The sequence below is a fragment of the Paenibacillus sp. 37 genome, from assembly GCF_008386395.1.
GTDB classification, from domain to species: Bacteria; Bacillota; Bacilli; order Paenibacillales; family Paenibacillaceae; genus Paenibacillus; species Paenibacillus amylolyticus_B.
Map to the genome: position 1 here is coordinate 6,455,566 of NZ_CP043761.1, position 115,343 is coordinate 6,570,908.

Sequence of the window (115,343 nt, forward strand, 5' to 3'; positions counted from 1 at the left end):
AGGTAGTAGCCAGCACATCCGGATGTTCCTTGACCATCCACGTTGGAACAGCATACGTTGGTGTTCCTACGATAACCTGAATCCCCGCCTCATGCATGGCATCCAGCACACGGTCTACGGAAGAGAAGTCAAATACGCCATTCTGTGGTTCATGAGTACTCCAGGTTGATTCTGCAATACGGACCACGTTGATCCCTGCATCCTTCATCATCTGAATGTCCTTGTCCAATCTTTCGTAAGGCATATATTCATCATAGTAAGCTACGCCATATAATAATTTCTCCATGATTTAATCTCCTTTTTAGGTGGAAAATATAATGATCTTGACGTGTGCAAGAGTTGACATATTCCAATCCATAATGGTAGCGTTTACATTATTATCGGTTGAAGAACTTGGGTTGTTCAGCAACCACTTCAAACGCTGATGCGTTCCATGGATTATCCATGCTTGCGTTAAACTGATTATAATGAAGTATACTACGGGTGCCGATTGTATAAGGCAAGTTGTTTTTACCCTTTTCCGAGGTGAATATGATGGATATGCGATCACAGCTCCGAGAAATGCCTCACCATACGCTGGCCCACTGGCTACCTATTATCGACTGTAACATCAAATTCTATGGTGCGCACAGCCAACAAGTACCCTATGGATGGGCGATGCCGGAGGAATCACATCCAGGCTTTGAGATTATGTTGATCATCGAAGGTACGCAGGAGAGTGTGATTCATGGTTATACCTATACCGTGGAGGAAGGTTCAATTCTTCTTATTCCTCCCGGGTTCAAACATACTAATCAATGTGTATCCACGGAAGGCATGACTTATTTTAGCGCTCACTTTAATGTGGATGATCCGGTCTTCACCCTGAAGCTGATGTCACAGCACAGCCGAATCTACGCAGCAGGTACGGCTGATAATAAGAAAATGCGCGTTGTGCTGGAAAGTTGGATGGGGATGATTAACGTATCTGAGGCCTATACATCCACCGACAAAATGATCATGCAGGCACGCATGTTTGAACTGTTCGCCCTGTTGTCCCAAGCCGCTGACAATGAACCGGAGGCCACCACTTCCGTTGCTGCTTCACATGTACCAGCTCCAACAGCCATGCATTATGCGGGAGCTATAGCGGAGGCAATCAAGCAGGCATTCCATGCCCAGCTTCGAACCAAGGAAAGCAGTGTATCCACGGTCAAAGTAGAGCAGATTATATCCTCGTTTGGCATCAGCCCGGGATATGGTCTACAGGTCTTTCGCAAGGTGTACGGGCGATCGCCCAGGGCTTACCTGTCCAGCTTGAAGTTGCAGGAGGCCAAAGTGCTGATCGAACAGCCAGAGCTGTCGCTCGGGGAAATTGCGTGGAAGCTCGGCTACACCCATCTGTCCCATTTCAGCAGACAATTCAAACGTTGGACAGGCCAAAGCCCGCTTCAATATCGCAATCATCATGCAGATGCATCAGGTGATCCTGTATCCTACAGATCGGAATCGAGTCCAGAATCTTGATTACGGATACGCTCGTACTCTTCCGGCGTGTTCATATTACTCATTTGCATTGCTACTTGATGAACGCCCACTCTCTCAAGCTCTTCCGTTTCGACATAGAGGCAACCGATCTCTTCAAGCCATCGCATAACTCGAAGATGATCCTGGTTCAGACGCTGCTCCAGATCAGGGAGCACTCGTTTGTGATAAGCCCCTGCAAGAGGGTGGACATGTCCATCCACGCGTGGAACGATAGCAGCATAAGAGTTATGTAATTCGACCAGTTTTTTTATTCCATTAAAGAAAGACGTTTGCAGGAGCGGCATATCGCAGGCGCATACCAGATTCCATTCTCTATCGGAAGCTTCCAGCGCCGCGTGAAGACCGGCGAGTGGCCCCTTCCCCGGATAGTGATCCTGAACGCAGTCGTAGCCCATTGCACCGTAGGTTGTCACATTGGGTCCGGCAGCCACGATGATACGGGATACTGCGGGTCTCATGGCCTTCGTGACATGTTGCAGTACAAGGGAACCGTTTAGTTCCAGCATGGCCTTGTTGGTCCCCATGCGGCTGGATAAACCTCCTGCCAATATGATGCCTGTCCATTCCCTCGTGTTCATGTTGTTATCCTCCTTCAGATCACGATATGTGTTTGACTGCATCAATTTCAAAACGTTCGCTATGCATTGAATCCCCTTTCAACAAATGATACATTGAACAATATGCATTTGAAAGGAATGGCTTAATTGGACAGACCTGCACCTTCAAGAGGCAATCCCTCATTGTTTTCTCTGAAACTATATAACTTTTTCATATATGGAGCCATCTCGATCTTCGCCGGATTCTTGCAGCTTTACCTGCAAGAGATTGGCATGACCAAACTGGAGATTGGCAGTCTCATGGCGATTGGCCCCTTTGTATCCTTGTTTGCTAACCCGTTCTGGGGCTTCTGGAGCGATAAATCTCGCAACATTCGCATCATTCTGATGATTATGATGGGAGGCACATTTGTGCTCGCCCAGGGTGTATTCTATGCGCCCACTTATACATGGATCTATGTAGCCATGATTTTCTTTTATTTTTTTCAAAGTCCATTATTTGCTCAAACCAATAGCCTGATTCTTGGATATATCGATGGTACAAACCAAAAATTTGGGTCATTCCGGCTCTGGGGTTCACTCGGTTGGGCGCTGACTGCTGTCGCTGCCGGACCGCTCATTGACCGTTTTGGCATCGGCAGTGTATCCATTATATTTGCATGCATGATTGCCACAGCCTTTGTATTATCCGTATTTCTACCCAGACAACCAATCGCTTCGGATACACCCGTGGTTACTTTTCGGCGGTTTGGCAAAGTCATGTTCAATCCGTATTTTATGGCATTTATCGGCCTGGGTGTACTCGTATCAGTGCCTAATGCGATGAACAGTACTTTTATGTCACTATATATTGTAGAAATGGGTGGCGACAAACAAATGGTTGGCTGGGCCATCTTCACCTCATCCATTCTCGAAGTCGGCGTATTCCTGCTTCTCGACCGCTTGCTCAAACGCAAAATGAGCATGCTCCTGGCATCTCTCATTCTGATCAGTGTGCTGTTTGCACTGCGCTGGCAGCTCATGGCACTGGCTAACAACCCGCTGGAGATTGTATTCATTCAGTTGATGCACTCCATTACGTTTGGTGGGTACTTCTATGTAGGTACGCAGCTGACCATGCTATTTATTCCAAGACCTTACCGTTCCTCCGGTCAAGCGGTCTACACGATGGCCTGGGGAGGTCTCTCCGGCGTGATTGCCGGTCTGTTCGGTGGCTGGTTGTTCCAGAGTTTCGGTGCGGAAATCATGTATAGCATTGGTGTATTCTTCTCGCTCATTGGTGCTGTTGGATTTGGCATCATGTGGTTATCGAATCGACGTAACGGCTATCAGCCGGTTGTGTTGACGGAGATGGGTAATATGGATGAGGACAGATAATCTTTTGTTAGAAAGAATTGAAAGATTCCCACTTAAGCACTACGATGACAGAAGAATCTTTCGATCGCTGTTATCCCTGGATTTTTTGATTCCCTTTTCAAAGGGTAAAATCCAGGGATAAAGGCGAACGCTCCGCTTCTCCAGCTTTCTTCTGTCCTCTCCGTTATCGTGTAAATTAAACGTTCAAACATTCAAACAAAAGATTATGGATAGTAGTAGTAAAGAGAAAGGAGTCTAAGGTTTGTTGCACCTAACGAACCTTAGACTCCTTATTTGCAGCAATTTTACGTAATTCTAAAACTAAGGAACCTCGGCCACGTTATTTTGCATAAAAGATGTTAAAAACCCCAAAAGGACAAGCCAAATGAGGTAATACGGTGTCAATGATTCGTTACGTTGCTGGAACGCCCAAATACACTTCAATAACGTGTCTTCGGTTCGTTAGATTCTTGTCTCATACGTACATCTATGGCCTCAGCTCATGCTCATGTGGAATTGTATTACTAAGTCTAAAATGAACCTGACTATATCCAGAAAAACAAAAGGGCATCCTTCGCCATGATCATGACGAAGGATGCCCTCCCTTTAACTTATAACTTGGCTGCTTACCCGCACTCTGACGAACAGGCCATAAATTTTATCCAACCACATTACACCTTCGGCAGTTGGAACGAGCTTTTCAGGGATACGACCCGGTTAAATACCGGACGTCCTGGCTCGGAATGTTTCGGATCTACACTGAAGTAACCGTGACGGAAGAATTGGAATTTATCCTGAGCGTTCGCTTCCTTCATCTCTTGCTCCACAAACCCGTTAACAATCTCAAGGGAGTTCGGGTTCAGTTGATCCAGGAACGTTTTCTCCGGTTGCTCTTCCACAACCTCAGTTTCAGCCCCAGCTACTGCCACTTCCACCTCTGCCTCCGGTGCTTCATCCAGGATCAACGGCTCATATAGACGGAATTCAGCAGGTACCGCTTGAGTCGCTTCTACCCAGTGGATTGTTCCTTTGACTTTACGACCAGTGAAGCCACTGCCGCTCTTTGTCTCCACATCATAGGTACAATGAATCTCAGTCACATTGCCTTCTGCATCTTTGATCACATCGTTACATTTGATGAAGTATGCATGTTTCAGACGAACTTCGTTGCCAGGGAACAAACGGAAATATTTGTTCGGCGGATTTTCCATGAAATCGTCTTGTTCAATATAAATCTCACGGGAGAACGGAATTTGGCGATTACCCATCTCTGGGTTCTCCACATTGTTCTCTGCTTCAAGCCATTCCACTTGCCCTTCAGGGTAGTTGGTAATAACCACTTTGAGCGGGTGCAGGACAGCCATCGTGCGTGGAGCTTTCAGTTTCAGGTCTTCACGGACAAAATGCTCCAGCGTTTGCAGGTCGATAACTCCATAGTTTTTGGAAATGCCTGTCTCATATACAAAATCACGAATAGCTTCCGGTGTATAACCCCGGCGGCGCAGACCCGAAATTGTTGGCATACGTGGATCATCCCATCCATCCACATGTCCTTCATCCACGAGCAGTTTCAGCTTCCGCTTGCTTGTTACCATCTGGGACAGATTCAGGCGACCAAATTCATATTGATGCGGTTTGTTCTCCATCTCACACTCGGCAATAACCCAATCGTAGAATGGACGTTGATCCTCAAACTCCAGGGAACAGAGAGAGTGCGTCACACCTTCAATTGCATCTTCGAGCGGGTGAGCAAAGGCGTACATTGGATAGATACACCATTTGTCACCCGTGTTATGATGGTGTGCATGTGAAATCCGGTAAATAACCGGATCGCGCAGATTGATGTTCGGTGCAGACATATCAATCTTGGCACGCAGCACTTTCTCTCCGTTCTTGAATTCGCCTGCACGCATACGTGTGAACAGGTCGAGATTCTCTTCCACCGAACGATCACGGTACGGGCTGTTCTTACCCGGCTCCGTCAGCGTTCCGCGCATTTCACGGATTTCGTCGGCGCTTTGGTCGTCGATGTAGGCTTTACCTTTTTTAATCAACAAGACAGCACGGTTGTACATCTCATCAAAATAATCCGAGGCAAAACGTTTCTCGTTCCACTCGTATCCGAGCCATTTCACGTCTTCCTGAATCGATTGAACGTACTCCACATCTTCCTTGACCGGATTCGTGTCATCAAAGCGCAGGTTCGTTTTACCGCCAAATTCGCCGCCCAGCGTAAAGTTAATCCAGATCGCCTTGGCATGGCCGATATGCAGATAACCGTTCGGTTCCGGAGGAAAACGGGTAATAACTTCCTGGACTTTCCCAGACCGGAGATCTTCGGTAATAATATTTTTGATAAAGTTAGGTGGGGTTGTACGATTGTCCACAGGTATCAAACCTTTCATGAATGGATTGGAGCCTTCGGGAATTGCTGCAATTCCGGCTATAATTCCTTAATAACGAAGTCATTTCCTGAAAAAATCTATTTTCTTGGAAAGTTTCGTACGCGTTTCATTTAAATATACCTTTAACGGGGGAGGAGTTCAATAAAGAACGGCACCAAAGTCAGGATCAACCGTGCATAAATAGGCCCTAAACCATTTTGACGGGTTCGCTCGAATCATGTAGCATGATAGTAAAACCAAATTAAAGGGAGGGTTTCCCATTCCATTGAACTCGCTTAAACTGACCAAAGAACAGCAGGATGAAGCCATTCGCACCATTCAGTCGTATTTCGAAGAGGAACGTGGCGAAGAACTTGGCGATCTGGCCGCTTGGGGTGTCCTCGACCTGTTCATGACACAGCTCGCTCCCTACATATATAATCAGGCACTCCGTGACGCACGCACAACGGTCAATCAACGCATGGCCTCAATGGAAGAAGACCTGTTTGCACTGGAGCAAAAGTTACCCAAGACTTCCCGTTAATCCACTACAAAATAAACCCATACTATACAAAGAAAGAAGGTTGCATTCATGTTTACCTATTCATTGGATGAATATACCGAACTCCGGCCACTCGCCATGGAACATACCAAACCGCTGTTCGAACTGACGGATCGTTCGCGGGATCAACTGAGACATTGGTTGCCGTGGGTGGATCATGTGACAGAAGTGGAACACACCTCGAACTTTATTACCAACGCGTTAAAACAAGGTGCCGAAAATGGCGGATTCACCGCCGGAGTATGGTCAAAAGGGGATCTAGCCGGCGTTATTGGATTCCACGAGATTAACTGGACCAACCGCTCGGTAAGCATCGGATACTGGCTTGGCAAAGGTTTTGAGGGTCAGGGCTTGATGACAAGCGCTTGTCGCGTTCTGGTTGATTATGCTCTGGTGACCCTGGATCTGAATCGCGTCGAGATTCGCTCGGCAACAAACAACAAACGGAGTCGCGCTATCCCTGAAAGACTTGGATTTGTTCTCGAGGGTGTAATTCGTCAGGCAGAGAAACTGCCTAAAGGTTACGTGAACCATGCGGTGTACGGCATGCTTCAGCATGAATGGGAACTCTTGCGCTAATTCGCCTACATAATGAATCGGAGTGATCTCTCCCAACATATCGGAATACAATAAATACCCTCTATCTCCACGGAATGTGGTGACAGAGGGTATTTTATTGTATTCATGACTTTTATAGGGCTCGGACCATGCCACCATCCACGATCAATGAGGTTCCGGTAATATACGTATTGGCCCCGGATAACAGGAAGACCACCGCTTTGGCAAACTCCTCCGGTTGACCGTAACGTCCTAGTGGAATCTCTTTACGGAATTGGTCAGATACCTCTTCCTCACTAATTCCGTTCTGCTCTGCCCGTGCTGCATCCAGCTCACGAATGCGGTCTGTTGCAATACGCCCCGGCGCTACCGTGTTGATCAAAATTCCGTATGGAGCCAGCTCTTGAGACAAGGTCTTCGCCAATCCAAACACGCCGGTACGGAACGTATTGGACAACACCAGACCCGGAATGGGCTGCTTCACCGAAGTTGAAGCGATATTGACAATGTGTCCTCCGCGTTCTTTCATATAAGGAAGTGCACCACGAATCAGCCTTACATAGCTGAGCACATTTAATTCAAATGCCCGTTCCCAATCTTCATCCGTCAGTGACTCAAATGAACCCGATGGCGGACCTCCCGAATTGTTCACCAGAATATCAATCTGCCCGAACAACTCCGCTGTCTTGCCAATCAGAGCCTCAATATCTTCCTTGCGTGTCACATCGGTTGCACAATATTCCACACGTCCCCCACCACCTAGCGCCAGAAGCTCCTGCTTCACTGCTGCGAGCTTTTCTTCACTCCGGCTGGCAAGCATGACGTCAGCACCTTCTGCTGCCAATTGAGCGGCTACCGCTTTGCCCAGTCCGCGACTGGAAGCCAGCACCAGTGCTTTTTTTCCTTGAAGTCCCATGTCCATCGTTGTTCCTCCTCCTCAGCTAGTTTCTATTTGGTCTGGATAAAATAACCCATAAAAATATCGTCCACATACTTGTCTCCGATATAAAACTCGGACACCAGCCTGCCTTCCGTCACAAATCCACACTGGGTATAAAACGTGATGGCTCCCGGATTGCTGGAAAGTACGCGCAGCCTGAGCTTGCGAACTCCTTGTTGGGCCGCATGCTGCTTGATGGCATCCATCAAAGCAGTAGCAATGCCACAACGTCGATCATGAGGATGAACCGCAATATGAATCTCGTAGACATGACGGTTGACCGGCATACCTGTGGCTGGCTGAAAGCCCACATAACCACATACCCGCTCTCCCTGCACTGCAATCAATTGACTGCCTGGCGGGCAATGCTGCAGATAGTGCTGTCTGGAACGCCAATGCATCGGTGCAGGAGAGGTGTATTTGTCCCATACCAGGGCATCCAACTCCATTAGCTGGGCTGCATCTTTAATCTCGGATGGACGAATCGTAAATGTATGGCTGGTAAGCATAATGATTCAACCTTTCGTGCTATAGTCGACAACGCTGTGCATTACAACGTCGGGAAAGTTAAGAAATTTGAGAAACTTAGAAATACATTGTTCGTTTGCTTCACTGTTTACATATATTCGCTCTATATATTGTAGCATAGCCTCAGCTTTGACTAAAATTCCACTCGATGATGAACGAAATTCGATCTTTACCATTCAAAAAAATGAAATAAACACTTAACCTTGCCGTAACGTCATAGTTTATACTGATTCGATAAGGAGGGGATGCATGATGAATATCAAAGAGGCAGCAAGCAGGCTTGGTATATCGGCGAGAGCCATTCGTTTTTATGAAGAAAAAGGATTAATTCTACCTGCCAAACAGTCCAGTAACGGTTATCGCACATACACTGAGAATGATATCTGGCGGCTTCAGACCATTGCTGCGCTGCGTGAGATTGGCATGTCGCTACAGGATATTACACATGCGCTCGGAGAGATTGATCAAGGAAACCAGCAGCGGCTGGAAGAATATCTGGAACTGCAACAGGCCGTCATGTATGCCCAGTGGATTGAGCTCAAACGTATGATGGATACAACCCAGCGCATGATTGACCTGAATCGTCAGGACGGACCGCTGGATGTCAGCCATCTGCACGATCTCGCGGACAGTGCGCGGCGTCTGCGTGAAGCCCGGCAGAACTGGCATGATCGGTGGAATTATGATACCCAGGCAGCCATCCACGATCAGCGAGTGCAGGCAGAAGGCAGAGTCACTACTGAACACCCCAATTCAGAGGACAGGCATCATTCGGCCAACGCCTCGCCTATAAGCGATGAGAATGAAGTTGCACATCCACATCAGGATACAGATCATTCCACGCCGAGCGATTCCAATGATACGGTACAGTCTTCCTTTTATCTGTATCACAACTATGACGAAGCGCTCGAACAGACAGCTCATTGGATCTCTCCCGCCCTTGGTGAGAAAGGACTCGATATTGGTACAGGCACAGGTAATTTGGCTGGGAAACTGCTACAGCACGGCGCAGACATGACTGCAATCGACCAATCCCGGGAGATGCTACGCAGATGTCGTATCAAATATCCCGAGATGCATGTGAAACTTGGTAATTTCCTGGCGCTGCCTTTTGCCGATCAGTCCTTCGACTTTGTCGTGTCCAGCTTTGCTTTCCATCATCTGAGTCCAGATCAGCAACTACTGGCCTTACAGGAGATGCAGCGGGTATTAACCTCGCGCGGACGTATCGGTCTAACGGATCTAATGTTTGTTAATGCGACTCATCGTGAAAACTATATTCGCCAGGCTGAAACGACAGGACACGAGGAACAGCTGCGTGCCTTGCGCGAGCGTCACTTCCCTCTGCTGGATGAGCTATGCCGCTGGCTGGAGCAGCAGGGCTACGTCACAAAACATGTGCGACATAATGAGCTGCTGCATACGTTGCTGGCTGTTCCCCTGCGGTGAGCAACCATGAGCATATGCCAAAAAGGCCATCCCGCCTTGAGTAAAGGAGGATGACCTTGGTGTACATCATGCTACGAAATTACATATAAATATCAACAACCGTACGCTCAGTTGCACTGCGTGCTTGTCTGAACTCATCAAGCGAGATGCTTACACCGCCCTGACGGTAACGGTTCGCTGTACGCTCGGTGCGAATGTCCTTGCCATTCACCGCTACACGGCTCACAGCACCTTCGTTCAAGTGATATATGAACGTCACTGGCTCACCCGCATACTCAAATTCGAATTGCATGCCGTTCAGCTCAGCTGGCAATACCGGGTCAATGACCAGATCGCCGCCCTCTTGACGAATGCCAAGTGCATTGGAGATCAGCTGGTTCATGTAGATTCCAGGGCCGCTGGAGTAGATTCTCCATCCGCCTTTCACTTGTACAGTCCCTTTACGAAGCTGGTCAAAATGCTCCTGAGCCTCGTAACGCGTATTAAACTTGCCGTCCGAACTACTGAAGTATGAGTTCGCTTGGCGAATCTCCGCGTTAGGTACAACCTCGCCGATACCAACCGGGTTGATCATCGCGAGACCATTCCACACCTGATCTGTCTTACCGAGCTTCGCCATCGCTTCCACGTAACGGATATGGGCGTGCACATATTGCAAACCAATCTCACGTCCGAAGTTGGACGCTTGCTCTGCACGTTTGAAGTGTGTGCTTACACCACCAGCATATTGAGCTGGACGATTCATCAGACGCACGCCATCCGGGCATAGGAACTGCTCACGGATCAAGGCATAATGCGATTCTGCTTGCTCCGCATTTAGCAATTCACCGATCATACTGCGCGTCATTGGCAACAGGCGGTATTGAATGCCTGTCTCTGTGTCTGTTGGGTGGAGCATCAGCTTCGCTTGGTCGGCTTCTTCCATGTATACAAAGCCTGGAATCACATCTGTGCCCAGCATGTAACGGTTAAAGTCCTCACGAATGCCTTGAGCCAACACGTCAAGCTCCTGTGCAAAGTCCGCATCCTTGAATTTTAGCGCTTGCGAGAGCACGTTCACGGACTGATACGTCAATGCCACCGTCCAACTGCTCACCATGTATTGCTTGAGCTGCGCATTGGCTGGTTGAAGTGTATCATCCCAGTCGCCATCTCCGTAGGAAGACAGGAACGTATCATACAGGAAGTGCGAACGGATATATTCGATCTCTTTTTTCGCGTGATCCAGTACCGTTGCCGTCTCTTCCGTGAACCCGAAGCTATGCTTGACGGTATAAGGTACTTTCTCATCCAGAATCGCATAATCGCGAGTCGCTGTCAGGTAATCCGCCAATACTTTCAACGGCCATACGATGATGTCGCCATGGCTCTCTTCCTGTTGAATCGCAAAGTATTTATCAAACATGAACCATTGCGGCCAGTTGCCATCATCTTCGTATTGGTGGGTGTAGACCATTTTGATGATATCGCGAACTTGCTCATATTTTTGCGTTGCCATAAAGTACTCCACCGGACCTTGGCACACATCCCGTGTACCCCAAGCCGCGCCGCCGTACTGTTCCAAACCGTGAGGCACAGAGTAGTGAACCAGCATGTTGTGGGTGTACCACCAAGCCAGCGCATTTACTTTGAACAGATCCTCTGCACGCTGACCTTCTCCACGGGACAAACGGAACCCGTTCATCACACCTGCGAAGAACTCGCGGTATGCCTGCACTTCCTCTTCAAATGTCAGGCTTGAACCTGCTACCACTCCGCTGTCCGCTTGGCCTTCCAATACCCCTTGTACCTTCAGCGTCCATTCAGCACTTGCTTCCAGACTAAGCGTAACCAGTGATGCAGAACCACTGCGGATACCACTTGCCAGCAACGTTTCGTCCCCTACATTCACAGCTGCGCCGTCCACCGACATGTGGTATTGCAGATCTGGGTACGTTCCTGCACTAATCGCTTGTGGATCAGCCTTGAAGATCAAAGTATCGCCATCCTGCGTCATATGCAGCGGATACTCGTACTCATTGACATTCATCGTAATTTGGTTCGTTACCAGGTAACGGTATGCCGTACCACTTGTGGAGCGTACGTTCATGCTTACTTCCGTCGTATTAGCCCCTGTGTAATTGGTCACGATGATCGTGTCGGATTCGGTTTTGTAGATCCAGCGTGCATAGTTGAAGCCAATCTCGAACAGGGATGGCATTGTCAGCAGACGATATTGTCCGTCCATTTCCACATAGATGCGTTGTCCAGCCGTCTTCGGCACGTTCAAGGCATTGCGGGCATTACTGATCATTTTATTAAAATTGGTGTTCCCAATAACGAGTTGTGAGTTGAAAATACCGTACATATACGATGTCGTTGTAATAACCTGTGCCCCAAGTTGCACGTTGCCACCACTCATCAGAATATGACCGTGTGGACGCTCCACAAGCAGTTCTTTTGCTTTCAGAACGATATGCTCATAGCTGCCTGTGAAGAAGGATAACAATTCCTCGCCACTGCGCTCTTCCTGATGACGATCAGGGAACAGATCATGAATCTCATCTTGTGTCAGATCAAGTGTAACCAGAGGTTCACCCAGGAAGGAGGACAGTTTCACCTGTTCCAACGTGTCACCGTTTTCTATAGTCTTAGCCTGTACTTCATTCCAAGCTGCTGTAACTTCATCTCCGAATTCCAGGGCAGAGATTCCTTCGGCATGATTAGGCTTCGCCAGTCCGTAGAAGACCACCTGAGCCTCTCCGTTCAGATTCAGCAGTTCCGATTGCAAAGCGGTATAGGCAAATTCATACTGATACGTCTCATTCGCCAGCGTTGGGCGATTCAAGCTCTCTGGTTGATTCGTTTCCTTGTACGACAGACCGAAGAATTGGAATCCATCTGTGGAATAACCGACTGCTTTCGTCAGGGAACCTTGCTGCATATACGGAAATGCACCGCCCTGAGGCTGGTTTTGACGGGAACAAACGACATAACCTTTCGCTTCATCTTCAAAAACCGTATGGTCAATGTATTGTGACAGATAAGCTTCATTGCTGCGTACCGCACCTGGATCAGCAAGACCTACATCCTGTCCGTACACCACGTCTACGTTATGTTGTTGTCCTGTGAGCTTCACATCCCAGAACCAGACACCTTGCGTTGTAGCCGTAAATACGACCTGATAGCCAATGCCTTGTTCATTACCTTCCAGCTGGACTGTACCCTCCCAGATCAACTGGTTGCTGGATTGTGCCTTGCTTGTAATCACCTTGCTGTTCGAACGTACACCGAGCAACGGGAACGAGCTGATTTTCTCTCCCTCATGCACACGCAGGTACAGGTTGTTCAAAGATCCATCAATCTGGTTGCTGAGCAACTGGTTCAACATCGTTGTACCGGATGTAGCTTGGTACAGGTCTCCACTGTTCAAAAAGGTAAAGGATAACTCCCCGGCACTTAAGCGGATCGGTTCATTAATCATCGTTGTCATAAGGTTCACTCCTTGAATTAGTTAAAATCGAAACGTTTCGATAAATTTGAAAAAGAATAGGGGCCTCTTCAAACCGGCTTTTTACAGCCCGTCCGGACGATAACCCCATCATTAAACTTTTACTTCCAGCATGCAGGCAGTTCTTTGTTGTTCAGACTCGGTCTAAACCGAACGTACAGAGCTGCGCTCGATCATATTAATCGTTAACGTATATGAAGGGTCAACCGCTTCGCCATTGAGCATCTGGAATAACAGATGTCCGGCGAGCGACCCGGCTTCATGCTTCGGCTGGCGTATCGTTGTCAGCGGTGGATGCACGTATTCGGACAACTGAATATCGTCAAAACCGATCACGGAAATATCATTCGGTACCGATATACCACGCTCTTCCAATGCTTTCAGGCCACCAATCGCCATCTCATCGTTACCGTAAAATACCGCTGAGGGAAGCTCGCCCTGCATGATCATCATCTTGGTTGCACTGTATCCGCCCTCACGCACAAAGTTACCGTTCAGACGCCATTTGGACTTTTCTTCAAGTCCCGCTTCCCGCATCGCTCGCAGATACCCTTGGTAACGGAGCGCGTTGTCATACGAGTTGGATGGGCCACTGATATAAGCAATCTTCTGATGTCCAGCCTGGATGAGGTGGCGGGTTGCAAGGTAACCGCCCTGCTCTCCATCCACCAGCACGTTGACCAAATGGTCACTCGACAGCTGACGATCCATCACAATGATCGGAAAACGATGACCGGCAGATTCCACCAGAATATCATCATGGATGTTATGCGCCAGGATGATGGCTCCATCTACTCTTTTTTCACGCAAAAATCGCACTGCCGTTGAGTCCCGTCCACCCATGGAGCTGCACGCAATCAGGTCATACCCGTTCGCGAGGGCTACATCCTGTACACTACGGATCAACTCCGAGTAATACGGGCCCGACAGATCGGTCAGGATCAAAGCGATCGTGTTTGTCCGGCTCCGTTTCAGGTCCATGGCAAAGCCGTTCTTGCGGTAATTCAGTTCTCGTGCTGCCTCAAGCACTTTAGCCTTGGTCTTCGCACTAACCTTGCTATCCCCGCTCAGCGCATAGGAAGCAGTCGAGAGTGCTACACCTGCCAGCTTTGCCACATCCTTAATCGTTGCCATTCCACGTTCGCTCCTTCTAAACTAAGACAAATTCTAAGGTTATCTACATTTTATACGATACATGGTTAGAACAACCACTAAATCCTTCATTATCGTTTATTATCTTTGTACATATCATAGCGATGGATGTCAATCGAAACGTTTCGAGGTGTTCTCAAAAAAAATCCTCGTTCCCATCCTTATGGGACCACGGTTGAATGCGTCCCGTTCCAAACCATACCATTCGTGATGGTCATGACACGTCTTTCAATCTGACGCCCCCTGAACAGTTTGTGCCTAACACAATGAAACTGGCAGTAAACGCCAGATTGAAACGTTTCGACATTTTTATTATAGTCGGTGTTGATAGCGATTTCAACCTCTTTTTTTCATTTTTTCACACGCACACGAATCTGACCCGATATTATCTGTGGCTTCACGTTGGATAAACAGTTACCAATTTATTTCTAACATACAAAAGTCCCCCGCTAGGGGAGCGTTTGAGATAATGATATCAATTATTACGCTTCTTATTTTCGTATATCTTTGATATCGTTACATATAAAATTAATAGGACAATTAAAACGATATATTTAGTTGGTGATTCCATGTTACTAAACCAAATAATAGTTATACATGTAATAATATAAATGACTGATAAGATTATTTTAAATGCATTCATGTACTCTAACCTCCTTGAATCACCAATGAATTCTAGTAGCACCGGCTCGCCCACTATACTTTTATGCCATTATTACTCTGAGATGAAACAATGCAGGTTCAACATTAATCTTAACTTGATAATCTACTTTATTAATTATTGGTTCTGTTCGATTATACAACCTCTTATGAGCTTACGATCTATTGATTATTTACATCATATTAATTAATGTTAATCCAACCTTACATAAGGAGACCGTTATGTTATGAGCAATTCGAAACAACATGTCCATAAGCATCTCGCACCCCAGTCTTTGCCCTTGCAGGAAACTCGCTCTATTCCTCCGGCAATGTTTAGGCTGTGTCATCTGATTCGGTTCCACGATCGGGAATCCTTCTCTTATATAGATGAGCTATGGAGCAACAAGCACGTTCTCTATGTCATTACCTCGGGACAGGCAAGACTGATTAGTGTACATGGACCATTAACGGTGAGTACCGGCTCGGCTGCTGTGCGTCAGGCGGGGACCTGGCTTCATCATGAAAGCAAACGCGGTTCACTCTCTCCAGTTCAAGGCATTGCCATAATCTTTGACTTTGTTTTAGCCGATAACGCTGAACCCCTCTGGCCGTTTGGATCTCCCACGACCATGACAAATCGTGCGATTGCCGAGATCGCATCTGAATTAATTCTGGCTTGTTCCAGAAGCGCAGAGGCAGGCCCATTCAAACCTCATGCGTTGTTCTATCAATTGTTGGATACATTACGTGATCACGCTATGCGCCTAGCTCATGAAGATCATTCATGGTTGGACTTTGTGATCGCACACATTCATGAGAGGGTTGCCCATCCCCTTACCCGGGAGCAATTAGCGAGGGAGGTTAATGTAAGCCCGGAGCATTTTTCAAGAGAATTCAAAAAGCACACCGGACTTACATTCGTGGAGTACGTTACCCGGCTAAGGATCCGAATGGCTCAGGAACATCTACTGCTCGGGAACCCCACCATGCAGGAACTCGCGCAGGTGACGGGTTACAGAGACACCTTCTATCTGAGTCGCAAATTCAAACAAACGGTAGGTTGTGCACCAACACTTTACCGAAAAACACCAAAAAAAATCGCAAGCCTTACTTACAACTACACCGCATCCCTGCTTGCGCTCGGCCATATCCCTCATCTAGGTGCCGTGGCAGAATGGATGGAGCCGAAAGAGCTTGGACCTAGCTCATTCAAACAGTACTCTGAGCATGTACTTATTAATCATCTGGATCTGATTGCACACGCTCAGCCCGATGTCATTGTCGGGTATGCACCGCATCCCGCTTCTGACGAACTACGTCTGATTGCACCGACCATTCTGATGCCATTTGAGGAACTCGATTGGCAGGAGCAGCTTCTTCATCTGGGACGAATTACCGGGCTTGAGTCCAATGCACAGATGTTATTAGATCGTTATCATCAACTTGAGCAGGAAGCCAATCATACGTTGAATCAATGGATGGAAGGGACACGCGGGTCCGCCGTTTGCATGTTTATGATCGGAGAGGACGGCGCTTATATCTATGGTCATGGCTGGGGCAGAGCTTCTCATGTACTGTATCAATCGCTGGGCTTCACCCCACCTTCACGGATGGAGCAGGATGGGCAGTTACTTACGGGATACGTTCATGTTCCATTGTCTGAGATTCACTTGTATGCTGCAGATCACATGTTTATCGCCTTTCCTGAGGAACCTGCCGAACGAGAAATGTTGGATAACTTGCTGAATCAGGAATCCTGGGGCACCCTATCCGCCGTTCGTGAAGGACGTGTATACGAGATTGATGCCGACATGTTCTACGGATTTGATCCCTTGTCCGTTATGGAGCAATTGCAGCATATCATGCATCACCTGACATCATAATTGTCCATGCGATAGTGATCATAGTTGTCCATGTACAAAACTCACATCTTCCTCTATGTTATTAATGAGAATAATAATCATTATTGATTATATATAGGGGGAACAAGGATATGTTTGCTGCAAAAAAACGCTCTTCCGGCTTGCTGCTTATGCTCGCCATCATTATGATTCTGGCTGCTTGTAGCAGCGGAACAGGCTCCACTGCCACCGAACAGACATCGGCAGCGGGAAGCGAAACGACAACAGCCTCTTCCGAGACGAAAACAGACACATCGTCCGGTTCGGACAATTCGAATGCTACGCGAATCTACAAGTCATTAAGCGGGGATGTTGAAATTCCGGCTGAACCCAAACGGATCGTGACGGATATGTACGTAAGTGATCTGCTTGCACTGGGTGTGAAACCTGTTGGTGCTGTTCAATATTATTTGGAAAACCCGTTCTATGCAGATCAGGTGGAGGGCATTGAAAGTATCGGTGATCGGGCAGCGGTATCGATGGAGAAGGTCATTGCCATGAACCCAGATCTGATCATTACCTACTCCGACCAGGCCAGCGAAATTGAGAGTTATCAAAAGATCGCACCTACCGTAGTGATTCCTTATGGTACATTCACCAATGTACATGACGAAATTCGGGGATTCGGAGAGCTGATGAACAAATCCGAAGCAGCCGAAGCCTGGCTGAAAACGTACGATGAACGGATTGAAGCCGCTCGTGCTAAGGTGAAAACCGTCATCAAACCGGAGGAAACCTTCTCCATCCTTGAAGTATCCGACAAGAGTTATTATGGATATGGAGACAATTTTGGTCGAGGAGGACAAGCGGTCTACAGTGCTTTGCAACTTGCCCCACTCGAAATCACAAAAAAAGAACTGATGGGTGATACCCAATGGAAAGAGATCTCGCGTGAAGTTGTTGGTGATTATGCAGGGGATCATATCTTCTTAACCGTTGGAGAGAACAATAAAAATTACCAAGGCGACTCCATCTGGCAATCCCTGCCCGCTGTGAAAAACAATCAGGTGTACGAATTACTGGAAGACCGTTACTGGTACTTTGACCCGATTGCGATTCAAGGTCAGGCTGAAGAATTCGCCGATATGATCGTAGAACGTGCCGAGCAAAATCGCAAATAACATAAGCATGAATACAGGTGTCCGGATAGGCTGATAAGCCTGCTCGGGCATTTGTGTCATATCAAGGAGGACTTACATATGCTTCGCCGTTTCATGTCTTATTATCGTCCTTACAAAAGGCTCTTTATATTAGACTTCTCCTGTGCCATCGCCGCCGCGCTGCTGGAGCTGGCCTTTCCACTTGCCGTTAACCGGGTAGTCGATCAACTGCTTCCGGCTGGAAATTGGTCCATGATCTTGGCGGCATGTGTCGGGTTGCTCGGCATCTACCTGCTCAGTTCCTTTTTCCATTATGCAGTCACCTATTGGGGCCATAAGCTCGGTATTAACATCGAATCCGATATGCGTAGAGAACTGTTCACACGTGTGCAGAAACAGTCTTTCCGCTTCTTCGACAATAATAAGACCGGGCACCTGGTCTCCCGTATGACCAACGATCTGATGGATATTGGTGAGATCGCGCATCACGGACCCGAGGACTTATTCATTGCCTTCATGACACTCGCCGGAGCTTTCGGTATTATGCTGGGAATCAACTGGCAGCTCGCTGTGATGACGTTCATCATTGTTCCGCTGATGATCTACCTGTCGCTGTATTTCAGTCGCAAAATGTCCAAGGCGTTCAAGCGCATGTTTGCAGATATCGCCGATTATAATGCACGGGTAGAGAACAATGTGAGCGGCATTCGTGTGGTACAGGCTTTTGCCAATGAAAAGCATGAAGTAGGCCGTTTCGTTGAGAATAACGAACGTTTCAGACTCACCAAACTAATTACCTACCGCATTATGGCCTGGAACTCTTCACTTAGCTTCATTCTGATGAAATTTGTATCCCTGTTTGTACTGGTATGTGGAACATGGTTTGTCATTCAAGGAAGTATGACTTACGGGGAGTTCATCGCTTTTGTAATGCTGTCCAATGTATTCCTCGGACCGATCGAGAAGATTAACTCCGTCATTGAGACGTATCCCAAAGGCATCGCCGGTTTCAGACGTTATCTGGAGCTGCTTGAGGCCGTGCCGGATGTAGAAGATACACCACAGGCAAAACCCATTTCGGATGTGAAAGGCGATATTGCCTTCCATAACGTCACCTTTTCTTATGGAGAACATAAACCCACGCTGTCTGAGGTCAACCTTAATGTTCAGGCTGGCCAGACAGTCGCTCTGGTTGGACCTTCAGGAGGGGGCAAAACGACGTTATGCAGTCTGATCCCACGTTTCTACGATGTGGATGCGGGACATATCTCCATTGATGGCATTCCGGTGAAGGAAATGACCCTGGAATCACTGCGCTCCCATATCGGGATTGTGCAGCAGGATATTTTCCTGTTTGACGGAACGATTCGTGAAAATATTGCATACGGCAAGCTAAATGCTTCCGATGAAGAAATCTGGCAAGCCATTCGCCGGGCCCAACTGGAAGAACTGGTACAATCCCAGCCAGATGGACTGGACACCATGATCGGTGAACGTGGCGTGAAACTCTCTGGCGGACAGAAGCAACGTCTATCCATCGCCAGAATGATCCTGAAGAACCCGCCTATCCTCATTCTGGATGAAGCCACCTCCGCACTCGACACCGAGACGGAAGCTGCCATTCAACTAGCCTTATCCGAGCTGGCTCAGGGACGTACAACATTGGTGATTGCCCATCGATTGGCGACCATCAGACACGCCGATCGCATCGTCGTGGTGGAGAACGGTAGCGTAGCCGAACAAGGAAGTCATGAAGAACTGCTCGCGCGTAAAGGCTCGTACAGCCGACTGCATCAAGCCCAGTATGGTTAAGTAGCATGCCCTAACATAGCAACCATCGAAAAAAACAAATACGAAATAAAAACAACCTTCCCTCTGCAAACGAGGTGAAGGTTGTTTTGTTCATTTCAGATATCCTTTGGATTTCCAGAATCGCTTCGCAAATGATTCAGCAGCGTACGGTGGCTCTCCATTCAGTAGATCTTCATTTGCTTGAATGAGCACTTGGCGTCCACGTTCGAGCAATTGAACGGCATGTAGTAATTGAGAGCCGCCTATATAATGAAGTTCAAGCAACAACGGTTCTTCTTCCTCATCCTCGTCCGTCTGAGCCGAGTATTCAATCAACACACTTTCCGAGCCGTCCGCATGTTGGTGCAGGGTATAATAGTATTTCTCCACCTGCGTCTCCCCTTGAGCATCCACATACTCTCTTCCAATACGAAGCATGGCTGGCCGGGGAACACCATTAGACATCTGACCTGCTTGTCGAAATGCAAAATATAACTCTCCAATCCACAGTCCGTGCCGATCATCATCATAATAATCGTCATATGGCTCCACAACAGGCAGTGCTAATAACTCATGGATCAGTTGGTTCGAAATTAAGGAACGGGCATATTGATAATTCGATACAGACTGCAACAAGGTGCTCCATCCTTGCTCGCTTAACTGTTGAATATCAGCAGGTGAGTTCTCCGAAAATACGTTCCATTCCGAATTCTCATTGTGCAGATAACGATATGCTCCTGAGATCATCCAGACAGGTTCACCCGGTTGTACGATATGTTTATTAGGAGAGTTGGAACCTTGATCTGCTGGCTCCATCTTAAGCAACAATGCACAGTTATGATCATCCTGAAAATACAGACTGCGGAAATACCCCTCCGTCTGCTCATCTCCATAGACCGATACTCGGCAAAATTGCTCGTCCAACCAAAATTCATAGCTGTTCAGTAACTCATCGTCCTCTCTTACAGGTAACAAAGATGGGTGAGTAAGACGCTCTATGTTCTCTGCGGTAACCCGATGATCTTCGAAACAATCCGGCACATCTGGCTCTGATTCATAAGCATGAATGTACTTTCGGTTGATTACAGGTTGTCCCTGCTGCAGCCTCTTTAACATTTCTTCTCGCCAAGGAAACGGATCTGTATCTTCATCAATCACACATTCAGGAACCAATAACGCCAACATGTCAAAGCCCCGCCATGGTCCGAGATCCTCCCATTCTTCAAGCTGACGCTTCACATTACACTGTCCTTGAACCTGAATCGTATATTGCTCGGTACTTACCAACAATCCACCTTCTACATTCCCTCTCACTGTCAATTCTCCATGGTTATAATCCCCCCAGAACATATCCTCCACATAGAGATTACCTGTAATATATATTTCCTGCCCACCCACGATCATATAGGGCGTTATGAGATTCCCAAGTACAACCAGATTTGAACTGGCCGCGTCGGAACTTGTATTTCCAATATAACGATCCACTGTCAGATTCCCTTCAACCAAGATCAAAAAAGGTCCTTCATCCAACAACAGTTCGCTGATATGAAGATCACCAGAATGTAACCATACCTCCTCGGCTTCAAATTCACCGTTGTGCGATTCATTCTGAGTGTACATCCAACTTTCCTGAGGCAACTTCGTTTGTATATCTGCAAAAGACACTTTGTGACCTATCTGATGTATGGACATGTCCTGACACTCCTCATCCATTAATATATGGATAGAATCTATCTAATCTACAGATAGGACGACTACCCATTTTCATTATACTAGAGGAAATATCCACCATACTATAACAAAAACCCTCACCCGAGTAGAATGAAGGTTGAGCTTGTGAACCACAACAGCCCAAAGCCTATTAAATACATATATGATCTAGTCCATTCTTATTACTTCCCACCCAGAATTGCGTTTGCCCGCTCACGGAAATTTATCGCCGCCTGCTCAGGCGTAATTTTGCCAAACAACAGCAGATCATACAACTCACGCAGCACCGCAGTGACCTCAGGTGCACCTACAGGATCAGGCGGGTCCATCTGGCTGCTGTGTTCGGCAACCCAATCAATATAATCAAACACCTGCGCCAGCTCCGGTTCTACCACCAGCTTCATCCGCTCTTTGACACTGGACGAGACAGGCACCCCCCGCTCCCCTTTGAGCAACAGATTGGCATCCAAATCATTCACAAAAAAGCTGATAAACTTGGCAGCCTCCTCCTTATGTCTGGAATTACCCGCCATGGAGAAAAACATGCCTGGCTTCAAGAACAATCCCTCCTGGCTGTTTGGCCCAGGCATTGGAGAGATGGTTAAGGGTTTGCCATAACGCTGAGCGGTGCTGATAAATTGGTTGGAATACCCCCAGCTAAACAAAGCCTCTCCCAGATAAAACGGGTCGTTATCAGGCTGGCCAATATCTGATGTCCAGATATCCGGTGCAAAAATAAGCTTCTTCTCTGCGAGCTGCTGCATCCTGCCAAAGTACTCAATAAACAGCCCATCATCCTCATAACCCAACCTCTTGCCATCCTCCGCGTACAGCTTGGAACCATACTGTCTCAAGTAATACGCGAAAAACTGTTCCGGCGTGAAATAGGTTCCCAGATAGATGCCTTTCCCCAGCAATTGCTCGCCCATACGGTCAAAATCCGCCCATGTCCACGTATCCGTTGGCAATTCAATATCATTGGCCTTCAACACTTCCGGATCATAGATGCTAAGCATGGCGTTAACCCCTAAACTGAGACCATAGGTTTTACCATTCAGGCTTCCACTCTCCAGCTGTTCCTTCTCAATATCTGTCGTGTCAATCAGTCCGCTCTGCATGTACGGCGTCATATCCTCCAACAGTTGCAACGAACTGTACTGGGACAGATAGGAGATGTCCATCTGGATAATGTCGGGCAACGCATTGCCTGCCGCATGAGGGGCAAGTTTTCTCCAGTATTCGTTGAAACTGCTATATTCGTATTCGATGTTCACATGTGGGTTCAACTTCTCATACAGATCGATAACGGCGATCGTTGCATTGTTGCGAAACTCCCCACCCCACCAAGCGATGCGCAACGTTATCGGCTCTTCGTCAACGATCATGCCTGGCCTTTGATCCAGTTGGCTCACGCAGCCAGGAAGAGTCAGCAGAAGACAGATCACGCCTATGGTTCGCAATAATCTTCTCACGGCCTATCCTCCTTACCTAGTGATGGGGGTGGCAGCAGCACCGTTACTCTCGTTCCAAGCCCTGGCTTGCTCTCCAGTAGAACATCATATTCTTCGCCAAAAGCCAGACGTACCCGCTCCCTGATATTCAGCAAACCAATACCTGTTCCTCTGGTCTTCACTTCACCGCGCAGCACTTGTTCCACATATTCGGGTTCCATGCCGGGACCGTGATCCTCCACGATCAGGGCCAGCTTGCCACCTGATATCTCGGCATACACTCGAATCAGACATGATCCAACCTGTGGTTCCAATCCGTATTGAATGGCATTCTCCAGTAATGGCTGTAGGGTTAACTTGGGAATGGCACATTCCAGATAAGGAGCAGGCACATCCAAGCGGAAATCCAGCCGCTGCCGGAAACGGTAGGTCTGAATGGTGATGTAATGGCTGACGATCTCCAGCTCTTCGGCAAGGGTGATGATATTTTGTTTGAAGCTGATGGAGGAACGCAGCAAATACCCGAGTGACAGCACCATACTGGAGATTTGCTCCTGCCTGTTCTTTTTGGCAAGCCAATGGATTGAATCCAGCGCATTATACAAAAAGTGTGGATTGATCTGCGCCTGAAGCGCCTTAAACTCCGTTTCTTTAATGACCAGCTGGCTTGCATAATTTTCTTTGATCAATGTATTAATATGTGTAATCATCATTCGATACGTACGCTGTAATAACCCCAGTTCATCCATGTGCTGGTGTGTTGGAATGGACAGATTGGCATCCATATTCTCCAGATCCCCATACTGAACCTCCTTCATCTGACTGATAAGCTGCCTGATCGGCCTTGTCAGACTGCGCGCGAACACCATACCAAGGGCGAGGACAACCAGAATGGCGATAAGATATACGACAATCAGACTATTTTTCAACCATATGATACGTTCAAAAATCTCATCATAAGAGGCCATATTATAATAAACCCAGCCGGTATAGCCGGATTTTTTCTGGGAAAGGAATATCTCCCTCCCATCCAGATTTTTGACCTCATATCCCCCGCTGCCCGGAAGTGGATTCAGTCCCGCGGACACCGCATCTGGAAGCTGGCGATAAGGATACACCACCTCACTGCCTGCTTTTAAAATAATGTCACTGTCCTGGCTATCGATGCCCGCATACTCCTCGACGAGACGCTCGATATTAATACGCAGAAACAGTATGCCTACCGGTTCCAGGGTCATCGGTTCATAGGCACGCACTTGACGCACCATAACCAGCATCGGGTCATCGTCATCAGGGTATAACCAGCGCACTGCACCATTGGCCTGCTCCGCAGCCGCAATCATCCGATCATATTTTTCCTGGGATACGGTTAGTGTCTCGCCATATTTATTCACTCTTCCCCTGGAATCAATCAGATGAACGGACTGCACATAACGTGCAGCCCCACTGATATGCTCCCATAACCGATCCGTGATCTTTTTTCGTTCAATAAAGCTTGAATATGCGCTATCGTCATCCAGCAACGACTTCAAGGCTCTTTGAATCTGCGTATCGGAGATCATGTTCAATGATAACGCTTCCAACTTCTGAAGTTCAACATCCACTGTAGACGAAGAAAGGTTCAGAAGTCGGGAAGACTTATCAAACAGCTGTTTGTCATACACCGAGTACGTATAATACAAGGAACCAAACGCCAAGATGATCATAAACGCCATCATGACCATGATCATCAGAAACATTTTCATTTTGATGCTGAGTTTGCGGTAGGCTTTCATGACCAAAGCGCTCCTTTGAACCACGTGATACTACTAGGTATATCACATGCAGGAAGGTTTTCCCAAAGTTTTAGCGCTCGATTTCTCACGGTTTATTTGGACTGATATCGGTCATAGGCCGCCTGATGAACCTCAATCGCCCGGTCAATGTCCATGCTCTTGATGGTTTCGGTCATCTTGTCAAATTCAGTGATTGGTTTCTGTCCGCTAATGATGGCTGTCATTGTCTCATTTAGATACGTATTCACCTGGCTCATGATGGACGTACTAGTGGTTACCTCTTCTGTAGACAAGCGAATTGGGGGAAGTGTTAAGGCCGAGCTTGCTTTCATCCATTCCGCATTCGCTGCACGCTGTCCATCGTCAAATAATAAGGCATCCAGGTAACGGCTATCCTGATTGATTGGACCGTCCATAATGGATAAGGCATAGGATGCCAGTGCCTGATCATACGTCAGACCGTTCGGATTATCAATGATGGTATCTGTGAATTTCACACCTTCTCCGTCCCGAACATAACTGTCATTTTCGATACCAAAGTTGAACAGATTACTACCCTCTTCGCTATAGTTATAGTCCATCCACTGCACAATATATTTCAGTTTATCTTCGTCTGCAGAAGCCGTAATAGCCTCACCATAACTTAGGACCTTATTCTCCAGATTGAAGGTAGCATAAGAAGTTCCATCCGGAGATACGGGCCACGGTACACCGGTTACGTTAAAGTTCGGATCGGTATCTCTCATCAGATTGAAGTATTTCCCCATACCACTGAATACACCGCCCTGATATGCGCCTGCCAGGTTGCTGGTGACTTTATAGTCGAACGCTTTGCCGTCATTGGTCATGATCTCGGGATCAATCAACCCTTCCTTGTACCACTTGGCCATGGTCTCCAGAAAATCACGGTAACCCGGCTGAATCGGTCCAAACTCCACCTTGTCTCCATTCAACTGGAAGCCACCAATGACACCAAAGGCCGCCGCAAAATCATGGAGCTTGGTTAGGTTGCCCGGTCCCCAGTTGCCGGTGAATGGCAGCTCATCTGGCTTCCCATTGCCGTTAGGGTCCTGTTCCTTGAATGCCTTGAGTACCGTATACCACTCATCAATGTTGGTAGGTACCTTAAGGTTCAATGCATCAAGCCAGTCCTGGCGCATAATTAAACCGGAAGTGGCATTCAGCTTCAATGCATCCAGCTTCAGCAGCGGGAACATATAGATCGTGCCATCGTCGAGTGCAATCTGTTTCTTCACATCTGGATCGGATTCAATAATCCGCTTCAAGTTCGGTGCATAACTGTCGATCAATTCATTCAGCCGGATGATGCGACCGTCTTTGATCATTTTTTCCGGTCCGCCAACGGCATCCGCCCAGTTATAATAAATAACGTCCGGCAGCTCTTTTGTGGAGATCAACAGATTGAATTGGTCACGCTGTTGTCCAAGCGGAGGATGTGTAAACTTCACTTGGATGCCCGTCAACTTCTCCTTTTCCTTGTAAGCGGCCATATCGCCAAAGTTGTTCAAGGAAGCTGTCAGTTTGGCGTCATTGGCACGCCAGTAGTCAATGGTAAATGGCTCACTTGTAATCGGTAGCGGTATCTCCGTCAACGCCTGAACCGCAGGTTCTGTTCCTTCTGCCGGCTCTGCGTTACCTGGTTCATTATCCCCCGTACAGCCCGCCAGTAAAGACATGGTAAGTAGTGATGACAACAGGATGGACCCCATTCTTTTTTTCACGTAATTCGCCTCCATAGGATACATTTTTTATTGTTTCACAGCACCGATTAGAGCGCCCTGAACAAAATAACGTTGGATGAACGGATATACCAGCATAATCGGCAGCGTGGAGATAATAATGGTCGCATATTTGATGTTCTCCCCAATGGCAAAGCCGGTATCGGCGCCAGCACCCATGGCCTCCGTACTGCTGCTGATCAGAATATCACGCATAATAATCTGAATCGGATATAACTCCTGACTGCGTAGATAGAGCATTGGCCCGACATAATCATTCCAATGGTCAACCGCATAATACAGCATCATGACCGCCAGGATTGGCTTTGACAAAGGCAGTACGATTCGGAACAAAATCAGAAAGTCATTGGCGCCATCAAGCTTCGCCGATTCGATCAGACTGATCGGAATACCTTCAAAGTTTGTTTTCATAATGAGGAAATAAAATGTGCTGATGGCACCCGGAATAATAAGCGCAAAACGGGTATCCACCATCCCGAGATTTTGAATCAGCAGAAAAGTCGGGATCATGCCCCCGCCGAAAAACATCGTGAACGTAATCAACTTCATCAACGTTTTTCTGCCCATCAGATCACTGCGTGATAACCCATACGCTGCCAGCGAAGTCATGAGCAGATTGATGGCTGTACCCACCACAACATAGAACAAGGTGTTCATATATCCCGTATAGATGCGAGTATCCTGAAATACCGACTTGTACGCTCCCAGCTGGAACCCTTCAGGAATGAGCATCAGTGACCGGGAACGCAGCATCTGATCCGGATCGCTGATGGAAGAATTGAACACGTACAGCATCGGGTAAAAGCATAAAATCATGATGACCAAGAGCAGCAGGGTATTAAATACATCAAAAACTCGTTCCCCTATAGACTGTTTCATCGCTTCACCTTCCAATTACCAGAGACTGGTTGAGTTAAGCTTTCTGCTGATTGCATTCGCAATAATGAGCAGCGCGAAATTAATGACGCCGTTAAATAGTCCGATGGCGGTTGAATACGTATAGTTCCCCTCCAAAATACCGGAACGATAAACAAAGGTGGATATGACATCCGATGTCTCATAGGTCGGTGCCGTTTGCATCAGTAATATTTTCTGAAAATCCGCGTTCATGACCGCCCCCATACGCAGAATTAACATGATCACAATTGTGGGCATGATGCCCGGCAGTGTAATATGTAACAGCTGTCTCCAGCGGCCTGCGCCGTCAATTTTGGAAGCTTCATACAACTGAGGATCAATACCACTTAATGCTGCCAAAAAGATAATCGAGGCCCAGCCTGCGCCCTGCCATATGTTGGACAGGATGTACATCGGACGGAACATATCTTTTTCCGCCAAAAACATAATCGGCTGCAGATCAAAAAAGTCACGAATGACGTTAAATAACCCACCGTCCAGAGATGAGAACGTTTTCAACATTCCAACCACAACGACAACCGAGATGAAATGCGGCATATAACTGATGGTCTGTACTGCACCTCTGAACCACTTCTTCCGGACTTCATTCAGTAGCAGTGCTAGTAGAATCGGAGCCGGGAAACCAAACACAATACTGTAAAAACTCAAAATCAGTGTGTTCTTAATCAGTCGCCAGAAATAATAACTTTCAAAAAACATGGTGAAGTTGTCAAATCCGACCCAATCGCCTGCCAAGATTCCTTTGATCGGGTTGTAGGATTCCTGAAATGCCATCAGTAGCCCGTACATTGGCCCATAGCTGAAAATCAGATAGTAGGCTACCACAGGAACGAGCATCAGATAAACGTATCTGTTGCGGACAAGTTCCTTTTTCACCGAACTCCATTTGCCAGCTGGCTTCAAACGCCCAGGTTCAATCCCCCGGCTTCGATTCAGCTCCATCCACTCAACCTCCACTCTCGATGTTCATTCATTCACATGACACTTCTAATGATAGAATCGAGCGCCTTTTCTTCCCATGCTCATTTCCGATAAATGGATGTTCAAAACCGAGTTCCGTCCGACAAAAAAAGACCCTGCTGCCGTTGAATGGCGTACAGGGCCTGATCATAAATCAGATGTGAGTCGATGTGGATCGGAGATAAAGGAAGCTATGTAGAAGCGACAGCAGCGCTGTCTAGGGTACTTTTTTATACTCGGAAGGGGAGAAGCCCGTATATTTCTTGAACATTTTGCTGAAATACGGCCAGTTGGCACCAAACCCCGTCTGCTCGGCAAGCGAGGATACCGTGCAGTTCCCGTCCTGCTCCAGAAGCTCCAACGCTTTGCGAATGCGGTAGCTTAACACATAGTTCGTAAATTTCTCACCAGTTTCTTTCTTGAACATTTTGCCAATGTAGTCTGGATTCATGTATATTTCCCCAGCGATGGACTGGAGTGTCAATGTCTCGTCCTGGTAGCGCTTCTCTACCAGCTGTTTCACACTACCTACCATCTGCGATTGTCTCGAGCGATGTTGTTCGTAGCGGCGCAGCGTGATTTCCTTGGCAACGGCAAGCAGAAACTGTTGAAAAGAATGCAGGGTGCTGGATTCAATCATGCCTGGCAACTGGTCCATATACCTTTTCATCTCGGCAGAGCCGCTGAGTCGAATCATCTCCATAAACATCTGAATAAGATAGGACTTTGTTTGGGATATATCGTATCGCAAGCTGGCAAGTATCTGAAACATCCGGTTCAGCTCTGATCCGACTTCCTGCCAGTGTCCCGCCTTGATTGCAGTAACCATCCGCTCCGGATCGTATTCGAACTCAGGAAGAATGCGCTCTCCGGGAGAGTAAATATCCCGCTCCATAATGAGACTGCCCTCACCGAGGTAAAAGCGGTAATTGAGATAAACTAGCGTCTGCATGTACAAATGGCGTGCCTGCGAAAGATCTCCTGGCTCGCTCAGGGCAATCGTGAGATCGTCATGATAATATCGGGTAAATGTGGCGCGAATCTCATCGATATTATGGAACAACTGCGTTTCAGACAACTTGTCCTCCATAATTAGTAGCACATGCCTTCCAACCGTGGCACTTAAGATGGGATTGTGAAAAATATCCTCGGCAATGTTCTTCACCGCGAACAAGTGCAAATACTCATGATCCCCCTCGATCTCTACCAGCAGCAACCGCACACGTTGATCCTGAAACTGTACATCGAATAATTCCTTGAAATACTTCCATTCCTTGACCCCATAGGTTCTGTTGGTCACCAATTCTTTCAGAAAATATTCCTTGGCATGTGGCAGTACACGCTCCAGATTATATTGGATCGACTGCACAAAACGCTCCTGATCGGTCAACTCTCGCTTCTCACTGACCAATTCACTAATAGCCTGTACAAGATGCTCTTCACTGCAGGGCTTGAGCAAGTAGTGCTTCACCCCATACTGCATGGCGGTCTTCGCATATTCAAACTCCGTAAAACCCGTGAGCATGATGAATGAGATATGCTGATACTTCTCTGCCACAGCTTCAACCAGCTGTAATCCATCCATTCCCGGCATGCGGATGTCCGAGATGATGATATCCGGGCGTTGCTGCTCGATTGAAGCAAGCGCTTCCAATCCATCTTGAGCAATACCAATCAGTTCTGTTCCTAATCGGGACCAGTTCACCACACTGGAGATCCCGTCCGAAATCATAAATTCATCATCGACCAACAAAACCTTGTACATCGTATGTATCCTCCTGCCTTTAACCAGTTCCATTCTATTATATGGGCATTATGCACAAATAGAGGGGAGGACGTTGAATGACATGGAATCGTACCCTAACAAGTCTGATTTCTGAACATTTGTATCACGTGTGATGTTATTGGCTACAGAATCATGGTTTGTGTTGGTCCTTTGATCAAACCAAACAACCTTCACCCTGCCACAGGGTGAAGTGTTTGCCGCTGCTATGCAAATACGGGCTATATAGGTGACCATACATGCCCGGATCGATTTATTTTTTTACTGCGTGAATGAAATGTATCGTTTCAAATGCCCTTAGATGATCGATTCGATCCTGGAAAAACTGTTCCTGAATCGCCTCGGGAGTCAGATGCTCATAAATAAGCAGCCCTGCTTCATCAAGCAAGGTCTCCATCTCCACATATGCGTAGCCGGATTGCATCGGCTCACCACCCATTGCAGCCAATTTAATCATATTTTCAACCCGATTAAACATCCCTTTTTCCTCAAAAAGGTGCTCATCTGCATAATCCAGAACTATAGAGCTTCCGATTGGCAGGTTCGCAAACACATGACGAATCACGTTAAACAGATCATTTTTGGGCAAATAATACGAAACACCCAAGAGGCTAGCCAACGTCTTCCGTTTCTTCAACCCTTCAAGAGTCAAGCTGTCATTCGAAAGCTCGCGAGTAAAATCCATGGGTACAAAGTGAAGATTGTTCGGAATGGTCAGCTCGGCCTGATTCAGCCGCTCCTTCTTGAATTGCTGTGTAGCCGGATAATCCACTTCAATGATATCCAGCGTGTCCTCCAATTCCGGATGCCTCAAAGCAAACGTATCCATCCCGGCGCCAAGAATGACTACCTGCTTCAATCCCAACGCAACTTCATGCAAAAGTACATGCTCACAGTAAGCGGCCCGAGCCAGAGTTATTGGAGATAACTGTACCTGGGTAATCCATTTTAGAACCTTTTCCGGGTCGTCCTTGAGCTGGTGAGCCATATCCGGGTTGAAAAAATGAATGCCTCTAACCATGTTATTGCTGATATCTGAAAACTCTTGAGGAGAGATCAGCAATCTCGCCATAAAATCATCAAAAATGAGGGGTCTGTCATGTTGGCTGTGATAGGCTCGGCCAAAAGTCGAAATCAATGATGTGATACTGGATTCATTTTGCTTCATACTTATTCCTCCCGTACAAACAAAAATAAGATTCCCCTGGCCAGGAGAATCTTATTATATACGGAATATTTTTATATGTAAATTATAGCATAAATATATTTTTTTGTCAACTGTAATTTACGGATGAGCAGACAGATTACAGTGGATTTACCGTCCACTTCAACGCGTTCTTCCTTCCGCATCCTCTCCAACACGATGAGATCTGTTAGGCGTCCATCCCATACTCCTTCACTTCACGATTACGGTTCAACACTGCATGCAGCACAAAACCAAGTACAGCAATAGCTGCTGTGCCTGTTGCCAGCCACGCTACAGGAATAAGTCCCTGTTTGTCATACATAACCCCCATCGCGTAGGGTCCGATAACCCGTCCAACAGCACCAATTCCACCCGATATCCCGATGTAAAAAGGGGCTGCCCTGCCCGCATGCTCGGAGATAAATGCTGGTGTTGCAGGGGAGATCAGCATCTCTCCGAACGTGGCGAGTACCATTGCGAGCACCATGCCCGGATAGCTGTACATGGTAATCATGACGATATAGGCCATGCCATAGAATACCGCACTCGCGGTCATCTGCGCAGTGGAGGTACGGGCCATGGTCCGTTTCACCCAACTGGTGAAAGGTTGGCCTACAAAGATCAGCACCCCGTTCAGGGTCCAGAGCAGACCATACATTCTTTTTTCCATACCCTCAGAAATGATATACGGGGACACACCTGTGTTCCAGATGGAATTGCCGAATAACAGGAAGAGCACGCCCAAGCTCATAAACAGATATAATCGGGTATTACCCAGCAATGCCCAGACGCCCGGCCCATCGGGAACGGTTTTGCGTTTCGTCAGATGTACTTCCCCCTGATCCGGTTCAACCCGAGACAGATAATACCAGAAGAAAATTGCAAACCCAGCTGAGGTTACCCCGTTCAGTACAAAGCTGAGATGATAGGAAAAGTCAGCCAGAAAACCACTGAGCGCCGTACCAATCGCTACCCCGATATTGTTCGCCACATAGATAACATTGAATAATTCACCGCGTCGCTCCGCAAATCGGAAGCCAATAAAGGCCTGGATCGCTGGCAGCGACAATGAACTAAATAGACCAATCCAGCCCATCGCACATATAAATACGACCCAATACGCACTAATCCAGGGCAACGCAAACAAACCTAACGCATTAAGCGCCAGTGAGCCAATAATCAGTTTCTTTACGCCTACTCTGTGGTACAACGAACCTCCGAGCAACTGTCCGAAGATGCCACCCAGGGACTGAATCAGGATCACAAAACCCGCGTTAGCCATCGTCCGTCCAAGCTCATCAAACACATACATGGTGGTCAGCGGCCACATCAGTGCACTGCCTGTTGCGTTAACCAGACTTGCTAATAAAAATATTCTCACTTCTTTTGGATAGTTATCCAGCCATCTCATCATCGTTAATTCATTCTCCTTAGTACCTCTGCACAAACAAAGAGCCATACAAAATAGACCTTTGCCCTGACGGCTAACCATAACCAGCCAGAGCGAAGGTTTTATGAAGTGTTACATCTATTGCACTTTAATCCTGCTCAAATTCTAGCCTTTGTTCATCTTACCTCAAAAAAATCACGCTGCAAGCACACTCATTGACGCTTCACTTCAACAGTGGCCGAGAAAAAGGTCGCCCCGTTCCCCATGTCCGACAAGCGATTGGACGTCAGTGAATTCGCTCGCTGCTTCTTGCCGTCACCATCCCACCATAAACCTTGGCTGATGACGGTTCCCGGCAGCATGGCTTCACTCACCTTGGCTGTAAGTTCGATACGCCCACGATCATTCCATACGACTACTGCATCTCCATCCTCCACGTTTCTGCGGCTAGCGTCCTCAGGGTGCATTTGCAAAAGAGGCATCTTTTCCAAACGCTGGTGTTTGGCTGAATTGCCAAAGGTGGAGTTCAGGAAATTATGGTTCGGCGGCGATAGGAACATCAGCGGATAAGTATCGGCAGGTCCAGCCGGATTCTCCCCATCATATCCTTCAATCAGAGCGCTATAGGTAGGGAGCGGCGGAAGCCCTCGCTGTTCCATCGTCTCCGAATACAACTCGATTTTGCCTGAAGGCGTAGGCAGCTGATCCAGAAATGCAGCATGTGGTGTCATATCCAGCTTCACGAATCGGTGTTCCTTCAGTCCTTCTAACGTAACTCCATTCATGTAAGGATTGCCTGTATCCTGGAGTGCATCCTTAATCATCTGCTCCGGTGTTTCTCCGAAGATTGCAGGATCGTACCCCATAGCCTGCCCAAGCAGTGAGAACAGTTCCACATTACTCTTGCTCTCCCCAATCGGTGCAATCACCGGCTCTTGCAGATGAACGTACTGATGCCAATAAGAGGTGTACAGGTCCGTCGCTTCAAATGAAGACGTGGCTGGCAATACAATATCTGCATATTTCGCGGTATCCGTTATGAACAGATCGTGTACAACCGTGAACAGATCTTCCCGTGCAAAACCTCGCTCCACCCGCTCGGTATCCGGTGCCACCACCAGTGGATTGCTGCAGTAAACCATCATTGCCCGGATTGGCTGCTCTGCTTCCAGCAACGCTTCCCCAATCCGGTTCATGTTCACCACTCGCGGCTCCGGATTCTGCCGCAGCTCCGGACGTTCGAGCGCGTCGCTATTCGTGCTCGCGTAGCTGTTGGTGCGAACGGCACCGCCGCCTTGCTTCAGCCATTGCCCTGTAATAGCAGGCAGACATGCAACGCTACGCACGTTCATCCCCCCATTATCATGGTGCTGAAGGCCGTTGCCGATGTGAATATGGGCTGCCTGTGCGTTGCCATACAGTTCGGCCAGCTCCACAATGGTTTCCTCCGGCACGCCCGTAATACGTGCAACACGTTCAGGAGTGTAACTGCGGACATGATCACGCAGTGCCTCATGACCCACCGTATACTTTTGCATAAACGCTTCATCCGTTAGTCCCCGTTCGAACAACACATGCATCAATCCTAGCGCCAGTGCACTGTCCGTGCCCGGATACAGCGGAATAAACCAGTCGCCCCACTGTGCGGTACGATTGCGATGAACGTCGATTACGACGATCTTGGCGCCTTTCTTACGGGCTTTCTCCGCCAAAACGACTTGGTGCATATTTGTACTGACGATATTGCCACCCCACACCAGGATGAGATCCGCGTGTTCCGTATCTTCCGGCAACGTTCCCCGGTTGGCCCCCATCGTATATTTCCAGCCCGTATTTCCGGCGGCATTACAGATCGTCTGCTCCAGCACACTTGCACCTAGTGCATTGAAGAAACGCCGATCCATACCGTCTACGCCGAGAATGCCCATGTTACCGTAAAAGCTGTAGGGCAGGATGCTCTCCGGGCCGTAGGTTTCGGACAATGCAGTGAATTTGGTCGTAATCTCGCGAATCGCTTCATCCCAACTGATTCGTTCGAACTTGCCTTCACCTTTGGCTCCTACACGTTTCATCGGATATTGTAGACGCTCGGGGTGATACACCCGCTCAGTCATATTTCTAACTTTATTACAAATGGCACCCTTGGTGATCGGATGATCCGGATTGCCTGCCACCTTCACAATTTTTCCGTTCTCTTTATGTAATAACAGACCACAAGTGTCCGGACAGTCGAGCGGGCACACCGCCGCAAATACACCATTCTCCTGATCGATCATCGTAAGGCTCCCCCTCTTCAAAAGCTATCCCTATATCATATCTTCTTCGAGGTTATCGCGTAAAGAGAACAGTATGTTTTTGCTTCATATTCACCGCTATAGCAGCTTTAAATTATTTTCAAAAAAATGTTTTTGAGTTTGATTCAACTTCAGAAATCAGGGGTAAATTAAAAATAAGGCATTAGGCTAGTGTTTCCCCACTTCCTCCTCATGCCATATCATGGACCACTCCCGAAATTCGCCATGAACAGGTTTCGTTCCCCCGAACCTTGTCATGGCGAATTTATTTTGCGTTTAAACTCCAACAAAAAAAACATACAAAAAAAACGATCCCGCCCTGCTCCATCACAGCATATTCGCCATGAACCGAGCAAGATCAGAATCGTCTTCACTTCTACATGAATATTTCATTACACGTGTATATATACCCCGCTACGCCTGCTTGCTCAACATCACTCTAGCCTCCGTCTCCACAGCTTCGATCAACGTTGCTGCCTCCGGTTTCACTTTCGGCTCAGCTTGGCGCAGGTACACCACCCAATAGGCTGCAGCTACAAACAGAGCACCACCAGTCAGATTCCCGAGCCATACCGGAATAAAATTCATCACATATTGGCCCCACGAATAATGCCCTTCAAAGATTGCCGCCGGGATGAGGAACATATTGGCCACAACGTGCTGGAATCCAATCGCCACAAATGCCATCGTTGGAAACCAAATGCCCAGTACCTTGCCACTCATCGTATCGGATGCATAAGATAGCCACACGGCCAGTGCCACCAGCCAGTTACAGCCGATGCCAGAGATGAAAGCTTGCAGGAAGCCGTCATGCAGCTTATGCCCAGCCATATCCACCACTTTCGCCAGATATACACCCTCTCCGGTCAGGCCCAGCACATGTCCAAACGCGTACGCGACAAACAAAGCTCCAACAAAATTACCAATCGTCACTAAGGTTAGATTTTTCAACATGCTACCCACGGATAATTTTCTTGCAATCGTAGCAAGCGGAACTGCCATCATGTTACCTGTCAGCAGCTCGCCACCACCTATGAGCACCATGATTAGTCCAACCGGGAACACTGCCGCTCCAATCAGATTGACCAGACTCCCCCACTCAGCTGGCGCAGAAGCAATCACTCGAATATCCAGTAGAAAACCCAGCGCGATAAATGCACCTGCCATGAAACTAAGCACCAATACAGAAGACACCGGATATTGAGCCTTCTTCATGCCTGTTTGCGCCGTATATTGTGCAACCTCAAGAGGTGTTTTTGCTGCCATATCATCCATCCTCTCCTTCATTGTTCATCATTGGATAAAACCATCTGAAATTCATAAGTTATACGTTGAATGCCATATCTCAATTGTATCTTGGTACTGCATGAAACTTTGTGCAAATTATCACAATGTAATTTAAAAAGATACTTTAAGAGTGTCTTGGAATAGTTAAGTCAGCAAGAGTATATAAGGCCTTTTGTATCTAAAAAACCACAAAAAAAGACTGACGTTTAATCGCCAGTCTTCTTTTTGCTTATAATCGTCCGCCTTGTTTCGTATTCCTGGCAGTTATTGTACACCTTATATTACAGATAAGCATGACTTATCTTTGTATGGCGTTTATCAAGATCGCTGTTAAACCATCTATTCTGCTTCCTTACACCATTGCTGGTGCTTTTACTTCTATTGGAGGCAGTGCTTGCAGACCCGCCGTGTTCAGGAAGTTCCATGGTTTGTTGTAATGTGGCTGGAAGAAAAAGTCGATGAAGGCCAGCTCATCTACGGTCATGTTATTTTGGATGCAGACCGAGATCGTATTAATCGATTGGGTCAGATCAACCTGAGACATCACCTGTGCTCCTACGATCCGACGAGTAGCCTGCTCATATACTACTTTGAGCAACAGTTTCTCAGCCGTTGGCATGAACTCCGGGCGGTAGCTGTCTTCCAGTACGACAGATTCAACAATCAGACCTTCATCAGCAGCAGACGTTTCCGTCATCCCGGTACCCGCGATATTTTGCTCATAAATTTTGATACCCGATGTTCCTTGCGTACCCATATACGGTGTCGTAGGACGAACCAGGTTACGGGCTACCAGTGTACCCATCCGCACGGCGTTGGTTGCCAGTGGAATGTAAGATGCTTTGCCTGTTGGGTTGTAATGAATAGCACAACTGTCACCCGCAGCGAAGACGTCTTTTTGACTCGTTTGCATGTATTTATCTACGATGATTGCGCCGTTTGGCAACATATCCACTTGGCCTTTAAGCAGCTCTGTATTTGGACGGAAACCAATGCACAGAATAACCAGATCGGTTTCAAACTCTCCTTTGGACGTAATCACCTTAGTCACTTTGCCATTCTCTCCAGTAAACTTCTGTACTGTTTGACCAAGAGCCAGCTTGATGCCGCGTCCAGTCAACGTATCTTCAATCGCATCCGTGAATTCAGGGTCCAGGTATTTGTTCAAAATCCGGTCCACACTGTCGATTAGGGTAACTTCCTTGCCATTCATTTGAAAAGCTTCCACCAGCTCTACGCCGATATATCCTGCACCTACAACAGTAACACGTTTGGCATCTTTGGCTTTTTCAATAATCGTGTTGGAATGATTGTAGTTTTTACAAAGTAAGATGTTATCCATCTCGATGCCTTCAAGCTTTGGAACGACAGGCCATGACCCGGTTGTCACGATCAGTTTGTCAAACGTATCTTCAAATTCTTCCCCGGTTTGCAGGTTTTTAGCCTGAAGGGTATGGCCCTTGGCATCAACTGCTGTAACTTCATGAAGCATCTTGGTCTCAACGCCAAGCTCTGCCAACTGATTAGGCGAAGAATAGAACAAGCCGTCAGGGTCTTTCACAACCCCACCTACGTAGAGCGCAATGCCACAAGATAGGAAGGAGATGTTGTCATTGCGCTCATACACGGTGATGGTAGCATCCGGGTACAATTTGGCGGTATTTACGATGGCTGCGGTTCCTGCGTGTGTACATCCGATAACTGCGATTTTCATTAAAAGTTCCTCCTCGAAATATATAAATGAGTTTGAATATAATGTTATTGTGGTTGTGAAATATTTCACTTCTTATTCGAAACTGTGTATGTGATTTATTTCACTTTATACACTCATTATAATGTGATCTTTTTCACATTGCAATAGGTTGTGCAAAAAAAGTTTGTCGAAGGAGGTCATTTCCCTGTATTTAAGCCTTTCTTCCCTTCATTGTATTGATTTCATTGTCCCCGGATTCGGGTCGGTTTATGCTATGTAATGGCTTCCGTAATCCCTGTATCGGCGCATAAAGTTAGAGGTCTCTATGGAGCAACGCCTACCTGTGAAGAGAATAAAGCCACGTATATAAAATAACCAAAGAAGCCCATCTTGCTTATGCAAGAACAGGCTTCTCAAACGCTCATGGTTTAACCGAGCAATTTCTCGATATCTGCAATCATTGTCTCCGGAGATTCTTTCGGTTCAACACGACCTACCACTTCACCTTCACGGTTAACAAGGAACTTGGTGAAGTTCCATTGGATGTCGCTTGTTTCGCCTACGCCAGGTTGTTGCTCCTTCAGGTATTGGAACAGGGGATGAGTGTCCTCACCATTCACATCTACCTTGGCAAACACCGGGAAATTCACACCATAGTTAATCTGGCAAAATGATTCCGCTTCCTCACTTGTACCTGGCTCCTGCCCTCCAAACTGGTTACAAGGGAAACCCAGTACAACCAAGCCTTGATCGCGATAACGATCATAAAGCTTTTGCAATTCACCGTATTGCGGGGTCAGCCCACACTTGCTGGCTGTATTGGCAATGACCAATACCTTACCTTGATACAGATCCAGTGAGACTTCCTGGTTCGCGGTGGTTACCGCCTGATATGAATATACGGACATGACTGATTCCTCCCATGACATATGTTGGTTTGGGCTGTTGCGAGCACGTTGGCATAACCAATGAACTCACAGCCTGTCCTATTATTATAGACCTGATCCAATGCGATTACCAAATCCCGGGTCTATACGTTCCCTTTGCTCCCATGCGTTGCAAATTCCCCATGAATGCAAAAGAGCCGCCTGCGATAGCGCACAGCGGCTTCATTCTATAATGTAAGGACCACATATGGCCCAATTTATTAACTTCCTGTCGCTTGAACACGTGGTTCTGTCCGTCCTCCAGCATGAACCATCGCACTGTTCATGACCATCTGCTCTGGCGTCTTCGATTGCTGGCGTTCGCCTGCAAGAGCGTAAGGCAAGCAGAGCGGTACACCGGAACGCGGATCAATCACAATATCTGCTTCAATGTTGAATACTTCACGAAGCACATCCGAGTTCATGACTTCCACAGGTGAACCATGAGCAATGGCTTTACCTTTTTTGATACCAATCATGTGATGTGCGTAGCGGGAAGCATGATTCAAGTCATGCACAACCATAACAATGGTACGGTTGGCTGTGGCATTCAGTTGCTCCAGTAATTGCAATACTTCGAGCTGGTGAGCCATATCCAGGAACGTAGTCGGCTCGTCCAGGAAAAGGATATCTGTTTCTTGTGCAAGTGCCATGGCAATCCAGGCACGTTGACGCTGTCCACCGGACAGTTGATCAATCGGACGATCATGGAATTCAGTCATGGCTGTCACTTCGATAGCCCATTCAATCATCCGTTTGTCTTCCGCACGCATGGAGCCAAATCCTTTTTGATAAGGAAAGCGACCATACGATACCAGTTCAGTAACGGTAAGACCTTCAGGGGCTGTTGGATTCTGTGGCAAAATCGCAAGTTGTTTGGCAACTTCACGCGTGGACTGTTTATGGATGGACTTCCCGTCGAGCAATACATTACCTGCTTTTGGAGCCATAATACGTGCCATCGTTTTCAGGATGGTTGACTTCCCTGAACCATTGGCCCCAACAAGTGCTGTAATTTTTCCTTGGGGAATCTGAATATTCAGATCCTCTACAATTAGTCTTTCCTCATAAGCGATATCCAGCTTGGTCGTCTCCAGACGAAACATGCGATCATCCCTCTCTCATTTATCCCGGTTATGTAATCCGGCTATGACAACAAAAACGAAATTGTAATTCTGTGTATTTCCGACGCAAATATCTTCTACACTAAAGATACTGATAATCATTATCATTTGTCAACATAAAAAACCAAATTTTCTTCTCTTTTCGTGCTTTATTTGGTCTTTCTCTAGCAGAAATCTCGCTCTTTTCCCAAGTACACATGAGATCTTTTCTCATTCATTCCGCGCACTTTATCACTTCTGACTGTCTTTTAAACTCTTGAATCGCAAATTTTGTGTCTGAATTGTGAATGTGTGAGTTTTTTTCATGCAATGGCTGTATAAATTGAACTAAAGGATAGTTACACTAGCCACTCCGATGACAGAACAACCTTCTGATCGCTGTTATCCCCAGATTTTTTCATCCTTTTTTAGTGGGTACATCCGGGGATAAAGGCGAACGTTTCACTTCTTCAGGGTATTTCTGCCCTCTCCGTTTTTGTGTAAATGTTAGTTCAATATATTCATCCGCCATATCAAATAAAAAAAGATGACCTTGAAATCTATAGTTCAAGGTCATCTCACATACGTTCGTTTAATAAGGTATGAAGCCAGCATTTTTCCTTTTGGATCAAAAGACACTTAATGAATCTATGCAACACGCTCAAATAATATGATTTACAGCTTAATTAGGCTGCGGCATCAATTGGATCACTGTCATATTGCCCTGCGTACTCTTCACACTGACAATGCTCTCGGCATCCATATTCGCCGGAAGATCGATCTGCAATCCATACGGATAGAGACGATCTACCTCTCCAATAGACATCTGTGCAGGATTGTTCGCATCCACATCCTGTTCATTGGATACAGATGTGTCAGGTGATGTGGAACCAGTAACTTGATCTGCATCCGTACCTTGATCCGTGTCTCCACTCGCAGCATTAGACGATCCATTCGTCCCTGTATCCGTTGTTGTATCGGTAGCAGGATCTGAAGTGGAATCACCTGATGTTGAAGGATCGGCCTGTTGATCGCCATCCTCCGTCTGCTCTGTGTTCCCCGCGTTTCCCGCTGATGAGCCATCCTTGCTCCCTTCGGAAGTACTTCCTGAACTACTATTGGAAGGAACTTGGTTATCTGGCTCCTCGTTCCGATTAAAACTCTCCCACTTTCCTGTAGTAACCAACTCCTGAGTACTATCATCCTTCATCGTCAACTGAAGTTTGCCTTGTTCAAACTCAGTGCTTCCCGTATCGTTCCTGAAACGGATCACCAGTTGAGCAGGTGATTGCGTACCCTCCTGTTCACTCGCAGGAATCATATAAGCAATCTGCTCCGAGAGCTGCACCTCAGGTTCAGCCGGTATGACAGGCTCCTGGGTAGATGGAGGGGATGCCGCTGGCGGCTCTACAGAATCTTTCATCCATGCATATGTACCGCCCGCAATACCAAGAACCAGGATCAAGAGGATTAATCCGAACAGATTTTTCCTTTTACCCGTTAGCATCCGCACCAGTGGAGAGGACAATTCCGTCTTCGCACGGTCATAGACCGGCTTCATTGTCTTGCTGGCTCTCACGTAATACGGTTTGAAAGCTGACTTCGACTTAAAAGCTTCACGGTCATGGGCTTTGAAATACGCCATGATCGCATCCGCATATCCTTTATGCACATTGGAACCCCGGACAAACATCCGATGATCTCCTGACCATTCGAAGAATGGATACAGTCCTTCAGCACGACTTGCATTGGTGCGGATGAATTCAATCAGGCCGGGATAATCCAACCGATTGCTGCCGCTTCCTCCCCGATAAAAAGCCATCGGTAAAGCTTCATATGCTGCGATCCCCGGATGAGCCTGCAGCTCTCCGGCAAGCCAGCGACGCGTCCAGCGTTGAAGTTCATTGCGTTCTGCCAGGGAAAGTGCCTCCAATGCCTCTTCTTCATTCCCCTCGCCACTAAGCCACACTCTCGCAGCCAGCATCATGTTCGTTCGAGCAGATACATCAGAACCTTGACGTGCCGCCCAATCTCGAACCTCATTACCATGCTGCAAAATATCAATGCTTAACAGCTGTTCACGGTTAACCCGTTCCAGATCCAGATCCTGAATCATAAACAGGTTAATGACATAAGCAAGCTTGTCTGCAAGGCGGGTTAACTCCTCCTGATACGCCGGATCTTGACTGGCAGACGGAGATCCCCCTTTGCGATTAGGGCGGGCTGTAGCTTCCGATTGACCAATTCGTGCCGTAATGCCTGTATCATAAGTGACATCAGCGGATACCCGATCCAGTATACTAACACGCTGGAGGGCTTCATTCGCAGACTGTACCGGATTAGGCGCAGAACATAACCGTTCACGCAGCTCATTGGCTGTCCGCTCCTGCAAGAAGCTGTAGTGGATCGCAGATGGATGGGACGTAACCCATCTTCGGATCACTTCAACAACGTTCGCTGCCGATTCCGTGCGTTTCAGCTGATTGTCCAGATAAGGCTCGAACAACAGCTTGGTAAGCGATTCATTGGCCAGCACTTTATCAAAGAAAGCTTGATTCAGCTGCGGATCCCGATCCAGCACAGCATACAATTCCTGCACAGCACGCATACGCTTCTGGGCGCGAGCATTATTCACACCGTAGATGAAATAGTCCACAATCCGGGATTGCACCACTGGCGCGGCAACACTGAAATACTCTCCAATGCGAGCTGCGACGTCTTCTTCGGGTACGTTCTCACGCTTCACGCTGTCCAGTTCCCTGCTGAGCAAGGTCAGGAACAGCTCGTTCAGACGAGAACGTTGCTGTAATCCACCATCCGGCTTCAAATAGGTCAGCAAGCCACTCAGGACATGACTTTTGTTATCCAAATACAGGTCTTCCATGCCTTGTTCAAGACCATAGAACACCGCAAGTTCGCCATACGCTTCAATGGAAAGTTCCCGACCAGGCTCCATGCCGGACAGCATCTCATCCGCAAATGTATAGAACGCATCCGCCGCACCAGGTTCCTGCAATAAAGCCCAGGCGAATTCCGCATAAGGTAACTTCGCCACAGATGCATCCGCATGTGTCACTCTGCCGGATACCAGATCAAAGGTGAAATCCTTCTCCGTATTCCGGTCTTTCGGACGTAACGTCCCCCGCTCTACAAACTGGACGTGAATGCCCTTCTTGGCCTGCGGCTCCTTGGCAAACGTCATGAATCCCAGTTGCCGCCGGAATGCGTATGGTAAAGCCGTGTACAGCAAACGTAGCAATCCTTTGGCCCCTGCGGTCACTTCCTCTGCGGGAAGGTCCAGCGCAATGTATACTTTTCTGCGTGTCGCTACAGACTGCATTACCGCATAGAGCAGGCGCTTGAACAGCACTTCGTTCATCTTCAAGGCGCTCAGCACTTGGATTGGTGATCCTACGCCAGCATCGGTCGCCCCACCCTGTCCGCTCCTAGATGATATAGGCAATTCAGCAAGTGCTGGCAGAACTGTACCTTGTTCGATGTCATAGGACGTGGCAAACACGGCATCCAGCCAGCCGCCTTGTTTCATCTGCTCTTCCGAGCGTTCGGGAGACAAGACGTAATTATGTGCAAAAAAGGCACTGCGCAGCCCGGTGAAATCCGCAGACTGGTACACATTTTGGCCAAGAATCGTCTCTCCACTCTCCAGATGAAGCAGGTGAATGGAAGCCGGAAACTTCGTCTCGTCCTTCTCGCTACGGCCTGTTAGCTCCGCTGGAGCGTCATAGACACAGTAGGGGTGAAGCACTTTTTTGATAAAAGAAGGGTCCAGTCCCGGCGATGCCGCAACCGTATCAAACCCCTCTGTTGTGCGAAACACCCCGCGCCGCTCTCGGGTATACAGCTGCTGTTCAATGGGCGGGGTTACGGAAGAACGCATCATCCCACTCTCCCCTCAATGTACTTCAGCTTGTACAATAGCCATAAGAAGGGTTCATCCACGCGAATCGGACTAACCACACCCTGCAATTTCATATCCACCGGATTGCTGCCCAGCGCAGAGACTGCGAAATAGGCTGTATCCTTGAAGTACACATCCATCGTGCCCTTGAACGGGCGGTCCACCTTCTCGATAAAGCGGCGGATCTCCCCATCGATATTCTCGAACTCGGTTAAGTCGAACCAATCGCGGTGAACCATGTTGCGGAAGACGTTACTGTTGGATTTGATATAATCCCCCTCTTCATCCTTGAGGGAATGCAGCATGTCGCTTTTGGTGAGCACAACAGCTGTGGGAATATTCGTTTTGGCTTTGTCCTGATACGCGATAAAATCTCCAAACATCGTCAGCACCACGTCGCGTGGCTCATCGTATCGTGGTGTCCACTCTCCCGGCTCGTTGCCCAGGTTAATGCGGATTTTGTCCCGAATCGAACGAATCTGAAGCGGGTCCACCATGAACAGGATACCTGCCGAGTTCTTGATGTGCTGCCCGTGAAGTCCGAGATAATCCTGCTCCACCATACCTTCACCCGCAACGTCAAAGAATACCAGTGTCAGCGGCGCTTTATCTTCGTCCTTGAACACAAACTGGAAGATAAACGGCTCCTGCAACTTTTCCTTCTGTGTGGAATCCAGCAGATCGCCCCGTTCAAACAACGGTTCTTCATAATCCGCACGGAACCGGCGGCTGATCTCCGCATTCAATGGCATGCAAGCCGCGTCAAAATGATCAGCCGTATAATGCTGCAATGTATGAATTAATGAAGTCATGTAGACGGATTTCCCCACCTGGGATGCACCGATAATGGAAATGATATTGCTGGGTGCTTTACCTGCCGTAACAGGTAGCTCGTTATGACATTGCGGACACAACCGGCGGCGTGTAACGACACCATACCGATCATTCAGCCCCATCACGATGTTATCGGAATAAATACGGTGTTCCTCCGGTACATCATGCGGAGCCAATACGGCCTCCATATCAAATACCGTGTCAAGTCCGAACCTTTCGCGATACCGATTCAACTTTGCATCTTCCCCGAGTGCGTAGTCCTCATCATCATCGCGGTGATGGGCGGCGCGGAACACTACCTCTTCCGGTGAAAACTTACTGAAACAATAAGGGCACACAATATCATAAAACAGCGGACGTTCCTCCGGCTGTTGTCTCTTCAAAAACCGACTAAAAAAGCTCATAGCCACTCCCCTCCCCTGATCAGTCAGACTAAGGTGATTTACACTTGCACTACGATGACAGAGTAACATTCCAATCGCTAGTCCAACTATCTAGTCTGATATAAGCCTATAGGCGGCTCCATATTTCGGTCCGTCCGTGAAGAATAATCGCACATAATCATCCTTGGCAACTTCAACGGGCGGCATCTCATTTCTTCCGGGAGCAAAATTACTCACAAAAGGATACACCGTACCATCTTCCTTATTGAGCGGTACCCCGCCCTGTTTGCGAACATAACAGAGGGCTTCCTTTGGAACAGGTACTTCCGCTGTGACGGTGATCAATACACTTTTTCGTTTCTGAAAAAAACCGCTCTTGTAGCGAATAGAAAAGCGGATATCCGCCTTCCCTGCGCTTGCAATCACCATGTTGTCCTCGTCTCGTTGACGGATCAGCACAGGACCTTCTTCCTCCATCTGACACACATACACTGTGTACTTGATGGCACCAAAACCCGTGATCCGATCCGTGTAACCATTGCTCGCCTTATATTCCTCTCTCGTGTACAACTTCAGCTTGCCCTGTGCAGGCTCTTCTCCGGTACGATCATCGCTCATCATATCTAGCTCCAGCCGTTCCACATACACAGCTTCTACCCGTTCCGGCCAGAGCCAGCGAAGTGTACAACGTCCTTCGTCCACCGCAAGTGTCAGTTTTCGAATCAAGGGTGTCGAAGGGTCTGCATCCGTAAATCGCATTTCCATTGACCTCCCGACGTTAGAATCCTTTGCTGCGTGTATCTCTTGGTCTCTGACCAAACCCTTCGGCAGAAGAAGTTCCGCCGCCAGCTTCACGACGACCCCGGCTCTTCCGCGGCGTGTTTTCCTTAATCGGAACAATCCAGGAGAAGAGGGTCAACACGCCAGACAAAATTAGTATCGCACCGAGTCGTACAAATGTATCACCCACGTTCGAGCCGTCGAGTCCCCATTCCAGCAGAAGCCCTGCCAGTAGACCCGACACCGCACCACCAATACCGAAGCTTAACGCAAGGTGACGGTTATCGAATACGAGTCCGAGTGATACACCTAGTGCTACTCCAATCAGCAGAACGGCTGCCACACGGAAAATCGCCAGATAAACGCTATGTTCCATCATACCTGTACGCTCCGTCACCAGCGTCCGTTCATCGATCGTATCGTAGATCTGCTGGAATGCCAGATTCAGACCACCGGAATCCGGTACATCATAGTACATGCCACCCGTTTGCTGAGCAATATTACGCAACAGATCCGTACCCGATGGGTCCACCAGGCTTAGGCCCACCGTATTGATGGAAATCTGTTCACTGCTATATTGGGACAAAATATCTGCCGTATCCGCTTCACTGAAGCCATCGGATAACAAGATGACGACCGTACCACGTTTCGGGTCCTGTTTGCCCTGAATCTGTTCCATGCCTTCCCGCAGCACGGCATCAAAATTGGTGCCGCCCGAAGTTGTGACAATACCATCGATTTTGCTATAAACCTCATTCTTGGCCGTTTCACTATCCAGCGCAATAAACGACTGTAACAACTGCGGCTGGTCATCAAACGTAATGACAGCTACCTGTTTGTCACTCTCCATTTGGCTGATCAGTGTCTTGGCTGCTTCAAAGCGTCCGTTATCCGGATCTGTCTCGCTCATGCTGCCCGAGTTGTCGATCATCAGTACGATGTCCTTCACTTGCTTCACACCGCCCGGATTGATCTGATACAACAATTGCAGAGCGAGTCCAACAACAAATAACAGAGCCAGCGTTGCCGGAACAAGCAATTTCCACGACAGTCCCAGATATCGAAGCTTCCATGATGCGCCATTCAGCTTGGGTGAGATCATCTCTGCGATCAAACAGAATAACCCCACACTCAGCGCCAGTACGCCAAAGTATAAGCCCATCAGCAACAGACGCGGCATTTCCCCAAGCCATTGACGCAGCATGATTTCCCCTGCCGCAAAGCCCACTGCCCCGCCAATCAGGCTGAACAGGACCAGGAGAAGATTGATTTTTCGCTGCATGTCCACATGCATCCTTTCCATACCAGCCGTAAGCAGGCTGAGTTAATACAAGATTGTAGCAGGGTGTCATGACACAGCCAGACATCTTAACGGATGGGTGACAACTTTTCCGCCAGACCTGCGGGGTGAAGTTCATATCCATTCTCCGTGTACGAGTCATAATATACCTTGCCGTTCCGATACACCATGAGATCCTCCAGATGGAAACCGCCCATCAGATTCAGCTTCTCCACACCACTGCTGCGTTCTTCGTACACCACACCCAGCTTGTAGATGCGTGACGTCTCTTCGGCATGCGCCGCGTAGTCCATGAATGCACTATGATGGTCACCAAAGAAGTACTTCTCTTCATACCGATGTTCCTGCGTATAATCGAATACCCGTACCCGAACGACCGCCTGATCCTCCAGCGTGTGGTACAACCTGCGGAACAGATCATCCCGGGTCAATACATCTTTGTCTCCGTAGGCAATCGTTACATTGGCCCGCTGCAACAGCTCTTCTTCAAATGGCAATCGCAACGGCTCGGCCGTAAGCAGCAACGAGTGACATACCTCCATCAGACGTTGCAGCAGACGGTCATCGCCTTCTGTGGCAAGACGGTTCATGTCTCCCATGTAACGGTCCTCAAACCATACATCCCGTCCGCGCTTGGCTTCCAGCTCGATGATTAGCTCTTCCGTCACTTTGCCGTAGTACTCCATCACGTTCTGGCCGATGTATTCATCCGCAGCGGCAATACTTTGGGCAGCTGTCTCTCGCAGTGTGCGTTCCAGCGCTTCAAGTGCTGCCGTGACGTGGCGACTATAACGGTGAAGCTCTTCCAACTCCGTATCGTAGATGCGCAGAAGATGTAATTCATTTTCCAGACGCAGCAATTCTACCTTCGGTACATACACTCGCTCCAGCATGCAGTCAATCAGATTGCGTACATTCTGTTTATCACGGAACAACGCTCGTTTGAACGACTGATCTTCCACCCGCTCTTGCTGACGTTGCTCCAGCAGGGCACGTGCCGATTCAAGCTGCATCGATTTATCCCGAATCAGTCCGAGCAGCGCTTCACGTACACTGCCAGGCTCACTGTCACTCCAGGCTGCCCACTGGAAGTAACCAACCTCTGGATGCTCCGCGCGGGATTGTTCGGCCTGACGGCACAGAGAGCCGCCAGAACTGCGCTCGCGCACACGCTCTTCGACAAGACGGACGACGTTATCACGGAAGTACGCTTCAGCGCCTTGTCCGAACAACGCTCTCTCCGCTTCACGAAGCGAGAGTGGCTTCAGATCGGAGAAACTGACGTTATGCGTCATGATGCCACTCATGCCACTAACCAGATCTTCACTCGGCAGCAGGCCTTCAACTTTACGTTCCACCGAGGCCGCGTCCAGTCCGAAGAAAGCGAGCTTGTCCTTGATGCTCCAATCCGGCTCCTGCCGCATGCGTGCGAGCAGATACCGATACATGTGATATAACACCGCCAGTGCTATCGGCTTGTTTGGCCGCCTGATCTCGGCAAAACCCGCACTTGCATAACCATGCTGATCAGAGGTGGTGCGAATATTGTTTTTGAAGGATGTATTGTTGTATGTGTTCGCTCCCGTGCTTGAAACGCTACCCGAGTGATTTGCATCCTGCTTCCGGTTCTTCAACAGGCAGATCCGGCAGATGATCTCGGCATTTTCGATCCAGCCACCGGGAACGCCGGTTCCACGCTCATTTTTGTCGGACAACAGATATACAAGATCATACAACGGGGACGCGTGATGTGTAACGGGAATGGAGATCCCATCCTCCGTCACCAGCAGATTACCGCTGAACGTGTAGTCCAGCGACTGCATATAATCCAGCTCCCTTAGAAAAGCAAGGCCTGCTGCGCTGGCATACCCGAAGGAATCCACTTGTTCCATCTCGCTGACCAATACATGCAGATCCGTTTGCACCGACTTGAAGGCTTGGGACAAAATGATCTCCGTCAGCTTGGTGAGCTCTGGCAACAATACATTCAGCGGATCATCCGCCCTGGTTACCACCGTAACGTAAATCCGATCAAATGACGAGTACAGCCGTCCATATTCGGCAATCCGGTTACTGACCCGACGAAGCGTACGATTCAGATCAAAGAGCGCCTGATCCGATTCGTGGAAACTGCGATGTACATCCTTACGCCGTGTTTTGGACGGTCGCTCCGTCTGCCCAGCGAACAGAGGCAAGCGGTGACGAGTCACCTGACCGTCATCGGACGAGCCACCAGTCCTCGTTTCACCCGAACCCGCTTCCTGATCTTCTGTCCCAATCTGAACGTAGACCACACCGTCTCCGTTATCCCATTTCAGCCGATTGATCTCCTGCACAGCAGACACGGCAGGTGCAACCAGATCACCCACGAAAAGGAACAAAGCCGGGTAATGGATACTGCTGCGTCCATCCCCCAGGCTGCCTTGACGCTCCTGCTCTATTGCATACTGTGCTGCATACTTCTCCAGATCGCGCTTCAGGGTATTGTTCGAATTGAACTCCATCCCGGTCACCATCTTACTTCAGCCTTCTGCGAATGTCGTTCAGCTTGGACGACATCGTTCTGTAGAACTGATAGATATCTTCTCCGTTAGCCAGTTCTACCCGCTCATATTCCAGACGATCACGTGATTCCATAAACAGCGCAGCCAGATCATCCAGCTTTGTCAGCAGTGGGGTGATATCCTCTGAAGCCGTGAGATCGTTATCGCGGCGGGAGGCTTTGCGCAGCAATGTACTACGATCCTTCTCCGCCAGACCGCGGAAGTTGCCAAACACTTCATACTCGGCAAAGTTACGGCTCTTCATCAGGTTTGCGAACGGCTCCCATGCGTCTTCTTCCGGGTCACGGTCATAGACGTAGAGCGCACCTTTTTTGACGATGGTGTCAGTATATAACGCTTCGATGAAGCGGTCATACCACTGCTCTTCGTCTTGGTACTGGGCAAGAATGCCTTCGAGTTCCGCAACTTTGGCCGAGATGGCATTCATCTTTGCCAGTTCCTCACGTACACGTGCGATCAGCTGCGGGGAGCGTACCAGGTTTTCTTTGGCCATATCTTCATTAATACTTCCGAAAATATCCTTAACTCCTACACGTGGCAACCCTTCGGATTGCAGACGTTTCAACTCAATCACCGCCCGCTTCACTTCGCCGAGGTTCGGCGTGGTGGACGTCAGACGCATGTCGTAGGCAGCCAGTTTGGCGGACAAGTCAAATGCTTCTGTTGTCACAATCGCATATCGGTTGCTTGTATTCTCATCAATGGATTTGGCTGTCACAATGTTGTATCCGAGCGCCTGCTCGAACTCGTTACGCACACGAGCATTATATTGCTTCACACGGGCGTTCTCGTATACATCTCCCCATGATTTCTCTGGAATCGGAGATGGCAGATAGGTCCAGTTGTTTTTCTCCGTTTGCACCAAGTGACGACCAATGCCTTCTTTGTCCAAAATGGTACGTTCATAACTTTCCTCATATACCTTGAGCGGTGTATACACAAAGAGTGGTACCCCGTTGCGTGTATTCAGCCAGAAGATCCGGTTACGCACTTCACTTTCCTTAACGGTAAAATGAGATTTGCCTACCGCATTGTTCTGATAATTACGAATCCCTTTCAGAATGCCTGGTGCCTGTGCCGGTACGGATACAAATCCCCATGAAGGGAAATGCAGACTGCCTGTACTGTTGCTCAGATTGAACACCGGAACGGCCTCATCATCCAGCTTGCCAGCAATGAAACGTTCCACGAATTTTTCAACCGACTCATCCTGACCGTATTTGATCACCAGGAAATCTTCCATGGAACGGGTAATCAGATCGCCGAATTTCTCACTCAGGAAGTCGGAGATGGAGCTGACGATATCAATCTCGTTCTCTTTCACCCACTGGCTGGAGTTTTCCAGCAATTCACGGGAGAAGTCGCGGATCAGATCATCTGTATCACGCTTATCCAACAGCCCGTCCACCACACTGACGATATCCGGTACACTTACAACGTTCCAGTAATATGTTTTGTTGCCTTTGTGATCGGCTTGTTCTTCGCCGCGTGTCAGCAGGTCACCGTTCTTGGCAAATATCGAGCTAAGGGCATTCAGCGTTTCGGTAAATACGTTATAAATGCGGCTGTTTTCCTGGTTCAGCAACTCATACAGATCTTCATAGAACTCGATCATCTGATCGTTACGTTCCACGTCGGCGTGCAGCCAATACTCATGAATTTTTGCTTCAATATAAGCATTCTTTTTCTTCTCTTTGGAGACAAACGCACTCTTTGCATCGCCCAGTTTCTCTTCGGACTGCTCCTGAGCTGCTTCAATATCACGCGGAATGCGGAAGGCATTCTCACGCAGGGTTTCGATGTACGACTGAATCATCTTCAGTACACAGAATCCTTTTTCCGTATATATGAGACGGGATACATAGAACGGACCTTGTTCGGGATGCAAAAACATACGCCGGATCTGTTCGGTGAACTGACCGGCAATCTCACCCGGCAGCTGTTTCTTCGCCTTGATATATTCCTCGCGGGCACGCGCCAGGAAGTTCTGTTCCAGTTCGGTGTCCATATTCACAACCTGGGATTTCACCACGTTGCCATAGGATAAACGCTCGCTGTTCTGATAACCAGGTAGCGGCTCTGGCACGCGGGCTTCAAAGGACTTGACCACACTTTCGAGATCAATGCCCAGCTTGCGGGCAAACTTCTCGGTATCCTCCTGGTTTGGCGCTTTGGAGAACATGGTGTTCATTTTGTCGAACATGCGATACGCCAGATAGGTGGTCATCTCTTCAATCGGTAGTACAGCCGAAGATGCACCAATGATGTTGTAATCATAGTTAGCCGGGTACACCTTGTTCATCTGTGCGATGTTGGTTCGAATGTTGCTGATATAGTCATGGATCGCGAACTCCTCACCCGACTGCTTCTCCTCACTTGCCATGAAGTTGGTAATGTTCTCGGCCGTGACGTTCATGCAGTAATCGTAGGCGTTCTCCAGCAGTTTGCCCTCGGTATTCGTCGCAGAGATCAGATGACACAGGTTAAATGGCGGCAGTGGTGAGTTGACGGTTAAAATATTGCCGTACTTCTGTGTAAACCGCTCACCGCGGCTATCCACGTTCATCCAGTAATCCAACTCTTTGAGCGCAGCATATCCGTTCTTGCGAATGTATTCGCGCGTGTGTTCGCTCAAGCTTTTGTTGGACAGGTTCACGTCTGGTGTGAACAGGTAGCCCAGCGTATTCACGCGGTCAATCCCGGCAGAGCCATGATCCCGTTCGATAATGCCGCGCACGATATAGGAAATATCGAGGAAACAGCCACTGCCTGTACCGCCGGACAGACCTGTCAGCAGGAACACCATCAGTTTTTTGTTGGTGCCTACGGATAAGGTTTTAATCTTTTTGTCGATAGCCTGCACGACCTGATTAATTTTTGTGAACAAGAGCAGACGTCCAGCCTGACGCACACCTGCGGCGCCGTTCATGCCGTCCGTGATGCTCAGTTCGGGAGACAGCCAGTCCGTAATATACGGTTCCAGCACGCTGCGGTTCTGTAGAAGCCCGCCGATCTCGGCATTGGACAGCAATACGAATTCATTGATCGGATCAAGTCCGATTCCTTTATACTTTTTGGCACGATCCTGTTCGTTTGTCTCAAAAGCCAGAAACTCCACATTGTCCGGCTTGTCCATTTTTTTCTTGGATACCGGGTCCTGTGGCAGCTTGAAACGACGGTTGATCTGATATTTGAGACGCAACAGTGCGTCAATTCCCGTTCCCCCCAGACCAATAATCAGAATGGGGTTATCAATGGTATCAACTCTGATCTTCTCACTGACAATACCTCCGCCAAGTGATACATCCAGTTGCTGAATATGTTCTCTAACAATCGGTTTCATTCCATGTCCTCCTTTGATTAACGCACATATGCTTCAATCTATACAATTCAAACTAAAGAAATTTACACTTGCCACTCCGATGACAGAACAACCTTCCGATCGCTGTTATCCCCAGATTTTTTCAATTCACTTTTACAAAGTGAAAATCCGGGGATAAAGGCGAACGCTTCCGCTTCTTCACGTTATTTCCGTCCTCTGCGTTCTCGTGTAAACAGTTGGTCCCAAATTTTATTGGCATTCCTTTTAAACCAAACAATCAATTTAAATCAAATAATCCTTCACACCAGATACTCAATTAAAATGGTCTTGTCCGCCTGTTGCAGCGGGATGCTCAGTCGGTCACCGTTCTTCAGTTCAACGCCTGAGCTTGCATCGACTGCACGACCGGATTTCTCCAGCGTACCGCCTGCGGTGTTACGGATGATAATTCGATCCCCATTGCTGGGCGTAAATACATATTTTTCGGTTTCCTTCAGCTCAGGGTCCAGCTGCAATAACTGGTGCAGATGGAATCGGCCCCGGAAGGATACCAGCTTTTTATATTGTGGATATGACTTGTCGCCCGTGTTCTCATCACGAATCTCAACGATCATCTGACCGACAAAGCCCCGGTTTTTGCGTTTCAGCCAACCCATCAGGAACCAGACACCAACACCGACCACAATCAGGGCTACAACACCCAGAATGACAGGTAACCAAGGGAACGGCTTCTCTTGTTCACCGCCTGGCGTGGTCGGTTGAGCACCGCTTCCGGTTGCTCCGCCTGCATTAATCGTGATTGGCGCACTTTCACGGTAGAAGCTGTCTTCTTCCGCACGGATGACCAATTCATAGTTATGTTTGTCCGGTACTTCAAACGTTCCGGCAAAACCAGAACCTGTATTGTCCAGGGGTTGTTCTTCACTCTTGCCTGTATCCACATCTTTCACGACCAGCGTGGCTTTCATATCTGCATACAGATCATTATCCTGAAGTGGCTGACCGCCATTCTCCAGTTTGGCCGCAAGATCAACCTTGTCCCCTTTGGTATAGGACTTGGTCTTAATTGGGTCCACAACGAGCTGAAGATCATAGTTGAACAACAGGTTGATATCGATGCTGTCTTTCGGAGCCCCTTTTACCCGAAGTTTCCAGTCTCCCTCTTGGGGTTTCAACAGCTTCACGAGCGAATAACTCTTCGATGTTGAGAGCTTGGCTGCATCCGAGTTCAGGTCCACAGTTTGTCCGGAAGGGTCCATCAATTGCACTTCCACCGGCTTCGAGGACATAATCGAGATGTTTGCTTCCAGCACACTGTCATTTGGCACGTTCACGGTAACTTCCTGATAACTGCCGTTTCCTGTTACAGAGGGCAGCTTCACCACATTGAGTTTGGCATGATCGGCGAAGATCTCACTCAGAATCTGTGGCAGATCATCCGGCGTATCGGTAATGAATGACTTGCCTCCGGTCTGCTTCGCGAGGTCTGCGAGTGCATCCTTGTTCAACTTGCCATCCGCGTTCAGTCCTATTGTATACACCGGGATACCTTGATCCTGTGCTTCCTTCACGGATTTCGCCAGATCAGCGTCGGATTGTGCCTGTGTACGGCCTTTGGTTTTGTTAAAATCATTGTTGCCATCCGCCAGCAGCACGATCATTGGCGAGTGAGACGGATCTGCACCATGATTCAGTATGTTGACGGCTTCGGCGACACCAACTGAGACATCGGTGTATGGCCCCCGGCCGAGCTGATCAATAAAATCCTTCAGGCTGCTCTTGTCCGCATCGGACTGAATCGTAAGCATAGCCTTTTCCCGCTCCACCTGATCGGTATAAGCTACAATCCCTACCTTGTCCCCTTGAACGGGTAACATATCAATAAACATTTTCATGGCTTCATTACTGATCTTGTCACGGTCACTTGTATTCATTGAGTTACTTACATCGGCTACAAGTACCGCATCGATTCCGCTCGTCTGTGCCTGAGCCGCTGCAGCATGTGGCAGCAACGCCTGAGGTAGCAGTATCGTTAGAATGGCCAGCAGAACCATCGTTCCGCTCAGCCAGCGTATTTTGCGTGTCCGCAGCATTAGGTGTACTCCTTCACGTTTGAGATTAAAATGGGAATAGTTTATTATAGGCGTCAAGCCTTAAGGAAATCTTAACAGTCTACTAATAAATTCTGAAAAGCACCCCTATCTTGAGTTACAGTTTTGTAATGACTGACAAAAATCGACGATTTCATGCCCTGAACTGGCACAAAAGTACCAACTATGGAAATATGATATAGTTATTGCCAGCAAACTGCAATATAACAGCGCTTGTTCACCAAGCCATAGAAGGGAACGGATTATGGTTACATACGGATGCCTCGCCATATTGTTTCTTTTTGTCATCATAAAGGTAATTTCACTCCAGCTTCATCGGCGAAAACCGGTCTCCCGCGAAGACACGGATCGTACCCTCTACACTATTCTGAATGGTGAGCGTGATTGAGCATGAGTACTAAACTAGTCGTATCCATAAGACCATTTCATCGAACGACCTATGCCTATGAAAAGTTGCAAGTCTGCACACGTTGTGGCCAGTATACCTGCCTGTGGGAAGATGAGTGCACGGCCTGTGGCCGGGGTACCCTGATTTCAGTTCAGGCAAAAGCGACTTCCCGTGTGAAACGTCGAATTGCACGCGACCTGTTCATTACCCTATTGTTCGGTACAGCGGCCACCTATTTTGGTGAGGCCATAGATCAGACCATGGCAGCGGCCAGCGTTTCCCTGTTGCTTCTGGCCTTACTGATCTTCATGCAGAAACGTTCGTTCGAGGTAGAGCAGCAGCGCGAGTTGAAGCGCACGTTGCAACAGGACGAGGAACTCATCCGTCAGGGCATCAACCGCAACTGGGCCCTGGTCGCTGAAGCCCGAAAGCAGGATGAAGCACTGGCCTATGAGATGCTTCGCGAGATCGGCTCACTCGTCTACAATGACCGGATTCGACTGCAACAGGTTGCGCTATTACAATCCTTTGTCCTGCGCAGTGATATGGATTTGCAGCTCAAACCCTTGCTGCTGCACAGCTTCGAGCGGCTGCTCGCTGAATATATCGGTGAGATTGCACGGCTCAAACCGGATTTGATCCGAGAAGACGCGATTCGTTATATCGCTACCTATGAAGTGAACATTTTACAGCTCCACAATGGAATTCAGATACTTACAACCGTAGCTGCTGCTGCAGTGCGCAAGAGTAAATATATTGAGTTATTCCCTAGTCTTATTACCCGCTACGCCCGCTTTATGCCCAAGGATCGCTTCATGAGACTTTATCACACGATTGAACGCTACCCGAGCAAGGCACGCGGGGGATTGGCAGAGTCGGTAGGTCGGGTGTATAACGAGAAATATCGGGATCAATACGCAGATGTTCAGCTGTAGGGATGATATATTGAGAAAGAAAAACGTAGTTTAGTGCAAACTCACTCCGTGTATCTAGACGAATGGAATTTCAACTACCCCTGCATGCACATCGGCAACAGGTATCAAATGTTATGATTCTAATGATATAAGAATTCATCCAAAAACACCCCATCCTTAGGTCTAGGATGAGGTGTTTTGAATTTTATGGCAGTCTGCCAAGTACTATGCGAAGTACATGGACAGGAAGAAAAACTAGATGGCGAATATCTAAATGGCATCTTCCATGGATCAAGCAGGCGCGCAAACAGGCACTCGCAGATGACAAAAAGAATAAGCGGAAAGAATCATCTGTCCTGTTGAAAAAGGGCCGCGACGTGGTTCCGCCCGCGACCCTTGATCTGAGGGTTCGATACATCTGTACCCGACCCCTTTCCTACGTGCCATGCCAAACGCTGTGGCATGGCATAGTGCCTGCGCAAGTGCGGCTGCATCGCCGCTTGCGCCAAGGCTTTACCGTCCGCGACGAGAATCGCGACGGTCGCCCTTCGCCGGTCCGCGTCCTGCGGATTCCGGACGGCGAGAGCCTTCGCTGCTGCGCCCGGAGGTACGCTTGTCGGCGCTACGGCCAGCCCAGCCGCTGCTAGCTGCACCACGTCCGCCTTGGCCCGCTGCACTGCGACTGCTGTCGCTGCTGCGCGCGGAACCACGACCTGCGCTGCGCTCGTCGCCACTGCGACCCGCACCGCGTCCACCTTGACCTGCTGCTCCGCGACTGCTGTCGCTGCTGCGGCCACCGCTACGACCACCACTGCGTCCGCCTTCACTGCGTCCACCTTCGCCTCCGCGGGAACCACGACCTCCACGTCCGCCATCTCTGCGATCGTTACGGCCTGCACCCCGACGTGCGCTTCCTGTTCCGGAAGAGCGTCCGCCTGAACGTTCGTCATCACCCTGACTGTTGATGGAACGTCTAGCTGCTCCAGTTGAAGCAATTGGACCTTCGCTTGTCCACTGGATACGGGACAACTTCTGGTCAATACCTTGTTCAATACGTGCAAGTTCCGGTCTGTCATGTTCTGTTGCAAACGTTACAGCAAGACCTGTACCACCTGCACGGCCCGTACGACCGATCCGGTGAATATAACTTTCCGCATCATGCGGCATATCGTAGTTAAATACATGCGTAACGCCTTCAACATCAAGTCCACGTGCAGCTACATCTGTAGCAACCAGCACTTGCAGTTTGGCATCACGGAACGCTTTCATTACGTTCTCACGCTTGGATTGGGACAGGTCTCCATGAAGTTCATCACTTGCATAACCTGCTTCACGCAGATCTTGGTTCAGCTTGGATGCACGACGCTTGGTCCGGCAGAAAATAATCGCCAAGTATGGGCGATACGTATCAATCATGCCCCGAAGCGCTTCAAGCTTGCCGCTATCCGTACATTCCAGTACCTGCTGACGAATCTGTTTGATCGGAATAACAGATTGAGAAGATACCTTCACATCTTCCGGATCTTTCATGTAGGTCTTCGCCAGGTTGCGAATGCCCTTAGGCATCGTTGCTGAGAACAGCATTGTCTGACGTTTATGTGGGAGCTCGCTAAGGATCGTCTCCACATCGTCCAGGAAGCCCATGTGCAACATTTGGTCGGCTTCATCCAGCACCAGTTTTTTCACATTATCCAGCTTCAACGTGCCACGGCGCAAGTGATCCAGCAGACGACCCGGTGTACCAATAACGATCTGGGTACCGTTCTGCAATTTACGCAGTTGCTTGTCCACATCCTGCCCGCCGTATACGGCAAGCACATGCAGTTTATCGTCGTTTGCCGTGAGCTTTTTTGCTTCTTCCGTAATTTGCAGCGCAAGCTCACGCGTAGGCGCAATAATCAACGCTTGTGGCGAACGGTCGGATACATTAATTTTCTGAATAATCGGCAGCAAAAATGCCAGCGTTTTCCCTGTTCCTGTCTGTGCCTCGGCGATAATATCGCGTCCACCCAGCAGTACCGGAATCGAACGCTCCTGTACCGGAGTCGGCACGGCGATGCCCTGATGTTTCAGGATCTCGCACCATTCCGGGCGAATGCCCAGTTGTTCAAAGTTTGCCAATCGTTACACCTCTGTATATTCATTTAGATAAGTCCATTTCATAATGACTCAGTATCAGTATCTGCCATCAAGACTAGTTTTCCTTATATCAATCATGATTATGAAATGAATTTTTTAAAAAGCAATCCACTCGTTGCTCTTCTTCTCCATACCCTGTAGTTTACACGTTAGTCAAGCAAAACAAAAGGGGATACAGCGTTACCCCCTAACTTGTAGCACAAAATTCCAAGATCAGCGTAACTTGTATCGACCAAGTGACTTTAAATCGAGTAGTAAGAGACTCTAGATCTGCCTTCAGGTTGCTGATCTGTGGATATGACCTAGCATGCCTCAGGCTCTAATAAAAAACAGCGACGCCCTCTCCCCGATTTCCGGGAAAGGTGCGCCGCTGATTATAAATTATCTTTTTATGTTATCTATTCGTTGTTTACTTCGTTCCAACCAAGTTACGAACCGTGCCCGCCTGCTGTCGCAAATCCACTCCGTTCAAGAATACGAGAGCTTTCCTCGTTTAACCCGCGCAGGTGCACGGTTTTGCCCAGCTTCGCGTATTTGAACTTCACTTTGCCGATAGCCACAACCGCGGTATTATCCCAGATATGTGACCCTCCGAAATCAATCGTGATTTCCTTCGGATCGGCCTCTGCATCGAACTCCTCCACAAAGCGGGACGAGGAACCAAAGAAGATTGGTCCGTGAACCCGATATACTTTCTGCCCTTGCTCTTGGCTCGCCTGTACGTGGATCTTGGTCTGTTTCCAGCCAAAATGCAGCACACTGAGCACAACGCCGACCATAACCCCGATCGACAGATCGTGGGTATAGACTACAATCGCCACCGTCACGATCATCACAAAGGCTTCCGCGCGCGGCACGCGAGTTATATTTTTGATAGAACTCCAGTCGAATGTCCCGATACACACCATAAACATTACACCGACGAGCGCCCCCATCGGTACCTGTTTCACCACACCGCTAAACAGCAGCAACAGGATCGCGAGAAACGCACCCGCAGTAAACGTAGATAATCTTCCACGTCCGCCAGATTTCACATTAATGACGGATTGCCCAATCATCGCACAGCCGCCCATCCCACCAAACAAACCGTTCACAAAATTCGCGATACCCTGACCACGTACTTCACGGTTCTTGCTGCTCTTGGTCTCGGTCATCTCATCCACGATGGTTGCGGTCAGCAGAGATTCCAGCAAACCAACCAGTGCCATGGTGAATGAATAAGGCAGCAGAATCATCAGCGTGTCCCAGGTCCACGAAATATTTGGCAAGTGGAACATCGGCAGAGTGCTCGTTATATTTCCCATATTACCTACCGTTCTTACGTCCAGATGGAACACCACGGTAATAATCGTCATCACGATAATTGCAATCAGTGGAGCTGGAACGCCTTTGAAAAACCGTGGCAAAATATATACGATCGCCAGCGTGCCCGCCACCATCGCATACATTATCCAGTTCGCTCCCGTGAAGTGGGTTAACTGCGCCATAAAGATGAGTATAGCCAGCGCGTTAACAAATCCCGTCAGTACCGAATGAGGCACAAACGTAATAAACCGTCCAACCTTAAATATGCCCAGCAGAAACTGAATAATGCCCGTCAAAATCGTCGCTGCAAAAAGATATTCCACGCCATAATCCTTGACGAGTCCAACCATCAGTACCGCCATGGCACCTGTTGCCGCAGAGATCATGCCTGGTCTTCCACCTGCAATTGAGATCACAATCGCAATCGTAATCGAAGCGTATAATCCGACCATCGGATCAACACCTGCAATGATGGAGAAAGCAATGGCTTCCGGAATTAACGCCAGCGCTACCGTAATGCCTGCCAGCACGTCTCCGCGAATGTTGCCAAACCATTGTTGTTTTAAAGTATTCATATGTTCTTGCCGTTCCTCCTACGTGTATCAACTCAATTTGTCTTATCACCTGATGGGTAACGATACGGTTCATCACTGACCCATTACAACAGACAGCACAAATAGCAGAATGCTGTTCGCAAAATTCATCTAATCGTGGTTAAATAATATCCTTTCTACAGTATAATCAATTCCGCGTACTTCACTGTTCCCAAGCTTGATCTTGGCCTGTACCTCAAATTGCGAATCCGGAATCTTTTAGCATGAGAGTTAGGCTATCCAACATTATTTCTGAACATGCCCCATCCGTTCCTATGTGTTTCGCTTGCTTCCGTCCAAATCCGTTTTCTTTTCCTTGCCTTCAGGGCGTCATGAACAGAGCATGACACCTATAGTTTTCCCCTCTCAGAAAAACTGGGTCCGTTAATGTACTGACCTATTATTATAACTATAGGATGTAATATGTACTAACACTATTAAGCTGAAAAAATAATATCATACCTCTTAAATTCTAATTTTTTTGTTAATTTACTCAAAAATACTCTATTTTGAACAAAATAATACCAAGCAGTTCCCATTGCAGGATATATCAGCGAGGATGTTAGTTATTCACCCTTGTAGATCCCATAAACAAAAAAACCTTGCTTGTTTGGTAACACGGAAGAGTCACCAACCATGCCAACAAGAAAGGTATAAAGAAGCTCTCCCGCTTTATCGCTGATTATGTGCTGATGTATAGTGGTTTCACACAGGCTCCATTGCTGGCATCGTCATTCATGCTTCGTTGCTTCCTTAACTTCAGTTGCATATAACAACGTTCACTTTTTGTTTGGAGTATTTTGGGGCCGACGTGACAACAATGTCGAGTATTCAGTAATAAAAGCCTTATAGCTCGAGCTGACTTCCAGTTTTCGGTACATATTGACCTTTTCCGTAAAGCGATAGACATCCTTGCTCGGAAAATAAATGCTCATTCCTTCTCCCTTGGGGTGTTCAGGAGACTTCATGTTATAAACAACCGCTTTTTGAATTGTTTTTTTGACGCGGTCCGCCTCGGTCTCAGCTTTCATTCTTTTGCCGATCAAGGTAAACAAATCAGCAAGATCCACCAAATCGGCCTCGTCCGCATAATCCTCGGCTTGATCCCGGGCTTTTCTCAAATGACTTATTCCCTTTGTCATAGCTTGGGGCTCTAACAATCTTTTGCTGAATGACTCGACTGCCCTCATAACCTCTTCCATCCGATCCAGTCGAATGATTGATTGCTGAAGGTCCTCCTCTTCGCCGTTTTCCTTCGACTGTTCCAGATATCCTTGAGCAATAGTTCTGCCCAACTCAAGGGTGGAAATCCCGGGCTTTTCTTGAACTGCCTTCAGCATTTTTGTATAATCCCACCCATTCTGATTCGTGTAATCGACAGAGGCAAGCATATATTCCCCATAGTTCCTAAGTGCATAGGCCACCTCCACACTTGCCATTTTGCAATTATCGAAGCCAATGAGTTCAAATTTAATTCCCGTTTCGTTATAGGCGCGTCCAATTCCTTTTTGAAGCTCGGTCAAGCTCATTTTTTTATTTCCATAGTGCTCGTCGCCGCCGTATCCATCGATCGGTCCAAGACCGTGCCCCCAGAACATAAGCACATGCTTCCGAGCTGGATATTCACGGGTTCCCCAGCGAATGAAATCTGTAAGGGAATTGGATGTATCCATATTTTGTGAGCCTGCGTTATCCAGAAGGGCCAACCTCCCCTTTTCAACACGCCATCGTTGATTCAGACCGGACTCAATGGACGAATGGTCCCAGCTTCGAGCCCCTCCTGTCTGAACAACAACATTTACATTGCTGGAAGAGCCTACACTCATCATTTCCTTCAAGTCATCGCTTGCCATATGAAAATCACTTTCCATATCTGAGCCAATCATATAGATGAGAAAGGTGTAATCGGCCTGCCGATCGGATGCTTTTAGTTCAGATATAGGAAGAAACGAGACAAGCAGAATGAACACAAACAGCTGTATTGTTCTTTTCATTGCCATCCCTCCTTGTTTCCGCTCTACACTTTAATATTAGCGATATGCCATAAAGAAAAATAACCGTCTTCATCGGGAGCTTCGTTCTCCAGTACAAAACCAGTAGACTGAAAACACTTCAAACAAGCAGCGTTGTCAGCTTCAATTCCGGCGTACCATTTATGGATCGTTTCCAGTTTGGGAAGCTGCATAGCTTTTTCAACCACTGCTCTGCCGTAGCCCCTGCCTCGAACCGACGGATCGACAACGATGGCAATGCTTCCCGTATTCTGCTCCTCCTGCTCAATCATAATTACACCTACGGCTTTACCCTCCGAGAACGCTACCCACACGTCATAACCAGGATGCTGCTCCACGTGCTGATGCCACTCGTCTAAAGGAAGCATTCCCTCCAAGCGCCGATGAACCTCTGCATCCTTAAACCACTCCTCCAGCATCGCCAGATCTCTTACCGTAAACGGTCGCAAATTGTCAATCACGCTCATTTCATCTCACCTCTTTATCTGTATTTTTGAGCCTGCATATTGTACAGTTCGGCATACCCTGCCCCATTCACCAGCAATTGATTATGAGTTCCCGTCTCCATGATTCTGCCCTGTTCCATATAGACTACATAATCTGCGTGTCGTGCAGTGCTCAACCGATGCGAGACGATGACCACCGTCTTGTTCTTCATTAAATCCCGCATTCGTTGGAACACGTCTTCCTCCATGAACACATCAAGCGCAGAAGATGGTTCGTCCATGATCAGCAATCCGGCAATATCCTTTCTCATAAAAGCACGGGATAATGCAATCCGCTGCCATTCTCCTCCTGAAAGGCTTCTGCCTCCGAATAGCCTGCCTAGCTGTGTATCATATTTTTGCCCCAGCTTGTGGATAAATTCGTCTACTCCGCCCAGCTTGGCAGCTCTTTCGATTATCTTTTGCTCGTTAACAGCCGCAAGATTACCTAGTCCAATATTGTCCCGAAGATTCATTTCATAGCGCACAAAATCCTGGAATACGGCCGTAGCCTGTGTCCGATAGGCAGCGATATCATATTCGCACAGCGGAATACCGTTGTAAAACACCACTCCTTCATTAGGATCAAAGAAGCGCAGGAGCAGTTTGACAAGCGTGCTTTTACCTGACCCGTTTTCACCGACCAACACGGTCACTTTTCCAGCAGGGATGATAAGCTCTGGGATATCCAGAACAACCTTGGTTTCATCATACCGGAAACGGACCCCTTCCAGCCGGAAGCCCTCTTTGACAGACACCGCCGGAGGGCATGGGCCTGACTCCATTTCATTCTCGCTATAGAGAAAGGAACGAATCTTCTCCAGATGTCTGGCTTCTCTAGGACCAATCGCAAAAGCTGCAAACAATTCATTCATTCCCTCATTCAACTGAATAGTGGCGCCAATAAATAAAAAGATGTCCCCTGCTGTGAAGTGGCCGGAAAGCGCATGTCCAACTAGATATATAATGATGAGACCGGCGGCCAGCGACTGGAGCACAGACCACAATAATTGATGGAGAGCCAGTTTCCGTTGGTCGGCTGAAAGTGTAAGCAGAAGCTCTCGTGATGTGTTCAGATATCTCTCCTTAAAAAAAGGAACAAGACCAAATACCTTCAGCTCTCCGGCTGTTTCAGGCCTGAGCGGCGTACCAGCGTAATACTCAGCACGCCGCCTTAATTCCTGGACCTCCTCGCGTCCTTCAAAGGTAGCGTTGTTGAGCTTCGCTTCCCAATACAGCTTGGGAACGACCAACGCCAGCAAGACAATCGGGGCCCAGGGAGCGATCGTTCCAATCATTATACTCCCGGCTGCAATCACGACCAGTCCTCCGATGGTCTGAGAAATAATCGTTAACCACATTGTAACGAAGTATTCGTTATATTGAATAACCCGAGTTTTTGTATGGAACCCTGCCTTTTCAAAAGGAGCAATATCCGGAATCGACATTGCTTTGCTGATCAACAACTCATCAATATGTGCTTGAAGTTTTGCAGTCAACAGGCGTTTGTGCATCTCTGATACGGGTTGGAGGGCATCCACAACTAATGTTAGCCCAATATACAACAGCACCATCCAAGCCAGCGCATCCCATGATGCAAGAACAAACGGCTGCTCAGCCAATCTGTCAATGATCTTGGCACTCAGCCACACAAGCAGCGGACCAAGCAATGCCTCAAGCACTTTAATGGCAAAAACGGTACACACTTTTACTGGCGAGCATGTCCATAACAAGGACAGTCCAAACAAAACGGAGGAAGCCATATGTCGTCGCCTGGCTGTGATTCGTTGCAATGCTATCACTGGATATGCTCCTCCCCTTGAAAAGATTTTCCCTGCAAACGGAACATGGTGGCATACTCCCCATTTTTGCACATTAAGGCCTCATGGCTACCTTCTTCCACAATACAACCATTTTTCAGGACAAGTATTCGATCTGCTAGTTTAACCGTGCTGAACCGATGAGAAATCATGATCACCGTTTTACCTTTTGTCATTTTTTGAAACTGATTGAAAATCTCATATTCAGCCCGAATGTCAAGGGACGCAGCCGGTTCATCCAGAATGACCAGACCTGCTTGACGAACCATCGCTCTGGCTAACGCCACGCGTTGCCATTGTCCACCTGAGAAATCAGTACCTCCCCATTCGGGGCCCAAGAGGGTTTCGATTCCATGAGGCAGCGCCGAAACGATCTGGTCCAGCCTTGAATCTTGAAGTGCCTGATTTATCTCCCTGTCGCTCAGTTGTGTGTTCGGGCTGCCGATCATAATGTTCTCGCGCAGGGATAACTCGTATTTTCCGAATTCCTGAAAAACAACCGAGATATGCTCTCTCAGCTCCCTGACATCAAACGAGCGAATATCCACCCCGTTGATTTTAATCTCGCCTTCGCAAAACTCATAGAAGCGGCACAACAGCTTGACAAGTGTCGTTTTACCCGACCCATTGGCGCCAACAATCGCGATGCGCTCCCCGGGCGATATGCTGAAACTGATATGGTCAAGAACCCAGGGGGAACGTTTATCTTCACTCTCATAAACATCCTCAGCATAGTCGTGGACTTCGTCCTCGTTTTCGTCATCAATTTCCTCACTGTCCAGGTCCAGGTCGAAATCATCAGCTGCTTCCTCGGAAGCAGCACTCTCCTGTTCCTGGTAAGGATACTTGAAGCTTACTCCCTTGAATTCTATAGATAGGGGGCCAGCATTCACTGGAATGGGATGTGAAGGCTTCTGGATATCTTCCTCTGCATTCATAAATAAGACGAAATCATTTCCCATTCTCCAGATATCAATCGTGTCTGCCCCTTCCTTGGCAATCTCTCTTAAGGAAACAGACAATTGAAACACAGCCCCTAAATACAGAGCAATATCCCCCAGCGAAATCGAGCCCGATCCAGATTGACTTACTACCCAAAAGTATGCTCCTCCTGCCACCATACCCGAAAAAAGACCGGTAAAAACCGTTCCTTTGGCGCTTTTGGCCTGGATCATTCGAAATTGTTCATACAGCAGAGCAAACGTGTGTTGATAGATGTTATGGAAATGGCTGCCCAAACCAAACAGGCGAATTTCCTTGGCGGCACGTCGACTAATCACGAGGCTTCGAGTATAATCCAATCTTCTTCTTATAACTGCATATTCTTTGGCATATTGCCATTCCATCTCGTTGTAACGGTTCTGCATGAACGCAAAAGGAGCGGTTGACAGCACCAGAATGATGGACAGCATCGGAGAGAGCACGGCAATCAGCATAATAATACCAATAGCTGAGAACACAGACGTGCACATACTTGCGCTGAAGTTCAGGAGCTGTGCAGGCAACCAATTGGAGCGATCCCGCAGCGCTTCCAGCCGGTTTCGGTGTTTCTCCTCTTCAAAAAAGCGCATGCCGGGAATACGTTCGAAGGCATCCAACAAAACACTGTTCACGGTAATGACGGATCGCTCCGATAGCAGCATTTTAAGCCAGGTTTGTGCGGCGTTCACGATGCTAAGCAAGACCAGACTACAAGCATAGACAATAGACCACCGTGCCGCGTATGATCCTAATCCGTTTGGCGCAATTCCATCGATGATTTGTTTAGAGGCATAGAGCTGAAGTGCTGGAACAGCACCCTCAATGAATATGAACAAAATGATTAGCAAGGTTAACACCGGACCAGATTGCCATAACATTCGCACAAGCAAATGGGTCGTTTGCCGTGTTCGTTGTGCTCTGCTGCACCGTTCTTCATGATCAAACATGTGTTTCTCCATTCTTCTGCACCTTTATCATCGAAATGTCCTTGGATCAGGCATGAAAATACAAGCGTTTCTTCTCATTCATATTGACCTCCTCAATGTCTCCGAGCATCCTTGCCGGAGAAGGTCTGGAGCGGTTGAGCACATGTTCTTTGCCACGACTCATCTCCTGCAGCCAGATCTCCAAGTCGATAACAGAGCGCATATATTGGTAACCCATACCCAAATCATTATTCGGGTCCTCCGAACGGATCGCCATAGCGACTAGATGTTTCCACCACGATCTCTGGTCAATAATCCCCAGTTCCGTAACATACACACGCTTTCCGCTCGCGAACAATTGCAAAATATGCTGGCGGTCATTCAAAAAGCTTTTCCTGGCCATATGGGCATAGGTTGTTTTGGAAGACCTGTTATAGACATACGAAGGCAAGATATCTGTGAATGCTTTTCGAAGCAACAGCTTGGAACCGGCATAGCTTTCTTGCTCACCCTTGAGGAGATCAAAGTGCTGCTCTGGCGGAACCGAGAACGAAAACTCGATTATGCGCCTGTCCAGAAACGGATGATACGCAGGCAAGGTCACACCTACAGCATCCATGTATCTTGCACGAGGCCACAGAAAGTCGTAATGATAACGCTTCCCCCAGTAGTTTAGCGGCCTGCTTTTGCGATATCGGTGAACCTCCTCCGCATTCATCTGCCGTTCTCTCTGGAGATGTTCATTGGTAAAGAATTCGGGCAAGTCATATTCTGTATCCGACCATAACAGCTTGTAGTACCATTTTTCACCAAAATAAGGCAAGAATGGAGCCAAACCATATTGAAATCCCTTTTTCAGCATAGGTCCTACTCGATTGCCAGCCCATTCCCGAAGTTCACGAATACCTTCCCGATAACGCTTTTGCCGGAAATAAGAATCAATGACAGCAACTTCGCCGCTATATACAAAGTCTCCGCCTTCACCTGTCAAAACGGCAGCAGTCCGAAATTGCCGAGCCAGCACCGTAAATGTCTCATTCACAAGCGAATTGGCTCGAGGGTCTGGACCATCCACAAACCATAGCGGGTCCCTGCCAATTTCGGCATTGGGTATTCTGGCCGTTTCGTCCGCATGAATGATCAAGCCGGGAATGCGCAGATCCCTCATCATTTTTTTGACGAGATCCTTATCATGGCTTGGCATCATATCCGGTTCCGCAAAAGAAATGTTAACAGCCAGAATCTGCTCTTGGTTCCCGCTGGCAATGGCGGCAGCTACAACCGCGGCTGAGTCGAGCCCTCCGCTCAATTCAACCATTCGTTTGTTGCCATTAAAGCGTTCCTGGGTCACCTGCTCCAGCAATTGACGAAATTGGGGGACAGCATCTTCCGTGAGCTGTGGCTTGCTTGTCAGTTCCCGCATTCCCCAGTAGCTTTGAACTTTCACCTGGTGATTGTTCCACCAAGCAATGGAGGCTGTGGGAAGCTTGCGAATGCCTTTAAAAAAAGTCCGCTCTTCCAGTCCGTTCTCCCCTACAGCAAAGCCAGAAGTCGGATACATTCGGCACACGTCTTCATCGACCTCAAAAGGAATATCCTGAAGCAACAAAAGCACGCGTAGATCATTGGCAACAAACCATTCATTTCTTGGGCTAATCCAGTAATAAACGGGTCGGGTTGCATAGCTATCCGTAGCAACAATTAAACTGCTTCGTTTCTGGTCCCAGTACACCAGTGTAAATTCCCCTTGGGACTTGCATAGTTGATATTCAGGTTTCTCTTGCAGCAAACGATACGCCTGCTCCTGCTGATCAGATGAAAGGGACGGGAAATCATCGGCATGGGCTTGCAGCTCGCCGCTGGCCCAGCCATCCAGAATGATGGGAAAATCAAGACGGATATCCGCCGAAGTACTGGAAGCCTGTGCTCCATAACCGTAGGAGAGCGTTGCTAAATGGAACGTATCTTCCGTATAACCATTCACACCGGTAACCCTTGCCCACCTTTTAATTGAATCCATCCAATCCAACCAAATACTTTGATTTTGGCCTTGCATAGCGATCCATATCTTCATCCCAGAGATAGCACCCACCTCTCGGCATATTCGCTCATATTATATATTTTCAATACCTTCAAATCATTTCCTTTATGATTGGGGTCAATGGTCCGACCGTCTTCCAGACGCACCCATGCGTGAGAGAACAGTTTTTCATCTATCTTTTTCACACCGATCAACAAGTCACTTTCATAGCCAGCACTGAACAAAATGGCCTGAACTGTCATAGCTATGGATACACATGAGGTGATGAGATGATCATTTTCATCCATTTCATACATCATCTGCCCCAGTCTGCACAATTCGTCCGTCTCAATCCGATTCGCTTCCCTTCGGCCTGCGCTTACATGAAGAGGGTACATATGTATTGCAATTTTTTCATAAGCATCCACAAAATCCGTCTCCAGTAGTAACAGGCGGACAAAAGCATGAACCGTTGTGAAATACACCTTGTTATGGATAGGAATGGCCTTACTCATGAGACATCGACCTTGACCAGTTTTTTAGCCGAGAGTTCCTGAATTGCATTTTGCAAAATAACGGTTAATTCTGCTTCGGATTGATCAAATTCGCTTTTCCATTTACTCAGAATTTGGTTGAACTCCCTTGTTCCAGTCTCCAGTTCCAGCCACAGCTCCATCAACGCGCCCTCGAGCCCAAAATATTCACCGTTATTGATGTCCAGCACGATACATTCCTCACTTAATGACGTGGTGGCAGTTTCCTCGCTTCGGGCAATTTTCATGCCTGCAACCCCTCTCTGCAAGGTAATATGTAGTATATGGAAATGACTAGAGAGAGCCGCAAGGCCCTCTCTGGTGAACTTATAATGCCTTTGAAATTAACCACGTTTTACTCCACGACCGAATTTTCCATCTCCCGGCTTACTTTTCTTGGAGAGAGTTACTGTTAGGAAAGCACCATAACTCTTCAAAGGAGCCATTTGAACTTTACGCATATACTTCACCACCCCTCTACTTGAAATATATTACATTTTTAATATATCATAGAAATAATGGGTTTTGTCCGAAGACAATCCCCAATAACCGCCAAGATTCCACAAACCTGCTTTTTACGGTTATTTTACGGTCCGAAAAGAAAATAATACATACGAGGTGCATATCATGCTGAACGTAATTCTGGTAGACGATCATAAAGCATTCACCTGTGGAATGAAGCTCATTTTGGAACAAAACCATATGAAGGTAACCGTACTTCATTCAGCCCTTGAAACGCTGGACTTCATAAAAGAGCAGGCCAATGCAATAGACCTTTACCTGTATGACTTGTCTATGCCGGACCTCAACGGGATTGAACTGGCAACTAAAACGATGGAGATCATTCCTGATGCAAGAATCATGCTTTTCTATTCCCAAGAGGATATGATTCAGCTGTTTCAAATGTCCGTCCAAGCAGGCATCCGCGGATTTATCGACAAGTCTTTTTCAGCACAGCAGGTGCTCACAAGCATTTCCATGTGCATGGAAGATGCGGTTGTCTTTTCTCTGGATTTCTTTAAATCGATTCTCACTCCGACAGCTTCCTTTAACGCGCCTGAAACTATGCTGACCGAGTTCGAAATTAAATTGCTACAACAGGTGGCCAAAGGAGAAACCAATAAACAAATTGCGGAATCTCTTTTTATGTCTACTCGAAATGTCGAATATCATCTGGGGCGTGTTTATCGAAAGTTGAGGGTCAGCTCCAGAAGTTATGCCGTTCATAAATGCAAGATTCTTAAATTGATATAAGTCCACGAGAGGTGCCTAATCCGTACCCATTTTGGAAGCATGCATGGATTCAGCCGGAATTATATTAGCTTTCATCGCTCACGTATTGTTAAATACTGTCCTGAATATGGCATTCTCCAATAAACGGGTAAAAATAAAGCAAGACCCGCAAAGATCCTTTACCAGGATCTTTTTGCGGGTCTTGCTTTTATGCTAGAATCTTCCTGATTTGAATATCGAATAGAGCAGGAAAGCCACCATCAGAATCGCCACCAGGAAACCAATCTCAATGACCGGAATATCCCACAGCATCGTGGACTGATGACTGATCGACGAACCGATAATCAGGCCCACCATGATGATACAAAAGGCGAGCAGCACGATACTGAAGGACAGCCGATTACTGATCTGATCCATTCTGCGCATGAGTGCATCCAGTTCAGGGACACTGATCTCCAGCCTCAGCTTGCCTTTGCTAATAATGGATGATAATTGCCTTAACTGCCCTGGCAGACCAATGACACTCTCGGCCATATCAGCCGCACTGCGGAACAAGCGATTCTTGATTCTTCCGGCGCTAAAACGTTCCTTGATCAGCTTACGGCCAAAGGGCTCGGCCATATCTACAATGCTCAATGAAGGATCAAGATGTTCAATCACACCTTCCATCGTAAGCAACGATTTACCGAGCAGCAGAATATCCGCAGGCATGACAACCCGGTGCCTCTGAGCTACGCCGAACAAGTCATTCAACGCCTGACCCACACTGATCTTGGAAAAGGGAATATCGTAATATTTGCTACGCAACTTGTCCAAATCCACATGAAGACCACGCAGGTCCATGTCATCTGGCATCATGCCGAGCTTCTCAATCGCCCGGATCATACTGTCTGTATCTTTGCGCATTAACCCAATAATAAGCGAAGCGAGCTGCTGTTTCATCTCATCACTCAGACTGCCCACCATACCGAAGTCTATAAAGGCAAGACGTCCATCCTTTAATACCATCAGATTGCCCGGATGTGGGTCAGCGTGAAAGAATCCCTGAATAAAAATCTGATTTAATAATGAATCCACCAGCCGCTCGGCAATGTTATTCAGATCATGACCGCGTCTGACCAGTTCTTTACGATCATTGAGTTTGATACCTTCGATATACTCCATAGTGAGCACACGGGACGAAGTCTGATCCCAGTAAATTGTCGGGATTTTCACCTTGTTGTCCTGTTGGTATTGCTGTGCAATCTTTTCCGCATATTCTTCGACCATTTGCGGAATCTGATATTGCTTCACCCATTCCCAGCGCTTCTCGGCCATGGCTGTCAGTTCACGCAAGATATCCAGGTCACGCTGCACAATACGCGATATGCCCGGCCGCTGAATCTTGTGGCTACCAATTCACCGCTTTGAAGTTTGCCCAGATGTACCTGTCCAATGCTGGCCGCAGCTACAGGGGTATCCTCGAACCGGGAAAAGATCTCCTCCAGCGGTGTATCCAATTCCTGTTCCAAAATACCCCGTGCCGTCTCGGACGAGAACGGCGGGACCTGATCCTGCAACTTCACCAACTCACGAATGACAGACTCAGGCAACAGATCTGCCCTTGTGCTTGCGAGTTGCCCCAGCTTAACGAAAGCTGGCCCCAGCTCCTGCAGCACAAGCCTGATGCGTTCACTCAGCGTTTTGGTGGTGTGTGCTTCACGCGACATCCACCGTCTGGGCAGAGCCAGTAACTGGAACAAACCCAGCTCCTCGACCATATAACCGAAGCCATGACGCACGAGCGCCATGGCAATTTCACGGTATCTGCCGACATGTTTGATTCGCACTGCCATCTACTCGATCTCGTTTCCTTTGAGAGGAGGAGGAACTTCAAGTGGAGCTGGGGATTCATCAGGTTGAAGCTGTGGTGAGTGGCCCAGTTCGGCAAGTTTTTTCTCCAGAACGGCAACGCGCTGTTCCAGACTGGTTACATCACTTTCGGATGCCACACCAGCTTCCTGAAGCACACGCTTGACCTGTTCTTGAATCATTCTCTTGAACTGGCCTTGCTCTTCATCGCCCCGTTCCAGCAGGCGTTCAACCAAAGCTTTGGATTCACCGGGCGCAAGTTCCCCGCGCTTGACCAAATCATCCACGGTTTTCTCAATTTTTTCTTTGCTTACGACAGTAAGACCAAGCCCTAACGAGATCGCCTTTTTGAACAAATCGCTCATTTTTGTCATCCTCCTCTTCGTTGATCTCTATATTATACCCCTTACACTCCGCATGCAAAAATGTCAGTTCGATCAGACGTAACGTGCAGCCCATTTGCCTGCTTGCAGAAGTAACTTGCGGTACGTTTCGTGTGCAAAAGACGGTACATGGTGACCTGGCATCAGATAAACAATACGTCCAATACCATATCGATGAGCCCAAACCGCAGGCTTTGGTCCATCTTCAGATTGATATTCCAGCAATATCTTCGTTTCGGCAAAAGAACCAAACTCGAACTGATACGGCTCTTCTTCCATTGTGAAATTCGAAATGCCCTCCGTCACGGGATGGCTTTCCGCCGTTACAGTGAATTCAAGCGGTGCATACGCCGGATGATGCAGGAACTTGGCACCGATCATCTGTTTGAGCTCATAACGATTTTGGAGCGAAATGCCGTTATGTATAATGACCAGTCCACCTCCATTACTTACATAGGACAACAAACCTGCTGTCTGCTGTGGAGAGACTTTACCCTTCCAATCGTCCATGTATGAGATACATACATCAAATCCGGTTATATTTTCTTGCAGCAGCATATTCCGGTTCTCACTGCACTGCACAGTCATAGTATCATGGAAAATTCGGCTAATCTCCGCATCCACCCCCTGAAGCGGGTGCCAATCCGGATGTGTATAATCACCAAGTAGTAATGCTTTTTTACGATGATCCATTCCATCAATCTCCTTTCTTGTTCACCTCACTGTATCAATCAACTACCAGGGGAGCTTCTCTCCCTTGTAGTCCACATATGCGGGCTGATCTCCTTTAAACTGTTCATGGCGGTCGATAAGTACTGCGATATGCTGTGCAGATTGCTCGGGCGTGAGATCCGCAGCAACATCCAATTCGCCCCTCATATAACTTTGTACCCAACCGGGATGCACAAGCATCACTTGTCCGCCTTCATTCTTCAGACCATTGTGCACAAGACGGGCCTGCATGTTCAAAGCAGCTTTGGACATACAATAGGCATACCACCCATCCCGACTGCATTGCTCTATACTTCCAGCCTCGGAAGAGATATCAACAATCAGCTTGACCTGTCCTTGAAGAAGGAGGGGTAACAGGGAATGAGTCACACGCAGTGTACCTAAGGTGTTCACATTAAATACTTCAGCCATCTCCGCCATATTCAACGGCCCGCGGATATGATCCGTAATACTTCCTAGTATAGCCGCATTATTGATCAGCATATCCAGATGATTCGTATCCAGCTTCAATGTCTCCGTGAACAGAGCTACCGACAGGTCGTCCGCGATATCCAGTTCGATGGCGCGCAGATGGTCAGGATATCCTTCTGCAAGCTTACGAATTCCCTCGGAATCTTCCACGTCCAGACCGGCCGCATACACAAGATACCCTCTCTTCAGCATCTGTGCCGTCAAAGCCAATCCCAATCCCCGGGCAGCTCCCGTTACACATACGGTTCTCATCATGATGTCCCTCCCTCGCATAATGATTCTATTCTTTTATTCATTCCACATATTCATCTGAAAACCTTTAATTCAGAATCGGATCGCCAACTTCACGACCAAAGACTCATTAGGTAAAAGAAAGATTAGAGCCATTCTGCTTATTGAATTCAGCTATCTATTTGAGCTATAAAAAGCTGCTATTATCCCTACATATCTCGCTCCTGCCGATAGACTAGACAGTGCTCCACCCATCTTCGAGCGGCTGCCGGATAAGAGCCCAGATGAACGTGCGTATACCCCGCCACAATGTTGCCTGCGGCATATCCCTCTTGCTTCAAGCCAAGTAATCCCTTGGTCTCATACGCATAAGGGATCGTTTCTTCATCACGATAGGTCATTGTGGAATAATGAAATTCATGACCCCGAAGTACTTCACCCTTTTTCAGCAAAAAGGAATCCTGAACGCTACTGGCTTCACGGTATCCAAGCGCAGCCCGCTTCTTCTGCATCTGCACCTGTGCGGGGATAATCCCCGCCATGTGGAAGGTGGCACCCTCGCGGTCGGTCAACGTTTCTCCAAGCACCATGTAACCACCACACTCGGCAAATAAAGGCATGTTGGATTGTGCTGCCTGTCGAAGTCCTTCCAAGAACCCTTGGTTACCGGCAATCTCTGCTGCAAATTCCTCAGGAAATCCACCACCCAAATAGATGCCATCCACATCCATTGGAATATCTTCACCAGCGAGCGGACTGAAGTATTGTAATCGGGCCCCGGCTGCTTCGAGCAATTCCAAATTATCGGGGTAATAGAAATTAAATGCTGCATCGCGCGCAACGGCAATAACAGGCCGTACCACATATGGTACATGTCGATTATTAACGTTGGTCACTGAATCGGAATGTGAATCGTAATTTGAGCCTGATTCAGCCTGATCTGAATCCGTGTGGGCAGTGGTTGAAGGGCTCATTTCTTCTACATTTAGCGGCGGGGCACTTGCTGCCAGATCCAGCAGAAGATCCAGATTGGTGCCTTCCATCAGCACATCGGCAGCACGTTGGAATAATGGTTCCAGTTCGCCGCGCTCAATGGCAGGCACCAGTCCCAGATGTCTCTCCGGGATAGACATGTCTTCGTCCCGCTTCAGCCAGCCAACCACCGGAATGCCACACATCTGCTCAATGGCTTTTTTCACAATGGTATAATGACCCACACTTCCACAACGGTTGACAATCACTCCGGCAATATGTAATTCAGGCTCCAACTGTTGAAAACCTAATACAATCGCAGCTGCACTACGAGCCATGCTGCGTACATCCACGACCAGGATCACAGGGGTTTGCGTGACCAGAGCAATCTCTGCAGTTGAGCCTGTATTGCTGAGTGGATCTTTGCCATCGTAGAGGCCCATAACGCCCTCAATAATGGATATATCGTGTCCCGCCGATGCCTTCCTGAACGTATCTCTCACATACTCAGGCGATGTCATCCATGCATCCAGATTACGTGACGGTCTGCCCGTGACGGCGGTATGGTATGTCGGATCAATATAGTCCGGGCCGCATTTGAACCCTTGTACACTCAAGCCACGCTGAGCTAGTGCTCTCATTAGCCCCAAAGTTACTGTCGTTTTCCCTGCACCACTTCCGGTGCCTGCAATGATCAGTCGGGGTCTGGCGTTACGATCTGCAATGGTCATCGTCATATTCACCTTTTCTTCGAGATAACAGAAACTTCTGATCGAAGCACTATCAAGGATGTACATTCGTGTTTTAGTTGTAACGTATACATTCTATAATCTAAACAAAACCGCATCATATAGCGATGCGGTTAAGCTTAATGCACACTTTTTATTCATGAAGCGACGCCAAAAGCTTTTTGTCGAACTGATCTAAAAGCAGGCCACTAATCTCTAATCTTGACCGCACGCCCTGCTGCAAAGTAACGTCCAAGCTCAACGATGAGTGCTCCCATCTTCTCTTCCTCCGGAATGACCAGTGCCTCAATGCCTTCTTCACGCATGGAGTTTGCGGTAACTTTACCTACAGACGCCGGAATTACACCTTGTCTGAAGGCTGCAAGCAACAGCTCAAGCTTGTCCTGGGAGGCCGCATATTGCGTCAGAAATCTGACCTGCGGCCCACTTGTGAACGCAACAGCATCTACTTCGAAATTTAGAATTTCATTCAATAACTGTTCCAGTTCTGCCTCTTCTGGCGGTACATGGCGGTAAGGAAGCACTTGTCTGACGATTGCACCTTGTTCTTCCAACCATGCAACGAGTTTGGGAGCTGTCTCCCCATGAAGCTGCAACATAACTTTTTTCCCTGCGAGATCATGTGGGTTGAATTCTCGAATGAGCCCGTCCGTACTACCGTCATCATCTCGTACCAGCGGTGTTAACTTGCGCTTTTTGAGCGCATTCACCGTCTTGTATCCCCTTGCCGCAATTGAGGATTCCGATAATACATCCAACAATTGGCCTGCCACTTCCATATCCTCAGCCATTTCAAATAATGCATCCAATCCCATACCCGTAGTTAATACCGCCCAGTCTGGCGGGTCTGATATCCAGGATACCAGCCCATCCCTGATACTCCGATCATCCAGGAATACGGTCCCCTGTGCCGGTCGCACAAGCGGGATTCCACCCATTTTTTCAACCAGTACGGACATTTCTTTCGACTTTCGTGGTCCTGTCAATGCTACACGCACACCTGCCAAATGTTGAGCCATTCATGTTCCCCCCGTTAGTTCAGCCGAATGTTCATCAGTCTGACTACAGTATACAGGGTACTTCTGCGAAGGGAAACTGTGCTTTCCCTCTTTTTGCCCGTTCATCTATAAGGATTTTTGATGGAATGCATCAGGAAGGCTGGAGTTCTCCGCCATGAGAATCTTTCCGCCTTTTCTCTCCATCCTTCTCCGAATCAGCCGATTTTTGTTCCGGCTCATGTTTCTCTTTCTTGGACTGGTCTCCCGATCTCTGTTGGGTAGATTCTTTTTTATCCTTTTTGCGAGGACGAAGGAAAAGAAACAGCACAATAGGGAACAACACTTCAAAAACAATGGCAATCCATGTCCATTCCCGAGTGAAGCGATTGAGCTGAATGGCATTTCGGAAGAACCAGAATGCACAGACAAATCCGACGAGGGCAATCGGGCCTGTCAATACCTTTCCCGATACGTTCGAAATCATTCGCTTCAATCCCCAGCAGACAAAGTACAGGTCAAATGCAATCTTCGTGATCATGGTAGGCAAGGTTGCCGCTGCCAGCGCAAGGTCAAACCGATCCAAGAAGTCACTGATTTGCAATTGTCTTGCCAGTTCATAGGAGGGATACACCAACCTTGAAGCGATAGGAACTCCAATGGAGGTAATGGTCTCAACAAGGATTAGCATCATCAACAAGGCTGACAATATAATGCCTGACACAACCGACTTAAATCGAAAATCACTGCCCTTGATAACAAAAGGCAATGCAATCATCTCTCCGTAAAACGAAAATATGTACCAACTCCCCTTGCCAACTCCCGCAACATCAACGTGAAAATACGGCATCAGGTTATCCATATTGATCTGTTGAATGAGCATGAAAGGCACAATCACGGAGTTTAAGAGAAACAATGTCACATACAACTCCGACATACCGATCAAGGAGCCGAGCCCACCTCTGACGATAAAAACTCCCATAACGATCAGTGATAACGCAATGATGGAGATCGGTGTGGTCTCTAACAACGTTATGCTGATATAATCACCCGTTAACCGGATATCCCTCGCAAACACAAAGAAAAAAAATAGAATGTACATCAATCCTGCGAGCCTTCCCAAAAAGGGAAATCGCCCAGCAAGGGCTTGAAATAGATCCTGATCCGGAAATCTCCGCTGAACCCGACTTAACATCCACATGGATGCGAGCATCACCACGACTACAGGTATGTACGAGAGATAAGCGTGTTGTTCCGCATAGTAGATAGCTTGCGCGTGTGGCTGAATTAACGTACCTGAAATACTGAGCAGCAGTACGAGCAGGATCATTTGACGGTGTGTCACTCTCTGATTCATGAATTACCTCCTTTCCCTCTCGCGAATTCGCAAACCGAATGTTTGCTGTCCATAGCTTATGGCATTGGCAGTAAGCGCTGGATAACGTGGCTTATCCATACCGACACATATAAGGTTTTACTCAGATGGGTTACATAGAACCAAATGCCCGTCCCCAATAAAATCAGGCCATAAGATAGCCATCGATTAATGACAGCCGCTTGTTTCAAATGTCTGAAATCCATGATGATCACCACGATCGCCATGGCCAAGTAGGTATATAACAGCGGCTTAATCATGCACAATGTCCTCCTCCACTACGCCGATAGGTTTATTGCTCACCCCTACATTTTCGATAATGACATGGGGGGTAACCGTTACCTTGACTTCAGGATATATGTCATTCCATCGATCCTTCATTTTGTCCCACTCCGCTGGCAAATGTTGATGAATGGACCGCCCAACTCCAAGAATGTCGGCGTGGTATTTCTCCTGCACCAGACGGACACCTTCGTCGATGTCCGATTTGATTTTCTCGTGAATCGCTTCATTTAACTTCACAATCTCGTTCTCACGCCGATCACCATAATTGGATTCGTTATCTACAAGAACACCCTTTGCATATAGCTCAATGTTCACGACCACCTTGTCATCTTTGATATATGGATGTAGTGAGGCGTTGTTCTCGTTCAGCTTGATGAATATATTTCCTTCTCCGCCAGGGGCTTTGACCATAATTTCTGGCGCATTGGCCTCTCCCATAGCCAGAATCAATGCATCTGCTGGAGCCTTATCAATCATGCCAACCAGCTTGTCTTTTTTGAAAATGGCCAATCCATCCAACTTAATGTTTGATTTGGGGTCCTTCCAACCTTCTGGAACATTGCTCACTTTCGAAGCAACCGGCAGGAATGGATCCACACCATCACTAAGAATGGCATCAATAAATGTTTTAAGTGATCGTGGATTCCGCATGTTTAGGAAGCACAACTCGCGCACCATCTCGGATGGGAACTTCTCTATAGGGGCATCCGTATCCATGACTTTATATGCCGCGCCTTTCGTCACAACTGGTAATGCAGAGAATCGGTTGAGCGGGTAGCGTGTAAACAAATCAAGCATCGGAGCCACGCCGTCCCGGGCGAGATCCTCTCCAATAAGCATGGTACGGCGGTGTGCATAATAAATCTTTCGTGAGAGTGATTTTTGGCCTTCAAGTGTAGTCCCTCTGAGTGTCTTCGCGGTATTGGACAACATGAACCACGATTTATCCCCGCTTGTCCCCCCGCCACCTCCAGAACTCCCGGTAGAACCGGATTGGCCAGGCAGAGCAATCTGGAGACTGGATCTGTAATTGTCCTGCTCCTTATCAACAGCTATACCAATCACAAAGGCAATATCATTAATTTCCTTACGATCCCAACAGCCTGCTATGAAAATGGTACATAGCAGTAACATCAACACATTGCGGAATTTACGAATAAGAAACATGGGTTCACCATCCTTCCTCAGCTTCAGGCGAACCATTGATCTTGTCTTTCATCCGTTTCTGGTTATCCTGAACCGTAGAAGGACGATTGATCATTTTCCACCATGGCACACGAATAAGAATATCCTTGGTATCTGTCTTACTGTACGGGCTAAGACCTGACAGATAAGGTACACCAAACGAAGTCATCTGTGTCAGATGCACCGAGATCAGGACCAAGCCGATGACGATACCATATAGTCCAAGCATACCCGCCAATAACATGATCGGAAATCGCAATAGGCGTACGGTAATCGCAAAGTTAAACCGCGGTATCGTAAAGGAAGCTATGCCTGTCATGGATACGATAATAACCATCGGTGCAGACACAATCCCCGCCTGAACTGCGGCCTGCCCGATCACGAGCGCACCGAGAATACTGACTGCTTGACCAACTGTTTTCGGTAACCTGACCCCCGCTTCACGGAGGGCTTCGAACGATAGCTCCATGATGAGGGCTTCCACCAAAGCCGGGAAAGGGATGGCTTCACGAGCCCCGGCAATACTGAGTATCAGTGTCGTAGGTAACATATCCTGATGAAATGTGGTAATGGCGATATACAGCGCTGGAAGGAAAAGTGCAATAGCTACGAACAGAAACCGTATCCAACGCAACAGATTACTGATGAAGAATCGTTCATAGTAATCCTCACTGGCCTGAAGCATCTGCCACATCGTGACTGGCGCAATTAACGCAAAGGGAGTACCGTCTACTAAAATGGAAAATCGTCCTTCCAACAAGTTACCTGCTACTGTATCCGGGCGCTCGGAATAGTGCATCTGTGGGAATGGAGAATACGGGTGGTCTTCAATCAGTTCCTCAATATAACCCGTCTCCAGAATGCCATCGATCTTTATTTTTTCCAGACGTTTCTTAACATCTTGAATCGTTTTTGGATCGGCAATACCTTCCAAGTAGGTCAGCACAATATCTGTCTTGGTGTCTGTTCCAAGAGTCATACTCACCATCTTGAGAGCAGGTGTTTTCAGCTTGAATCGCAATAAGGCCGTATTCACACGGAGCGTTTCAGTAAATCCCTCCCGCGGTCCCCGAATCACGGATTCCGTCTGCGGTTCCTCCACACCACGTCTGACGCCACCTTTGACATTGAACATCCAGGCTTTGTTACTTCCATCGACCACCAGAAGTGCGGAGGATGCCAGCACCCCTTCTGTCGCAGCAGCCCAAGTATCCACTCGCTTCACCTGTGTCAGCTCAACGGTTGTATCATCCAGTGGAACATCAGGTTCATCTGTACGCTGCTGCACCAGCCCTTGAATAATCGGCCGCAGCATGTGTTCCTGGATATCAGCCGAATTAACAATACCTTCGATGTAGACGAGAAGTCCTTTCACTTCAGGCGTAATCATGACGTTGCGAAAAACCACATCCGAGCATTCGGAGAAGATCTCCTTTACCGCCTGAATCTGAATTTCATGTACTGCACTAATCGGCTGCCGAAGAAAAGGCGGGGACGGCAGTCCTAAAGGAATATGTTTTTTTTCTTCTGAAGCTCGTCCCGGTTGTCGGGACTTGTGTTTCCCAGATGTTTTGTCCGCCATATGCCGCCCCTCCGTTCTTGTTTTTATACAAGGTAGCTTGTGCCAGACAGCTGGGAATTATGTGGTCTTTTTTGCAAAATTACGATTAAATTCTCTGAGTACAGACAGCAAAAAGGCCTCTGTATTTAACAGAGACCTCTGGGATGTTCCAAGTTCTATAGGTACTTATAAGTTAATCCGCAAAATAATCTTCAGGCACATAACGAATCTCCGACTTCGCATAGATGCTTAGCGTGTGACTCTCCCTGTCGTACACAACCCGCTCACCTTCTACGTAGTACCAGTGTTTCAAAAGGGGCTGGTCCTTACGTTGGACGAAACGAAATACGTTCAGTTCTTGTCTAAGCTCCATTATCTGTTCCACAATCTGCTCGTCCAGACCCGTAACGGTAAATATGAAGCCTGTACCTTCCTGTTGGAACCGATAGGACAGCGCATCTGTTTTGCTATTAGCTAATCCTCGCCCGGTCACCGCATGTTTAACCATAAACCATTCCTGTTGCGCCATACGTGTATACCCTCCTTCATCTTGGAGTTCATTTCATCAGCCATCTACGGCAAATCAATAATCATATAGAACGTATCTTCGTTTCCTTGCAGTTCGATTGAATCCCGCTGTTCCACACGAGCCGTGTCGCCTTCGTTCAACAGGTACTCTCCATCCAACCCCAGCTTGCCTTCGATGGAGAAAATGTACATCCGGCGGCCCGAATCCTGATTAAAGGTTAACGTTTTGTCTTTGGCTAATCGTCCAAGATAGATCGTCATATCCTGATGAATGGTCGCAACTCTTGGTCCCCCAACTGGGGATACAATCGGCACGAGTGCTCCTAATGCCGCTGGATCAAATGATGTGGTCTCATACGAGGGCTCCAATCCTTTTGTCTGTGGCATGAACCAGAGCTGAAGCAAACGTACTTCTTCGGTATCGGATGCATTATGTTCGGTATGAATCATGCCACTGCCTGCTGACATCCGCTGAATACCACCAAAGCCTGTAACGGCTACATTCCCCAGGTTATCTTCATGTCGCAACTTGCCGTTCAGTACGATGGATACAATCTCCATGTCACTATGTGGGTGAGCCCCAAAACCGCGACCAGGAGCAATCACATCATCGTTAGCTACCCGCATGGGTCCAAACGCCGTATTCTCCGGGTCCTGGTATTCTCCAAAGGAAAAGCTGTGACTGCCACGAAGCCAACCTCGATCGAAGCTGGAGCGGGAATCGGATGGAATGATGTTAATCATAAGATGCACCCTCCTTATTTTTTCTTAGTAGCATACTTATTCTCATTGTAACAAAACTCAGGCATGTCGTCCAAACGAAAAAAGCTCTCTACCGATCAGCCCGGTTCGCAAATCAATTCCCGAACCGGCCTGGCCAATAAAGAACCTCGTCACAAGACTAATCCTGCACTTCATTATTTTTTAGCAATCGTTAGTCAATTCAAGCACTCACATTCTGGCGAGCGTTCCCTTGTCTGGAGAACAGATAATCCACGGCCAGGAAACGGCTTCCGGTGAAGAGCAGTGTCAGGGAACCCGCCAGCAGCAGGTAATCTAACTCGGTACCGCTCAGGAACGGCTCACCCACTTTGGCTGTAAACAGAACGCCAACCATCACGATGGCAAAGAGGGCAGCAAACACACGTGTTCCCAGACCCAGAATCATCGCCGCACCACCTACCAACTCGATGATGGCTACAACGGATGCAAGAAATCCGGGAATACCAATACTTTCGAAAAAACCTACTGTACCGCTGATTCCACCTTCGAATTTACTCCAGCCGTGCAATACAAAGATCAAACCGATCATAATCCTGGAGAAAAGTAATCCAATCTCTACACTTTTATTATTCATGTTCATCTTCCTTTCTCATTATATTCGACTTCACTTTAGCCCAATTAATCTATCCGATGGACCAAACAAACAAGATAGACAGCAATAGAAAAACAGTAGCCGACATCAAAACAGCATAACGTGGCAATCTCAGCGTCACGTCCTGTTCGGGGTCCAGCAGACGTGAAATGCGGACATTCACCGACGTATCCGAAAATGAGGACTGAACGGTCAGTTCCTTTGCCCCCCTAGGTTCAGGACAAGCACGAAGCAGCTTGAGCAAAGCACTGCCAATGCCTGCCACATTGCCCGTACGTTCAATGGCCTCATTGTCTGCCAGAATTTCCCTAACGATATTGTAATGTTTCGAAGTATGCTTCAATACGGGAATATACGGCATCATGATTGCAAATACCGATAACAGTGTCGTCTTCAGAGGATCACGGTGCCACAGATGATGTACTTCATGATAGACAACCGCTACCTCCTCTTCCGCATCAAGCATGTCCAGCAGCCCAGTGGAAAGTACAATATAGGGTCTCCATAGACCAATGGTAAATGCCACGGGTGAAGGCTTGTCCACCACAATGAAACTTGGCTGTCCCAGATCATGATATGTGGACTCCAGCTCGCGGGATAGCGCCCGAATCTCCATAGAGCGGAGCTTGCGGATTGCTGCCCGTGTTTTCATCATGCGAACCGTAAGCAACCAGCCTGTTCCCGCAAATGTCAGCAAGACCAGTGCCAGCAAGAAATGTCCCACGGATAACCAGCCCAAGCGACTCATCCAATGATTGCAGAGCCAGAGCAGATTAAACGGGATATCCCAGCCAAAAATTTTGTACATCGCGTACATGAACATCTGCATGAACACGAGTAACGGAATGCCAAACCCGACGGTAAACAAAAGTTTCGAGCGGGTCTTCCACATCTTAATCGCTATCCTTTTTCCATTGTTTGATCTTCTGTTCCAAGCGTTCAATCAGACCCGCATCTGCTTCGTCCAGCGCATCCAGCATATGATTCAATGCCAAAGCTCCGAATTCATCCACCAACTCATGTGACAGTTCCTTGGATTGGTCGTTCATAAACTCCTCCTTGCTCTGTACCGGTTGGTACAAAGATGTTCTGCCCTTTTGTGACTTTCCGAGAAGTCCCTTGTCTACGAGCCGGTTCATCACGGTCATGACTGTATTAAAATTGACGTCTTTGTCTTGTTCAAGTGCAGTCTGCACTTCACGGATGCTACTGCCAGGACGAGCCCATAAAATGTCCATAATCTTGGCTTCCAGCGGACCGAAAAATCGGTTGAGCCCACGCTCACCCACTTTGAAATTGTGTATTCTCATGTTCTGACACCCCTCACACTACCCATTGTAGTGCCATCAAATGAGAAGTCAACCTCTATGTCAGCTATTTTATGTAAATGATTTGTAAATTTGTTTTCCATTTCAGTAAAAAAGGCCAAAGACCGGGAGTTCCGCACGTTTGCGGTTCTGCCCGGTCTTCAACGAATATTAGTCCGTATGATGTTGTAGAACATGGTCAAAATGTGCTTTATTTTCCATCCTGTGACGGCATATGTGCAGAAATATCCACGCCGAGTCCATGAGCCAAACGTCCGCCAAGTTGCCCATCCGCCCGGAAGAAGTGGCATAGAGCACGCATTTGAATATCAACAGATACGCCCTTAAGGTCATTGATCAGATTATCAAGCAAATGCTGCTGCTCTACAGGAGTAAATGAACGGAAAAGCTCCCCTGCCTGCGTGTAATCATCCGTCTTCTCGATTTTCTCTCTTGTAACATGCCCTTGCAACGGAACCTGACTGTCCCGGTATGCCGGATCTTCTTGCGGGCTGTTTCCTGAACTGTTGGGTTCATAGTTCACCGGAGATGGGTCCTGATTCACATTCATGAGTCCATCACGCTGATGATTACGAACGGGTGCGTACGGGCAATTCACCGGAATTTGTAAATAGTTCGTTCCAAGCCGGTGACGCTGTGTATCTGGATAGGAGAATAGACGTCCTTGCAGCAATTTGTCTTCGGAAGGCTCAATTCCTGGTACAAGCGCACTAGGAGAAAAGGCCGCCTGCTCCACTTCAGCAAAGAAGTTTTGTGGATTCCGATTCAGGGTCATGGTGCCCACCGTATGGAATGGCAATATATCTTCAGGCCAAGCTTTGGTTGGGTCGAGTGGATCAAAAGAAAAATCATCCATTTGCTCAGGCTTCAGGAGCTGTACTTGAAGCTTCCACTGCGGGTATTGCCCGTTCTTGATATGTTCATGCAGATCCCGGGTAGCATGATTAAAGTCTTGCCCCTGTACCTCGGCAGCTTCCTGACGTGAAAAGCCGCGAACCCCTTGTGCAGACTCCCACTTATATTTTACATAGTGGACCTGCCCCTGTGCATTAATCCATTTGAAAGCATGTACGCCGAAACCATCCATCTCCCGATAACTTGCCGGTGTGCCCAGATCTGAGAACAACCAGGTCATCATATGTGTTGATTCAGGTGAGAGGGTCATAAAGTCCCAATAACGAGCAGGTTCCTGAATGTTTGTATCTGGAGCTGGCTTCAGGGAGTGAACCATGTCGGGGAACTTCAACGCATCACGAATGAAGAACACAGGCAGATGGTTGCCGACGAGATCATAGTTGCCTTCCCGTGTGTAGAATTTGACGGAAAATCCACGTGGATCTCGTGCAGTCTCTGGTGATCCCGTACCATGAATAACGGTTGAAAAACGAACCAGCACATCCGTCTCCGTACCCTGATTTTGCAGGAAGTCCGCTGTTGTATAAGCCTTCATACTTTGCTCTAGCGTGAATACGCCATGAGCACCTGCTCCTCTCGCATGTACGACTCTTTCGGGAATACGTTCACGGTCAAAGTGGGCTATTTTCTCAATGAGATGGTAGTCTTCAAGTAGTGTCGGCCCTCTTCTGCCTGCTGTGCGAGAATTCTGGTTATCACCTACAGGTGCTCCCTGATTCGTAGTCATACGTTCTGTCATCATATCGTCCTCCTCTAATGGGTCTCACGGCTGTTATATATCTACTATTAAAATCATATTCGGCTTCGGTTTAAATATACATTTAGACTTGATCTAACTGTTAAATTGATTCTAACATGTCCCACTCTACTCTTGCATGAGGTTCACATGAGATTAAGATGAGGTTCTTCAACACTTCATGAATGAACTATGAACATGTTTTAAGGGAATGATTCTGATCTGCCTATCTATTAGGGAGTACCCGAAAAAGCATGAAGTGAAAGATAAACTTTAGGCAAAAAAAAAGCGGACTAATCCGCCAGGCGGTAGCCCACTCCTCTTACTGTTACAATATATTGCGGCGAAGACGCGTTATCGCCCAATTTTTTGCGCAAGCTTTTGATATGAACATCGACCACATTACTTCCACCCGTAAAATCCGTCTCCCAGATATCGCTGAGCATTTCCTCACGGGAAATGACTGCACCTTTGGCATCAATCAGCTTGAGTAAAAGATCATATTCGGTCTTGGTTAGATGAATCCGGTTATTATCGCGCTGCACACTCATCCGTTCACGATCAAGCCACAGATCTTTAAATCCGATACGGTGCCCTTCCTCAGGCAAAAACCCACGGTTGGGCAACGCAGGACTGTTGCCAATCATGCGCTGCACCCGGTATAGAGCTTCCTGCGGGCGTGCAGGCCAAACCAGCAATTCCTCTTGAAGCATCGGTCCACTCGCGCTACCAATCATCTTCTCACCAACCAGATACAGACAAGGGGTTGTATGCTCAGCCTCACGATTCAATCGGCTGCTAATGCCGGCAAATGCATCGATAGTTCCGGCCACAGACAGGTCATAGATCAACAGATCAAAGACAAGACGCTCATGTAGATCCGGTTCCCAGCGATGAAAAACCAGTACATCAAAGCAGCTATCCGTTAAGGCTTTTACCAGTTCATGAACCTGCCCCGGCATCGGGCTGATCAGAATAACACGCCGTGTAACAGGACAATTGTCCACAAGCGGTGCTGCATCGGACAAGGCTGGTTTAACCCTTAGGGGTAAACGGCGGCCAGGCAGTTTTATTTTTACTTGATCCGTTTGTTTCTGCATTCCCCGCAGACACCTCCAAAGACCACATGAGCATGATCGATTGCATATCCGGTTTCTTCAGCTACCTGTTTCATCCATTGTGGAGGAACCTCTGTCATCACCTCGTCCACTTTGCCGCACACTTCACACATAATGTGCTGATGATCATCCATACGGGCATCGTACCTGCTTGCTGTCTCTCCGAGTTTAAGTTCCCGTATCAATTCTTTGTCCGTCAGATAACGAAGAGAATTATACACCGTACCATAGGCCAGATTATATCCTTGTTCCACGAGTCGATTCATGACATCAGCAGCTGTCGGGTGATCCTCTGAATGGCGCACCACATCATATACCGCTTGCCGTTGTATCGTCAGATTTAAAGTTCTCACAACCATTTCTCCTTTATTATTGATCCGTTTTATATAAAATCAGACACTGATCTTCTACTTATGATGGTCTTCCCAAAAAGAAGGAATACATTTTGATTTAGATTAAGTATAAATCTCATTGTATATTGAAGTCAATATCACTCTAACATCCTGTATATGCAAATAAAACATCTTTCCCAGCAATCCCCTCATAAATTTGGGATAATATGGTTCGCTACAGCACCAATTTTCAGATAAAATATAGGGATGTGCGTAAAAAGGGGGAATGTCGGTTGTTTAGCACTTTTTTCATTAATATCTGTGTCATGATTACGTTTATGTATGTGTCCGGGATCATCGCAAAGTTCTATAGTATCCGATTGCCTTTTCCCTCGTTACGTGTTCAGTTGATCGGCGGCTTATTATTCGGTATATATGGCACAGTACTCATGAACTATTCTTTCCCTCTGAACGAAACTACGATTGTAGATCTACGGCATCTGGCCATCGTTACGGCAGCGGTATATATGGGAGGATTGGCTTCGGTCGTTACGGGACTCATGATCTCGGTCCTTCGTATTCTGATGTTCGGCTTATCATCCTCTGCCATAGATGCAGGATTTGTCATGACTCTGATCGGACTGTCCGGTGTATACTTCGCCTATGCTCCCTGGTCCAGACTGACCAAAATAATTACAATGAATCTGCTTGGCATGACATTAATCTTTATCATCCTTATATTGAATACAGACAGCATGAATTCATTAATGAAGATATATCCGTTACAAATGACAATTTCCTTTGCCGGTGGATTATTTATCTATTTCATCGCAGAATTCATTAATAAATCCAATGAAATGTTATTTCTATTGGAAAAAAGAGCATCTACCGATCATCTTACCAACCTGAGCAATCGACGACAGTTCGAAAAATCACTTCAACTGGAACTCCAGCGTGCGAGGGATTACCAACAGAAGCTTTCCTTGCTTGCCATTGATATTGACCGATTCAAAAAGGTAAATGACACCTATGGTCATTCCGCCGGCGATGCAGTCCTGAAGCAACTTGGACAACTGCTCGTTGAGCATGCACGTTCTGCTGATATCGTGTCACGAAACGGTGGGGAAGAATTCGCCATTCTCTTGCTCGACTGTGGGCACCGTCAGGCCGTGGCTACCGCCGAATCTATCCGACAGGCTGTAGAGAAATACCATTTTGCTCTGCCCGACGGACACACGACACGTCTAACCATCTCCATTGGTGTAGCCGTGTATCCCGATCATTGTGATGATCATGACGATGACGACTTCTTCGAACAGGCCGACCGTGCTTTATATGAAGCGAAGAATACAGGGCGTAATCGTGTGTGTGCCTTACCACTTCGCTCTCTGCCTCTTACGCTTTAAAGCAAGATCCAACCTTTCAATGAATCTAACCTTTCAACGTTCTCCAAAAAAGGGATGTCTCTTTCGCCTATTCAGGCGCACAGGACATCCCTTGCTTTATGGATTATTATATTTCATCTCAGCTTGTGTGCTGACAGGAGATCAAGCAAGGATGCCCTCAATCTCCTCGATAATGGCAGCATCCAGCTTCACGCCAGATGCAGCCGCGTTCTCTTTTACCTGCTCGGGACGACTCGCCCCTACAAGTGCACTGGATACATTATTTTGGCGCAGAATCCAGGCCAGGGCCAGTTGGCCAACCTTCAGATCCAGCTTGTCCGCCACTTCAATCAGTTGACGGACTTTCCCGATACGATCCGCATTGATCTTTCCTTCGTCCCATCCTAACTTGGCAGCACGGCTATTCTCTGGGATATCGGAAACGGACGTATATTTCCCGGTCAATAGACCTTGAGCAAGCGGGGAGTATACAACTTGTCCGATGCCTTTACGCTCGCCGAGCGGGATTATTTCATTTTCGATATAACGGTCAAACATGTTGTACACCGGCTGATTGACCACGATACGATCCAGAAGCAGACGATCTGCTGTACCCAACGCAGCTTCCATCTGAGCCGCTGTCCACTGGCTGACGCCTACATATAACACTTTGCCTTGGCGTACCAGATCATCGAGCGCGCGGAGTGTTTCTTCAATTGGTGTTTCGGTATGATAACGATGGCAGTAATAGATATCCACATATTCAACGCCCAGGCGCTTCAAGCTGGCTTCACATTGCTCCTTGATATGTTTGCGAGACAACCCCTGGTCATTCGGACCATCACCCATTTTGCCAAATACTTTGGTTGCGAGTACATAAGAGTCACGGGAATATGCTTTGAGCGTCTGCCCCAGCAGTTCTTCTGCTGCACCCCGTTCGTATACATTGGCAGTATCAAAAAAGTTAATGCCTTCATCAAATGCAGTTTCAATTGATTTCACCGCATTCTCACGTTCCACATATCCTCCGTACGTCAGCCAGCTTCCCAGGCTGATCTCGCTTACTTTCAGTCCGCTTCCACCTAATCTGCGATAATCCATTGATTGCATATCCTCCTCTGTTGGTTATAAAGATGAAGTTCACTTTCTATTGTAACGTAACCAGCTCGGAATAAAAGGGCTTTGGCTCAGAAAATGGAAAATGAAAAAAAGCGCACCTATAAGGTGCGCCGAATAAAGATCTATGATCATGATTTAAGGCAAAGTAATGCTCAATGCATTCAACAGATCTGCCTGTCTGACCGGCTTGGTCAGAACAGCATCAAAGGCTTCTGCTTCATGCAATTCAATATGCATCCCATAAGGAACAAGAACAATGACGGGCAGATTCTCCAGTCGCTGTTTCAGTTCATGTACAAAATCGACCGCGCCGCCTTCCAGTAATCCCATATCCACAACGGCTACATCAGGCATAAATCCTTCCTTGATCCAATCATGCGCTAATGTCACACCCGAGGTCATGTGTACATCCATCTCCCACCTGCGCATCAGGGAAGAGACGCCTTGCAAAATGTCAGGGTCCTTGGCAAGTAACACCTTTTTGCCTTTTAACCGCTGCTGAACACTTGCGAGTTGAGGTAACTCCCAGTATCTGCGCAATGGAAGGGAGATGTTGAATTCCGTCTCATTTTCCTTCACACTACTCACCTGAATACGGCCATGCATGAGAATGGCAAGATTCTGGCTTACAGCTAAACCCAGATTGCTTCCAATCAGTTTTTGGATATTCAAATTTTCATCTTGGCTGTTAAAGGTTGGTGTCTTCTTGTCCGATAACATCTGACCCGTGTACTTCACCTTGAGCTGAAGTGTACCGGTCTCCTCCAATTCTTCTCCGTTCACCACTGCTGTGATCAGAACGGAACCTTCACGCGTTGAATCGAGAGCATACTGAATGACGTGTGCAAGCAACTGTCCAATCTTGACTTCATCACCAACAAACACTTGAGATACATTCAGTTCAAGATTTAATCCCAGCTCAATGTTCTTGCCCGTCGCAATCCCGGCATAGAGATACACGGTATTCTCAATGGTGCCTACCAGATCAAACGGATCATCATGTATAACCGTTTTACCTGCTTCATTAATGTTGAAATTCATCATATTATTCAGCAAGGAAAGCAAAATATTTCCGCTTGTCTCAATCATGTTCACATACTCGGACTGCTCCTCAGGCATATCCGGTGTGCGCATCAGATCTGTCAGTCCCAAAATACCGTTCAAAGGATTGCGAATCTCGTGACTCATTAGCTTCAACATCTGTGTTTTGGTCATAGCCTCAGATTCGGCACGTTCTTTCTCTGCCTGGAGCTGTTCTTGCATTTGTTCCGAATCACTCAATTTCCGCTCCTGAACATGCAACGTGCTTTCCAGATCAACAACATAACCCAGGAATACAGCCATCGCCTTCAGTGTCTTCATATCAGTTTCGCTGATGATATAACCAGGATCATCCATCAGACAGATGGTACCAAATGTTTCGCCCGATCTTCTCATAATAGGCACGCCCACGAAAAAGCGATTGCCTAGTCCGCTCGTAACGCCCATGGATCGTGTCATCGGATGTTCACATGTATCCTCGATCGTAAGAACGCTACCTTTGTCTTTTAAGACCAGGCTGCAATATGAATCCGTAAATGGAAGTGCACTGCCTTTAACAATTAGCTCTTCCGTACGATTAAAGGCTTCCAAAATGAAATTTGTCACCCCGTCATTCGTGGCAACAAAGATGGTATTGACCTTCAATATACCGCTTAATACATCTACGATATGGGCCGCAGCTTCCTTTATATCTTCATAGAAGCCTTTCGTAATGCCTTCTGCCGTCCCCATGATCCACCCCTTTTGTCTTAGCTGCACTTTCTAATCTGTATATCAGAATGTTTAATCACGTACAAGGGTTCATCAAGAATCCGAATAGCTGTCACAATCTATACTTATATGATTAACACCGTAGAAGTAAAAGAGAATCATTCTGCCTGCCGATAGCCCGTTGTCGGACAAAAGCAGGTCTTGAACTGATCGTTTAAAAACGGAAAATGTATTGCAAATCGCCTTTTCAGATTGATTAAAGTCCATCTTGTCCGACTTTGTATAATTATCCTTGCAGGCAACTAGCAATTATACGCTTCTACTCAGACTTTGGGAACCTTTATCCGCAGCAATTAAAGGAAAGTCCATTTTGTTCTGTAAGCTGTGTGATCATTATCACACCCAAAAAACCACATATAGTTTATAAATGGATAATACGAATCTACATATAGTATTTAACGTGAATTGAATGATACCAAAATCATTTTAGGAGGAACCTTACATGAACATGCTTGAGTATGCCACTCCACCGGCATCCGATCCATTATCCGACCTGGGAAGACGAATTATTGGCGCAGAAGACGCCGATACGCTGAGGGAAAATGCAAATCTGAACGGGGACTCCTTCAGCGGTAAGATGAGCAGGCTCGGTTCAGAGACCGCCAAGTGGCATGCTCTGCGTCATGTGTTGCCGGAAGAGCTTGCCCAAGCTGTGGAGAACGGAGATCTGTATGTACACGATCTGGATCAGTATGCACTTGGAACGACCAACTGCATCTTTATCCCGTTTGACCGTCTCCTTGCTTCAGGTTTCAATACAGGCAACGGATCCGTTCGCACACCTCAGACGATCATGTCTGCAATGGCCCTGGTTGCGATCATCTTCCAATCCCAGCAGAACAGTCAATATGGCGGTGTATCGGCCAATAAGATTGACTGGGATCTGGCCCCTTATGTACAACGATCATTCCGCAAACATTATCGCAAAGGACAACGGCTCTTTGGTGAAAATGTTCTGATCGGGGATGAACAGGTTCATCTGGATAGCATCGAAGCGAAGAATCAATGTCCGCGGGCATATGCCTTCGCCTATGAAGAGACTGAATTGGAGACAGGACAAGCTGCTGAAGCACTGATTCATAACCTGAATACGATGAGCAGCCGGGCAGGTGGGCAGATTCCATTTACTTCACTGAACTATGGATTATGTACGTCAGCAGAAGGCCGGTTGGTATCACGCTCATTGCTGGAAGCAACCATTCGTGGCCTGGGCAACGGGGAGACTCCCGTGTTCCCTCAACATATTTTCCAATGTAAACAGGGGATCAATCAGGCTCAAGGTGAGCCGAACTATGATTTGTTCCGGCTCGCAGTCACCTGTTCATCCCGGCGGATGTATCCTAACTTTGTCAATGTGGATGCCTCTTTCAATCTGCCTTTCTATCATCCGGAAGATCCGGATACGATCATCGCAACTATGGGATGCCGCACACGTACACTGGCTGACCGGTTTGGTCGCAATCGTCAAAGTGGTAAAGGTAACCTGTCCTTCAACACCATTAACCTCGTGAAGCTCGGCATCCGGTTTGGCATCTGCCAGGGCAACAGAGCGGTTGCTGATCGGGCGGGATTCTACACTGCACTGGAATCCGTGATGCAAAATGCTGCGCATGGTCTGTTGCATCGGTACCGTATCCAGACTGTTCAACCTGCTAAGGCGTCAGATTTCATGATGCGGGAGGGTGTATGGGAAGGCGGGGAGCAACTTGCTCCGAATGAACCCGTTGGGGATCTGCTCAAACATGGTACGTTATCCCTGGGTTTTATTGGCCTGGCAGAATGTATGACAGCTCTCTATGGACGCCATCATGGACAGGACCCTCATGTACACCGCGAAGCGCTCAACATTATTCGGACCATGAGAGAGTTCTGTGACCGGATGAGCGAGCAGCATAACTTGAATATCACCCTGTTTGCCACACCTGCTGAAGGGTTGTCCGGCAAATTCACGAAGATCGACAGAGAGCGATACGGCCTCATTGCCGGGGTTAATGATCGTGAGTATTATACGAACTCATTCCATATCCCGGTATACCACACTCTTCCAGCTTATCGGAAGATTGAACTGGAGGCCCCATTCCACACTTTATGTAACGCGGGTGCGATCTCCTATGTGGAGCTTGACGGAAACGTTCGGGCCAACACCACAGCTTTCCTGCGAATTGTGCAGTATGCACTGGCGCAGGATATCGGTTATTTCTCCATTAATCATCCGATTGATCGCTGCCCTGCTTGTGGTTATGAAGGCGTCATTGGGGATGTATGCCCAGGCTGTGAAGCCCACGAGAACCATGTACACTTCCAGCGGTTACGCCGCGTAACTGGCTATCTGACCGGAGATTACAAAGTACGCTTCAATGCTGCGAAGCAGGCCGAAGTGCGGGATCGGGTGAAGCACCGGTGAATCTATATGGTTACATCCCGGAATCGGTGAATGAAGGGACGGGCCTGCGTGCCGTGTTGTTCATCAGCGGATGTCGTCACGCCTGTCCGGGTTGCTTCAGTCCGGATTCATGGAGCTTTCGAGCGGGTGAGCCCTTTACAGAGGAGCGGCAGCAGCAGATTCTGCATGAAGTGACGACCCATCCGTTGCTGGATGGCGTTACGTTGTGTGGTGGTGATCCCTTTTTCTCGGCAGCAGAATGTACGTCCTGGGTCCAGCAGCTCCGCGCTGCACGTCCTGATCTGACGGTATGGGCCTACACGGGATTTGAATATGAAGAATTGATCACCGACCCTGCGAGAGCAGAGCTTGCCCGGTTATGCGATGTGATTATTGACGGTCGATACGTTGAAGCGGAGCGTGATGTCTCTCTGCCCTTCCGCGGCAGTCGAAATCAACGATTGATTGATGTCAGTGCAACAATAGCCACTCAAACCATCGTTACAATGCAGCTCAGTATGCTGTAAACATTGGTTCTATTCCTCTCACCAACTAACAAGGCACGGGTCCCCAGCGGACTCGTGTCTTTTTGGCGTATAGCGGTCTGCTTTAAGAAATAGGTTTTATCCATTCTCCCTATTTCCTTCTCTATTGCATGACGATATATAATATAGGTAGTTATTAAGTTAGCATTTAAAATTTAACCGTTTACATAAGGTAACCAGGGAGGAATCATCTTTTATATGGATATTGTTCAAGCATTGATTACATGTATGCCTTTCTTTCGAGATACGATTCGTCAGGATGTAACCCTCTCCGTTATTGATCATGAGAAATTCCTATATTTCTCAGCAGGGGAATCGTTAAAACAACTAAATTATCAACCCGGCGATCCTCTATTGGATGGAAATCGAAACTTTGCTGATCTCAACGGCGGTACAGTCAAACGATTCGATCACTACCCTAAAGATTTATTTGGGGTTCCTTTTGACGTGGCTTTTATCCCCATTAAAAATGAACAAGGTGAAGTCATCGCCCTGTTTAATCTGCTCTACAGTATGGATGACCAGGACCAGCTGCAACAACTCATGGATGTTACCGAAAATCTGACCAATCAGTTAATTGACAGTGTACAGCATGTAGCTGCCCACTCCGAGGAACTCAGTGCTACCACCGAAGAGATCCGGAACAACTCCAAACAAGCCGTACAGAAATCAGGAAATGTCACTCAGGTCGCCAGTTTCATACGTGAAATCTCCGAACAGACCAATCTGCTCGGCTTGAATGCAGCCATTGAAGCGGCTCGTGTAGGTGAAGCAGGTGCAGGTTTTGGCGTTGTTGCCAAAGAAATTCGCAAACTGTCTGTGGATACCAAGGAAGCCACGGCACGTATTGAAGATTCTCTTCTATCCGTTCGGCAATCCATTCAAGGCATGGAGAATGAACTGGGTGAGATCACTGCAAGCTCCCAAGAGCAGGCTGAACTCGTAAACAATTTCATGAGCACAATTGAGCAGCTGAATGAAACCAACAAACAATTGAAGCACTTTGTGCAAAAAATGATTACGTTTGACGGAAAATAAAATACGTGAGATGGCATAAAAAGTACGTTTCATATTAAACAACAAACAAAAGCCTCCGAATGCATTCGGAGGCTTTTTCATTAGCTATTCAACTTAACGAATCTCGAAGTGACTGATACGTACACCTGCCGACAGCACAATGTATACATCCTGCGCGCCTGATGCACCTGTGAGTTCTGCCTTCACGGTAGACCACTGCTGGGCTTCACCTTGTACCAGTTCCACACGTCCTGCGAGTGTACCATCCGGTGAGCCGAGTCGAACTTCTAACACAGCGCCTGCTTGTTCTGCGGAGACACGCGCTTCAATTGCTGCTGCCCCACTACCCAGATCGGCATCCTTGAAAGCAATCCATCCTTGCTCTCCAACTACACGGACAGCACTTCCGCCCTCTTTGCTCTCATCCAGATCAACATTTAGGTAAGCATCATAATTCTCAGCACGAGTAGCCACACCCAGATTACGGGCAGGGATCGTCTCTCCTTCTACCGTCAGGTCTGCAACCAGCTGGACATCAGAGGATGACTTGGCAACCATGATGGAGTAAGTTCCACTCTCCACGACATACCGATCACGAGTTACATCCCAGATTGCCAGTTCCTTAACAGGCAAGGTGAAGCTGACTTTAGCTGTACCTCCCGCTTCAATATGAAGACGACGGAATCCTTTTAACGTTTTGAGTGGACGTTTCACCCGGGATTTGCCTGCACGAACGTACAACTGTACAACCTCGTCACTGGCAATTGAACCGGTATTGGTTACATCTACAGTTACCGTAACGCTGCCCTCTGTACCCACTTGAGCTGGGCTAAGTTCCAAATTGCTGTATTTAAACGTTGCATACGTCAGACCATGTCCAAACGGATACAATACATTACCTTCAAAATATTGATATGTCCGACCGGATTGAATGATATCGTAATCCTTGATGTCGGTCAGTTGATCTGCGGATTGTACCCATGTCATGTTCAGACGGCCGGCCGGCGCATAATCGCCATACAATACGTCAGCTACTGCGTTACCCAGTTCCTGTCCTGCGTGTGAAGTATACAATACCGCAGGGATGTTCTCCTGAACCCAATTGGACGTGAACGGATAACTACCTACAATGACGACTACCGTGTTCGGGTTTGCGGCATAGACCGCCTCAACCAGACGTTGCTGGGATTCGGCCAGATCCAGACTTGGACGATCAATTTCTTCTTTACCATTTACAAGCGGATTATTACCAACAAAAACAATTGCCGTTTCTGCAGCCTTGGCAGCTTCTACTGCTTCTTCAAGTCCATTCACAACCACATCCTGCTTGAACGTCTCTGTGGCACCGAAGGTTTTCAGTTCTTCGGACACCGCAAATGCATCGTTTCCACCATTAGGTGCAGTCACCGTTTTGCCATTCCAAGTGGTCAGACCTAAACTTCCGTCCTGTTGTGGCAACAGGTGGAATACTTCCTTCACGAACCAGCCGTACACTTCATCAGCGGAAGCCGTTACGGTCTCTTCATCTGTGGTCAGATATTTGCCGTTGCTTTCGGCCTGCAAGGTATAACTTCCGAAGCCCCAGTCGGACACCATAAACGTCTCCGCTTCTCCCGAAGCAACAACAGGTGATTTCTCACCATCTGCCAGTCCAATCTTCTTCCCATTGGCTACGGAAGTTAACGTAATGCGATCATTTCCATCCTTGAACGATACTTTATCGCTGCCTACTTTGCCAAGGATCGCCTCAAGCGGGGATACGTTATACGGCATGGTGCCTGCATACCAGTCACGATAGACCGTTCCACCCAATTGACCAATCACAGCCACTTTACCAGCTTTTGTTTTGTCCAGTGGGAGCGTGCCTTTGTCGTTTTTGAGCAATACTACTTGTTCTCTCGCGGCTCTGAGGGACAATTCTTTTGCTTTCTCCGTCATCATGGACTCTTCACCAATAGCAGCGTACGGGTTGCCTTCTTCCGGATCGAACTCACCCAGGCGGAAACGCACACGGAACGTATTAAACAACGCCTTGTCGATGTCATCCATCGTGAGTGTACCTTGTTCCAATCCTTCACGCAGGGCCTGTTTGGACAGATCAGCATCATCGGTGATGCTATCAATTCCTGCCTTCACAGACTCTACCGTACCTGGTGTGTGGGAATCATAGTATTTATGATCATTCTTGATGCCCATGACGTCGCCTGCATCACTGACAACGAAACCATCCATGCCCCATTCGCCTTTGACAATCTCGTTCACAAATGGATGCAACAACGCTGGCGTACCATTAATGGAGTTGTACGCAGTCATCATGGACTGTGCGCCGCCTTCCTTAAATGGCTTCTCGAACGCTTTAAGATAATATTCACGCATGTTGCGCGGATCAATGCTGGACGAACCGCTTCCACGATCCACTTCGTTATTATTCGCAAGGAAATGCTTCAAGGTAGCGACCGCTTTGTAATACTTCGGATGGTCGCCCTGAATTCCTTTGACCAATGCTGTTGTCAGCTCGGCTGTCAGTTCCGGATCTTCACCATACGCCTCTTCATTCCGTCCCCAGCGCGGGTCACGTTCCATATCCACTGTAGGTGCCCACAGCGTAAGACCGTTCACTGCCGGATTGCGTTTATAAAATACACGTGCCTCGTCTCCGAGCACGGAGCCAATCTCCTTCATCAGATCCGCATCCCACGTGCATGCAAGCCCCACTGGTTGCGGGAAAGATGTTGCTTCGCCAAGCCAGGCCAAGCCGTGTGCCGCTTCTGTTCCGTGTTTGTATGCAGGTACACCCAAGCGATCTACTGCTGGCTGATATTGCAGCATGGATTCAATTTTTTCATCTTCCGTCAAGCGGGATACAAGATCTTTCACGCGTAAGTCTAACTCTAGTGCTGTATCTTGAAACGGATATTTCGTTTGGTTGGTCGTCATATGGAATCTCCTTTGGTTATCGGTAGTTAATTAAAATGATAGCGAATACATATCTAACAAAAAATCGGGGGTTAATTCTGATGAAATATTTCTTCTTCTGGATAGATTAACCCTTTTATAATCAACGTTTACAGGTGTAAAACTTGTTCTCCTTTTTAAAACCTAAAACGATTTCGGTAATCTTATCATAAAGCATGTTTAGCAAAAAAAACAGAGGCTCTGCGCAGGAAATTGTGAACATCCCCTCTGCAAAATCTGAACAGCACCGTTTTTTCCTGGCATAGTCTGGCAATCATGGATAAGAGTACAACGATGTGCACTGAACGATAAGCGAATCAACCGAATGGAGATAAATAAGGAGGAAGAAGAAAAATGAGCGACAATCAGCAGTCCAAGACGGGTCTGCCCCCGGTCCCCGAATCGCTGTGGCGTGCTACGCATCAATTCGATGCCTATCCAAAACTGACCGAAGATATCACCGCTGATGTAGCGATTATTGGTGCCGGTATTGCCGGCATTACTACAGCCTATTTGCTGGCGCAGACGGGTATGCGTGTGGTCGTACTAGAGGCTGGAAAAGTGTTGGATGGCACGACCGGTCACACCACGGCTAAGGTATCTGTACAACACGGCGTCATATTTGATGAGATTATGCATCACTTCGGACAAGAACAGGCTCGGATGTACTATGAAGGCAATGCCGATGCCGCGAAGTGGATGCGCAATCTGGTGAAGGAAAAACAGATTGATTGCCAGTGGGCAGAGGAAGATGCCTACGTCTACATTCAATCGGAGGAAAACATCAAAAAACTGGAGATCGAGCTGACCGCCTATAACAAACTCAATATCCCTGGTGAGTGGGTAGACCCACTCCCTATTCCAGTTCCCGCTAGGGCAGGTATTCGCATGCCAGGTCAGGCACGCTTTGATCCGTTGGCCTATCTGCACTACTTGCTCGATTCCGCTGTGAAACAAGGGGTACAGATCTACGAGCATACGACAGTTACGGATGTAGAGGAAGACGCTTCACTGCATGTACGAACCTACGGCGATGGACCATCTGTAACGGCTGAACATGTCGTCGTAGCTTCTCATTTTCCCGTCTACGATCCCGGATTTTATTTCACACGATTACACGCCGAACGATCCTACGCTGTATTAGTCGAACCGGAGAAACCCTATGCGGGCGGCATGTACATCTCGGACGATACACCGTACCGCTCCTTGCGTACCGTCTTACATGACGGTAAGGAACTTATCCTCTTTGGCGGCGAAAATCACAAAACAGGACAAGGCATCTGCACCTTCGGTCATTATGAACGCCTGGAGCAGTTTGCAGCGGAGACATTTGGTATCCGCAACATTCCTTTTCGCTGGTCAGCCCAGGATCTGATCTCCATTGACAAGGTGCCTTACATTGGACCGATTACCGGAAGACATGAAAATGTTTATGTCGCGACTGGATTTGCCAAATGGGGAATGACGACGGGTACAATGGCAGGACACCTTCTTGCGGATCGCATCACTGGACGTGACAACCCTCATGCTGCCATATTCGATCCGGCAAGATTCAAAGCTGATCCGGGCATGAAGCACTTTATTGTGGAGAATTTGAATGTAGCCAAGGAATTAATCTCCGGTAAAGTTGGCATTGTACACAAAAAGGTTAGCGATATTGGTGAAGATGAAGGAGCCGTCGTTCGTCATAATGGCAAACGTGCTGGCGCCTACAAGGACACCAGTGGCAAGCTGTTTCTGGTGGATACCACCTGCACCCACCTGGGTTGCGAAGTCGAATGGAACGAGGGCGAGCGTTCGTGGGATTGCCCATGCCATGGTTCCCGCTTCGATTATGCAGGCCATGTCATTGAGGGCCCTGCTGTGGAAGACCTTAAAGTTCTGGATGCACAAGAATAACCCACATTTAGTGATTAAACCTGTAAACCAAAGAAACAAAAGTTCATCTCACAGACCGGATCGGAATCCGCCTTCAGACGGAAGTAACCGATCCGGTTTTTGCGTATGCTGAATTATAGCTAAACAGGTAGCTTCAGCTAAGCATCCGTATTAAACGAACTTATTATCGATCAATCGTGATACGGAACTATTTTAAAGTCACTACCTTGCATTAAACAGTACTGGATGCTATGATGAATTCACCACTACTGAACAATATACAATAGCGATAAATGAAGCTACGAAGGAGGAACCTGTGTGAATGTGAACATCCAGTTCAAAAAGGGAGTATTAGAGCTGTGCGTCCTGGTATTAATTAACCGCCAGGATCGGTATGGCTACGAACTGGCTCAGGCGGTCTCCAAACATATCGAAGTTGCTGAAGGTGCACTGTATCCCTTGCTGCGCCGGCTTGTGAATGACGGTTACTGCACCACCTACCTGCAAGAATCAAGCGAAGGACCGCCGCGCAAGTATTACCGACTATCCGATACAGGTCGCGACTACATGACGGCACTGACGACAGAATGGAATGAATTTGTGCGCAATGTCGCAAATCTGATTGAGGAAGGAATCCCCAATGAATAGACAACAATTTATGAAAGCCATGGAAATTCATCTACGGCCGATGGACCCATTCGAACGGGCTGAGTTGCTCGCCGACTATGATCAACATTTCGAGCTTGGACTACGAGAAGGCAGGCTGGAAGAAGAGATCGCTCGGGAACTCGGACAGCCTGAAGAAATCGCCAAGGAAGCACTCGGTGATCGTTATGACATTCATACGCCGGGTTCAGATGCGTTCTATGCACCGACGTATCGCGAGATGCGGTCACCCAGAAACAACACCGGAGCCACTCGCAAATTTTTCACAGCCATCGGCCTGTTATTCCTGAATCTGATCCTTGGCATTCCTCTTGGTCTCATGATGTGGTCGGTATGGCTTGTTATTGCCAGCCTTTCCTTGCTGGTAGTGGCTCCTGTAGCAGCAGTTGTGGACTTTGTATTCCTGGGCCAACTCGATAAACCGGAGATTTTCGTTGCGATTGGCGCTTTCGGTGTCGGCATTTTGTTTGCCATCGCATCGAAGTATGTCTTTAGAACCTTCAAAATCGTTACTCTTCAATATATTAGATGGAATAAAAACACGATGAAAGGAGATGTTTCCGCATGAGCACTAAAAAATGGCTTGCGCTCGCCGTGATATGTATCGGAATAGGTTTACTCGGGACATCCATCTATGGCGTTCAGTTCGGGGATGAACGGGAGCATTATTCCAAACGATGGGATTTCAAAGCAGATGAATTGCAGAACATTATCATGAATGCTAATTTCAGTGCAGATATTGAATTTGTTGTAAGCCCGGATTCGAATGGTTATATCGAAGTGGATGGAAAATGGGACCCTGCTGTAGTCAAAAGCTTCGAACAGGCCACCTTATCCAACGACACATTCCAACTGGCGCAGACAGAACGTGAACGATTGCAATTTTTCACCTTGTACTGGAATGATCAAGACTCCACAATAACCGTTGCCTTGCCTGAAGGACACCAGTTAAATGAGGTTAAGCTGGACTCCTCTTCAAGTGACTGGGATCTGACAGGTCTAAATGCCAAACAGCTTGAGCTGAATAATACCTCAGGTTCCATACGTCTGGAAAACATCAAGGCGCCCAATATTGAATTGGTTCTAACTTCTGGCGACATTAACGCTTCAATGATTGATGGAGACATGACCGTGAAACAGACATCCGGAAGCTTCACGGCAGATCAGATTGCCGGTCAAGTAAACAGTAAGATTAAATCAGGAGATATTGAGATCACTGAATTAAACGGCGCAGCTGATGTTCAATTCACTTCGGGTAGCATTCATATTGAACAGTCCCATTCCGCCCCGATTAATGCGTCTGGAACATCAGGAGACATTTTCATTCAAGCTGCACCTGATTTTGACGGAATCTACGACGCTAAGGCTACTTCCGGAAGTGTCGATGTACCTGAATCGCCAATGGTAAGCCGGGAAATGATCAAGGCCCGTACCTCCTCTGGCAGCATCGAGATTACCAAATAGTGATGAAGCAAATTTCCGAACTGTGGGTAATATAGTATAATCAAATGCCAGTCCAATTCTAAGGAGGAATTATCCACATGGAACTTAAAAATAAAACAGCTATCATCACAGGTGCCGGTAAAGGCATCGGTCGTGCCATCGCTGAAGCACTTGCCAAAGAAGGAGTACACCTCGGCCTTATCGCTCGCACCGCTTCCGATCTTCAGGCTCTGCAGCAGTCTCTTAGTCAAGAATACGGTGTGAAAGTAACCAGTGCTGTGGCAGATATCTCGGATCGCACACAGGCGGAAGCCGCTGTAGCAGCCATTGAGATGGAACTCGGCGCGGTGGATATTCTCATCAATAATGCGGGTATCGGAAAGTTCGGGACATTCATGGAGATGGAGCCCGAAGAGTGGGAGCGCATCCTGCATGTTAACGTTATGGGTACATATTACGTTACACGCGCTGTCCTTCCAAGCATGATCAAGGAAAGTAGCGGCAGCATTATCAATATTGCTTCCACTGCAGGTGAACGCGGATTCGCTACAGGTTCGGCATACTGTGCATCCAAGTTTGCGCTACTCGGCATGACCGAATCTCTGATGCAGGAAGTGCGCAAGTCCAACATTCGTGTGACCGCACTGACCCCAAGCACCGTTAATACGGAGCTTGCGACCAATGCCGGACTGAAAATTGGCGACGAAGATCGCATGATGCAAGCGGAAGATGTAGCTGAACTTGCACTCGCAACGCTCAAGCTGTCCGACCGTGTCTTTGTCAAAGCAGCAGGCATCTGGACGACTAATCCACAATAGACAGTGTGCTTCTGATCTTTTCAGTTCGTTAGAAATATAAAAGGACGTTTCCCATTGTACATGTATGCAGGTTCGCATGTTCATGACTTGGGAGCCGTCCTTTTTTATTCTATAAATGATCCAAACCCAATTCTTTGGACACCGCAATGAGTACCACCGCAGGCTCCTCACCGATATTGGTCACTTCATGAGGCACTATTGCATTCCAGGTAAACGAATCACCCACTTCAAGAACTTCCACATCTTCGCATTGCTCCGCACGAATCTTGCCTTGCAACACCAGATGGCTTTCCTCCCCGGCATGTTTGCTTACCCCGGTCGATGCACCTGGCGGCAACTCCACAATGGACATACGCATCGCACCTTTGGCTGTAAGCTGCTGCACTTTGATCTGTCCGCTTCCGGCCGTTGTTTCTTTGCGCTCGTTCTTGCGTACCACGTTCATCCGTTGCTCTGGTGTCAGCAGCAAATAAGGAAGTGGCACTTCCAGATAATCCGCAATACTTTCAAGCGTAGCAATGGAAGGTGACGTTTTGTTATTTTCTACGTTGCTGATAAAACCTTTGGACAACCCCGTGCCCTCGCACATCTGCATGATCGTAATCTGTTTCTGTTTGCGGATCGTACGAATAGCCAAGCCAATATCCATATTGCGTCCCTCCCCTTCTATTGATCTATATAAGACACCAGACGTAAGCTTAGCTACTTCAGGTTGTCTATTCGGCGCTTGCCTCAACAAATATAATCCGATTACCAAACGGATCTGTCACGGTCATTTCTCTTGATTGCCAAGGGGTCTCCTCTATACCAGGTCTCGCATTTTTGTACTCTTTCTGACGAAGTGCACCATGGAATGTATCCAAGTTATCAGTTTCCACGCGCAAGGCAGCTCCAGGTGTACAATCTCCATGATGTTCGGATAAATGAATCACGATGGAATCGAGCGAAACCTGCATATATAAGGGCATATCCGGTTCAAAGCGATGTTCCCAATCCAATTGAAACCCTAGATATTCAAGGTAGAACTCTCTAGCTTTATTTTCATCAAATATTCTCAAAATAGGCACGATACTTTTTAACATCCTGATCACGTCCTTGGGAATAAAATATGAACCATGCGCAGCGGCTTATCTATTAACTGTTTTTAACTTTTTTTATAAACAACATATATTCATCATACAAAAAAAGTATTGACCCTACAATGAAACCATGATAAATTTTGTTCATAAATAAGAATATTTATTTCATATTGGTGAACTTTATTGTCAGAACGATATATTAACTCATTCCTCATCAGGTGGTGTTTTCAATGAATTCTCCTTATATACATGAAGTCCGATTACCGTCTCATTACAATCCAGATCAACGTTATCCTGTGATTTTCGCCTTACATGGCATGGGATCGGATGAACAGGATATGCTTCGTTTGATGGAGCCCCTTCAGTCTGATTTTATTATTGTCGCCATCCGTGGACCTATCGTTCAGGGTGGAGGTTATGCTTATTTTCAGATCAAAAGCATTGGAAATCCCATCCGTGAATTATATGATGCCTCCGTGCAGGGACTGCAACAGTTGATTGTTGATCTGTCTGCCCAATATGCGATTGATCCCACGCGGCGTTACATCGCCGGATTCAGCCAGGGCGCCATTATGGCAATGACCCTATCACTGATCATGGGAGATGCCATTAAAGGCATAGTAGCGATGAGTGGGTACATCCCGCAATTTGTGAAAGACGAGTACAAGCTGCAACCCGATTCGGAGCTGTCTGTGTTCATCTCACATGGGGATCAGGATCATCTATTCCCGCTGCAACTGGGCGAAGATAACGCCAATTTCTTCCGTCAACATACGAATCACGTCACATATGTACCTTACAACGGTGGGCATCAAGTGACCCCCGATCTATATCAACAATTCCAACAATGGCTTCGGACGGATGCAAATCTGACTACCGAAGACCCGAAAGGACTGAATTCAAAATGATGCCATCCCTGTTTGTTGCTCACGGTGCCCCATCACTGGCACTGGAGGAGAATGCGTACACCGAATTCTTGCAGAAACTTGGACGGGAACTGCCAAAACCCAAAGCAATCGTGTTGTTCTCTGCTCACTGGGAATCCACAACTCAGCTTGTATCCTCGGTAGCCAACTATGAGACCATTTATGATTTCGGCGGTTTCCAGCCCGAGCTGTATCAGATCAAGTATCCGGCTCAAGGACAGGCAGAGACCACAGCCGAGGTGGAGCGTTTATTTGCAGAAGCCGGGATTGCGGTACAGACCGATGACGTCCGTGGCCTGGATCATGGCGCATGGGTCGTTCTTCACCTGCTCTACCCGGATGCGGATATTCCCGTAATTGCCTTGTCTGTAAATCGCTATCTGACAGGTGAACAGCAATATCAGGTCGGACAGGCGCTCGCTTCCTTGCGTGAGCAAGACATTCTCGTCATTGGCAGCGGCGGAACCGTTCACAATCTGCGTCGATTGAACTGGGAAAGTAACGGCGTTGACCCGTGGGCATCAGAGTTCGACAACTGGCTACAGGACAAGCTGGTGAGTTGGGATACGGAGTCTCTCTTCTCCTATGAGAAACTGGCACCTTCAGCTCAAGCCGCCGTGCCTACGCCGGAGCATTTTGTACCGCTGTTACTCGCCATGGGTGCGGGAGATCAGAACAAGCGTGCATCGCTCCTGTTCCAAGCCTATCAGTATGGCAACCTGAGCTTGTCCTGTTGGAAGTTTGATTAAAGAGGACTATGTGAAATGAAATAAGAATATTAACACTCGCTACTCCGATAACAGAACAACCTTCCGATCGCTGTTATCCCCAGATTTTTTTATTTACTTTATATAAAGGTGAAAATCTGGGGATAAGCGTATGCTTCCGATGTAGCTTTCTTGCAGAAAGCTTTTAGGCGAACACTTCGCTTCTTCAGGTTTTTTCTGTCCTCTACGTTTTCGTGTAAAAAGCTAGTTTCACTTATATAGTAGATAAATAATAAAGCTAGGGATACAGGGATTGCCCCTGTATCCCTAGCTTTATTTGTTTTTAGGAGCGACTTTCATGAAGGTTGTAGATGTTGATTGGGATGGAGCCGGGTGTACTGATTATGCAACAACCGCCTTTAAATAATGAGACCATTGTAGTATGTAAGCAAGGACTCCGGTTTCTTGTGTGCTTTTTCGGATTATAACTATAATATGAGGTGAAATCAGGCACAGTTTGCTCGCATAACAGTCACCATATTATCTGAATAGTTCATAGGGAGGGAATTGCATGCCAGAACAGCGTATATATGAATTGATGGATGAACTTGATGTTTTACTAGAAGAGAAGGTACAAGATGAGGAAAACCGGGAGCTTCTGGAGGCATATCGCCAGTTTGAAGGTGTGACGGATGAGCAGCTTGACGCATTCGAGCAGGAACATGGCATTCGTTTGCCTGCTGATTTTCGTGCGTTTTATAAACGTAAAGATGGGAGCGGTTATGGCTTTCACGTCTTGTATCCAAGCCTTGAGGACGGACGGGAAACTGAGCCATTTTATCTGTTGTCCCTGGAAAGGATTCAAAAGGAGCAATCCACGCTGGTGGAGAACCGCATGGATGATTATTTTACCGAAGAAGAGATCGGAGAACTTGATCCCCGAATCAAACCCTACCTTTTTCAGAAAAAATGGGTTACGTTTGGCATGCTCGGAGGTGGATCACTGTATCTGATGTTCGACTTTGATCCGACAGAAGAAGGTACGTACGGGCAGATTATTATGTACATACATGATCCGGATTTTGTATATTATGTCGCTGGGACGTTTACGGAACTATTGGAACAGTCCAATCGGAACTTACGTGCCTTGGAGGCCATCGAGTACTGAAATGCGCATGATGATATGGCCTTTTTTGCATAATGCTGGGATATGTCAAAGCGGTTATAATAACATTTAGTGGAAATGCACATGCTGTATAGATAAACTGCCTTTTCTACACCTAATACATTGATCTGGGAGGAACATACGAAGTGGCTGAACAACCGAAGTCTGAGAGCTTTATGTCTCTCGTCAAAAAAGGAAACACATCCTCCGCCGTAGCGATGGCTGGTAATGCTGTTCTTGCTGTGTGCAAAGGGGGAGCCTTCTTATTCAGTGGCAGTGGTGCCATGTTCGCTTCGGCGATGCATTCACTCGCTGATGCCATTAACCAAGGGTTTGTATTTGTCGGAAGTGTGCTGTCCGAGAAAAAACCTACACGCCGCTTCCCGACAGGATTCGGACGGGTCATTAACATTTTCTGCATGATCGCCGTGATTGTCGTGACGATTATGGCCTATGAAACGATCCATGAAGGCATCCATCTGTTGCAGCATCCTGTTGGTCATACCGGCGGTCTCTGGATTAATATCGGAGTACTTGTTCTGAACATTGTCATTGACGGGGCCATTCTGATCAAAGCGATGAAGGAAATCCTAAAAGAAGCACGGGCACCTCAAGCCGCCGGATTTGCCTTGGTCCCTGCTGCGATCAAAAATGTAGGCCGTGCTGCGCCACCAACCCGTCTCGTATTCTACGAAGACGTTGTCGCTGTACTTGGTGCCACGCTCGCATTGATCTCTGTCGTGGTCATTGCCTTGACCAATTTTGCACTGCTTGATGGCATTGTAACCACGATTATTGGATGTTTGATGATCGCTGTAGCCTTCCGGGTTGGTTACGATAATATGATCGGATTGATCGGTGTTGCGGCTCCCCAGGATATTGAGGACAAAGTGTCCCAAACCATTCTGGCAGACACACACGTTGCCGATATTCAGATGATGCGTATCATTCAGGAAGGCCGTTATTATCATGTGGAAGGTCTGATTGAACTGACCAAAGGACTCAGCCTCGCCGATGCAGATGACATCAAGTTCCGTATTCAGGAGAAACTGATGACCAACCCCGACATCGCCGACGCTGCCATCTCCATTATTGAGGATGACGGCGTGAACAGCTGGGGCAAGAAACATTCGGATGTGGTGAAATAATAAGCTTCATTTTTGATAAAAAGAATGACAGAACCCACTCTCAACAGAGTGGGTTTTTAGCCTGTTCAACTATACTCTCATCTACAGAGAGGTATTTGCCCAAAATGCTTACCTAGACTTTGGTCTAGGTCAACTTTAACTCCAAAGACGGAGGATAGACTTTTCCAGTTCATGGTATGCTGTGAATAACGAAAGTAATTGCTCTACATACAGCCGTTCGGAAAATTGATTTTGTATTGAAAAGGAGAGATATTATGGCTAAACGTACGATCTTTGCGCCTGTTCTCATTTTGCTGGGCGTGTACCTGATTCTGAACCAGGGAGGTTCACTCGGTCCGGGTACGATCTTTGCGACCTTCTGGCCCACGTTATTCGTGATTCCATTAGGACTGTTCTTCCACTGGCTCTACTTCTCCATGATTGGCAGAGGGGTTGGACTTCTGGTTCCTGGTGGGTTGCTACTCACGGTTGGTATCGTCTGTCAGATCGCCATGCTGTTTAACAACTGGGGTACGATGTGGCCGGGCTTCATTCTGGCTGTAGCTGTTGGTTTGTTCGAATTGTATTGGTTCGGTGGTCGGAACAAATGGTTGCTAATCCCCATCAACATTCTGACGGTTATCTCGTTGCTGTTCTTCGCTGTGATGTCGATTGGCACGATGTTAAGTAGCTTGAGCTTTATCCAGCCTTTTGTAGCGATTGTGCTGATTATGGGTGGGGCGTGGATCATGGTGGGTCGCAAAAAGCGTATGTAACCCTTTATTCGTTTCCACTTGATCACTGCGGTGACAGAACAACTTCGGATCGCTGTTATCCCCGGATTTTTTTGAATCCCATCTGAAATGGGAAATCCGGTGATAAAGGCGAACGCTTTGCTTCCTTCGTTTGTTCTGTCCCCTCCGTTAACGTGTGCACGAAAAAAAACATAACCTACGCTATTGCTCTGAAGTAGGTAATATAAAAAGGGTTGCTGCTCGTCATTCATTGAAATGACGAGCAGCAACCCTTTTTGTTTTTTTCATAATCTAACGAACTGTGCACACGTTATTGGCGGTTATTTGCTATGCATTTTAAACTCCAGGAACAGGTCGTTATAATGCGAGAGCATTTTTTTGCCCAGATTATCATAGACCTCCAGCTTGCCTGTCAGTGCCTCGTCTGGATAAAAGCGCTCATCCTCCGAGATGTCCTCTGGCAGCAGTTTAAGCGCCTCGGCGTTTGGCGTGGAATACCCGACATACTCCGCATTCCGGGCCGCATGGTCCGGGTCCAGCATGAAGTTGATAAACTGATGTGCCCCTTCAATATTACTCGCCGTCTTCGGAATAACCATGTTATCGAACCAAAGGTTCGAGCCTTCTTCCGGCACCATATAATCCAGCTTGTCGTTCTCATCCATAATCTCCGATGCATCCCCGGACCATACGAGCCCAACTGCCGCTTCCTCGTTCGCAAGCAGCATCTTGATCTCGTCACCAACAATTGCTCTGACGTTTGGTGTCAATGTAGACAGCTTTTTCAGCGCTTCTTGCAAATGGTCTTCGTTGGTATCATTCAGAGAATACCCAAGACTGTTTAATCCCATCCCAATGACTTCTCGTGCGCCATCAAGGAGCAGGATTTGATTTTTCAGACGCGGGTCCCACAGGTCATTCCAGCTATCAAATGTCAACCCATCCACCAGTTCGGGATTGTACACAACCCCCACCGTTCCCCAGAAATACGGGATGGAATACTTGTTGCCTTCATCAAAGGACAAGTCCATGAACCGCGGATCAATGTTATCCAGATGGGTTAATTTGCTATGATCGAGTGGAACGAGCAGGTCTTCTTCTTTCATTTTGCTAATCGCATATTCAGAAGGAATCGCCACATCAAACGTGGTTCCGCCCTGCTCAATTTTGGTTAGCATGGCTTCATTGGAATCAAACGTCTGATAGATAACCTTAATGCCTGTCTCGTCCTCAAACTCCTTGAGCAGATCCGGGTCGATATAATCGCCCCAGTTATAGATAGTCAGTGTGTTGCCGCCAGAATACCCCTGACTCTTGTTCAGATACGAAGCCAGAATCATCAGGGCAAACGCGGCCACAAAAACAAGCGCAAATGTCCGTACCAGTTGCTTCATGGTCGCAGCCCCTTTCCTCCGGGAGGTATCCGTGTTGCACGGCGGTTAATGAAGTAATATCCGACTACCAGCAGCACCGTGAGCAGGAATAACAGGGTAGACAAAGCATTGATGGATAACGAAACGCCCTGCCTTGCTCTGGAGTATATCTCTACCGAGAGTGTGGAGTATCCATTACCCGTGACAAAGAATGTTACTGCAAAATCATCGAGCGAGTACGTCAAGGCCATGAAAAATCCGGCAAAAATACCTGGTTTCACGTATGGCAGCACCACACGCGTCAGAATCTGCCATGAACCAGCGCCCAGATCGCGTGCCGCATCCATCAGTGTTGGACTCATCTCCTGCAGCTTTGGTAGCACCATGATCACGACAATGGGCACACTGAATGCAATATGAGACAGCAGCACCGAAGTGAAGCCCAGTTTGATACCAATCATGGTGAACAAAATCAGGAATGACGCACCAATGATGACATCCGGACTAACGATCAGCACGTTATTAAGTGACAGCAACGTGTTCTTGGTCCGTTTGCGACGCACATGGTAGATCGCCAGTGCTCCTGCTACACCGAGGATCGTTGAAATCGCTGATGACAGGAGCGCAATGATAAATGTATTCAGCACAATGATGAGCAACCGTGTATCGGCGAACACCTCTCTGTACCATTCAAGTGTGAATCCTTCGAAGCTGCGCATGTGACCGCCGCTGTTGAAGGAATAGAAGATCAGATACGCAATCGGTGCGTACAAAATGGCGAATACAACGGCCAGATAGACGTTAGACAGCTTTCCGTTTCTTCCCATTACGCACCTCCTTCTTGCCTGATCCAGTCAGGAACATAATAATCGCCATCGCAATAATCAAAAAGACGGCAATCGTTGAACCCATCCCCCAGTCCTGGGTGACGAGAAAATGCTGTTCAATCGCTGTTCCCAGCGTAATTACACGGTTTCCCGCAATCAGGCGGGTAATCATGAACAGAGACAGCGCAGGAATAAATACAGCCTGACAGCCTGATTTCACACCGCTAATCGTCAGCGGAAAGATCACCCGGCGGAATGTTAGCCACGATGAGGCCCCCAGATCACGCGCCGCATAGATCAACGATGGGTTCATCTGTTCCAGCGCATTGAAGATCGGCAGAATCATGAATGGAATGAAGATGTACACCGAGACAAAGATAAAACTGAAGTCGGTGAACAAAATCTGCTGTGTACCAATACCCACGACTTCAAGCAGGGAGTTGGTCAGACCATACGTTCCGAACAGGCCAATGAAGGCATACGCTTTTAGCAAAAGATTGATCCAGCTTGGCAGAATGATCAGCAGTAACCACAGCTGCTTGTGCTTCGTCCGGGTCAGCATATACGCCGTCGGGTAGGAGATCAGCAACGAGAAGGCCGTAATCAGAAATGCATACCAGAACGAACTGAGCGTCATCTGCAAGTACACCGGTGTAAAGAACCGGGCGTAGTTGCCAAACGTGAAGTTACCCTCCACATCGAAGAATGAATAATAGATGACCAGCAGAACCGGCGCCACAACAAACAACACCATCCATAATACATATGGAATCAGATACGCATTGCGTGTGCTGGCCTTAGTCTGCATGAGCGGCCTCTTGGTAGGCTTCGAGTCGTTTGTCGAACTCTTCTTCGGTCTCGTTAAAGCGCATGACGTGTACAGCTTCTGGGTCAAAATAGAGTCCAATCCGCGCACCAACAACGGCTTTCTTCGTTGAATGAACCAACCACTCATTGCCAGCATCATCGTACGTGGATATCTCGTAATGCACCCCGCGGAATAACTGGGAGTCCACATTAACCTTGAGCTTACCTTGGTCTTCGGTTGTAATCTCCAGATCCTCTGGGCGAATGACAATCTCTACCGGCTCGTCCCGCTGGAGACCCTGATCGACGCACTCATGCTGTGCGCCGGCAAACTCCACCACAAAGTCCTGCTTCATTTTGCCCGATACAATGTTCGATTCACCGATAAAATCTGCTACAAAGCGGTTAATTGGCTCATCATAGATATCATTCGGTGTACCACTTTGTTGAATCACGCCACCATTGAGGACAAAAATCTCGTCGGACATCGCCAAGGCTTCTTCCTGATCATGCGTAACAAAGATAAACGTAATACCCAACCGCTGTTGCAGCTCCCGCAGCTCGTACTGCATCTCAGTCCGTAGCTTCAGATCGAGTGCCGAGAGCGGCTCGTCCAGTAGCAGAATTTCAGGTTCGTTCACAATTGCACGTGCAATCGCAACACGTTGTCGTTGTCCGCCGGACATTTCGCCAATTTCCCGGTTTTCATACCCGGACAGATTGACAAACTTGAGGGCTTCCAACACTTTGCTGCGAATTTCAGCCGTTTTCATCTTTTTGATCCGCAAACCAAAGGCTACGTTCTCAAATACATTCAAATGTGGAAATAACGCATAATCCTGAAATACGGTATTCACCTGCCGCTGATGGGCAGGCACTCGGTTGATGAGCGCACCGTTAAAATAAATACTGCCCTGTGTCGGCTCCGCAAAACCGGCAATCAGCCGCAATATCGTTGTTTTCCCGCAGCCCGATGGCCCGAGAAGCGTATAAAATTTACCCCGCTCAATCTCAAAGCTGACCGCCTTCAATACGGCTTCATCCTGATCGTATTGCTGAGTCACCGCTTCGAAGCGGATAATCGGTTGTTGTTCTGACATGCCTCACATCGCCCCCTTATACTTGAGGTACCTCTTCATTCTGTACACTTTCGTTCAAGCATCCTTATAGATAACCCATCTATTATATATGATTCAGGTATATCCGCAATGGTTTTGATGTAAACACCACTTGTCATTTCTTCTTATTTTCATAAATCCTGCATACATTACGGGTATATGTCGATATCTACGCATTCCTTTGGGAAGTGAAGCACGTTTGGGATTCCATTTTATGTGTGAAAGGAGTCTTGGCTCTTGGATATTCGTCGTAACCTGCCCTTGCTGATGACCATTTGTTTCCTGAGTCAGATGGGCGGATTCATGATCCTGCCTCTGTTCCCTTTGTTTATTGAGGAATTCGGCCTGTCCGGCTGGATGATGGGGGTTATTTTTGCTCTTTTTTATGTGGGGAAAGTGATTGGTGGCATTCCTGCTGCGGCAATTTATAGGAAACTCGGGGGTAAACGTGCTCTCATCCTCATGCTGTTACTGCTCGCTGTCTGCATGGGTGGCTTCGCTCTGTCTTCTGCTGCGGTGTTGTTCGGCCTGCTCCGACTGCTGCAAGGGCTCGCTTCCACCGGGCTTACCGTGGTCGTGCGTTCTATCATAGGAGATGGAGGCAATGTGGAGAACCGCGGACTGTACAATGGGTATATCAGCAGTAGTGAGGGTGGCGGTATGGTGCTCGGTCCGGTCATAAGTGGCTGGCTCGCGCTGCACTGGCCCTTGTCGGTGCCTTTTCTGCTTGTTACGTTATGTTGTCTGATGGCTGTGGTCGCTGCGATGGGGATGAAGACGACGGCACCTCCTTTACCTTCAACAACTTCTGATGCACTGCATACGCAAGGTACGGATATCTCCCAATCCAATCAAGCTCCCGACTCGACAATGATTAGCCCAACTATAGAGCTTACCCAGCGTCAACAGCTTCTCGGCTACGGTACAGTACATTTTCTGGAGATGAGCGCCTATGCGGTATTTCTCACCTATTTTGCACTGTATGCAGCTCACATCATGCATTGGGACCCCTTTGCAACCAGTCTCGCCTTCACCGTATCCGGGATTTCTACGCTTGCCGCTGCTCCCTTTGTCGGTTATCTCTCTGACCGGTTAGGCGATCGTCTGTTGCTTTGTATGCTCGGCATGTTCCTGATTGGCATCGAAGTTGCTGTATTTCTAAGCACGTCCTCCCATCTATGGGTCTACGTTGGTATGCTGATTGGAGGGGTTGGCGGGGCATGTTACATGGATTCGTTCTTTGCTCATATCGGTGATCATATCCCCGATGAGAGTCGAAGCTCCGTCATAGGCAAAATTGTCTCTGCGGCTGAGATCGGCTCCATTATATCCCCACTGGTTGCAGCACTGCTTATGGAAGTTGGATCGCTTTACTCCGTGTTTGTGTTCAATCTGGTGCTGATTGCTGCTGCCATTGTAGTTCAGGCTGTGATGCGGAGTCAGTACAGGACAAGACGACTGTAAATGCAAAAGGGAGATGTCCCACAAGTCATGAACATGACGGAGGACACCCCTTCATTGGCATAATTATTTTCCTAACAATGTTGCGATGTGCACTGCATTTTCTTGGATTTTACTTTT

Annotated in this window: 89 protein-coding genes and 1 pseudogene (2 of these 90 only partly in view); 25 read left to right on the plus strand and 65 right to left on the minus strand. The window is 47.7% G+C overall.

Annotated features, from left to right (window positions below):
- Positions 1–286 carry the start of a beta-galactosidase gene (locus F0220_RS27700; RefSeq protein ID WP_105600180.1) on the minus strand. It extends 1,718 nt beyond the left edge of the window, so the window shows 286 of its 2,004 coding nt (coding positions 1–286); its start codon is at positions 284–286; its stop codon lies off the left edge, out of view.
- Positions 287–534: 248 nt separating this feature from the next.
- On the opposite strand from F0220_RS27700, the gene F0220_RS27705 reads away from it, so the two are divergent.
- Positions 535–1,506, plus strand: coding sequence for an AraC family transcriptional regulator (locus F0220_RS27705; protein ID WP_105600182.1), 972 nt, complete (start codon positions 535–537; stop codon positions 1,504–1,506).
- Here the strand turns inward: F0220_RS27705 and F0220_RS27710 are convergent.
- Complete coding sequence (locus F0220_RS27710; protein WP_179198399.1) at positions 1,476–2,105, minus strand: molybdenum cofactor guanylyltransferase; 630 nt, start codon at positions 2,103–2,105, stop codon at positions 1,476–1,478. The two genes, F0220_RS27705 and F0220_RS27710, sit on opposite strands and share 31 nt — an antisense overlap.
- Before the next feature lie 162 nt (positions 2,106–2,267).
- Here F0220_RS27710 and F0220_RS27715 point away from each other — a divergent pair, with 162 nt between their 5' ends.
- Positions 2,268–3,461 carry an MFS transporter gene (locus F0220_RS27715; protein ID WP_091012853.1) on the plus strand — a complete coding sequence of 398 codons (1,194 nt, stop codon included), beginning with the start codon at positions 2,268–2,270 and terminating at the stop codon, positions 3,459–3,461.
- 650 nt (positions 3,462–4,111) lie between these two features.
- Here F0220_RS27715 and F0220_RS27720 read toward each other — a convergent pair.
- The gene (locus F0220_RS27720; protein ID WP_105600183.1) at positions 4,112–5,845 is read right to left on the minus strand and encodes a glutamine--tRNA ligase/YqeY domain fusion protein; all 1,734 of its coding nucleotides are present in this window, start codon (positions 5,843–5,845) and stop codon (positions 4,112–4,114) included.
- 265 nt (positions 5,846–6,110) lie between these two features.
- Between F0220_RS27720 and F0220_RS27725 the strand changes: the two genes are divergently transcribed.
- On the plus strand, positions 6,111–6,368 hold the full coding sequence (locus F0220_RS27725; RefSeq protein WP_091012850.1) for a DUF2164 domain-containing protein: 258 nt from the start codon (positions 6,111–6,113) through the stop codon (positions 6,366–6,368).
- A gap of 48 nt (positions 6,369–6,416) precedes the next feature.
- Positions 6,417–6,965, plus strand: coding sequence for a GNAT family N-acetyltransferase (locus F0220_RS27730; RefSeq protein ID WP_036612698.1), 549 nt, complete (start codon positions 6,417–6,419; stop codon positions 6,963–6,965).
- 112 nt (positions 6,966–7,077) lie between these two features.
- Here F0220_RS27730 and F0220_RS27735 read toward each other — a convergent pair whose 3' ends face one another.
- Positions 7,078–7,866, minus strand: coding sequence for an SDR family oxidoreductase (locus F0220_RS27735; protein WP_091012847.1), 789 nt, complete (start codon positions 7,864–7,866; stop codon positions 7,078–7,080).
- A gap of 26 nt (positions 7,867–7,892) precedes the next feature.
- Positions 7,893–8,393: a GNAT family N-acetyltransferase gene (locus tag F0220_RS27740; protein WP_105600185.1), complete on the minus strand. Its 501-nt coding sequence runs from the start codon at positions 8,391–8,393 to the stop codon at positions 7,893–7,895.
- Positions 8,394–8,661: 268 nt separating this feature from the next.
- Here F0220_RS27740 and F0220_RS27745 point away from each other — a divergent pair, with 268 nt between their 5' ends.
- A complete protein-coding gene (locus F0220_RS27745) occupies positions 8,662–9,861 on the plus strand; it encodes a methyltransferase domain-containing protein (RefSeq protein ID WP_105600187.1) in 1,200 nt (399 codons plus the stop codon).
- Positions 9,862–9,940: 79 nt separating this feature from the next.
- Here the strand turns inward: F0220_RS27745 and F0220_RS27750 are convergent, their stop codons facing one another.
- Together F0220_RS27750 and F0220_RS27755 are read right to left on the minus strand one after the other, a co-directional pair.
- Entirely contained in the window at positions 9,941–13,333 is a 3,393-nt protein-coding gene (locus F0220_RS27750) for a GH36-type glycosyl hydrolase domain-containing protein (protein WP_105600188.1), read from the minus strand.
- 162 nt (positions 13,334–13,495) lie between these two features.
- Positions 13,496–14,485 (minus strand): LacI family DNA-binding transcriptional regulator, encoded by a 990-nt coding sequence (locus F0220_RS27755; protein WP_091012843.1) that lies wholly within the window; start codon positions 14,483–14,485, stop codon positions 13,496–13,498.
- Positions 14,486–15,390: 905 nt separating this feature from the next.
- Here F0220_RS27755 and F0220_RS27760 point away from each other — a divergent pair.
- The 3 genes from F0220_RS27760 (at position 15,391) to F0220_RS27770 (ending at position 19,958) form a co-directional block, all read left to right on the plus strand.
- Positions 15,391–17,028, plus strand: a complete 1,638-nt coding sequence (locus F0220_RS27760) for an ABC transporter substrate-binding protein (protein WP_091012841.1) — start codon at positions 15,391–15,393, stop codon at positions 17,026–17,028.
- A gap of 110 nt (positions 17,029–17,138) precedes the next feature.
- The gene (locus F0220_RS27765) at positions 17,139–18,167 is read left to right on the plus strand and encodes an ABC transporter substrate-binding protein (protein WP_091012840.1); all 1,029 of its coding nucleotides are present in this window, start codon (positions 17,139–17,141) and stop codon (positions 18,165–18,167) included.
- Between the two features lie 78 nt (positions 18,168–18,245).
- Positions 18,246–19,958 (plus strand): ABC transporter ATP-binding protein, encoded by a 1,713-nt coding sequence (locus F0220_RS27770; protein ID WP_105600190.1) that lies wholly within the window; start codon positions 18,246–18,248, stop codon positions 19,956–19,958.
- 90 nt (positions 19,959–20,048) lie between these two features.
- On the opposite strand, the gene F0220_RS27775 is transcribed toward F0220_RS27770, so the two are convergent.
- The 21 genes from F0220_RS27775 to F0220_RS27875 all read right to left on the minus strand — a co-directional run bounded on the left by F0220_RS27775 (position 20,049) and on the right by F0220_RS27875 (position 55,368).
- Positions 20,049–21,629 carry a hypothetical protein gene (locus F0220_RS27775; RefSeq protein ID WP_105600191.1) on the minus strand — a complete coding sequence of 527 codons (1,581 nt, stop codon included), beginning with the start codon at positions 21,627–21,629 and terminating at the stop codon, positions 20,049–20,051.
- A gap of 200 nt (positions 21,630–21,829) precedes the next feature.
- Positions 21,830–23,119, minus strand: coding sequence for an ABC transporter substrate-binding protein (locus F0220_RS27780; RefSeq protein WP_105600193.1), 1,290 nt, complete (start codon positions 23,117–23,119; stop codon positions 21,830–21,832).
- Positions 23,116–24,873, minus strand: coding sequence for a sensor histidine kinase (locus F0220_RS27785; protein WP_105600195.1), 1,758 nt, complete (start codon positions 24,871–24,873; stop codon positions 23,116–23,118). Before F0220_RS27785 ends, F0220_RS27780 begins: the two co-directional genes overlap by 4 nt.
- 92 nt (positions 24,874–24,965) lie before the next feature.
- Positions 24,966–26,615, minus strand: coding sequence for a type 2 periplasmic-binding domain-containing protein (locus F0220_RS27790; RefSeq protein ID WP_105600196.1), 1,650 nt, complete (start codon positions 26,613–26,615; stop codon positions 24,966–24,968).
- A 27-nt stretch (positions 26,616–26,642) separates the two neighbouring features.
- Positions 26,643–27,512, minus strand: coding sequence for a carbohydrate ABC transporter permease (locus F0220_RS27795; protein ID WP_105600198.1), 870 nt, complete (start codon positions 27,510–27,512; stop codon positions 26,643–26,645).
- A gap of 15 nt (positions 27,513–27,527) precedes the next feature.
- Positions 27,528–28,388 (minus strand): ABC transporter permease, encoded by an 861-nt coding sequence (locus tag F0220_RS27800; protein WP_374954417.1) that lies wholly within the window; start codon positions 28,386–28,388, stop codon positions 27,528–27,530.
- 340 nt (positions 28,389–28,728) lie between these two features.
- Positions 28,729–30,276 (minus strand): response regulator, encoded by a 1,548-nt coding sequence (locus tag F0220_RS27805; RefSeq protein WP_105600201.1) that lies wholly within the window; start codon positions 30,274–30,276, stop codon positions 28,729–28,731.
- Between the two features lie 271 nt (positions 30,277–30,547).
- Positions 30,548–31,462 (minus strand): class I SAM-dependent methyltransferase, encoded by a 915-nt coding sequence (locus F0220_RS27810; protein WP_105600203.1) that lies wholly within the window; start codon positions 31,460–31,462, stop codon positions 30,548–30,550.
- Positions 31,463–31,667: 205 nt separating this feature from the next.
- The gene (locus tag F0220_RS27815; protein ID WP_105600654.1) at positions 31,668–32,891 is read right to left on the minus strand and encodes an MFS transporter; all 1,224 of its coding nucleotides are present in this window, start codon (positions 32,889–32,891) and stop codon (positions 31,668–31,670) included.
- Positions 32,892–33,082: 191 nt separating this feature from the next.
- Positions 33,083–35,146, minus strand: a complete 2,064-nt coding sequence (locus F0220_RS27820) for a molybdopterin-containing oxidoreductase family protein (protein ID WP_105600204.1) — start codon at positions 35,144–35,146, stop codon at positions 33,083–33,085.
- Between the two features lie 432 nt (positions 35,147–35,578).
- The gene (locus tag F0220_RS27825) at positions 35,579–36,430 is read right to left on the minus strand and encodes a formate/nitrite transporter family protein (RefSeq protein ID WP_105600206.1); all 852 of its coding nucleotides are present in this window, start codon (positions 36,428–36,430) and stop codon (positions 35,579–35,581) included.
- 373 nt (positions 36,431–36,803) lie between these two features.
- Positions 36,804–38,165 (minus strand): FAD-dependent oxidoreductase, encoded by a 1,362-nt coding sequence (locus F0220_RS27830; protein ID WP_091012820.1) that lies wholly within the window; start codon positions 38,163–38,165, stop codon positions 36,804–36,806.
- A gap of 407 nt (positions 38,166–38,572) precedes the next feature.
- Positions 38,573–39,052, minus strand: a complete 480-nt coding sequence (locus F0220_RS27835) for a glutathione peroxidase (protein WP_047840764.1) — start codon at positions 39,050–39,052, stop codon at positions 38,573–38,575.
- A gap of 239 nt (positions 39,053–39,291) precedes the next feature.
- Positions 39,292–40,176, minus strand: coding sequence for an ABC transporter ATP-binding protein (locus F0220_RS27840; protein ID WP_091012819.1), 885 nt, complete (start codon positions 40,174–40,176; stop codon positions 39,292–39,294).
- A gap of 679 nt (positions 40,177–40,855) precedes the next feature.
- Entirely contained in the window at positions 40,856–44,074 is a 3,219-nt protein-coding gene (locus tag F0220_RS27845; RefSeq protein ID WP_105600207.1) for a GAP1-N2 domain-containing protein, read from the minus strand.
- Positions 44,071–45,330: a TRAFAC clade GTPase domain-containing protein gene (locus F0220_RS27850; RefSeq protein ID WP_024632789.1), complete on the minus strand. Its 1,260-nt coding sequence runs from the start codon at positions 45,328–45,330 to the stop codon at positions 44,071–44,073. Before F0220_RS27850 ends, F0220_RS27845 begins: the two co-directional genes overlap by 4 nt.
- Positions 45,331–45,420: 90 nt before the next feature.
- The gene (locus F0220_RS27855; protein ID WP_105600209.1) at positions 45,421–46,068 is read right to left on the minus strand and encodes a beta-mannanase; all 648 of its coding nucleotides are present in this window, start codon (positions 46,066–46,068) and stop codon (positions 45,421–45,423) included.
- A 19-nt stretch (positions 46,069–46,087) separates the two neighbouring features.
- Positions 46,088–47,371: a vWA domain-containing protein gene (locus F0220_RS27860; protein WP_105600210.1), complete on the minus strand. Its 1,284-nt coding sequence runs from the start codon at positions 47,369–47,371 to the stop codon at positions 46,088–46,090.
- An 86-nt stretch (positions 47,372–47,457) separates the two neighbouring features.
- Entirely contained in the window at positions 47,458–49,893 is a 2,436-nt protein-coding gene (locus F0220_RS27865; protein ID WP_223199794.1) for a transcription initiation factor TFIID, read from the minus strand.
- A gap of 13 nt (positions 49,894–49,906) precedes the next feature.
- Positions 49,907–53,296 (minus strand): tubulin-like doman-containing protein, encoded by a 3,390-nt coding sequence (locus tag F0220_RS27870; protein ID WP_105600214.1) that lies wholly within the window; start codon positions 53,294–53,296, stop codon positions 49,907–49,909.
- 278 nt (positions 53,297–53,574) lie between these two features.
- Positions 53,575–55,368, minus strand: a complete 1,794-nt coding sequence (locus F0220_RS27875) for a vWA domain-containing protein (protein WP_105600215.1) — start codon at positions 55,366–55,368, stop codon at positions 53,575–53,577.
- Between the two features lie 408 nt (positions 55,369–55,776).
- On the opposite strand from F0220_RS27875, the gene F0220_RS27880 reads away from it, so the two are divergent.
- A complete protein-coding gene (locus F0220_RS27880; RefSeq protein WP_149846828.1) occupies positions 55,777–56,709 on the plus strand; it encodes a hypothetical protein in 933 nt (310 codons plus the stop codon).
- Positions 56,710–57,201: 492 nt separating this feature from the next.
- Here the strand turns inward: F0220_RS27880 and F0220_RS27885 are convergent, their stop codons facing one another.
- The 9 genes from F0220_RS27885 to F0220_RS27925 all read right to left on the minus strand — a co-directional run bounded on the left by F0220_RS27885 (position 57,202) and on the right by F0220_RS27925 (position 69,750).
- Complete coding sequence (locus tag F0220_RS27885) at positions 57,202–58,809, minus strand: DEAD/DEAH box helicase (protein ID WP_105600218.1); 1,608 nt, start codon at positions 58,807–58,809, stop codon at positions 57,202–57,204.
- A gap of 446 nt (positions 58,810–59,255) precedes the next feature.
- Positions 59,256–60,707: a SulP family inorganic anion transporter gene (locus tag F0220_RS27890; protein WP_105600220.1), complete on the minus strand. Its 1,452-nt coding sequence runs from the start codon at positions 60,705–60,707 to the stop codon at positions 59,256–59,258.
- 797 nt (positions 60,708–61,504) lie between these two features.
- Entirely contained in the window at positions 61,505–62,719 is a 1,215-nt protein-coding gene (locus F0220_RS27895) for a clostripain-related cysteine peptidase (protein WP_091012801.1), read from the minus strand.
- Positions 62,720–62,742: 23 nt separating this feature from the next.
- The gene (locus tag F0220_RS27900) at positions 62,743–63,204 is read right to left on the minus strand and encodes a GNAT family N-acetyltransferase (RefSeq protein ID WP_091012799.1); all 462 of its coding nucleotides are present in this window, start codon (positions 63,202–63,204) and stop codon (positions 62,743–62,745) included.
- A gap of 14 nt (positions 63,205–63,218) precedes the next feature.
- Positions 63,219–65,024 (minus strand): ABC transporter ATP-binding protein, encoded by a 1,806-nt coding sequence (locus tag F0220_RS27905; RefSeq protein ID WP_223199795.1) that lies wholly within the window; start codon positions 65,022–65,024, stop codon positions 63,219–63,221.
- Positions 65,021–66,982: an ABC transporter ATP-binding protein gene (locus F0220_RS27910; RefSeq protein ID WP_223199796.1), complete on the minus strand. Its 1,962-nt coding sequence runs from the start codon at positions 66,980–66,982 to the stop codon at positions 65,021–65,023. Before F0220_RS27910 ends, F0220_RS27905 begins: the two co-directional genes overlap by 4 nt.
- Positions 66,983–67,016: 34 nt before the next feature.
- Positions 67,017–69,023 (minus strand): asparagine synthase-related protein, encoded by a 2,007-nt coding sequence (locus tag F0220_RS27915; protein WP_105600221.1) that lies wholly within the window; start codon positions 69,021–69,023, stop codon positions 67,017–67,019.
- Complete coding sequence (locus tag F0220_RS27920) at positions 69,020–69,484, minus strand: lasso peptide biosynthesis B2 protein (protein WP_091012794.1); 465 nt, start codon at positions 69,482–69,484, stop codon at positions 69,020–69,022. Before F0220_RS27920 ends, F0220_RS27915 begins: the two co-directional genes overlap by 4 nt.
- Positions 69,481–69,750 carry a PqqD family peptide modification chaperone gene (locus tag F0220_RS27925; RefSeq protein WP_105600223.1) on the minus strand — a complete coding sequence of 90 codons (270 nt, stop codon included), beginning with the start codon at positions 69,748–69,750 and terminating at the stop codon, positions 69,481–69,483. Before F0220_RS27925 ends, F0220_RS27920 begins: the two co-directional genes overlap by 4 nt.
- 379 nt (positions 69,751–70,129) lie before the next feature.
- On the opposite strand from F0220_RS27925, the gene F0220_RS27930 reads away from it, so the two are divergent.
- A complete protein-coding gene (locus tag F0220_RS27930; protein ID WP_091012790.1) occupies positions 70,130–70,756 on the plus strand; it encodes a response regulator transcription factor in 627 nt (208 codons plus the stop codon).
- 192 nt (positions 70,757–70,948) lie between these two features.
- On the opposite strand, the pseudogene F0220_RS27935 reads toward F0220_RS27930, so the two are convergent.
- The 18 genes and pseudogenes from F0220_RS27935 to F0220_RS28020 form a co-directional block, all read right to left on the minus strand.
- Positions 70,949–72,570, minus strand: a pseudogene (locus F0220_RS27935) (ABC1 kinase family protein).
- A complete protein-coding gene (locus tag F0220_RS27940; RefSeq protein WP_091012767.1) occupies positions 72,571–72,951 on the minus strand; it encodes a phasin family protein in 381 nt (126 codons plus the stop codon).
- Between the two features lie 72 nt (positions 72,952–73,023).
- Positions 73,024–73,662 carry a ThuA domain-containing protein gene (locus F0220_RS27945; protein ID WP_105600225.1) on the minus strand — a complete coding sequence of 213 codons (639 nt, stop codon included), beginning with the start codon at positions 73,660–73,662 and terminating at the stop codon, positions 73,024–73,026.
- A 42-nt stretch (positions 73,663–73,704) separates the two neighbouring features.
- Positions 73,705–74,427 carry an SDR family oxidoreductase gene (locus F0220_RS27950; RefSeq protein WP_223199797.1) on the minus strand — a complete coding sequence of 241 codons (723 nt, stop codon included), beginning with the start codon at positions 74,425–74,427 and terminating at the stop codon, positions 73,705–73,707.
- 185 nt (positions 74,428–74,612) lie between these two features.
- Entirely contained in the window at positions 74,613–76,106 is a 1,494-nt protein-coding gene (locus tag F0220_RS27955; protein ID WP_223199798.1) for a cobyrinic acid a,c-diamide synthase CobB, read from the minus strand.
- Positions 76,107–76,312: 206 nt separating this feature from the next.
- The gene (locus F0220_RS27960) at positions 76,313–77,143 is read right to left on the minus strand and encodes a uroporphyrinogen-III synthase (protein ID WP_149846829.1); all 831 of its coding nucleotides are present in this window, start codon (positions 77,141–77,143) and stop codon (positions 76,313–76,315) included.
- Between the two features lie 130 nt (positions 77,144–77,273).
- Positions 77,274–78,476 carry a GerAB/ArcD/ProY family transporter gene (locus F0220_RS27965; protein WP_105600229.1) on the minus strand — a complete coding sequence of 401 codons (1,203 nt, stop codon included), beginning with the start codon at positions 78,474–78,476 and terminating at the stop codon, positions 77,274–77,276.
- Positions 78,477–78,532: 56 nt separating this feature from the next.
- Positions 78,533–78,754, minus strand: a complete 222-nt coding sequence (locus tag F0220_RS27970) for a hypothetical protein (protein WP_091012758.1) — start codon at positions 78,752–78,754, stop codon at positions 78,533–78,535.
- Positions 78,747–79,946, minus strand: a complete 1,200-nt coding sequence (locus tag F0220_RS27975) for a Ger(x)C family spore germination protein (protein WP_179198397.1) — start codon at positions 79,944–79,946, stop codon at positions 78,747–78,749. The genes F0220_RS27970 and F0220_RS27975 overlap by 8 nt, the downstream gene beginning before the upstream one ends.
- A gap of 4 nt (positions 79,947–79,950) precedes the next feature.
- Entirely contained in the window at positions 79,951–81,546 is a 1,596-nt protein-coding gene (locus tag F0220_RS27980) for a spore germination protein (protein ID WP_091012755.1), read from the minus strand.
- Positions 81,547–81,718: 172 nt separating this feature from the next.
- On the minus strand, positions 81,719–82,054 hold the full coding sequence (locus tag F0220_RS27985; protein ID WP_091012754.1) for a hypothetical protein: 336 nt from the start codon (positions 82,052–82,054) through the stop codon (positions 81,719–81,721).
- A 44-nt stretch (positions 82,055–82,098) separates the two neighbouring features.
- Positions 82,099–82,797, minus strand: coding sequence for a pirin family protein (locus F0220_RS27990; protein ID WP_105600231.1), 699 nt, complete (start codon positions 82,795–82,797; stop codon positions 82,099–82,101).
- A 199-nt stretch (positions 82,798–82,996) separates the two neighbouring features.
- Positions 82,997–83,410: a DoxX family protein gene (locus tag F0220_RS27995; RefSeq protein WP_076209884.1), complete on the minus strand. Its 414-nt coding sequence runs from the start codon at positions 83,408–83,410 to the stop codon at positions 82,997–82,999.
- Positions 83,411–83,459: 49 nt separating this feature from the next.
- Complete coding sequence (locus F0220_RS28000) at positions 83,460–84,320, minus strand: M56 family metallopeptidase (RefSeq protein WP_105600232.1); 861 nt, start codon at positions 84,318–84,320, stop codon at positions 83,460–83,462.
- 1 nt (position 84,321) lies between these two features.
- Positions 84,322–84,738, minus strand: coding sequence for a BlaI/MecI/CopY family transcriptional regulator (locus F0220_RS28005; RefSeq protein WP_017691824.1), 417 nt, complete (start codon positions 84,736–84,738; stop codon positions 84,322–84,324).
- Positions 84,739–84,946: 208 nt separating this feature from the next.
- Entirely contained in the window at positions 84,947–86,410 is a 1,464-nt protein-coding gene (locus F0220_RS28010) for a catalase (RefSeq protein WP_149846941.1), read from the minus strand.
- A 290-nt stretch (positions 86,411–86,700) separates the two neighbouring features.
- Entirely contained in the window at positions 86,701–87,507 is an 807-nt protein-coding gene (locus F0220_RS28015) for a winged helix-turn-helix transcriptional regulator (RefSeq protein ID WP_091012746.1), read from the minus strand.
- Entirely contained in the window at positions 87,483–87,878 is a 396-nt protein-coding gene (locus F0220_RS28020; protein ID WP_036612807.1) for a Fur family transcriptional regulator, read from the minus strand. Before F0220_RS28020 ends, F0220_RS28015 begins: the two co-directional genes overlap by 25 nt.
- 272 nt (positions 87,879–88,150) lie before the next feature.
- Between F0220_RS28020 and F0220_RS28025 the strand changes: the two genes are divergently transcribed.
- Positions 88,151–89,263, plus strand: a complete 1,113-nt coding sequence (locus tag F0220_RS28025; protein ID WP_105600234.1) for a GGDEF domain-containing protein — start codon at positions 88,151–88,153, stop codon at positions 89,261–89,263.
- Positions 89,264–89,404: 141 nt separating this feature from the next.
- On the opposite strand, the gene F0220_RS28030 is transcribed toward F0220_RS28025, so the two are convergent.
- Positions 89,405–90,343 carry an aldo/keto reductase family protein gene (locus tag F0220_RS28030; protein WP_105600235.1) on the minus strand — a complete coding sequence of 313 codons (939 nt, stop codon included), beginning with the start codon at positions 90,341–90,343 and terminating at the stop codon, positions 89,405–89,407.
- Positions 90,344–90,496: 153 nt separating this feature from the next.
- On the minus strand, positions 90,497–92,134 hold the full coding sequence (locus tag F0220_RS28035; protein ID WP_105600236.1) for an ATP-binding response regulator: 1,638 nt from the start codon (positions 92,132–92,134) through the stop codon (positions 90,497–90,499).
- Between the two features lie 481 nt (positions 92,135–92,615).
- On the opposite strand from F0220_RS28035, the gene F0220_RS28040 reads away from it, so the two are divergent.
- The 3 genes from F0220_RS28040 (at position 92,616) to F0220_RS28050 (ending at position 96,139) form a co-directional block, all read left to right on the plus strand.
- Positions 92,616–94,577: an anaerobic ribonucleoside triphosphate reductase gene (locus tag F0220_RS28040; protein WP_105600238.1), complete on the plus strand. Its 1,962-nt coding sequence runs from the start codon at positions 92,616–92,618 to the stop codon at positions 94,575–94,577.
- Positions 94,574–95,083, plus strand: coding sequence for an anaerobic ribonucleoside-triphosphate reductase activating protein (gene nrdG / locus F0220_RS28045; protein WP_091012737.1), 510 nt, complete (start codon positions 94,574–94,576; stop codon positions 95,081–95,083). Before F0220_RS28040 ends, nrdG begins: the two co-directional genes overlap by 4 nt.
- Before the next feature lie 216 nt (positions 95,084–95,299).
- Positions 95,300–96,139 carry a methyl-accepting chemotaxis protein gene (locus F0220_RS28050; RefSeq protein ID WP_091012735.1) on the plus strand — a complete coding sequence of 280 codons (840 nt, stop codon included), beginning with the start codon at positions 95,300–95,302 and terminating at the stop codon, positions 96,137–96,139.
- A gap of 93 nt (positions 96,140–96,232) precedes the next feature.
- Here F0220_RS28050 and F0220_RS28055 read toward each other — a convergent pair whose 3' ends face one another.
- Entirely contained in the window at positions 96,233–99,055 is a 2,823-nt protein-coding gene (locus tag F0220_RS28055; RefSeq protein WP_105600239.1) for a glycoside hydrolase family 3 C-terminal domain-containing protein, read from the minus strand.
- Between the two features lie 372 nt (positions 99,056–99,427).
- Between F0220_RS28055 and F0220_RS28060 the strand changes: the two genes are divergently transcribed.
- The 5 genes from F0220_RS28060 (at position 99,428) to F0220_RS28080 (ending at position 103,878) form a co-directional block, all read left to right on the plus strand.
- Positions 99,428–100,972 carry an FAD-dependent oxidoreductase gene (locus F0220_RS28060; protein WP_091012733.1) on the plus strand — a complete coding sequence of 515 codons (1,545 nt, stop codon included), beginning with the start codon at positions 99,428–99,430 and terminating at the stop codon, positions 100,970–100,972.
- 297 nt (positions 100,973–101,269) lie between these two features.
- Positions 101,270–101,599 carry a PadR family transcriptional regulator gene (locus F0220_RS28065; RefSeq protein ID WP_036667851.1) on the plus strand — a complete coding sequence of 110 codons (330 nt, stop codon included), beginning with the start codon at positions 101,270–101,272 and terminating at the stop codon, positions 101,597–101,599.
- On the plus strand, positions 101,592–102,185 hold the full coding sequence (locus F0220_RS28070; protein WP_105600241.1) for an HAAS signaling domain-containing protein: 594 nt from the start codon (positions 101,592–101,594) through the stop codon (positions 102,183–102,185). The genes F0220_RS28065 and F0220_RS28070 overlap by 8 nt, the downstream gene beginning before the upstream one ends.
- Positions 102,182–103,081: a DUF4097 family beta strand repeat-containing protein gene (locus F0220_RS28075; protein WP_091012727.1), complete on the plus strand. Its 900-nt coding sequence runs from the start codon at positions 102,182–102,184 to the stop codon at positions 103,079–103,081. The genes F0220_RS28070 and F0220_RS28075 overlap by 4 nt, the downstream gene beginning before the upstream one ends.
- 77 nt (positions 103,082–103,158) lie before the next feature.
- Positions 103,159–103,878, plus strand: coding sequence for a 3-ketoacyl-ACP reductase (locus F0220_RS28080; protein ID WP_017691809.1), 720 nt, complete (start codon positions 103,159–103,161; stop codon positions 103,876–103,878).
- 109 nt (positions 103,879–103,987) lie between these two features.
- On the opposite strand, the gene F0220_RS28085 is transcribed toward F0220_RS28080, so the two are convergent.
- Positions 103,988–104,527, minus strand: coding sequence for a helix-turn-helix domain-containing protein (locus tag F0220_RS28085; protein WP_017691808.1), 540 nt, complete (start codon positions 104,525–104,527; stop codon positions 103,988–103,990).
- Positions 104,528–104,594: 67 nt separating this feature from the next.
- Positions 104,595–104,960, minus strand: a complete 366-nt coding sequence (locus F0220_RS28090) for a glyoxalase superfamily protein (RefSeq protein ID WP_091012725.1) — start codon at positions 104,958–104,960, stop codon at positions 104,595–104,597.
- A 227-nt stretch (positions 104,961–105,187) separates the two neighbouring features.
- On the opposite strand from F0220_RS28090, the gene F0220_RS28095 reads away from it, so the two are divergent.
- The 5 genes from F0220_RS28095 to F0220_RS28115 all read left to right on the plus strand — a co-directional run bounded on the left by F0220_RS28095 (position 105,188) and on the right by F0220_RS28115 (position 109,658).
- Complete coding sequence (locus F0220_RS28095; protein ID WP_091012723.1) at positions 105,188–105,865, plus strand: alpha/beta hydrolase; 678 nt, start codon at positions 105,188–105,190, stop codon at positions 105,863–105,865.
- A complete protein-coding gene (locus tag F0220_RS28100; protein ID WP_149846830.1) occupies positions 105,862–106,632 on the plus strand; it encodes a DODA-type extradiol aromatic ring-opening family dioxygenase in 771 nt (256 codons plus the stop codon). Before F0220_RS28095 ends, F0220_RS28100 begins: the two co-directional genes overlap by 4 nt.
- A gap of 529 nt (positions 106,633–107,161) precedes the next feature.
- A complete protein-coding gene (locus F0220_RS28105) occupies positions 107,162–107,758 on the plus strand; it encodes an SMI1/KNR4 family protein (RefSeq protein WP_149846831.1) in 597 nt (198 codons plus the stop codon).
- 143 nt (positions 107,759–107,901) lie between these two features.
- Positions 107,902–108,903 carry a cation diffusion facilitator family transporter gene (locus tag F0220_RS28110; protein ID WP_149846832.1) on the plus strand — a complete coding sequence of 334 codons (1,002 nt, stop codon included), beginning with the start codon at positions 107,902–107,904 and terminating at the stop codon, positions 108,901–108,903.
- 254 nt (positions 108,904–109,157) lie between these two features.
- Positions 109,158–109,658 (plus strand): hypothetical protein, encoded by a 501-nt coding sequence (locus F0220_RS28115; protein ID WP_149846833.1) that lies wholly within the window; start codon positions 109,158–109,160, stop codon positions 109,656–109,658.
- 299 nt (positions 109,659–109,957) lie between these two features.
- On the opposite strand, the gene F0220_RS28120 is transcribed toward F0220_RS28115, so the two are convergent.
- Genes F0220_RS28120 through F0220_RS28135 form a run of 4 tightly spaced genes read right to left on the minus strand, consistent with a single transcriptional unit; the run spans position 109,958 to position 113,744 of the window.
- Entirely contained in the window at positions 109,958–111,031 is a 1,074-nt protein-coding gene (locus F0220_RS28120; protein WP_105600247.1) for an ABC transporter substrate-binding protein, read from the minus strand.
- The gene (locus tag F0220_RS28125) at positions 111,028–111,837 is read right to left on the minus strand and encodes an ABC transporter permease (protein ID WP_062836831.1); all 810 of its coding nucleotides are present in this window, start codon (positions 111,835–111,837) and stop codon (positions 111,028–111,030) included. The genes F0220_RS28120 and F0220_RS28125 overlap by 4 nt, the downstream gene beginning before the upstream one ends.
- The gene (locus F0220_RS28130) at positions 111,812–112,645 is read right to left on the minus strand and encodes an ABC transporter permease (protein ID WP_091012714.1); all 834 of its coding nucleotides are present in this window, start codon (positions 112,643–112,645) and stop codon (positions 111,812–111,814) included. The genes F0220_RS28125 and F0220_RS28130 overlap by 26 nt, the downstream gene beginning before the upstream one ends.
- A complete protein-coding gene (locus F0220_RS28135) occupies positions 112,635–113,744 on the minus strand; it encodes an ABC transporter ATP-binding protein (RefSeq protein ID WP_036612848.1) in 1,110 nt (369 codons plus the stop codon). Before F0220_RS28135 ends, F0220_RS28130 begins: the two co-directional genes overlap by 11 nt.
- Positions 113,745–113,999: 255 nt before the next feature.
- On the opposite strand from F0220_RS28135, the gene F0220_RS28140 reads away from it, so the two are divergent.
- On the plus strand, positions 114,000–115,226 hold the full coding sequence (locus F0220_RS28140) for an MFS transporter (protein ID WP_149846834.1): 1,227 nt from the start codon (positions 114,000–114,002) through the stop codon (positions 115,224–115,226).
- 63 nt (positions 115,227–115,289) lie between these two features.
- On the opposite strand, the gene F0220_RS28145 is transcribed toward F0220_RS28140, so the two are convergent.
- Positions 115,290–115,343, minus strand: partial view of an NUDIX hydrolase gene (locus F0220_RS28145; protein WP_091012711.1) — the 3' end only. Its footprint extends 411 nt past the window's final position; 54 of the gene's 465 nt are visible here — the last part of the coding sequence; its start codon lies off the right edge, out of view — the gene reads right to left on this strand; the stop codon is at positions 115,290–115,292.

Coding starts and splice junctions, on each gene's coding strand:
- F0220_RS27705 (WP_105600182.1), top strand. CDS start 535: ATGGATATGCGATCACAGCTCCGAGAAATGCCTCACCATACGCTGGCC.
- F0220_RS27710 (WP_179198399.1), bottom strand. CDS start 2,105: ATGAACACGAGGGAATGGACAGGCATCATATTGGCAGGAGGTTTATCC.
- F0220_RS27720 (WP_105600183.1), bottom strand. CDS start 5,845: ATGAAAGGTTTGATACCTGTGGACAATCGTACAACCCCACCTAACTTT.
- F0220_RS27730 (WP_036612698.1), top strand. CDS start 6,417: ATGTTTACCTATTCATTGGATGAATATACCGAACTCCGGCCACTCGCC.
- F0220_RS27735 (WP_091012847.1), bottom strand. CDS start 7,866: ATGGACATGGGACTTCAAGGAAAAAAAGCACTGGTGCTGGCTTCCAGT.
- F0220_RS27740 (WP_105600185.1), bottom strand. CDS start 8,393: ATGCTTACCAGCCATACATTTACGATTCGTCCATCCGAGATTAAAGAT.
- F0220_RS27745 (WP_105600187.1), top strand. CDS start 8,662: ATGATGAATATCAAAGAGGCAGCAAGCAGGCTTGGTATATCGGCGAGA.
- F0220_RS27750 (WP_105600188.1), bottom strand. CDS start 13,333: ATGACAACGATGATTAATGAACCGATCCGCTTAAGTGCCGGGGAGTTA.
- F0220_RS27755 (WP_091012843.1), bottom strand. CDS start 14,485: ATGGCAACGATTAAGGATGTGGCAAAGCTGGCAGGTGTAGCACTCTCG.
- F0220_RS27760 (WP_091012841.1), top strand. CDS start 15,391: ATGAGCAATTCGAAACAACATGTCCATAAGCATCTCGCACCCCAGTCT.
- F0220_RS27765 (WP_091012840.1), top strand. CDS start 17,139: ATGTTTGCTGCAAAAAAACGCTCTTCCGGCTTGCTGCTTATGCTCGCC.
- F0220_RS27770 (WP_105600190.1), top strand. CDS start 18,246: ATGCTTCGCCGTTTCATGTCTTATTATCGTCCTTACAAAAGGCTCTTT.
- F0220_RS27775 (WP_105600191.1), bottom strand. CDS start 21,629: ATGTCCATACATCAGATAGGTCACAAAGTGTCTTTTGCAGATATACAA.
- F0220_RS27785 (WP_105600195.1), bottom strand. CDS start 24,873: ATGAAAGCCTACCGCAAACTCAGCATCAAAATGAAAATGTTTCTGATG.
- F0220_RS27795 (WP_105600198.1), bottom strand. CDS start 27,512: ATGAAACAGTCTATAGGGGAACGAGTTTTTGATGTATTTAATACCCTG.
- F0220_RS27800 (WP_374954417.1), bottom strand. CDS start 28,388: ATGCTCGTTCCTGTGGTAGCCTACTATCTGATTTTCAGCTATGGGCCA.
- F0220_RS27805 (WP_105600201.1), bottom strand. CDS start 30,276: ATGTACAAGGTTTTGTTGGTCGATGATGAATTTATGATTTCGGACGGG.
- F0220_RS27810 (WP_105600203.1), bottom strand. CDS start 31,462: ATGAAGCAAAATGAATCCAGTATCACATCATTGATTTCGACTTTTGGC.
- F0220_RS27815 (WP_105600654.1), bottom strand. CDS start 32,891: ATGAGATGGCTGGATAACTATCCAAAAGAAGTGAGAATATTTTTATTA.
- F0220_RS27820 (WP_105600204.1), bottom strand. CDS start 35,146: ATGATCGATCAGGAGAATGGTGTATTTGCGGCGGTGTGCCCGCTCGAC.
- F0220_RS27825 (WP_105600206.1), bottom strand. CDS start 36,430: ATGGCAGCAAAAACACCTCTTGAGGTTGCACAATATACGGCGCAAACA.
- F0220_RS27830 (WP_091012820.1), bottom strand. CDS start 38,165: ATGAAAATCGCAGTTATCGGATGTACACACGCAGGAACCGCAGCCATC.
- F0220_RS27835 (WP_047840764.1), bottom strand. CDS start 39,052: ATGTCCGTATATTCATATCAGGCGGTAACCACCGCGAACCAGGAAGTC.
- F0220_RS27840 (WP_091012819.1), bottom strand. CDS start 40,176: ATGTTTCGTCTGGAGACGACCAAGCTGGATATCGCTTATGAGGAAAGA.
- F0220_RS27845 (WP_105600207.1), bottom strand. CDS start 44,074: ATGATGCGTTCTTCCGTAACCCCGCCCATTGAACAGCAGCTGTATACC.
- F0220_RS27850 (WP_024632789.1), bottom strand. CDS start 45,330: ATGAGCTTTTTTAGTCGGTTTTTGAAGAGACAACAGCCGGAGGAACGT.
- F0220_RS27855 (WP_105600209.1), bottom strand. CDS start 46,068: ATGCGATTTACGGATGCAGACCCTTCGACACCCTTGATTCGAAAACTG.
- F0220_RS27860 (WP_105600210.1), bottom strand. CDS start 47,371: ATGCAGCGAAAAATCAATCTTCTCCTGGTCCTGTTCAGCCTGATTGGC.
- F0220_RS27865 (WP_223199794.1), bottom strand. CDS start 49,893: ATGGAGTTCAATTCGAACAATACCCTGAAGCGCGATCTGGAGAAGTAT.
- F0220_RS27870 (WP_105600214.1), bottom strand. CDS start 53,296: ATGAAACCGATTGTTAGAGAACATATTCAGCAACTGGATGTATCACTT.
- F0220_RS27875 (WP_105600215.1), bottom strand. CDS start 55,368: ATGCTGCGGACACGCAAAATACGCTGGCTGAGCGGAACGATGGTTCTG.
- F0220_RS27880 (WP_149846828.1), top strand. CDS start 55,777: ATGAGTACTAAACTAGTCGTATCCATAAGACCATTTCATCGAACGACC.
- F0220_RS27890 (WP_105600220.1), bottom strand. CDS start 60,707: ATGAATACTTTAAAACAACAATGGTTTGGCAACATTCGCGGAGACGTG.
- F0220_RS27895 (WP_091012801.1), bottom strand. CDS start 62,719: ATGAAAAGAACAATACAGCTGTTTGTGTTCATTCTGCTTGTCTCGTTT.
- F0220_RS27900 (WP_091012799.1), bottom strand. CDS start 63,204: ATGAGCGTGATTGACAATTTGCGACCGTTTACGGTAAGAGATCTGGCG.
- F0220_RS27910 (WP_223199796.1), bottom strand. CDS start 66,982: ATGGAGAAACACATGTTTGATCATGAAGAACGGTGCAGCAGAGCACAA.
- F0220_RS27915 (WP_105600221.1), bottom strand. CDS start 69,023: ATGAAGATATGGATCGCTATGCAAGGCCAAAATCAAAGTATTTGGTTG.
- F0220_RS27920 (WP_091012794.1), bottom strand. CDS start 69,484: ATGAGTAAGGCCATTCCTATCCATAACAAGGTGTATTTCACAACGGTT.
- F0220_RS27925 (WP_105600223.1), bottom strand. CDS start 69,750: ATGAAAATTGCCCGAAGCGAGGAAACTGCCACCACGTCATTAAGTGAG.
- F0220_RS27930 (WP_091012790.1), top strand. CDS start 70,130: ATGCTGAACGTAATTCTGGTAGACGATCATAAAGCATTCACCTGTGGA.
- F0220_RS27940 (WP_091012767.1), bottom strand. CDS start 72,951: ATGAGCGATTTGTTCAAAAAGGCGATCTCGTTAGGGCTTGGTCTTACT.
- F0220_RS27945 (WP_105600225.1), bottom strand. CDS start 73,662: ATGGATCATCGTAAAAAAGCATTACTACTTGGTGATTATACACATCCG.
- F0220_RS27950 (WP_223199797.1), bottom strand. CDS start 74,427: ATGATGAGAACCGTATGTGTAACGGGAGCTGCCCGGGGATTGGGATTG.
- F0220_RS27955 (WP_223199798.1), bottom strand. CDS start 76,106: ATGACCATTGCAGATCGTAACGCCAGACCCCGACTGATCATTGCAGGC.
- F0220_RS27960 (WP_149846829.1), bottom strand. CDS start 77,143: ATGGCTCAACATTTGGCAGGTGTGCGTGTAGCATTGACAGGACCACGA.
- F0220_RS27965 (WP_105600229.1), bottom strand. CDS start 78,476: ATGAATCAGAGAGTGACACACCGTCAAATGATCCTGCTCGTACTGCTG.
- F0220_RS27970 (WP_091012758.1), bottom strand. CDS start 78,754: ATGATTAAGCCGCTGTTATATACCTACTTGGCCATGGCGATCGTGGTG.
- F0220_RS27975 (WP_179198397.1), bottom strand. CDS start 79,946: ATGTTTCTTATTCGTAAATTCCGCAATGTGTTGATGTTACTGCTATGT.
- F0220_RS27980 (WP_091012755.1), bottom strand. CDS start 81,546: ATGGCGGACAAAACATCTGGGAAACACAAGTCCCGACAACCGGGACGA.
- F0220_RS27985 (WP_091012754.1), bottom strand. CDS start 82,054: ATGGCGCAACAGGAATGGTTTATGGTTAAACATGCGGTGACCGGGCGA.
- F0220_RS27990 (WP_105600231.1), bottom strand. CDS start 82,797: ATGATTAACATCATTCCATCCGATTCCCGCTCCAGCTTCGATCGAGGT.
- F0220_RS27995 (WP_076209884.1), bottom strand. CDS start 83,410: ATGAATAATAAAAGTGTAGAGATTGGATTACTTTTCTCCAGGATTATG.
- F0220_RS28000 (WP_105600232.1), bottom strand. CDS start 84,320: ATGTGGAAGACCCGCTCGAAACTTTTGTTTACCGTCGGGTTTGGCATT.
- F0220_RS28005 (WP_017691824.1), bottom strand. CDS start 84,738: ATGAGAATACACAATTTCAAAGTGGGTGAGCGTGGGCTCAACCGATTT.
- F0220_RS28010 (WP_149846941.1), bottom strand. CDS start 86,410: ATGACAGAACGTATGACTACGAATCAGGGAGCACCTGTAGGTGATAAC.
- F0220_RS28015 (WP_091012746.1), bottom strand. CDS start 87,507: ATGCAGAAACAAACGGATCAAGTAAAAATAAAACTGCCTGGCCGCCGT.
- F0220_RS28030 (WP_105600235.1), bottom strand. CDS start 90,343: ATGGATTATCGCAGATTAGGTGGAAGCGGACTGAAAGTAAGCGAGATC.
- F0220_RS28035 (WP_105600236.1), bottom strand. CDS start 92,134: ATGGGGACGGCAGAAGGCATTACGAAAGGCTTCTATGAAGATATAAAG.
- F0220_RS28040 (WP_105600238.1), top strand. CDS start 92,616: ATGAACATGCTTGAGTATGCCACTCCACCGGCATCCGATCCATTATCC.
- F0220_RS28050 (WP_091012735.1), top strand. CDS start 95,300: ATGGATATTGTTCAAGCATTGATTACATGTATGCCTTTCTTTCGAGAT.
- F0220_RS28055 (WP_105600239.1), bottom strand. CDS start 99,055: ATGACGACCAACCAAACGAAATATCCGTTTCAAGATACAGCACTAGAG.
- F0220_RS28060 (WP_091012733.1), top strand. CDS start 99,428: ATGAGCGACAATCAGCAGTCCAAGACGGGTCTGCCCCCGGTCCCCGAA.
- F0220_RS28070 (WP_105600241.1), top strand. CDS start 101,592: ATGAATAGACAACAATTTATGAAAGCCATGGAAATTCATCTACGGCCG.
- F0220_RS28075 (WP_091012727.1), top strand. CDS start 102,182: ATGAGCACTAAAAAATGGCTTGCGCTCGCCGTGATATGTATCGGAATA.
- F0220_RS28080 (WP_017691809.1), top strand. CDS start 103,159: ATGGAACTTAAAAATAAAACAGCTATCATCACAGGTGCCGGTAAAGGC.
- F0220_RS28085 (WP_017691808.1), bottom strand. CDS start 104,527: ATGGATATTGGCTTGGCTATTCGTACGATCCGCAAACAGAAACAGATT.
- F0220_RS28090 (WP_091012725.1), bottom strand. CDS start 104,960: ATGTTAAAAAGTATCGTGCCTATTTTGAGAATATTTGATGAAAATAAA.
- F0220_RS28095 (WP_091012723.1), top strand. CDS start 105,188: ATGAATTCTCCTTATATACATGAAGTCCGATTACCGTCTCATTACAAT.
- F0220_RS28100 (WP_149846830.1), top strand. CDS start 105,862: ATGATGCCATCCCTGTTTGTTGCTCACGGTGCCCCATCACTGGCACTG.
- F0220_RS28105 (WP_149846831.1), top strand. CDS start 107,162: ATGCCAGAACAGCGTATATATGAATTGATGGATGAACTTGATGTTTTA.
- F0220_RS28115 (WP_149846833.1), top strand. CDS start 109,158: ATGGCTAAACGTACGATCTTTGCGCCTGTTCTCATTTTGCTGGGCGTG.
- F0220_RS28120 (WP_105600247.1), bottom strand. CDS start 111,031: ATGAAGCAACTGGTACGGACATTTGCGCTTGTTTTTGTGGCCGCGTTT.
- F0220_RS28125 (WP_062836831.1), bottom strand. CDS start 111,837: ATGGGAAGAAACGGAAAGCTGTCTAACGTCTATCTGGCCGTTGTATTC.
- F0220_RS28130 (WP_091012714.1), bottom strand. CDS start 112,645: ATGCAGACTAAGGCCAGCACACGCAATGCGTATCTGATTCCATATGTA.
- F0220_RS28135 (WP_036612848.1), bottom strand. CDS start 113,744: ATGTCAGAACAACAACCGATTATCCGCTTCGAAGCGGTGACTCAGCAA.